Consider the following 106911-nt stretch of genomic DNA (forward strand, 5'->3'; position numbering starts at 1 on the left):
AGCTTCAGCGCACCCCATCACAGTTAGTACAGCCCAATTTATTACCGACAACTTCAGCATCATCGCCGATCCCAGAGCAGGATCATAAGACAGACAGGACAGAGCATTTATGAGCCACGCAGTTACTTACACGACAACCACTGAGTCGCCAATCGAATTTGGCCGCCAGTTACTCACATTAGAGCAAGTCGTCGCCGTTGCTAAGGGTGCTAAAGTCAAACTCTGTGACGATGCAGATTACCAAGCTTATATCCAAAAAGGTGCGCGCTTTATCGACAGCCTGCTGCACGAAGAAGGCGTGGTCTATGGCGTAACCACAGGTTATGGCGACTCCTGCACAGTCAATGTGAGCTTAGATCTGGTCCACGAATTGCCACTGCATTTAACCCGCTTCCACGGCTGCGGTCTAGGCGAGACCTTAAGCATAATGCAGGCCCGCGCTGTGATGGCTTGCCGCTTAAACTCCTTAGCCATTGGCAAATCTGGCGTGACCTATGAGCTATTAAAGCGCATCGAAACCATGCTGAACCTCAACATAGTGCCAGTGATCCCAGAGGAAGGTTCGGTCGGCGCCAGTGGTGATTTAACGCCGCTGTCGTATTTGGCCGCCGTGTTAGTCGGCGAGCGCGAGGTCATTTATAACGGCGAGCGCCAAGCGACTAAAGATGTGTACGCTAAACTCAACATCACCCCGCACGTCCTGCGCCCAAAGGAAGGCTTAGCCCTAATGAACGGCACGGCAGTGATGACGGCCTTGGCCTGTTTAGCCTTTGAGCGCGCCCAATATCTGGCCCGCTTGAGTAGCCGTATTACCGCCATGGCCTCGTTAACGCTAAAAGGCAACTCGAACCATTTTGATGAAATCTTATTTGCCGCTAAACCCCATCCGGGGCAAAACCAAATTGCCACCTGGATCCGGGAAGATTTGAATCACCACGAACATCCGCGCAATTCCGATCGCCTTCAAGACAGATATTCCATCCGCTGCGCGCCGCACATTATCGGCGTATTGCAGGATGCGCTGCCGTTTATGCGTCAGTTTATCGAAACCGAAGTCAATAGCGCCAACGACAACCCGATTGTCGATGGTGAAGGCGAGCATATTCTCCACGGCGGCCATTTCTACGGCGGCCATATCGCCTTTGCGATGGACTCACTGAAAAACACAGTCGCCAACTTAGCCGATCTTATCGATCGCCAAATGGCGCTAGTGATGGACCCTAAGTTTAACAATGGCTTACCCGCTAACCTTTCGGGTTCGACTGGCGCGCGCCGCGCTATCAACCACGGCTTTAAGGCGGTGCAAATAGGCGTGTCGGCTTGGACGGCAGAAGCGCTCAAGCACACTATGCCCGCCAGCGTATTCTCACGCTCGACCGAATGCCACAATCAAGACAAGGTGAGCATGGGCACTATCGCCGCCCGCGACTGTATGCGCGTGCTGCAATTGACCGAACAAGTCGCGGCGGCAGCCTTACTCGCCATGACCCAAGGCATTGGCCTGCGCATCGCGCAAAATGAGTTAGACGAAGCCTCGCTCACCCCCTCATTGGCGAAAACCCTCGCCCAAGTGCGCGCCGATTTTGATACCTTAATCGAAGATAGGCCGCTCGAAGCCGTACTGCGCCAAACCATAGCTAAAATCCAAGCGGGCGAATGGGAAGTGTGCCGATGAAATCATTGCTCACTATCGATATGGAAATGCAAATTCCCTTCCACGATGTGGATTCCATGGGGATCACTTGGCATGGCAATTACCTGCGCTATTTCGAAATAGCCCGTTGTAAACTGCTCGATGAGCTGGGTTATAACTACCGGCAGATGCAGGCATCGAATTACGCTTGGCCGATTGTCGATTTGCAGATTAAGTACGTTAAGGCCAGCAGCTTCGAGCAAAAAATCACAGTGCGCGCCGAGTTAGTCGAATGGGAAAACCGCTTAAAAATCAATTATCAAATTCGAGACGTTGAAACCGGTGCCCGCATCACTAAGGGTTATACCATTCAGGCGGCGGTCGATATGAACACCCAAGAATTGTGCTTTGTTACCCCAGCGGTATTCCGAGACAAAATCGCCACCCTGCTCGCCAAGGTTGAAGGCTAATGAACTCAGTACTAGCGAAGAACCCTGCGCTGGCGAAGTGTGCATTACTCCTCTGCACCGTTTGTGCTTTGGCTTGTGGTTTGATAAGCCTGCCACTCAAGGCTGAAACCATAGCTAAGCCCGGCGTTTATCAAGCGCTCTTTAACCAAAGTGCCGATACCGCGCAGCTTGTGGCCCTGAGTAAAAAACTTAATTTGGGCGAAACGGTGCGAGGCCAGTTTGTGCAATCTCGGCAGTTAAAGGTGCTCAAAAAGCCGTTAATCAGCCAAGGCCAGTTTATCTTCGACCAAGAGCAAGGGCTGATCTGGCAGCAGATAAAGCCCTTTGAGTCGTTGCTGATTTTAAAAGATAAGCAACTTATTCAGCGCGATAGCCAAGGTCGAGTCCAAGTCAGCAAGGCCGATGCCTCGGCAAGCGCGGCCGCTATGGGGGATTTATTACCCAGCCTAGTGCGCGCTATGCTGGGCGGGGATATTTCCGGTTTAAGCGAAAACTTCGAGCTGCACTTCCTCATCACAGACAGATTGAGCGCAGAAAAGTTAAACCTTGAGAAGTTAAGCCCAGAGAACTTGAGTCCAGACGGCCAATGGCAATTAGGCCTAACGCCCAAAGATCCCTTAATGAAAAAAGCCATCGCTAATATGGTGTTAGAGGGGAGCGATGTGTTGCAATCCTTAGTGCTGTTAAGCGCCGCGCCGAATGTGACCCTACAGGATATGACCCGCATCGAATTTAGTGCGCTTTCCCAAGGCACTCTCAGCGAGGCAGAATTAGCGCAATATGCGTTGACGAGTGAGGCGAGTAAACCTTAGCAATGGCCTCCAACTTCGCCGCGCGCGCCAATCAAGCTTTGATGCAATCGTCCCCCAAGTGGCGCCTCGTTATTTGGTTGCTGTTGATGTTGGCTGTAAGTCTGTGGACGCTGCAACTGTGGCAAAACGGTGCTCGGGTGCAGAGCGATATTCTCGCCATGCTGCCGCATTTACAACAGGATAAACTCACAGAACGCGCCCTTAACCAAGTTGAAGTGACGCTCGCCGACCAAGTCTATATTGCGCTCGTCGCCAAGGATGAAACCACGGCAATCGCTGCGGCTAAGCTGTTGATGCAAAAGCTTGAAGCTGACCTTATTGCAACTGGCAGAAATGCTGCACTCACAGATATCCGCAGCGCCGATATGCAGCTCGGCGAAGCGTTAGGGCAATTCTATTTCCCCCACAGATTTAAATTACTGACAGCGCCGCAAGCCGAAGCGTTAGCAAGCCCAAATATTGAAAGTCTGCTTGATGCGGCCACAGCGCAGCTTTACAACGCCTTTAGTTACGCCAATAGCAACTTGCTCGCCCAGGATCCGCTGCTGTTATTCCCAGCCAATTTGCTCGCCCTCGCGCCGAGTTCAAACGTCAGAGCCAGCCAAGGGATATTGCTCGCGAATCAAGGTGATAATGTTGCCGCTGTCGTCATGGCAAAGGGGCGAGAAAGCGCTTTTAATCCCAATGCGCAATTAGCGCAGATGGCGGCATTAACAACAGCCTTGGATGCGGTTGAAAAAGACTACCCCGATATCAATGTGCTTAAGGCTGGCGCCCTGTTTCATGCCCTTGCGGCAACGCAAACCGCCAAGAGTGAAATATCGATCCTCGGCCTCGCGTCCTTACTTGGGGTGATAGCCTTAGTCTGGCTGGCGTTTCGATCCGTGATGCCGCTACTGCTGGCAATCGTGACTATTTCCAGCGGGCTGTTGCTCGCAGTGACTTTTACCTTAAGCGTGTTTGGCGAGCTGCATTTACTCACCTTAGTGTTTGGCACTAGCTTGATTGGCATTGCCATCGACTACAGTTTTCATTTTTACTGCGAGCGCTTAAGCGATAGTGAGCGCAGCGCACAGGCAACGGTGACATATATCTTCCCAACGGTGACACTCGCCTTTATCACCAGCGCCTTGGCTTACGTCGGCATAGGTTTAGCGCCGTTTCCCGGCATGCAGCAAGTCGCTATCTTCTGCGCCGCGGGTTTGCTTGGGGCCTATCTCACTCTCATTCTCGCCTACCCACTATTGGCTGGCAGTCGTTTACCCGCAGGCTCCCGCCCGTTAGCATTAGCGGGGACTTACCTTGCCAATCTCACTCAGTTATCCAACAGATTGACCACGCCCTTAGGCATGAGCATGTTTGCTTTGGTGATACTAGTGTGGAGTCTGGGTGGTGTAACAAAGTTGACCGTCGATGACGATATTCGCCATTTGCAGCAAAGCCCCTCAAGCGTGACTGAACCTGAAAATCAGCTCAGGCAGCTGCTCAGCGGCGGCACAGACAATCAATTCTTACTGGTACGCGCCGCGAGTGAAGAAGCACTGCTGCAACAGCTTGAGCGAGTATCACCACTGCTTGATGCCGCCATAACAAACCAAGAGTTAGGCAACTATGTCAGCCTCAGCCGGTATCTGCCCAGCCATCAAAGGCAAGATACGGCTTATCGATTACAGGGCGAAATCTATCAAACTCAGCTAGAGCAAGTGCTCACCAGCCTTGGGTTAGATGAAAACCTGAAGCCAGAACTGCAAGCCGCCTATTTGGCCGCGAAAACAGAGTACATCACGCCAGCAGCATTCTTTAAGCTAGAGGCCGGCAAGCGACTCGCGCCGCTATGGCTAACGCCGAGTGACAAGGCCACCGATTATGGTGCTGAGTATGGTGCCGATTATGGAGCCATAGTCCTCCTTGGTGGCATTCAGCAAATCGATGCCCTTAAGGCTCGCTTTGCCAACGATGAAAGCGTGCAGCTTATCGACAAAGTAGCGGATATTTCCGCGGTCATGGGGCATTATCGACTGTTAACCCTAAAGCTGTTAGCCCTAGCACTTGGCATCGCACTCTTGTTGTTTAGCCTAAATTTCGGCATGAAAAAAGCGGCGGTTGTGGTTGCCGTGCCAGCCCTTGCGGCCCTGCTCACGCTAGCAACTTTAGGCTTAACGGGCTCACCGCTGAGCCTATTCCATGCACTCGCCCTCATTTTAGTTTTTGGGATTGGGATAGACTACAGCTTGTTTTTTGCCTCTGCCAAAAACCACGGTAAGGCAGTGATGATGGCGGTGTTTATGTCCGCCTGCTCGACCCTATTGGCCTTTGGTTTGCTCGCCTTTAGCCAGACCCAAGCGATTCATTACTTTGGCTTAACCCTGTCGCTGGGCATAGGGTTTACCTTCTTACTTTCGCCACTGATTTTAACGACTAAAAAGTCCTGATAATGACAAGGAACGTACTTTACATGCCTACACCCGCTCACGATTTACCGGCAATGCCAAATTCACTTGCCGTCGATGTGGCCATTATCGGCGCAGGACCTTCGGGCGCCATCGCCGCCAGCCTACTACACCAACAAGGCAAGCGTGTGCTGGTGTTAGAGAAACAGCACTTTCCTCGCTTCTCTATCGGCGAAAGTTTACTGCCCTGCTGCATGCAGTTTATTGAAGAAGCGGGCATGTTAGATGCGCTCAATGCCGCCGGATTCCAGCATAAAAATGGTGCCGCCTTTCGTCGTAATGGCACTTACACCACCTTCGACTTTACCGATAAATTTACCCCTGGGCCGGGCACCACATTTCAAGTGCAGCGTGCCAGTTTCGATAAACTATTAGCCGATACCGCCCAAGGCCAAGGGGTCGACATCCGTTACGGCGAAACCGTCGAGGCGATAGAGTTAACCGAAAACCCACGCTTAACGGTGCGCAATGAACAGGGCGAGCGGTATCAAATCAGTGCCCAATATGTGCTCGATGCCAGCGGTTTTGGTCGCGTATTACCGCGCCTACTCGACTTAGAAAGTCCGTCTTGCCTGCCACCACGCAGTGCCATCTTCACCCATGTGGAAGACAACATCAGCGATGCTAATTTTGATCGTAATAAGATTTTGATCAGTGTCCACCCTGAACATAAGGACATTTGGTATTGGCTCATTCCCTTTAGCAACGGCCGTTGTTCACTCGGCGTGGTTGCCGAACCGCAGTTACTTGAGCGTTTGCAAGGTTCACTCGAACAACAATTGATGAGCATAGTCAATGAAGAACCCGGGCTAAAAACCCTATTGGCAAACGCTGAAGTGGTACAGGAATGCGCCACGCTCAAAGGTTATTCTGCCAACGTATCACGCCTTGCAACCGACAAGTTCGCCCTACTGGGTAATGCGGGTGAGTTCCTCGATCCGGTATTTTCCTCCGGTGTGACTATCGCCATGCAATCGGCGTCGATGGCGGCAAAATGTGTGACGAAACAACTCAATGGTGAGGTGGTTGACTGGCAAGCCGATTACTCTGCACCTTTGATGCAGGGCGTGAATGCCTTTCGCACCTATGTGCAAGCTTGGTATGATGGCCGCTTTCAAGATGTTATTTTCTATGAAGAACCGAACGAGCGTATCAAGCAGATGATCTGTTCCATTCTGGCGGGCTATGCTTGGGATACCAATAATCCCTTCGTTAAAGACTCGGAGCGCCGCCTGAACATGATAGTCGAACTGTGCCAACAACAGGCTCCAATCCCAGAGTTCGACGAGGAATAACCCTATGTCGCTAAACCTTAATGCAAAATGGCGAGTGCTCCCCGCCCTGCTGCTCGTAGGCCTTGGGCTAACGGGCTGTAGCGAACTGCTGCTCAGGCAGACCTGCGTCGGGCTCGCTAAGGATATGCGTTATTGTTTGGCGCCACTGCCCCATGACTTTGCCCCCGCGACCGATAAGCCTTTGACTAAGCCGACGGCAAAGCCCGCCGTCATCACCAGTCAGCAAACCGAGAGTAAAACGGGCCTATCTACGCCCCAATCCTTTAGTCAAAAGGTCAGTATTAAGGTGGGTGATGAAACCCACGAACTGCTCACCCAGTTGGAGCTAGAAGGTGAGCGCATGACGCTCGTTGGTTTAGCGCCACTCGGACAGGCTTTATTTACCTTGGTTTATGATGGGAATACACTCAGCAGTGAACAAAGTGTGCTGCTGGGCGACAATTTTAAAGCCGAATATTTAATGGCGATGATGCAACTGATCTATTGGCCTGAGCAGAGTATTCGTGCCCATTTGGAAGGCGGCCATTTAGTTTCTGGCCTTTGTGATACGGTTGGAGACACACTTGTCGATACGTCGCCCTGTCGCCAGATCTATAGCCAAGATACCTTGATCAGTAAAAACGGCCAGCAAACACAGGTTTTACAGATAAATTACCGACAGGGCACGGGCGATATGCTCTGGCAAGCCCATATTAATTTGACCATGCCACAGGCAAAGTTTGAATTAGAAATACAACCTATTTAATCACTTAATAGATTTAGCCGCTGGATAAACGATACGCAATGAAGAATAGAGTCGCCATTACACAGATTGGATTGTGTACCCCGCTAGGGCTAGATCCCCAGCAGGTTTTAGACCGCCTGATCGCCGGCGATACCCGCGCTATGCAGCGCAGTGATACTCTCCTATTCGAGCACCCAACCTTAGTGGCACCAGTGACGGTGGTGCTACCGGCGATTCCTGCAAAACTCATCCATTTCGATTGTCGCAATAACCAGTTACTGTTATGCGCCGCGCAGCAAATTAGCGCCACGGTTGAGCAGGCTAAACGGGATTTGGGTCCTGCCCGTATTGGCGTTGTGTTAGGCACTAGCACCTCGGGGATTGCTAAAGGTGAAGCGGCACTGAGCTACCGCAATCAACACGGTCACTTTCCAGCGGATTACCACTATTTCCAGCAGGAACTTGGCAGCACTAGCGATTTTTTGCGTCAATATTTTCAGCTAGATGGCCCTTGCTACACGATTTCAACCGCCTGTTCCTCCAGCGCAAAAGTCTTTGCCAGTGCCAAACGCTTACTCAATGCGAACCTCTGCGATATGGTGATTGTCGGCGGTGTCGATAGTCTCTGCCAACTCACAGTCAATGGCTTTCACGCCTTAGAGTCGGTATCAAAGGGCCACTGTAATCCTTTTAGTATCAATCGTGATGGTATCAATATCGGCGAAGGCGCGGCGCTTTTCGTCCTGACGTTGGGCGAGTCCGATGTCATGCTGGCGGGTATTGGCGAATCGAGCGATGCCCATCATATTTCGGCACCGCACCCCGAAGGTGCCGGCGCGATCAAAGCCATGCAAGCAGCATTGCAGGATGCGAACATTACTGCACAAGACATCGATTACATAAACTTACACGGCACAGCGACGCCCAAAAATGATGCGATGGAAAGCCGCGCCGTGGTTGAAGTCTTTGGCGCCAACACCCCGCCATGCAGCTCAACTAAGCCCTTAGTCGGCCATACCTTAGGTGCGGCTGGTGCCATCGAAGCCGCCTTCTGCTACTTATTACTTTCTGCACATAATCACGGCCAGGCCCTGCCGCCCCATCAATGGGACGGACAAGTCGATCCACAGGATCCTTCCATTGCCTTAGTCGAACGCCATCAAGTCGCCGCAAAAGGCGCCCTTAATTATGTGATGAGTAATTCCTTCGCCTTTGGCGGCAGTAATGCCAGCCTGATTTTTTGTCGCAATGAGGCCTAGTATGATGCCCTTTATTCAATTCAATTTACCCTTTGCCGAACAGGATATTACCGACTTTATTCCCCACAGGGCGCCGATGATCTTGGTAGATAAGATCATTGCTTATCAACGCGATATCTTAGTAACCGAAGTCACTATCACTGCGCAGAGCCCCTACTTCGACGATAAACATCGAGCCGTACCCAATTATGTGGGTATAGAATATATGGCTCAAAGTATTGCAGCCCTCGCCGGAGTAGAAGCAAAACTGCGCAATGATAAAATCCGCGTGGGTTTTCTATTGGGGTCGCGCAAGTTAGCGCTTCATGCCAAGCAGTATGAGTTCGGGCGCACCTATCGCACCCATGTGAAACGCCTCTATCAAGAGGAATCGGGATTAGCGGTATTCGATTGCCAGATTTACCTTATGCCCGAAGCGGGTAGCGACCAAGATAATACCTTAGTGGCCGAAGCCAATGTGAATGTATTTCAACCCCAGGACACCCAAGCCTATCTTGCGGGAAATCAAGGTACAGGGGATCAAGACGCGACCAATAAGCCCCTAGGACATTAACCCCCAGCACAATATATAAAGCCAAATGGGGTGGAGAAAACAGATGAATAACAGAGTATTAGTCACAGGTTCGAGCCGAGGCATAGGTAAAGCCATCGCCCTAAAACTCGCCGCTGCAGGCTTCGATATCGCCCTGCATTACCACAGCAACCAAACCGCTGCCGATGACACTGCCACGCAAATCCGCGCGCTTGGGGTGAATGCGAGCCTGTTGAAATTTGATGTCGCCGACCGCGCAACTGTTAAAGCCGCCATCGCAGCTGATATCGAGGCCAATGGTGCCTATTATGGCGTCGTACTCAATGCGGGCATCAACCGCGACACCGCCTTTCCCGCCATGACGGAAAGCGAGTGGGACAGCGTCATCCACACTAACCTCGATGGTTTTTACAATGTTATCCACCCCTGTGTGATGCCTATGGTACAAGGCCGCAAAGGTGGACGTATCATCACCTTAGCCTCAGTCTCTGGCATTGCGGGCAACCGTGGCCAAGTGAATTACAGCGCCTCAAAAGCTGGTATTATCGGCGCGACTAAGGCGTTGTCATTAGAGCTGGCAAAACGCAAAATTACCGTCAACTGTATCGCCCCCGGCTTAATCGAAACCGATATGGTGGCCGATATTCCTAAGGATATGGTCGAGCAGTTAGTGCCGATGCGCCGTATGGGTAAACCCAATGAAATCGCCGCCTTAGCCGCATTTTTAATGTCTGACGATGCCGCCTATATCACTCGCCAAGTGATTTCGGTCAATGGAGGCATGATCTAAATGAGCGAGCCGACAAATCAAACCCGCTTTGGTAGACGAGTGGTCATCACAGGCGTTGGCGGCATTACCGCCCTAGGCCATGATTGGCCGACCATTGCGACGAGTCTTAAGGCGCAGAAAAACTGTGTCGTCACTATGAGTGACTGGGATAGATACGACGGGCTCAACACTCGTTTAGCCGCGCCCATTACTGACTTTGAAGTGCCAAGCCATTATTCGCGCAAGAAAATTCGTTCCATGGGCAAGGTTTCCATTATGGCAACCCGCGCCAGCGAACTGGCTTTAATCGATGCGGGATTACTGGATGACCCTATCGTATCCTCGGGTGAAATGGGCATTGCCTATGGTTCATCCACGGGCAGCACAGATCCTATTACCGCCTTTGGCGATATGTTGAAAACCGGCGATATGTCGGGCGTTACCGCCACTAGCTATATCCGCATGATGGCGCACACCACAGCGGTGAACGTCGGTGTTTTCTTCGGCTTAAAGGGGCGCATTCATACCACCAGCAGCGCCTGCACCTCGGGTAGCCAAGGCATAGGTTACGCCTTTGAGGCCATCAAATACGGTCAGCAAACCTTAATGTTGGCGGGCGGCGGTGAAGAACTCTGCCCCACCGAGGCCGTGGTGTTCGATACCCTGTTTGCCACTAGCACTAAAAACTCGACGCCCGAACTCACACCGCGCCCCTTCGATGCGAGCCGCGATGGCCTAGTGATTGGTGAAGGTGCCTGTACGCTGGTGCTCGAAGAGCTGGAACACGCCAAGGCGCGTGGCGCAAAGATTTATGCTGAGTTAGTCGGTTTTGGCACTAATTCCGATGGTCAGCATGTCACTCAGCCCAATAGCGATACCATGGAAATCGCCATCAGGTTAGCACTCAAAGATGCACAGCTTGAGCCCAGCGCCATTGGCTATGTAAATGCCCACGGCACGGCGACTGACCGCGGTGATATTGCCGAAACCCATGCAACCCATGCGGTATTTGGTGCGGATTTGCCAATCTCATCCCTTAAAAGCTACACAGGCCACACCTTAGGCGCCTGTGGCGCGTTAGAGGCTTGGGTCAGTATCGAGATGATGAATGCGGGTTGGTTTGCGCCCACACTCAATCTCGACAATATCGACCCTGAATGCGCGGCGCTAGATTATATTCGCGGCGAGCCTCGTTCGCTCGTAACCGATTATGTAATGAGTAATAATTTCGCCTTTGGCGGGATCAACACTTCACTGATTTTTAAACGCTGGACTAGATAACAACACATAACAAGGAAAGTGTAATGAAAAAAATTTATGGATACCTGTTACTGATAATTTTAGCAGGATGTAGTGCGACATCCCCTTCTGTCCCCAAAGGGTATGTAGGTGAAACCGCAACCGTTGACGATACACTATCAAGAATAGATAACAGTTCCGCAAATATTTTTTATATTGATAAAATTAATGATAAAGGTGTTCATAATAGTCTAATGGCGACACAAAATGCCTCAATGGGACAAGGCTTAAGATTAACAACACTGGGGGCCAGTCGTGCAGTTACTGCACAACCTATTCAGCTTCATATCGCAGCTCAGGTTTATAGCGCAGCACCGGTACTTCAAATTTTTTCAGATAAAAATCACTTTGTTGAAGGCACTATTCAATTCACCCCAAAAGCAAATGAAAACTATATTGTTAGTGGCAAGCTTAGTGACATCTATTCTGCAGTTTGGTTAGAAAACACTAAAGGTGAAGTCGTTTCAGATATCATTGAAAAAAAGATAAAGCAACCACAATTCGGCCTCAAAAATTAATTAAAAGCCAGAATGACGCATCAAGAAAAGATTATTTCTCCAATATTAAACAAGGTGTAAGTAGAGAATATGTCCTTAAAGTTTTAGGGCAACCAGACAGTATTACTAGTAAGGTTCCTAACGATCCTAAATCTAAAACTATTTATATTTATTCTGACCTTGGACAGGTTGAGTTTTCGCAATTTTGGTCCCCAACCAATGAACCGTTATTCGTAGAAAAACAATCGAATTAAGTACTGTTCAACATACCGAGATTACAATCTCTAAGGCTGGTCTACTCAGTGACCAAGATTCGCAAATTGCTGACATTATAAATAGCATCAACAGTGGAAATATTGATCAACAAAAACAAGCTATAAATTTATTGATCGTGGGAGGAATTACGGATCCTACCATCTACGATCTATTAGAAAATAAACTTCAAACCACACTTCCCATGTCAACGAGTAACGTCGACATTGATAATGCTGCTTGGCTGATTAGAGGTTTAGGATACTCAGGGAATCGCAAATATAGTCAGACACTTAACAATATAGTCAGTGGAAGCTATCACAAAAAACTCAAAAAATACGCAACCCAAGCACTAGAGAACTTAGATAAATATAAAAAATGGAATGCTATTTTGGCGGATAAAAGCCAATATACGGCCGAGCAAAGCCAGCAAAATAACGCCCTTGCCAATGCACTACGCAGCGATGATTTAGAGCTGATGCGACTGGCAGCCAAACGCATCATGGATGATCGTCAGTACGATGATTTTATCCTAGCCGTACTCAGTAACGAATTGAAAACGCCTCGCTTAATGGCCGATAACAAACTCGCCATCGACACCTATGCCAATATGGCCAAAGCGCTAGCTAGTTCAGGGAATACCGCTTACCGCGATGTGATTGAAAATATGGCAACCGCGAGCTCAAACAAAAAACTCAAAAACTACGCCGAGAGTTATTTGAAGAAATACTACTAAACCTACCCGTTTAAGCTTAATAGAACAAATCATGGCCGAGCTTATACTCGGCCATTTTTATATCCGTTTGGATCACTTTTTAAATTAAAAGAAAATTTGCTATTGTCCTTAGCATTTGCTGATATTCGCCTATACAGGCTTGCCATGACATTCACTCACAACACTGTGAAAGAAACCTAGGGAATCTAAGTTGATAAACGAAAGTTACGGAAGGCGAAGAGGCAGTTAAACATAGATATTGTTCAGAGTGAGGCCAACCATGGTACCGGCTCGACGACACGCAGCAAGTCCATCCCTGGATGCTCGACCGCCCCGTCCATGGGGCGGACGGTCGTCTCACCAATCACCATGGTTTGCCTTTCGAGCATCTGCGTAACCTTAGGTTCAAAGACTAGAGCTAACATTTAGCGATGGCAGGTTTCGCCAATCCCTTTGAAAAAATCACAATAGATATCTTGTTAAATAAAAGCTTAATGGTTCATAAATATTACAATTTTTAAGCTAAGAGACAGGCTTTAGTCGGTCTCAACGAGCGAAGCGAAGGGTTTGAACCATTTTTATAGTACATACTCCTCTAATACCATTTTTATGAAACATTGAAGTAACTCTTCATCTTCATAAAGCTCTCGATACTCTGCGAAAGGTAGATTTCCTTCGTTATATTGCTTTTCAAAGAATATTTGCAAACGCCATGCATCAGGCTCTGATTTATTGAAATCGAAGTCAATTCCGCCGACATCTGCAGTTCGGTATATATCAACTCCAATTCCGTGAGTTCGATACATCCAATTTGTACCAGGAATTGGTTTGTTTCCTCGGATCTCTGACTTCAATATTTCTTCAGCAGATTCCAAATCAAATACACGGACAAGAAGTTCTTCTGCCCATTTCCGGTGTGCATACCACAGCGGAATAAGTTTTCGGACTTTTTCGAGGTTATCCATTTTTGCCCTATCGCGTTGGGTTAAGAGGCCGGCTTCAGTCAGTCCCTAGTGAACGTACAAGCGACTTAAACCACTTATTAGGCTTTACCACGTCAGCAAGCCGCCTTATGCGACTGAATTTATTGGGAATCTGTTAGGTCGCCGGCTTGCAGGCGCATTAACGGTAGACCAAGTAATCGTGCGACGAATAGTTCTAAACGTACCCAGCCTGAGGCTTCTGCCGCAGGCGACTCCACTAGAAGAACGGCGTGTGAAGCTAGCAGCGCCATCATTACGCGCACCTGTTCCCAGCGTGAGCCCGAGTCATGCAAGCAATGTATGAACGGTGTACACACTTGTCGTAGATGCGCATCCAGAGCTCGAAGGGATTCTGTGGTAACTACTCCGTCTCTACGCGAGTAGCTAACGAAAAGTTTCATTTAATAAATCCCTCTGAGTATAGAAACCAGATCGATAGGTTGATAACCACTAGCAATATGTAGAGCCACATAGAGTGATTGAACCCCGCGGCGACAATTCGTCTGTATGTAGAGGCTGATACTCGAGATGGTTCGATAATTTGCACCTCAGTAGTAACAATTAGCTTCTGATCATTTTGCGAGGCAAGACGAGTGCGAATTGCCTGCATTGTTCCTCGTAGTTTGACCTGATAGAAATAACCGGTCGCATCTAGAAACCAAAAACATAAAGGTATCATGAGGCCGGCAACAAATAGCGAATGATCAAGCTTGTCTGATGTGAACTTTGCCATGAGGGTTAGCACTATAAATAATGTAGTAACACAAAATTTCTTTATCTCGAAGCAAAAGCTGCTTATTTGTGCGACAGCCCCGTGCAGTTGATCGAGAAGCTTCCAATCAAGTTCGTCTTGCAAGGTTTTGGTATAGGGTTTAGTCATTATGTCCTACTGAGCCTACTGGGTTTTACCCAGACTTCTCGTTAAACCCAAATAAAAATACATTAGGGTTTGAACTTTTAGGGCAAACTTCTTTAAACATGACAGCAAGTTATCACCGTTATTGCATCATGTTCAACTATTTGCGACACAAAGAAAGAAAGCAAGAAGATATTTACCGCGTCAATTTTTGGCACGGTAAATTTTGGCTATAGAAAATAAAACTGTCATTTAAAAAGATGGGATATAACTTTACTCCTTAATAATTGACCAATAACACTAGAGTCTAAGGAATACACCATCCCCTAGGAGTTGCCGCAGGGCGAGTAGGCAAATTGCGTGAGTCTCGGCATGGATGCCGAGCTAGCTTTCGCAGGTGCAGGGGCGAATAAAAATCGATGATTTTCGCGCTTATGAGCGAGAGGCAAGGATTGCCGAACTGGGGTGCTTTACATGGATGTAAAGCGCATCCTTCGGAAGCGATAGCAAATTTGGCAATGAGCACAAGGGGCTTTCAACTCCGTTGGGCGTCTTGGCTGCTTGTAAAAATAAAAAGTAAGGAGGATAGGACGAGCAGCCTTCCTTGGTCGACTCTTGATTAAAAATCAGGGTGAAGCCCCACAACTTTGACTTTTATTTAAAAGTCCAAAAGCAAGGACAGCATTCCTCCTTGCTCGCCTCTCGAAAAAACCAAGGGGTGAAGCATCATCCCTTTAGCAAAAACTCTTGGCCTACCCTTTGCTTATCCACTACGGCGCATTGGCAAACATATAACAAAGCGATGACGCCATTATGGATAAGCCAAAATAATAGGGAGCACCCGATCTGCCATGAGACTCACCATGAAAGCCACGATGAAAGCGACCATGAAAATAATCTTAGATGACCTTAAAGGGCCAGAGATAGCGGCTTTGCTGCAAGAGCACCTCGACGATATGCGGGCAACCTCTCCGCCGGAGAGTGTGCATGCATTAGACCTTGATGGTCTGCGTCAACCCAATATTCGCTTTTGGACCCTATGGGATGGCAACAATTTAGCGGGCTGCGGTGCACTAAAATGGTTAGATGCCGAGCACGCCGAGATCAAATCCATGCGCACCGCCGCGCCCTATAAAAAGCAAGGCATAGCCTCTAAGGTATTACAGCACTTAATTAACGATGCCAAAGCCGCAGGCGTCAAACGCCTGAGTCTAGAGACAGGTTCGATGGACTTCTTCAATCCAGCTCGCCTACTCTACAGCAAATTTGGCTTCGAAATCTGTGGCCCCTTTGCCGATTATCGACTCGATCCCAATAGCGTGTTTATGACGAAGAAAATCTAAGTTTAAGCCGTGGTAAACGGTACGAAAGCCGTTTACCATGCGCAACGCCAATCTCTGCACTGATAACGTTAACTTAAAATGATCCCATTCAAGCCTTTCAACATACCTTTGCCGCCCAAAAAAAATCGCTAGCGCTTTTAATGAAAGATAGCCGAAGAATACTATAGTTCTAATTAATGCAATGGAATTGCTAATTGACGCGATCACTTACATTTCAGAGTATTAAATAAGAAGTATATGAAAAGAATCAGTACATTCATTAGCACAGTGCTAATCGTGGCCATGACCCTATTGATCCTTCCCACAATTGCTTATCTCAACCAAGCGATATCGGGAAGCTATGGCATTGAAACCCATCAAGATACTGATATTGATTTTACTTGGCAGGATATTCACGGCAAAACGCACCAATTTAGTGACTGGACTAAGGGACCAAGCTATCTGTTTCTTGGCTTTGTGAGTTGCTCACAAATTTGCCCTGTTCGCATACATCAAGTGCGTTCACTGATGGAACAACTCACTGAAAATGAAAGAACAAACATTCGTTTTCTATTCATCTCTATCGATCCTCAAAAGGACCTACCAGCCCTCAGAGCGCAAATGATCGATAGTCAATCCGCGCAGTTTTATAGTGCCGAGTTAACCCCTGAGCAACTCGAAACCTTGCAGCGGCAACTGGCTGAAATATCGAATCAAACTAGCGATATTAATCTGCATACAGGCAATCTTTATTTAGTTTCGCCCACGGGAAAGCTTAAAAAAACCTATACTCAACAGCAGCTTATTACTGAACGACTACGAGCCGATCTCACTACTATGATGTCTTCAAATTAGGCAGACCAACATGAATAACTTATCGAATAATTCAACGACAGCTAAAAACGATCAGACCTTATATCGTCTGCTTCTCGCTCAGGCGCCAATCCTCCTCGTTAGTGGGTTTGTTGGGGCTCAGATGATGAGCTTTGTTATTTTGGCCGCGATTGCCGTGTCGCTCATCACCCAAATAAGTTACAGCCTGCTGAAGGCAACACCTATGTTTGCCATCGTGGCCGCCGTTATCATGATGACGGTTTCCGCCCTGCTCATTCAGACCCAAATGGGGATGATTGAAATGCACTTTCATATCTTCGCCACTATGGCGATCTTCTTGATTTACCAACGTTGGGAGCCGATTGTCGCAGCATTACTGACCGTTGCAGTACACCATGTACTGTTCACTTACATGCAAATGCAGAGTGTGGAAATCAATCAGGTTGCCATCATGCTTTTTGCTGGTAAGTGCTCTTGGGATATCACCTTTGTGCATGCCCTGTTTGCCGCCGCCGAAGCGGGGATTCTGATCTTACTCGCCTCGATGATGCGCATTGAATCCTCCGCAAATCAGCGCATTGCAGATGCGATTGAGCAAATTTCTGAGTTTAAAGATATTTCTATTCGGCTCGTACCTGCCAAAAATCATGCTGAAATGGCGTTTAATACTATGCTCGAAGAACTCACCCAAGTGTTCTCCGACTACCGCGATATTGCTGTCGATATGGCAAAAACTACTAACCACCTAAAACAACTGAGTGACGAGACTCAACACACTGTGCATGCGCAAAATAGACAGGCACAACAAATTTCCGATACTACGCAAAATGTCATTCAGCAGATCAGCCAAGCCGCAGCCGATAGCCATGACTCGGCGCAAAGCGCACGCCAAGCCGCCAACTCCAGTAATGAAGACAGAAAGAGCGCGCTTAATATTATGGAAGATATGAAAAAACTGGAGCAAAGCACTACAGAAGTGACTCAATTTTTAACCGAATTGACCTCAGACGTCAGTGCTATCACTAAATTACTCGAAGCGATCCGGAGCATCTCGGAGCAAACAAATCTGCTCGCACTCAATGCGGCTATTGAAGCAGCACGAGCAGGAGAAAGCGGCCGTGGCTTTGCCGTGGTTGCTGATGAAGTCAGAGCCTTAGCACAACGTACAGGCCGCTCAACCGATGATATCGCCACGGTCTTAACTCACCTTAACACTAGTATGATTAAGACTGTCGAATCAATGGACTTAAGCAAACAAAGCACAATTGAAAACCTGAAACACACCAGTGAAATCGCCAATGGTCTCGCCCAACGCTCGGAACAGATCACTCATGTTGCCGTATCGAGTGAGAGCGTGGCACACACCACCCAATCCCAGAGCCAAGTGCTCGCTCACATTGGGGGAGACATTATCGATAACGCCCATGCGATCAATGAATTGGCCACTAAAGTTAAAGAACTCTCATCGGGAACGCTCGCATTAAGCCAAATCGCTAGCGCCTATCAAACTAAGGCGGCAGCCTACAAAATCTGATCTTTTAGTCATAGATGCTAATCGCCAAAACACGCGCCCTTTAACTAGCGTGTTTTGGTTTGCCATGCATGAATAATAAATCCAAATAGCAGACCCCAAAATGCGCTGCCGATACCCAGCACACTAAAACCCGATGCGGTGACTAAGAAAGTGATCACCGCTACCTCGCGATCTTCCGTTTTAGCTAATGCGGCGGTAAGGCTATTGGCGATAGTGCCGAGCAGGGCTAATCCGGCGATGGCCAGTACTAACTCTTTAGGGAAGGCGGAGAACAGGCCAACCACAGTGGCGCCGAGTAACCCAGTGATAAAGTAAAATACGCCGCCCCACACCGCAGCCCAGTAGCGGGTAGTAGGATTGGGATCCGCCTCATCCCCCATACAAATAGCGGCTGTTATGGCGGATAAGTTAAAGGCAAAACCACCAAAGGGCGCGAGAATAACTCCGATTAATCCTGTGCTGGTAATCAAAGGTGAAATTGGCGGCCTGTAGCCATTACCGTGCAGCGCTGCAACGCCCGGCATATTTTGCGAGGCCATAGTCACCACAAACAGCGGCAACGCCACACCAATTACACTCGCCAGCGAAAACTCAGGCGTCGTCCAAACCGGCATCGCCAGTTGCAACTCTACGACATCTAGCTTGAGCAAATCTAATTGAAAACTCATGCCGATACCCACCAGCAAGGTCAGCAGGATGATGTAACGCGGCGCAAAAGGCTTAACCACGACAAACACTAACAGCATGATTAATATGAGGCTCAGCTGAGTCTGCATCGCCTGAAATAGCCCTAGGCCAAATTGCAGCAGGATCCCCGCCAACATGGCTGAAGCCACCGACTGCGGCATGATGCGGATAAGTTTATCCATCCAGCCCGCCACCCCGCAAAGGGTAATTAAAATCGAACTCACCAGAAACGCGCCTATGGCTTGGTTGACGCTCAATCCCGCTAGGCTAGTCACCATCAGCGCCGCTCCCGGTGTTGACCAAGCCGTTAGAATAGGATTCTTGTAGTACAGTGATAACCCTATGCTGGTCACGCCCATACCCACACCCAAAGCCCACAACCATGAACTCATCTGTGCTGGTGTCGCACCCACAGCCTGTGCCGCTTGAAAGATAATCACCGCCGAGCTGCTATAGCCCACCAGCACAGCAATAAAGCCCGCCGATATTTTTGATAGTCCTAAAGCATCGCGCCACATATCCCTACTCCTGTGCTTATCACTGTGTTTGTTATCAACCATCTCGTGCGCTATAACGTACAAGATGGACAAGATAGCACTTGTGCGTTATAACGTACAATCTAAATTTTCATCAACATAATGGGGCCACTGTGCAGACGATAAACAGCTATCTCGCCACCACGCTCAAAGCACTTCGCAACCAAATGGGATGGAGTTTAGATAAGGCCGCCCAAGAGACTGGCGTCAGCAAGGCCATGATAGGGCAAATCGAGCGCGGTGAATCCAGCCCCACCATTGCCACCCTGTGGAAAATTGCCAGTGGATTCAATATCTCGCTTTCAACCTTTCTCGAACCCACGCCCCAGAGTCAGGGCGCCGTCTTTCGTAAAGCCGATGAATTACGCCAAAAGCCTGCGACCGACGGCATGTTAGTCGCGTCGCTATTTCCCTTCGAGCCACGCTTTGGTTTTGAGATGTTTGAACTCACCCTATTGCCGCACTATGAACGCCTCTCCGAGCCCCATGAGGCGGGTGTAACCGAACATGTGATCGTGTTGAGCGGCACCATGGAAGTGTTAGTCGATGGTCAGTGGCAGTGCTTACAGCAGGGCGAAGCCGTGCGTTTTGCCGCCGATAAACCCCATGGTTACCGTAACTTAAACGACCAACCCGTGGTGTTTCATGATCTTATCCACTACCACAGGGAGACGCCTGCAACAGATCAGAGCTGACAAACAGAGGCCTGAAAGATTGCCGCTTGCACCCGCCATTCCATTAGAATAAACTTATTGAAAATTTTCTAATCATAGAGGCAAAGCTATGTTTCAATCTTTACTGGCTAAATTATCTGGCAGCAGCAATGGTGAAAAATGTTGGCAATTGATTGATCAGGGTGCGCGCGTCATCGATGTGCGCTCACCGGAGGAATTTGCCTCGGGTCATTTGCCTCAGGCCATCAACGTGCCGCTACCGACACTCGACCAATGGCTGCACCAGGTTGAAAATAAACAGCATCCCTTTGTGCTTTACTGCGGCGCAGGTATTCGCGCCCAAAAGGGCTGCGATATTTTAAGGGCCAATGGGTTTGAGTGCGTGGTCAATGGTGGTTCGCTAAAGGATCTGGTTTGCTGCCAGCCAACCTAATCTAAGGTGTAACGACTAGCCTAGGAGTCATACAAGAAATTCATGAGGAGCTGCAAATGACAACTACTTGCCCGCTACCCCGCCAAGTGGAAAAACAGGCTCAGAAATCGGTTCGCGAAACACGGTTCGCCATTAGCCGCAACCGCGGCCAAGCCAGTACTAAGGTGCGTTATATCGAAACCAGCGCTATGTCTCCTGGCTGTAAGCTTTGCGAATAATGGAGTTTCCGCATAAACAAAAATGCCAGCATCTAAGCTGGCATTTTTTATTATCTTTACGATTAAACGGTTAACTGGTCGAGGCTTTGTTTCGCTTCGCTGATACCTTTTTGATTGGCTTCTGGGCCCATGTTCAGCGCTTCGCCATAAACCACTTCCACATCGGTGATACCGATAAAACCGAGGAAGGTTTTTAAGAAAGGCACAATGTGATCCGTTGGACCATCTTTATGGGCGCCGCCACGGGTGGTGATCAGCACGGCACGTTTGCCTTCCACTAAGCCTTTAGGACCATTTTCGGTATAAGTGAATGTCACACCGGCGCGGGCCACAAAATCAATCCAGTTTTTCAGTTGTGCTGGAATGTTGAAGTTATACATAGGCGCGGTGAGCACGATAGTATCGTTCGCTTTTAACTCTTCAACTAAGGTGTTAGACAGATCGAGCATCTCTTGCTGACGAGCGGTTAAATCGTCGCCGCCGCGTAAGCCAGAGGCAATTTCACCATCAACCATAGGCAACACATCTTTACCCGCCAGATCGCGAACTGTGATGGTCGCACCTTGGTCTTCCCATTTACCGATTAAGTGGTCAACTAATAAGGCAGATTGTGAATAACCGCCAAGAATACTTGATTTTAAAATTAAGACTTTAGACATAATCTGCTCCGAAAATAGGTAATTAGCTCAGAGTCAGATGAAATATCTCAACTCTATGGCGTTAGTCTATTCGCCCATAAAAAAGAAAAAAAGCGGATAAAATTTGAGATTAATTTCGATTTTTTAGAAAGGTTTTACATTTTTGGCACACTGACATACAAACCATCGAACTGGGCGCAGAGTTTTTCGCCGCAAAAGAGCTGAACTTCAAGTTTTACTTTGGCTTTGCGGCCCCGTTGCAGCGGACTTAAATCCGTATCTGGCCAACGCACTTTAACCTCGGGCGCACAGGTGACTGGCGCCATATAGCGGATATGGGCATCGGCTAACACTATGTCGCCATCCACCTGTTGAAGCTGCTGTTGCAACCACACCATGCCCCAGCCAGTGAGCGTCATCATGGTATAAATGCTGCCAGCAAACATGGTGTGATGCAGGTTGATATTCGGCGCTAGTGGCGCAGTCACGCGCAACTCGCCATCCGCAAAGGAGACTGGCGCTATCTGCATAAATTCACTAACGGGAATGGTACTGTGCCAAGTCTGACGTAATTGATTCAGTCGTTCATCCATGTGCATGTCCTTACTGCCGTTGGCACACTGTCCTTTAGGTTACACCTGCAAATTGAAGGTCACTGGGCCATCGTTGACCAACTCGACCTTCATATCGGCACCAAATTGCCCCGTTTCTGTGGTCACGCCTTTAGCACGGCAAAAGGCGACAAATTCTTCATACAGGCCAAGCGCTTGCTCTGGTGTGCCCGCCCCCGAAAAACTCGGTCTCAGGCCACGGCCAGTATCGGCCGCCAAGGTAAATTGAGAGACCACTAAAAGCGAGCCGCCCGCCTGAGTTAAGTTGAGGTTCATCTTGCCATTTTCATCGGAAAACACCCGATAACTCATTACTTTAGTGGCCAACTTTTCCATTTTTTCGCGGTTATCTTCCCGTTCAACCCCAAGCAAGACTAACAAGCCCTTATCGATTGCACCTAGGGTTTGATTATCCACAACCACGCTGGCGCGGCTCACTCTTTGAATTAAGGCGATCACAACTTTTCCTTTAGATTAAGACTTCACAACGGGCATCAAGGGGATAGGACGCAGATACTGCTCCACACCTTCGGGCAATGACAGGGCGATTTGCGCCAAGCCGCCATCGGTCCATAGCATAAAGCGGCGCAGCTCCTCGATTTCGACCTTATCGGCAAAGGTCACAGTGCCCTGGATTTGGATCACCGCCCCTTGGTCGCGCAGTACAAATTTAGCGAAATTAAGCTTGGCATTAAGCTCGCCTATCACTCTGGGGAGTTCTTGACTGGCCTGCAACTGTGGATGCACCGCATAAAAACGGTTCATTAAAATTCGGTCGATACCTGCGGCATTCATGCTCGGCTCTAGCATAAACTGATTATCGCCAAACTGTACTGCCACTTTGTCCGATGCCACCTTAGTCACCAAATAATTTGCATTGAGCAAGGCATAATACAAGGCTTCTGCGGCCAAATCATTACTCAGCCCCGCCAACTGTACCACCTTAGGAGCCACTGGCGCTCGCTCATCAAGCGGTTTAGTTTCAAGGGTGGGAGTCGGCGCAACCGATGCCGAAGGTGCTGTGCTGCAGGCGCTTAAACCCAACACACCCATAATGATAAATAATAGTTTCATACTCACTCCTGTCGGTTTATCCACGACCACATGGCCTGGATTTCGAGTGTGACGGCGAGGGATAAAATCTCACTATTGAGCGAATGCCCTCCCTCGACAATAGTGCGAATTTCGATGTTATGCTCTCCTACCTCGGCCAAAAACTCATTTAAGAGCATAGCGGGACACACCGCATCTTGTGTACCTTGTAGTAGCAAGGTACGCGCTGTGATATTAGATATCACCCGTTGCAACATACTGAGTGTATTGAAGTAATTATTTATCGCAAAGTGCAACTCGATTTTAGCGAGCGCTAATAACTCAGACGATAAACGTTGTGGCAAGACACCTTTTGCCCCCGAGAGCGTTAATTCCCAATGGATCCAACGGCGGGCAAATTGATGGCGCGCAGCCTCATCGGCGGCATCAAGCCCTTGTCGATAGTGCTCAAAAATAGGCTGCAATGGCGAGGCGTTATCACAAAAATCCCGATAGGCCTGGGGGTGTAAACGGGCACCACCAGATCCACCATAGAGCCATTCAATCCCTGCCTCCGATGGGATAAAGAGCGCCCATAGAACCTGTGCTATAACCCTTTGGGGAAACAAGCCGCTGTATATGAGGGCGAGTGTGGCACCAAACGACCCCCCGACTAAACACCAGCGTTCAATACCTAAGTGAATGCGAATCGCCTCAATATCGCAGATAAGCCCATTTAAATGATTGTGTACCAACTCGCCTGCAGGTAAAGATTGCCCTGCGCCGCGTTGATCTAGCAGTAAAATCCAATAATGATCGCCATTGAATAGAGCGAGTTCGCTGGTATCCACTCCCGCACCGGGGCCACCGTGTAAATATAGCAAGGGGATCCCATGGGGATTCCCATATTGTGCTAAATGCAGCCGTTGACCGTTGCCGACATTAAACCAGTCACGGCGAATAAAAGGCGGAAAAGCGTGGGAGTTATGGGTCATAGCCTAATTGACACTGATAAGATCATTCCGGTTTTACGCCAGTCTTGTCACTCACCTGCTGTTTATTCATTGTCGTAGCACCTGTTTCATTGACCTTAATGCACTCCACACCTGCTAACGGTTGGCCATCCAGATTTGTCTCCTTCGCATCCGTACTCGATTCATAATCCAGATACTCGGGCATAGCCGCTGTAATTTCAGCGCCGAGTAACACTATCATCCACGACAAATACACCCATACAAACACGATAGGAATCGTGGCCAAAGCACCATAAATGGCCTCATAGCTTGGAAACTGAGTGACATATAAGGCAAAGGCTTTTTACCTAATTCAAATAGAAGCGCCGCCACTATCGCCCCTAAGAGTGCGTGCCAAAACTTCACCTTCTGGTTGGGCACAACCATATATAACAACAGAAAAGCCGCCACGGAAAACAACATAGGTAGACGCGCAATAAAAATAGGCACCATCCCCGACAGGGCCTGCTCTTCAAAGACCTTTAACGAGACTACGTAGGAAGTTGCCACCAAACTGGCGCCCACTAAGACAGGGCCTAAGGTGATCACCATCCAATACATAGAAAATGCGACCACCACAGAGCGCTTCTCTTTGGTGCGCCAGATATTGTTGAGGGATTTATCAATCGCGGAAATCAGCATAATCGCCACAACAACAAGCGCCGCAATACCAACTGCCGTACCCTTGGATGCATTGCCAACAAATTCATTGATATACACTTGCACTGTGTCGCCAGCGGCGGGCAAAAAATTTTCGTAAACAAAACCTTCTATCTGACCACGAATGCCCTTAAATACAGGGAAGGCCGATAGCATAGACATAGTCACCGCGACCAGAGGCACGAGTGACAATAGCGTGACATAGGCTAAGTGTCCGGCACGGATATTAATTTGATCCTCGACTAATCTTTGTCTTAAATGCAGCAGGAAGTGCCAGATCCCGAGGAATAGGACGCGAATTTGTGCCAGTTCTATCTTCTTAGTCACGGGTTTCTCTTGATTCTGTTGGTATAGACTCGTTATCTTCGTACAATAAACACTTAATTTACAAGTCTAAGGAGTGAATTGATGTCTCAACAAGGATCCGCTGGCAATGTTATCGCCGCTATCGCCAGTCTATTTTTTCCAGGATTAGGCCAACTGCTACAGGGCAGGATCATGGCCGCACTGTTATTTTTGTGATTACCGTGGTCGGTTATGCCCTCTGGTGGTTGATTGTCCCCGCCGTAATAGGGGCGATTTTTCATCTGTGGAGCATTATCGATGCGGCGCGATTTAAGGCCGATTAATTTCATTTCACTCAGCAACGGAACATCCAATGAAAAGACTCATCACCTCTAGCCTTGTTGCCGCCAGCCTTCTACTCACTGGCTGTCAAACGGCCTATTACGGCGCCATGGAAAAAGTCGGTTACCATAAGCGCGACATTATGGTCGACAGAGTGAAAGCCGCGAAAGAATCCCAAGAGGATGCCCAAAAAGAGTTCAGCTCGGCACTCGAGGAGATGCAGGCACTGCTCAACCACGATGGCGGCAGCCTCGAAAAGGCCTACAATAAGGCCAAAGATGAATACGAGTCAGCCCAAAGCGCCGCCGATAATGTCAGCAATCGCATTGATAAAGTAGAAGATGTAGCCGAAGCCTTGTTTGATGAGTGGCAAGCCGAAATCGGCGAAATCAGCAAAGCTAACCTGCGCCGCAACAGCGAAACTAAGCTGAAGGAAACCCGCCGCTCCTACGAACAATTAATGAAAACCATGCGCCGAGCCGAGTCTAAAATGCCGCCCATCCTCACCGCCATGAAAGACAATATGCTGTATTTAAAGCATAACTTAAATGCCCAAGCGATTGGCGCAATCAAAGGGGAATTTGCCAACCTACAGACGGATATCTCTGGCCTTATCAAAGAGATGAATAAGTCGATCAACGAGTCGACCAAGTTTATCGAAGCCCTAGAGAACTCAAAAGGTTAACTAACCCTTTCCTTCCGATACCATCTGCCAGTATTTAGCCCATGCTGGCAGTTTATTTCACCATCTGGTTAAGCCTAAACAGTTCAAACACTTGCAAGCAGAAAATTGACGGAGATATTTCGCTAACGCTATCAACACGTCCTGACCTAATAACGGCTGCAATATAGGCTTTAACGGATTTTTTTTCATTTTCAGTACGATACACTGACCTGTATGGCATACTATTTAGTAACAAATAAAAAGAGAATTGGTATGGCTCGTACAACATGGGTAGGTTTAATCACTTTTTGGGCTTTGCTGTTAACGGGGATTTCATTTACAGCGACCGCCACAACATCGGTGATTAAGTGGCAAGATGAAACCGCCAGCCTAACGGACTTCCCCATGGGCTATTTTGTCGATCACTCGGGAAACATGTCGTTTAACGAGGTCATGCAGCAAACCTTTGTTGACTCAAGCAATCGGGTCTCGCTCGGCACTTCCGCACTCCAAACTTGGGCTAAGATTCAACTAATTAATCCCAGCGATACACAACAAAAGCTCTATTTGCACCATCCCTACGCCTATCACAACCGCCAAGTTGGACTCTACGAAATGGTCGACGGGCAAGAGACACAGCGTCGAATACTCGACCTCGATGACCCTAGCACCTATGGCTGGATCTATGGTGGTGCGGCGGTATTTGAGATCACGCTCGCGCCGCAGCAAAAGAAAACCTTATACGTTGAAAGCGTTTCCTTTTCTCACCAGTGGTTTTCAATCGATTTATACAACAAGGAACAATCGCAACGGGCGTTGCTCGGCAGTTTTACCGATATCGCCGTGATGGTAGGTATGCTGCTGGCGCTCATCATCTATAACCTGTTGTTATTTATGTATTCACGCCAACGGGATAATCTGTTTTACGCCTGTTACTTAATCTCGGGCGGGATTTGGATTGCTCTCTCCTACGGGCTGGTCGCCGAGTTATTCCAGTTTTACGGCTCAGCCAGCCTGTATTGGCATCTCACCCTGATGACCATGCCCATCTTTTTGATTTTGTTTATGATGGATATTTTCGAGACTCGGCAACATTATCGGTTTGAGCATTACGCCCTCGTCTTTGTGCTCACCCTATTAGTAGCCGAGTTTTGTTACGGCGTGGTCGATATCATCGGTGCGCTGCGCTACTCCAGCAGTTTGGCAGCCCTGATGATGCTAACCACACTCACGGTGACGATTTCGTTAGTAATGAAGCGGCATCCCATCGCTAAATATTTTCTCCTCGGCCACTGTCTTTTCGTCGGTTTTAGCGGCCTAGCGGTGATGTTTTACAAAGGCCGCGCCGAGTTTAGCTATCTCTCTAGCCACGGAGTCGGTGTGGGCATTATGCTAGAGGCGTTAGTGCTTGCTCTCATCATCGCCTATCGCATCCGTCTGCTCGAAGAAATCAAAGCGTCGCAGGAAGAGCTTAAATATCAAGCGGCGACAGATTCGCTCACCCACTTATTTAACCGACGTTATTTCCATCGGGAAGCTGAACTTGCCTTTACGCAGGCAAAGATAGCACACCAGCCAATGGCCATCATTATTTGTGATATCGACTTGTTTAAACAGATTAATGACACCTATGGCCATTTGGAGGGGGATAAAGTTATTTTCGAAATCGCCCAGACCCTCAAACATCACGCACGTAGAGGCGATATCGTCGCGCGTTACGGCGGCGAAGAATTTATTATGCTGTTGCAAAATGTTTCCCTCGCCGAAGCGAATCTGTGTGCCGAACGTATTCGCGTCGCCGCCAACAAACTTACCTTTACAGTTGAAGATGAGCAGGAATTCAATGTCACTTTGAGTTTAGGGGTTGCAGCCGTTGCCTTTAATTCTCCCCTAGAATATTCCGTTAAATTGGCTGACAATGCGCTTTATAAGGCTAAACACAATGGCCGCAATAATGTGTATTCCAGCGCAGTAGAAATGAGTCGAAGCCCGATAAGCTAGTTATCTAAATGCCTATTTTTATATGCTCCCAAGCCAATAAACTGGGATAGGCAGGTCGTGAGCCGCAATACGCCGAGCCGATTTGCTATTCGGGTACTGCTACCATTCATCTTTAGGCCTATTTTTACATTCCTATAACTTTCTCCTATCTGCATCCTTGCTACACAAATTTTAACCCTCTCTTGGCAGTAACACTGACACGACACAATGAGCAAGTAGCCAAGGCTGTTTCTCTCTTTTGGCATTGGCTCGTAACCGTTTACCTCCTTTGGCCTTATCACCCTTAGCCGTGTTATCTTTACACCCTTTCGCTGTGCGTTTGAAAATAACTAGCCGAGGCTTAAATGGAGCGAAAAACGTCAAACCATTGGTTTCTAGTGCAGACTTAAGTACATAAGTCTTTTATGGACAATGTTTTTTGCTGTGTGTTCTATCTCGAAATCGCCCCACATAATCCCAAGTAATACCTAAACCAGCATCAGCGTCGCAGGTAAGTTTACAGCCATTGGGCAGCATAGCTTTTAGTTTTGTAATAAAACAGTAGATGAGTTTTGGCTTCAATCACTTACTTAGTGGACGCATCTCTTCGTAGAGCGTTACAGACCATGAGCTACAAATTAAGAAAGCTCTGCTTACGCTCATCTAAGTCAGATCAATTGATATGAATGATGGATTGCTTCGTTGTCACGATGAACAGGTAGGTCATACGAACATAAATAAATTCGATATCTCCATGTAAGTTAACGTCATAAAAGAGCTTATCTACTTATTTTAACTTATCTTTTTGTGGGAATTCGTCAGGTATTGTATAGGGTTGGTACTGACAGAATTCATGTCTATGCAGCTCATATAAGCTAATAAACAACCAAAAAGCCAAAAACTAAAAGCACTCGGTTAGAAAAAGCAATGCTAATGCAGATCTAAGATTAACCACTCATACATCTTGGACACAAGGATGTTACATAGTGGTGTATTTTGAAGTCAAAACAGTGTTCCTGTATGCTGTATTCAAATTAATTTGTTAATGCGGAGTAACACGATTGGATACTTGTTTTGAACGCCCCATAATTATCTTGTCGGCTCCTCGCTCTGGCAGCACCTTACTCTTTGAGGTTCTGTCCCAAAACACATCTTTGTGTACAATCGGCGGTGAAAGTCATGCTGTCATTGAGACTATTCCTGAACTAAATATAGCAATGCGAGGTTTTCGTTCGAATGCGCTTACGAAAGAGGATGCTACAGCAGATATCATTCATCTGTTAAGAGCAGGATTTGCTTCACGACTGCGTAAAGCCGATGGTACTGACGTTTCTTTACCCCATCATTCGCCCCTACGATTTTTGGAAAAAACCCCTAAAAATAGTTTACGTGTCGACTTTCTCAACTGTGTATTTCCTGATGCATTGTTTATCTATTTAGTCAGAGATCCTAAGGAAAATATCAGCAGCATTATGGAAGCATGGCGCTCCAATCGATTTGTTACATATCCGCAATTGCCAGGATTTGGAGATTGGTCCTTATTACTTCCAGAGAATTGGGCACAGCAAAGAGGTAAAACACTACAGGAAATAGCCGCTTTTCAATGGCAGCAGGCAAATGATGCGATCATGAGCAGTTTATCAAAACTGCCGAAGTCCCGTTGGCATATGCTCACTTACCGTGATTTAGTGGCACAACCTAGCAAGCAACTTGCTGCCATTTGTCAATTTTGTGATATTCCCTTTGATAATCTATTCCAGCAGGTTTGTGATACTCATTTACCCTATTCTCGATATACGATTTCTCCTCCAGCACCCAATAAATGGCTAAGTAATGCCGCTGCAATACAACAGATTTTTCCAAAGATTGAATCGACACTAGATCATATTAATCAGCTGTTATCCGAAAAATTAATTGAACCGTTATCTAAGGAAAGGATTGTTCTAAAAGAGAATCATGAGCGAGTTACTCAGGAAGAGTTGTATAAAGGCATAAGTCGAAATGCTCTTTGCCCATGCCAGTCAGGAAAACGTTATAAGTATTGCCATGGTGCATTAATTTAGCCAGTAAAATGATGAGTTAACAACAATGAAACTTAAGCGTGAATTTTATCAACTTCCATTACAGTTTGATTTAGAAAGAATGCAGCGAGAGATTGCACAATTTTCTGATTCTGAGTGGGTACCGCACCATGAGAATTTTAAGGGAAACTCAGCTATACCATTAATATCTGTCAATGGTGAATTTAACAATGACTTTAGGGGGATCATGCAGCCAACGTCAGCATTGCTCAGATGTGAATATCTGCAGCAAGTTATTGCTTCATTTGGCGAAGTGGTTGGTCGAACTCGATTGATGAAACTTGATGCTGGATGTGAAGTACCTTTACATTCAGATATTAACTATCACTGGTATAAACGTGTTAGAGTACATATTCCCATAACTACCACCGAAACTGTGATTTTTCAATGTGGTGATAAACGTATACATATGGCTGCTGGTGATTGTTGGATTTTTGACTCATGGAAATTCCATAAAGTTGAAAATAATAGTAACCAACCCCGAGTCCATTTAGTCATTGACTTTGCTGGTTCAAGTCGCTTTTGGGATATGATTGAAGATATACCAGAGAATGGTTTAATATCGGGTAAACTCCTTAATTATCAACCTAAAAAACAGGTCAAACTTCGTACTGAAAAAAACAACTATCAAATCATCATGTCGCCAGGTGAAATAGAATTATTAGTGACTGATTTAATAACCGATGTTCAATTATGTCACGTAAGTTCTGAATCAACAAAGATACAATTTTATAGGCTATTAAGAAATTTTGTATCAGATTGGCGTGAATTATGGCTCTTATATGGCGAAGATCAAACTGGCTGGCCCTTTTTTCATCGTTTACGAAATGAAGTATTAAAAAATGTAAGTCAATTTGATAAAAATATCTTCATTACAAATGGTACTTCAGCAGTAAAAACTTTGGCACAGTTGATAATAGGTCCATCAATGAATGTAGATTTGACGTCACAACAAACCTCTCCTAGCATTGTCAAACCCCTTAATTCACCTGAACCGACAAAGATAGGATTAACTCGAAATAGTCCATGTCATTGTGGCTCTGGTGAGAAATATAAAAATTGTCATGGAAAGTTAAGTTAGTCTAGTATCAATAAAGACCTACCCTTTAATAACACTGTTCACTTATAGTGAGCAGTGTTATTATTTAAGGTACATCTTCATAGTTTCAAATTAACACTTCTGGGATATACTTCTTTATTCCAGAAGATAAAATTCGCTATTTATTCATCTGGTTTTTAATGAGATTGCAAGAAAATAACATTCCATGTAACTCTTTTCAAATCCACTATGGCAAACTATCTGACGCATTATACACTTATGAGTAGCTCGTATTTTTCTGGCGAGCAAAGCTGATATTGTCGGTGGCGGTTTGTCAAATCACATCATATGCACAAAGTAGAGCTAATCCATCTCGATGAGGATGAACAAGCTCCGGCCTATCCAAGCATTTTTATGCTAAATATTCTATATAATTTACTATATAGACCGCTTTTGATTAGATTTTTCGCTTAACAAACTATTTTTAACTTTAGCATTAATCTCCTCAAAATCGAGATAGTCTTGCTCCATAAATGATTGATATTTTTCGCATTGCCCTATAGCTTTAGTGTTCATTGGCTGTCTAACTTGACTTGCACTAGGTGTCAAGACAGGTCGTGTAGATTGATAAAAATTAAGACAATCAGTTTCAAATTCTACACCACAGTAAGCCAACAACTTAGGAATTTGATCGTCAGGCTGAGTAACCAGTTTTTCGAAGCAAAGATGATAAATATCCTGCGGAAATAGGTGATCCCAATGCTCCATCAATGCAAGATAATTTTCCCAATACACTTTGATATTCTCTAATGAATAGGAATAATTATGACCGACACTGAAGTATTGTTTAAATACACTGAGAGCATTGTCAGTAGTATGACGAATGACATTAATAATTTTAGCCTGTGGAAAAAGTGTTTTGATCAAACCGACATGGAGAAAGTTATTGGGGTTCTTATCAATAAAGTAATAAGGCACCTCTGAAAAGTACTGAGCTGATTCTTGTAAATATTGCTGTTGAAACTGGTTTATTTGCTGTTGACTCAAATTGGCCAGTTGTTTGGCATAGCCACCTGCTTGGTCAAGTGTTAGCGCTATTCTTTCTATATAGGGTAGCTCATCAGTGGCACCAATTAAACTATGACTTGCAAGAATCTGTTCAACTAGTGTAGTGCCAGAACGGGGCATACCAACAATGAAAATGGGTACTGGATGTTCAGAAACTGCCATACGTGAAGTCAAGTTTGTGTGAATCAGTGATTGTGCAGTGTTAATAAACAAAGTCTTTTTAAATGGTTTTAGTGGCACTAAGAGATTATTAGCTTGAACCATAGCATCAAATGCCAGTTTATTCTCACCTGACTGTTCATATATCCGATTCAATGTATACAGTAATAGCGCAAGACTTGCATCAGACTGCACAGGATTATTTACAGCATTGATGACCGCAACTTTATCCATTTCTGAGAAGATATAATTTTTCAGATCCGCTAGCCCCCAAAATCCGGCAGCCTTCTTATCTGGTTTTTCGACAATAAATTCATGGTAATAAGATGCAGCCAGTTGAGTATTACCAGTCGCTTTGTAGATATGGCCTAAATTTAATTTTACAGCAGCATTATCATAATGATTTGTGGCACAATAGTTTAGCTTGTCGGTTGCCAAAACCATATTTCCAATTTGTAATGCTGCCATACCGAGTTTAAAGTGTAACTCGAGATCGTCTGGAAAGATATTGATAAGACAATTTAGAATATCGATTTGCTCAAAATAACGCTGCAGTGTTTCTAACAAATGCAGTTTACCTCTAAGCGCATTCACCGAATTTGGCTCAAGTATTAAAATGGCGTCGAATTTACTTTCAGCATCTTTGAAATCATTCGCTTCAAATGCGAGTTGCGCCAAAATCAATAATGCATCTAGGTTTTGAGGTTGACGACGAATAACTTTTCGCGCATATCTACTCGCAGATGAAAATTGTCTCGCAGCGAAGCAGGCCTTGGCTTCTTTTAGATATTGTTCTTCTTGGCTCAAGAGACACTCCCACATCTTGTTAATGAGTATTTATCATAAAGTAAGTTAAATATTAATGTAAGACAGTATAAACAAGTTTACCTTTAGGCTAAAGCCTTCACTGACTTAAAATCTACGTGGCAAAATTTCACGGGAAGCTCTACAAGAAGAGTAACTCACTATCCACTTTATAGGAGTTCCACAGACTGGGGGTTTTGGATTTTGAGTTTTGTTGTATAGATATCGCTCAATAATATATCGGTAGCAAGAGCACAGGGCTATTTCATTTAACGCAATGAGTGATAAAGCTGTTAGTTTCCCCTGAATTCACTAAGAATTAACAGTTTAACCCTAATGAATTAAGTCATTAGGGGATTTATTGTCTCTTTGCAGTCTGTCTCTCCTTCCTGTCATTTCATGTTTCTTTTGTGCAAGCGTGAGACATTTTGCTTTGTGAGCTAAGGCGCATTTTGGTTGATCTATAGTATAAATCTTTGATCTATTGCACGAATTTACTTTAAGCTCAAAAACTTATCCTATAAAGCTCACTCAGATGGGATACGTGTATTCTATTTGCAGTATTAACATGACTTTTATTGAATCCCTTACCCTGATGCTGGCCCTGATGTATATCGCATCCTTAAGCTATTGGAGCGGTAAAAAATGGGGGGCTGTGACCACTTTACTCTTAAGTCTCGGCGCCGTGGCGATTAGCCTCTACTGGCCCTTGGCGCTCGCCCTGCTCATTGCCTTGCCGCTTTCGCTTATTGCCAATAAGGTTACCCCGGCGGAGTTTAAGGGCGAGATAAAAATCAACACTCTACGCGAAGGCTGCCAACATCTGCTCGCCCTCTCGCTGTTTATCGTCGCCATTCAATACTGCATCAATGTCATACAACTAGAGCAAGGTATCACCCCTTGGTTGATGCGCCCCGATGTCGTCGATGCCTTCTTGCCTATCGCTGGCGGAATTGAGCTAAAAGCCATAGTGACGCTCAATCTGTGGGACCAAACCCACCCTGCTGCGGCCGTAATGCTCGCCGCCGTGCTACTGACGGGTTTACTCTGCAAACGCGCCTTTTGTGGCTGGGCCTGTCCCTTGGGGCTTGCTGGCGAATACCTCTACGCCTTACGCAAACGCTTTATCAAGGCCGAACTGGCGCCGCCCGCATGGTTAGACTGGCCACTACGAATGCTGAAGTATTTATTACTGCTGGCGCTTTTTTACATCATCATCGGTATGCCCAGCGAGTCGATACCCTATTATCTGCAGGGCAATTACCACAAGATTGCCGACCTTAAGATGGCACTGTTTTTTGTGACGCCAGGACTCATCACCTTAGCCTGCTTCGCGCTGATCCTCGCCCTAGCAGCTTGGCGTCGCCAAGGTTTTTGCCGCTACTTGTGTCCCTATGGCGCCATGCTCGGGATCTTAAGTTTTGCTAGCCCACTCAAGATCCGCCGCGATACTCAGCATTGTCTGATTGAAGCCAAGGGCATGAAGTGCGACAAATGTACCCGCGCCTGCCCGGCCAATATCATAGTGCACACCAAAACCACGATTCGCAGCGACGAATGCCAAGCCTGTATGCGCTGTGTGGCCGCCTGCCCTAAATCGGCGGCGCTCGGTTTTAGCCTTAAATCTGGCCACAGCATTAGCCATAAGGGCTTGTTAGTCTTGTTATTATTGGCGCTATTTGCCCTGCCACTGGGTGCCTATTTAGCGGGCTTCTGGCATAGCCAAACACCGGATAATATTCGCATGGAACTTATCCAAGTGATTGACCGAGTTGGCCATTAACTCTCTAATCTGTTGATAAATTGACATAAAAAGGTGCAGAGTAAACTGCACCTTATATATTCACGATAAGCTTAAATGTCAGTGACTAAGCCAGATCGAACCTATCGGCGTTCATCACCTTAGTCCAAGCGGCCACAAAGTCGTGCACAAACTTCTCCTTGGCATCATCCTGCGCATACACCTCAGCATAGGCGCGCAGAATGGAGTTAGAGCCAAACACTAGGTCGACGCGGGTGGCGGTCCACTTCACTGTGCCGGTTTTACGCTCGACAATCTCATACAGATTGCTGCCAGCAGGCTTCCAGTTGTAGGCCATGTCGGTAAGATTCACAAAGAAATCATTGGTTAACACACCCACTTTGTCGGTAAACACGCCGTGACGCGTGCCGCCATAGTTAGTGCCTAACACCCGCATTCCTCCGATCAGCACAGTCATCTCATGGGCGGTTAATCCCATCAGTTGAGTGCGATCGAGCATCATCTCCTCGGGCTGAACCACATAATCCTTTTTCTGCCAGTTGCGATAGGCATCGTGCAAGGGCTCAAGCACAGCAAAGGATTCCACATCTGTCATTGCCTGCGTCGCATCACCACGGCCGGGGATAAAGGGCACAGTCACTTTCACTCCCGCATCCTGAGCGGCCTTTTCAACCGCTGCGGCGCCGCCGAGTACGATTAAGTCGGCGATGCTGACTTTTTTACTTAAGCTTGCCTGCAACTCAGTCAACACCTTGAGCACCTTTTGCAGCCGCTCGGGTTCGTTAGCCTGCCAATCCTTTTGCGGCGCCAACCGAATACGAGCACCGTTGGCACCACCACGGAAATCCGAGCCACGGAAGGTGCGCGCGCTGTCCCATGCGGTAGCAACCAGTTCAGATACGCTGAGTCCAGAGGCTAATAATTTCGCCTTAAGTTCGACAATCTCACTGGCATCTAAGCGGTAGTCGACACGTGGGATGGGGTCTTGCCAAAGCAGATCTTCACTCGGGACTTCAGGGCCCAAGTAGCGGCTCTTAGGCCCAAGATCGCGATGGGTTAACTTAAACCAAGCACGGGCAAATACTTCGGAGAAATAGGCGGGATCCTGATAAAACTTCTCGGAGATTTTGCGATACTCTGGGTCCATCTTCATCGCCATATCCGCATCCGTCATGATGGGATTAAACTTGCGATTGGGATCGCCCACTGAGACGACTTTATCTTCTTCTTTGATATTAATCGGTTCCCACTGTGAGGCGCCCGCAGGGCTCTTTTTCAATTCCCAATCGTAATTTAACAGCAAGTAGAAATAGCCGTTATCCCACTGGGTTGGATGGGTCGTCCAGGCGCCTTCGAGGCCACTGGTCACGGCATTAGCACCTGTACCGGGACCTTTTTTATTGAGCCAGCCCAAACCTTGGGCCTCGAGATCTTCGCCCTCGGGCTCTGGGCCAAGATCCTGCGCCTTACCATTACCATGGCATTTACCCACAGTATGACCGCCGGCGGTTAAGGCCACAGTTTCCTCATCATTCATCGCCATCCGCGCGAAGGTAACACGCACATCTTGAGCGGTACGCAGAGGATCGGGTTTGCCATCAACCCCTTCTGGATTCACATAAATCAGCCCCATCATCACCGCGGCCAAGGGGTTTTCAAGGTCACGCTCGCCCGAGTAACGACTGTTGAGATTTTCCGTCGGCGCTAACCATTGTTTCTCTGAGCCCCAATAAATGTCCTTCTCGGGGTGCCAAATATCCTCACGACCACCGGCAAAACCGTAGGTTTTCAATCCCATAGACTCGTAGGCCACATTACCCGCGAGGATCATCAAATCCGCCCACGAGAGCTTATTGCCGTATTTTTCTTAATCGGCCAGAGTAAACGGCGCGCCTTGTCTAAGTTGGCGTTATCGGGCCAGCTATTGAGTGGGGCAAATCGTTGATTGCCCGTTCCCGCGCCGCCGCGGCCATCGGCAATTCTATAGGTTCCCGCAGAGTGCCATGCCATACGGATCATCAGGCCGCCATAGTGCCCCCAATCGGCGGGCCACCAGTCTTGGCTGTCGATCATTAAGGTATTGAGGTCGCGCTTTACCGCGGCGAGATCTAAGCTATTGAAGGCATCACGATAGTTAAAGTTAGGGTCCATAGGATCCGTTTTCTTATCGTGTTGGTGCAAAATATCGAGATTAAGTGCCTTAGGCCACCAATCCATATTGTTGCTGGCGACCGCTGAATTCGCCCCATGCATCACGGGACATTTACCTTGGGAGCTTTGAGTCTTGTCCATTAGATATTCCTTTACTTAGCTTGCACTAATAGGGAGTAGAGCGTCCTAAAATCTCTACGCAGACGCCCGACTGTCGAAACTTAAGCCTTTACAGGGTGCCAAGGCTTATTGGCAATCTTGTGACAGCAGAAGAGACAAATTTGGTAACAAAGACAATGCCATCACTCGGGATTGGCCAACAATTAACCCTAGGCCACATTCGGTAAAACACAATCTAAATCGGTCAAACGTCGCGATTTTGTGAGCCAGCTCAGGATTAAAAATTAGCCAATCGAGGATAACAAAAATAGAAAAAAATGAACAAAAAAGCCGCTATATAAGCTAGCGGCTTCATTTGATTGGAGTATTGCGCGATTAGCTGAGCGTCTCTAGCTCACCATTACGCCAAGGTTCAATAACGACTTTGATATGTGGGTTCGGTTTCATTAACTGCTTGAATGCCCCCGATACCCCATCCATCCCCACTTTACCCGTGAGCAGTTTACGCCAAGGAATCCTCCCCTGTGCCAGCTCCTCTAAACAGGCCGCAAATTCAGTTGGCTGATAGTAGTAAGAGAAACGCATATCCAGCTCTTTCACCGTGGCATAGGCGTAATTGATGTTGGAGTTTGCGGTGTGGATGCCCGTCACCACTATGGTGGCTTTGGCTGGCGCACGCTGCACAAAGCCTTCGATCAACTTATGGATACCCACACATTCGAAAATCACCAAGCGTTGACCCGCGGCAAGTTCAGCGGCGAAGGCGACTTCGTCCTGCTCGCTGGGATTCACCGTATGGGTGGCGCCAAATTCACGGGCTAACTGCAACTTATCGCCCTGTAAATCCGCAGCCACAATCTTAGCCACGCCGCGTAAGCGTAAAGCTGAGATCACCGCGAGACCAATGGGACCGCAACCAACCACCAGCGCAACATCCTCGACCTGCACATCACCCCGATTTACTGCATGCAATCCCACAGCTAAGGGTTCAGTCAGTGCCACGGCCTCCGGCGGTAAATGCTCAGGCACAGGCATTAATAAGGCTTCATCGAGAATAAAATATTCAGAATAGGCCCCATTCACCCCAGGGGTCACCCCCACCCCCGCACCATTTTGGCTCATCAAGATAGGCACAGAAGTAACCCGCGTTCCTAGTGCCAAGGCTTGCTGTGTCTGTGGGCCAAACTCGACAATTTCGGCACAAAACTCATGCCCGAGCATCACGGGAGCGTGGTTATCGACGCCTTCTGGCATCACCCCAAGTTTGCGGTAGAAATCGAACACTTCGTTGTAGTGACGAGTGATATGAATATCCGAGCCACAAATACCACAAGCGAGGCTACGCACTAACACTTGGCCCGCCTGTGGTCTGGGTAAATCGACCTGTTGCAGGCTGACTTCACCATCCTGCATCACTATTGCTTTCATAGTGGGTGCATTCATGGTTGACGCATTGTTCATGCTCATTGCGGGATCCTTATTCAGCATCGCTCATACGCGCTAACGCACCAGGCTTGATGTAACGAGGTTTAATCCCCTGCGCCTTTGCCGCCGCTAACAGGGCTTGCTCAATCCAGCCTGAATCCATAATAAACATTAAGTTACCATCGGTATCAAAGTTAATGTTTGCCCCAGTAATCACCATCACCCCATCGGCACCTTCGGAATCCGCAGGGCAATGGAAAGTGTGGATAGAACCGCCTGGCTCATACAAATAACTGCCCGCTGTTTGGGGCTGGTCTGGGTATTCAACATAGTTCCAGCGACCCGCTAGAGTATAGAAATGCACCACACCCGTGTGGAAGTGCTTAGGTAAGGTGATGCCCGGCTTAAACTTAGCACGGATCACCCAAATGCCGTTTTCAGGGTCTAAAAATAATGGATACACATCGACGCCCGGCAGCGCATTTTTGATGACCTGTTCTTCATTGGTATTGAGGGTTAATAAAAAGTCTTGATGATTAATCACTTCTGGTAGAGCCATGTTTGCATTCCTCATTGTTGTTATTGTGTTGTGGGTCGAACGACCACTACCCCAGCAGTGGATATTTAAAATTTTCAAAGCCGTCGGAGGCATTTACAGTGCAGCCATTGATGCAATTGGCCTCGTCACTGACGAGAAACGCCACCACATCGGCAATCTCATTCGGCTGCGTAAATTCCTGACGCATCTGTTCTTTTCGAATGTGCTCCCATAATCCCAGCGCCTCGTACTGGCGCAGCATAGGCGTATCGACGCGACCTGGAGCGACAGCGCAGACCCGCACACCAAGCGGCGCAAACTCAAGCGCTGCACACTTAGTCATCATATCGACGGCCGCCTTGCTGACATTGTAGGTAAAGGTCATTTCTGAGGCGATTTGCGCATAAACAGAAGAGGTATTTAAAATCACCCCCTGAGTGCCTTGGGCTTGAAATTGGCGTCCACCGGCGAGAATGCCGTGATACACCCCTTTTTGGTTCACATTGGTGACAGGTTCAAAATCACTTACGGGATCATGGTCTAACAGTGGCTTAGCCAAGCCAATACCGGCGTTATTGATCAGAATATCGAGCTGACCAAACTGCTTGGCCGCATGCTTGACCATAGCTTCAACTTGGCTGTAGTCGGTCACATCGACGCGAAAGGTCGAGAGTTTGTCGGCTGGAAAATCATTAAAAATCTTGAGCGCATCGGCTGACAGATCGGCAGCGACGACGCGAGCCCCTTCGGCGAGTAGTTTACGGATGATGGCTTGCCCTATGCCCCCGGCGGCCCCCGTCACCACGGCGATTTTATTCAGTAAACGCATAACGGCCCTCTTTTTATATTTATCAATTTATTATTAAGGTGTTGTTAATTTAGACGCTTTATTACACATCTTCTTGACTTTTTACGAGCCAAATTTGATATATTACGAGTCTTATAACAAAGTGAACTAAGCGTCCCATGTATCTAGTCCGAAGTGGTTCTGTCGCTCAATTTGAGCAATTAGTCCTAGAATTGGGGGAAAACCCCATCGAAATGATCCAGCAGGCAGGATTGCGTCAGGCGCAGTTTCGCGATCCCAACACCTATATCGCCTATCCACGCTTAGCCGAATTGTTGGAAATTGCCGCCCAGTGCTGTCAGCAACCCTTGTTTGGCTTAATGTTGGCGCAGCGGCAAACTTTGCATGTGCTCGGGGATCTACCTATGCTGGTTTCCCGCGCAGCCACTGTGGCCGAAGCGCTTGCTAGAGTGAACGACTATCTGTATCTGCACGCCTCAGGGGTGTCGTTGCAGTTACAACCACAGGGTGACATAGTGCGGCTTGCCCTATCGATCAATGTCCACAGCCCCAGAGGCATTGAACAACTGATGCAAATGAGCGTGGCGCAGTTGGCAATGTTTGTCTCAAACCTGCTCAATATGAATATCGGCACTATTCCTTTGTATTTGTGTCAAGGCAAACCCAGCGGGCCTGAGTCGCAACGCTTTGCCCACTTAGTGCGTTTTCGCGAACCCTTTGATGGTGTAATACTCAAAACTTCGCAATTATTGGGGCGTAACTATCACGATGAAGAAGCGCTAAATCGCCACCTTCAGTTACATCTGCAATATTTACAGAGCCGCTATCCAGACAACCTGGCAGACCAAGCCCGTGATTTAATTCATCGACTGCTTCCCACGGGGGAATGCTGTATCGAGCGGGTATCGACGGCGCTGGGTTTACACGAGCGAACCCTACAGACGCGGCTAAAAGCGACGGGGCAAAGCTATCGCTTACTGCTGCAGGATGTCAGGCAAAATATCGCCCAGCAGCAACTCAGTTATGGCACTCAAACCATCACCGAACTCGCACTGCAGCTCGGTTATGCCGAAGTCGCCGTCTTTAGTCGCCACTTCAAAACCTGGACAGGATTATCCCCCAAACAATGGCAACAGCAGTATCGCAAGGGACAATGAGAAGATTGAAGGCTGTGAGCTACAGCTAACTGACTAAAATCACTAGCATAATGTTAGGAAAACATATGTATAAATTTAAGGATTTTTGGGTCTGGTTTGGCCTGACTCTCGGCCCAGTTTTGATTGTGCTAGCGTGATTTAATTTGGGATATTTAGTTGCCGACGCAACCTATTCTTCCGCCATACCGACAGATAATCATTACCGAGAGTTTATTGTGTTGGTATCGAGAACAACAGAGTTCAGGCGCAAGGTTCAGGTGCATAGATAAACAAAAGCCCCGCTAAGTTGCCTTAGCGGGGCTTTATTATTCACTGTGTGGCTGTCATTGACGGCCACAACCACCATTAGCCGCGGCTAGCGCGCTTACGGTCGTTTTCAGTTAAGTGTTTCTTACGTACACGGATGCTCTTAGGCGTTACTTCGACTAATTCGTCATCATCGATAAACTCAAGCGCTTGCTCAAGCGTTAAGGTGATTGGCGTAGTCAGAACCTGAGCTTCGTCAGTACCAGAGGCACGCATGTTAGTCAGCTGCTTACCTTTCAAACAGTTTACTGTCAGATCGTTAGAGCGAGCATGAATACCCACTACTTGACCTTCATAAACTTCAGCAGCATGACCGATAAAGAGACGGCCGCGATCCTGTAGACCAAACAGTGCGAAGGTCAGGGCCTTACCCGTCGCGTTAGAGATCAATACGCCGTTAGCGCGTTGACCAATCTCGCCACCTTTATGTGGACCGTAGTGATCGAATGAGTGATAGATTAGACCCGTACCTGAAGTTGCAGTTAAGAACTCAGTTTGGAAGCCAATCAAACCACGGCTTGGGATAACAAAGTCAACGCGAACGCGGCCTTTACCATCAAGCTGCATATCTTTCATTTCAGCTTTACGGGTACCCAACTTCTCGATCACTGTGCCTTGATGCTCTTCTTCAACGTCAACGGTCAGTGTTTCGTAGGGTTCACACAGTTCACCGTCGATAGTCTTCAAAATAACTTCTGGACGAGAAACCGCTAATTCATAACCTTCACGACGCATATTTTCGATCAGGATAGATAAGTGTAATTCACCACGGCCAGATACCGCGAAACGGTCTGGACTGTCGGTTTCTTCAACACGCAGTGCCACGTTGTGCACTAATTCCTGTTGCAGACGCTCAAGAATGTTACGTGAAGTGACATACTTACCTTCTTTACCCGCAAAAGGTGAAGTGTTGACTTGGAAAGTCATGGTCAGAGTTGGCTCATCAACTGATAACGGTGGTAATGCTTCTACAGCGCCAGCAGCACACACAGTGTCAGAAATCTTCAACTCACCTAAACCCGTAATTGCAACGATATCGCCTGCGTTAGCAACCTCAACCTCAGTACGGTCAAGACCCATGTAACCTAATACTTGGCCCATTTTACCGTTACGCGTCTTACCATCGGCACCGATGATTGTGACTTGTTGGTTAGTTTTGATGCTACCACGGTTGATACGGCCCACACCGATAACACCTACATAGGAGTTGTAATCCAGTTGCGAAATTTGCATCTGGAATGGACCGTTGGCGTCAGCGTCTGGGAAAGAGACTTTTTCAACGATAGTTTGGAACAGTGGCGTCATATCTTCGCTGACGACATCTGGATCTAAAGTTGCGAAACCGTTTAGCGCTGAAGCGTAAACGATTGGGAAATCTAATTGCTCGTCGGTCGCACCTAAGTTGTCGAACAGGTCAAACACTTGGTCGATAACCCAATCAGGGCGCGCACCAGGACGGTCAATCTTGTTAATCACAACGATTGGTTTTAGGCCTTGGGCAAACGCTTTCTTGGTTACGAAGCGAGTCTGTGGCATTGGACCATCAACGGCATCAACCAGCAATAATACTGAGTCAACCATAGATAGAACACGTTCAACCTCACCACCGAAGTCGGCGTGGCCAGGGGTATCAACGATGTTGATACGGTAATCGTTCCACTTGATGGCAGTATTCTTTGCCAGAATCGTGATCCCACGTTCCTTCTCAAGATCGTTGGAGTCCATCACCCGCTCAGTAGCTTCTCCCCGGGTTGCAAGGGTTCCTGATTGCGACAGCAACTTGTCTACCAGGGTCGTTTTGCCATGGTCAACGTGTGCAATAATGGCGATGTTACGTAAATTCTCTAGCACGGATAAACCTCTTACCATCAAACAAAAATAGGGATATTACAATATTCGTTATAGCAATCTAGCTTGAGTCGCCATAAAAAAGCGTGCCATTCTACTCCAGAGCGGCCTTGGCGCACAGGATTATTTTTGAACACTTATAAAACAATCTGCTTTGACGCACTGTTAACGCACCAATAAGTCCCCCCTGACTATTTAATCACCGAACTAAAACCGCAATGAGATGAGATAGCTCAGTCAGGATTCGTGACCATAGCGTCTTAAATTCGCACTGTTTTATGACAGTATTAGCGCCAGAAACTTTTTCCTAAAAGATAAAAATTAACCACTCAAGGGCATTCCTTATGTGCTAGATTCATTGTGCTTTCTCTAAGCTGGCGGCTCTTATTGGTACAATTCGATGCCATAGAAGGTGGTCGCAGTTACAGAAGGGGATGAAATAAAAATCGGCACGAATCGGATTTTATGAACGGGTCGCAGCGCGCACCAAAATGGATTGTTGCACCAAAATGCAACAGACAAATGCACCATACAAGTGCATGCATGACATCAATTTAGTGCATTAAAGTTTATACTCATTAATTATCAATATCTTAAATTATTGGCATAAATATCGCTTTATAGCTTGCAAGTTTGGCCCAGGGAAATGCACTTGGGCTAAAAGATTATAAAAGGGGCATCCCTTTACCCTACCGGAGACTTGAGAATGTCAGTTGAATCAGTTTTAAAGCAACTTGAAGAATTAGAAGTTAAGTTTGTTGATTTACGTTTTACCGACACTAAAGGTAAAGAGCAGCACGTATCTATTCCTGCTCATCAGGTAGACGCAGATTTCTTCGAAGACGGCAAAATGTTTGACGGCTCGTCAATCGCTGGCTGGAAAGGCATTAACGAATCAGACATGGTACTGATGCCAGATCCAACCACGTTTGTATTAGATCCATTCACCGAAGAAACCACTGCACTGATCCGCTGTGACATTCTAGAGCCAGGCACCATGACGGGTTATGACCGTGACCCACGCTCTATCGCTAAGAAAGCAGAAGAATACCTACGTTCAACCGGTATTGCGGACACAGTATTGATTGGCCCAGAACCAGAATTCTTCCTATTTGACGATGTCCGTTTCGGTACTGACATGTCAGGTTGTTTCGTTAAGATCGACGCTAAAGAAGCGGCTTGGAACTCAGGCACTAGCTACGAAGGTGGTAACACAGGTCACCGTCCATTCGTTAAAGGTGGCTACTTCCCAGTTGCTCCCGTTGACTCATCACAGGACCTACGTAGCGCTATGTGTTTAGTGCTCGAAGAAATGGGCCAAGTCGTTGAAGCGCATCACCACGAAGTGGCGACTGCGGGTCAAAACGAAATTGCCACTCGCTTCAACACCCTGACTAAGAAAGCGGACGAAATCCAAATTCTGAAGTACGTAGTGCACAACATGGCACACGCTTACGGTAAGACAGCGACTTTCATGCCTAAACCCATCGTTGGCGACAATGGTAGCGGCATGCACGTTCACCAATCTCTGGCGAAGGATGGCGTTAACTTGTTCGCTGGCGACAAATACGCTGGTTTAAGTGAAACGGCTCTGTACTACATCGGCGGTATCATCAAGCACGCTCGCGCGCTGAACGCTTTCACTAACCCAAGCACTAACTCTTACAAGCGTTTAGTGCCACACTTTGAAGCGCCTGTTATGTTGGCCTACTCTGCCCGTAACCGCTCTGCATCAATCCGTATTCCAGTGGTACCAAGCCCTAAAGGCCGTCGTATCGAAGCGCGTTTCCCTGATCCACATGCGAACCCATACTTAGGTTTTGCTGCACTGCTGATGGCAGGTCTTGACGGTATTCAAAACAAGATCCACCCAGGCGAAGCGATGGACAAAGACTTGTATGATCTACCAGCGGAAGAAGCGGCTGAAATCCCACAAGTGGCCACTTCATTAGAAAACGCCCTTGAAAACCTGCAAGCTGACCATGAGTTCTTAACCCGTGGCGGTGTATTTAGTGAAGATTTCATCCAATCTTATATCGCACTGAAAACTGCGGAAGCTGAGCGTGTAAGCCGTACAACTCACCCATTAGAGTTTGAAATGTACTACAGCCTGTAATCTTTACTCGCAGATGAAAAAGCCCCGAATTATCGGGGCTTTTTTATACTTTGCGGGATATTTATTGTCATCGTTTCCACAGTGACTCGCTGTCCTTTAGTTCCATCAACTGTGTCCATAAGCTGGCGACACGACTTTATATAGAAGTACGAATACTGCAGCCACAGGTAATTGCCGACTAGCCGCGACCACCGTGCCCATTACCACATCGATGGGTCGTTTCTTGTCCCCCTTCCTCGATGGTAACTGAACCTGCATCCTTGAACAGGCTAAATTGACTCTGACTAATGTCGTCTTGAGCGGGGTCATCCAAATGACCTAGACAGGTATAGCCGACACGATAGTCCCCCACTGGCAGATATCCTATCGCAAAGGACCAGTCACCATTCCTATCTTGGTGGATCGGAGAAACGGCAACAGGTGAGAATTTTCCATCGGTTTTATCAGGGCTTATATCCCCCATCTGCTCAAGACTGGTGACATTATTTTGGTAAAGGTAAGCCATATGATAAAACTGACCGCTAGCAGGGGCTTTATCTGCGTTACTTATTTCGCAGTCGGCGATCCATTGTGGATCCATTTCGCCATTCAGGTGGCCCATATATCGATCATCGACCGAGTAGATCCCATTATGATTGAGTTGATATTGGCTATCACTAAAGTGCATTGATCGATAAAGATCGATCTCCATTGTAAGAGACAGATTGTCATGCTCATTGAGAACAAAATCGTGCAGCGGAAGGTGACCGTCTTCAACCATTAATGGTAATCGTCCATGGCCATTTTCAATCGCACAACCATCAGCCTCATCACCATTGACTAAAGTAAAGTGCACATCATGATAATGACCTACGGGTAGTTGCAAATCACTAATCACTTTACGACTTGCCATTCCCTGATAATCGAGTAAGTTAAATCTCTGATGGTCCATATCGTAGGTATAAACTTTGTTATGCTCATCGGTCATTACAAGTTGATCGAGTACCAGATCGACCTTGCTGATTTCACTCATCGGAGAGTCTGAAATTGCAATATTAACAGTACCGACTTTAGTGTCTGCAATGGGGTCGTTTGCACTATCTGAACCGCCACAAGCGCTAAGGAGTATTGTTGGTATTAGTAGTGGAAGTAGACTTATATGGCGCATCTTATTCACCTCTCATTTCCATTAACCGGAAGTTAACCAAACATTAACCAAATGTAGAGCGCATCTTACTTCCGATTACCGTCATTTTACTGGGGTGATATCACAAATTTTAATCAACTCCTGCTATTTTCTAATTTTCATCACTCATCTCTTTGTTGTGCCTCGTAAATTAAGCATTGCCTAATTAATTTCCTGTGCAATTAAATATATTGAATAGTTATTATAAAAAACTTATCACATTGATTTTATTATTTAGCTTAGTTTCAATGGCTGCCGCAATTACAACGCCCAAATAAGCCTCATAGCGACACTCTCTTTATAAACAAGAAAGTGCACTGTGAGCGACTCGGCTACAAAAATGATAATGGTGACCGATCTTAAGAAGGGGGCGCTGGACTTATCTGAGTGCTATAAAGGCGCAACATAAAAACCTCCTTGTTAAAGGCTTAAGCAAAGCTTAGTCGGAGGTTAACGACTGGGTGTCTAGGTTTCACTCGCCGTACAACTCACCCATTAGAGTTTGAAATGTACTACAGCTCGTAATCTTTACTCGCAAATAATCAAGCCCCGGATTGTCGGGGCTTGATTATTGATCAGACATTGCCACAGCTAGTCTTAAGCTCGGTACACGCTACAGCTAAAACAGCCAGGATTAGCATTGTGAATTTGAATATAGCTAACTTCACCATTTAAAAACTGCTGACGAACGGCATTTTCTAATCCAATACCCTGTAAAGTCTCGGCGTGCACCATAGCGTGGTTGTGATTATAAGCCCTGATGGAGAGTAATCTTGCAGTCAATATCTCTGGGATCTCATTCACACCCAACTCAGCTTGTTCGGCATTTTCTCGAATATAAATAGGGCCAGAAGCTCGATAAGGCGAATTAACATCATGATGTCTGAACGGTACTAATAGCACTCTCTCGCCGATCTCAGCTTCTTTCAAAGAAACCCGACAAGGGTAACCAGGTTTAGTATCGGCAATCACCCGTCTCGCATTGACCCGTTCTAGTGCTCGATCACTTAAGCCCATCAATTCAGAAAATAGATCTCGTTCTATCGCTTTTATTTTGAAGTTTGTGTTCATATTGATTACCCGTCGGTTAAAAATATGATGATAGACATTCGATAATACAGTACTCGCCGTTTTCGGAACTCTAACCTCAAAAATGACAATAAATGACCTCATTCTTGAAGCCTCTGAGATCATTTTTAACCTCGTCGACGCCGTAACTTAAAACTATTTAGTAGATTTAAGCCGTTTAATTACAATCAGTTCTTGCGCTATAGCACTCGACTCGCTAGCTTGAGAATGTCCATGCCGCACGATGAATTTTTATCACTTGGGCACATCTTATTCATAAAAATAACAATAGGCGTTTACCTATGTGGCAAAAGATAAAACCTTATAAAGATTCCATAGTGCTGCTGACCGCGTTATTACTCGGCGGCGTGCTCGGTGTCTGTTGGCCAGAAATGGCACTCAAGCTCAAACCGCTAGGGCAAATATTCCTCAATTTACTGTTTATGATTATCGTGCCCTTAGTCGCGATTAGTGTGACCTCCTCCATTGCCCGGATGACAGATTTAAAGAAACTCGGCGCCCTGTTAGTGTCAATCATGGCGGTATCGATAGTGATGGCGATTATTCCCGCGGTTGGGATTATTGGGCTCGCCTTATTCTTCGACCCTGCTCAAGGTGTCACCCTAGATCTTAAGCAAACCATAGGCGATACCACAGGGGCTATGGATTTTGTCGGCCTACTAACCACCAATGATTTTTCAGGTTTATTATCAAAATCGAATATCTTAGCCCTGATCATTATGTCAGTGATTACGGGTATCGCGATTGGTCAATCCGGGGAGGATGGCAGGAAAGTCTCGGCATTACTCGACAGCTTTAATACCGTCATCATGAAGATAGTATCAATCATTATGGTGGCGGCCCCCGTGGGGCTCGGCGCCTATTTTGCATCAACCATGGCGAGCCAAGATCCCCAGCTTGTCGTCACCTTTGCTCGCGCCGTTGGCCTATTTATGGCGGCCTGCTTTATCTATCTCACAGTCGGTTCCACCCTTTACGCTTGGCTTGGTGGTGGTGCACAGGGGGTGAAACAATTTTGGCGCTTCGCCCTCGAACCCGCGGTGACGGCACTGGGCACAACCTCCTCACTGGCCACCTTACCCGTCACCCTAAGAACCGCGCTAAAGATGGGTATTAGGCCCGAAATTGCCGATATCAGTCTGCCATTATTGGTTAATTTAAATAAGGGCGGCGCCTCGATTATTACGGCCTTAAAAATCGTATTTATCTACTCGCTCTTGGGGTTAGATTTCACCGTGGATGTGTTTATGGTGACCATTTTGATTTCGGTTTTGTCGGCCTTTATTATTGGTGGTGTACCGGGCGGCGCTTTCCTCGGGGAGATTTTTATCGTCACGACCTTAGGTTTACCTATGGAGACAATCCCCATTTTAGTGGTGATAGGGGCGATTACCGATGCGCCTTCGACCGTGATCAACGTAGTGCATGATCTCAACGCCTGCCAGATAGTCGAGCGGCTAAACCGTAAACGGCTTTAACGCTTTGTCTACTGATAACATGCCCAAACTAGGGTTTGGGCATTTTATCCTCATACATTATCGATTAGCTTTTATCACCGCCAGCAACTGTTGAATATCGGCCTTATCGTTATAGAGATGGGGCGATACTCGGATCCCTAGACTGCGGGCATCGACGCTGATGTTCGCCTTAGCAAGGGCGGCCATCACTTGCGCCTGCTGTTCGCCAAACTGCAATACCAAAGTACCGCTGCGCTTATCCGCTTCCCGGGGCGACACCAGCTCTTGATCTAACTCACCCACAATCAGATCAAGCAGTAACTGATTGCACTTGCGCAGTTGCTCTGAGCCTATATCGGCAAAGTAATGAATGCTATGGGCGGCAATGGCATAGGGCGCGATAGAAGGCGTCCCCCCCCAAAAGCGCAGCGCCGTTGGATGGTAACGAAAATCGTGGATATCGAACTCGAAGGGGTTTTCATGGCTAAACCAGCCCACATCCTTAGGCTGACAACTCTGTAAGATGTTGGGATTCACCCACAGATAGGCGGCGCCAGGACCAGCACAGAGCCATTTGACACTCGAGCCGATTAAGAAATCAGGCTGCAACTGGGCCAAATTTAGCGGAATAATTCCCGCCGATTGCGCCACATCCACCAAGCTTAAACAACCTCGCTCCCGTGCCAGCGTGAAAATCTGTGCCAGTGGCGCCTGTTGCCCAGTGTTGGAATAGGCATGGCTGACAAACACTAGGTCCACATCAGCACTCATATGGCTGTCCCACACATTCGGCTCGGTAATATCTAACCCCTTAGGAATAAAACGCACCTCGCAACTGCTTGGCAACGCTTTTTTAAGGGCAAATCCCATGCTCGGAAAATCTTGCTCACTCATCAATACAACCGCGTGTTCACGGTTTAATCTATCGAGGGACATGACTATCTTGGTCAGCGCACTCGAGAGATTGACCTGAGGGCAAAAATCCTTTTGTTGGCCATTAAACAGTTTAGAGAGGGCAAAGGTAAAATCATCAATCACCGCCAACCATTGGCCCCAAGGTTCGCGCCCAGAGTCCTGCCAAGGAGCAAAAAAGCCTCCTTAAATACTTGTTCTGTCGATTTAAGCGGCCGGCCAACGGAGTGATTCAACAGATACCCTGGGCCTGCAAGGCAAAAATCCTTTTTAAAATCGCTAAACATCGTATTACCTCAAACTCTCTTTGAGTTTTTTAAGATCATCGTATCGAGTGCGGATATCAGCACGCTGGGCGGCAGCGCGTCTATCACGCAATTTTTCCAGAGAGGCTAGCAACACATGCAACGGCGGGCCACTCGCGGTCACTTTGGCTAAATGCTGCTGCTCCATGCTTGTGGATGGCTCGGCAATATATTTAGTCACTAACTCATTATGGTGCTGAATCGCTGTCTCGCCATGTAATTCACAGACTTCGATAAAGAGTTTTAGATTAGCTTGATACCATTCTAGGCTCGAGTGGCCCATTGACTGTAAAAAATCATCCATCAAATTAGGTCGACGCATACATTCCCGCAGGATCTGCTGATCCTCCGGCATCATGTATAAAAACTTATCCACTAGCATCTGCGAATAAGCCGATTCGTTGGCAAAACATAAGCCTAGGGTGAGATCGATAACATTAATACCCGCAAAGTCGCCCGCATTGGCGCCACGGTAAACCACAGAGCCAACCCGATAGGGTTTATAGTATGGTCGCACACAATAAAAGAAGCGTTCAGTATCTAACCGATTGAATAACTGTGTGTTTGAATCGATAACATCCTGCAATGCTTGCTTGGCGACCCGTAATAAATCATGGCTTATGGGGTGAGAAATGCCTAGGGGTTGAATTTTTAACAAGGCATCTGCGGCACGTTTATAGGCCAAGATCCCCTTAGTGTTGTAATCCACAAACAGTTTTTCATCGGGTAAATCGGTAAAACGCTTATAAATGCCATTATGGGCGCGGTTATGGGTTGTCAGATGTGCAGTGGCAAAGCGCGGAGTGACCCCAATTGAGGCACCGATGTGCATCGCAAGTGCCGATGCTTCTACGAGTGGCGAGGTGGTTTCCCGTGAGGGTTCGGTAATTTCATGGCGTCGGCAGGCGGCCATATAGAGCCCGACATTACCGAGTAAATCGAAGGCACTATCGAAACCTTCATCGGTATTACCTTCATCGAGCAAGGTTTTTATCAGTTCTCGCCCTTCACATTCGAGCCTCTGTTTCGCTTCGTCGCCGATATTGAGCACATTGGCTCGATCCGTCTGTTGATAATAAAGCCGTTCAAGCTCGGAGTTTAGCTCGACAAAGCGAGTGCGGATCCACTCATCGAAGGCTTGCGTATTAAAGGTTGCAGGTTTCACTAAGGCATCCTTGGTTGTTGTTATCATTATTTTGATAGGTGCACGTGCTAAGGGACGCAATTCATGCCGATCACAGGCTTATTTATCAGGTCCTAGTTAACAAGAATGCTACTTATTTCACTGTGATTCTAGCGTTAGGTCAAATTTGTGAAAAATCTAATGCCACTTTTTATTTACACCTTGCGCCAGCGCAAATTATCCAGCCCCATCCCCAAGCAAAATACTCGCAAACGGTTTTCAAAATATCCACAGTGGCAAGCTATACAGAGGTAATTCAAATGATTTTGATGGAATTCATGGTGGTCCTAGGCTGCTTACTGCTAGGAACCCGCTACGGCGGTATGGGACTTGGGCTTATCAGCGGTATCGGCTTATTTTTACTCACCTTTGTATTTGGTTTAGCACCGGGGCAACCTCCAGTCCAAGTGATGCTGACCATACTCGCCGTAATTGGTTGTGCCGCCGTATTGCAGACCGCAGGAGGCCTAAATGTGATGATGCAATTTGCCGAGCGTTTACTGCGCCGTCACCCACAATATATTACGATTCTGGCGCCCTTAACGACTTGGACATTGACCTTTCTCTGCGGCACTGGCCATGTGGTCTATACCATGTTCCCTATTATTTCCGATATCGCACTGAAGAAAAATATTCGCCCAGAACGACCGATGGCAGTTGCCTCTGTGGCATCCCAAATGGCCATTTGTGCTTCACCGGTTTCAGTGGCTGTGGTTTCCATGGTGTCCATACTCGCAGCGCAGCAAGGGGTTGGTCACGCCTATACCATGCTGGAAATCCTAATGGTCTCGGTCCCCGCTTCACTTGGCGGTGTACTGACGGCGGCCCTTTGGAGCCTGCGCCGTGGCAAAGATCTAGATAAAGATGAGGAGTTCCAAGAATGTATTAAGGATCCAATACAAAGAGCCTTTATCTATGACAAGAGCGAAACCCTACTCAACCAGAGCTTCCCTAAGGAGGCCTATTGGGCCACGGGGATATTTTTCACCGCCATTGCCGCCGTGGTGCTATTAGGCTCCTTTAGCGAGTTACGTCCCGCCTTTGAAGTTAAAGGTAAAAATACGCTCCTATCGATGAACTTAGTGATCCAGATGATGATGCTGATTGCCGGTGCATTTATCTTAATGAGCTGTAAAGTGAAGCCAGCCGAAATTGCCAATGGCCCAGTATTTAAAGCGGGCATGGTGGCCATTTTCTCCGTCTTTGGTGTGGCTTGGATGAGTGATACTTACTTTATTAGCCATATGGATGTACTGAAGGAAAACCTGTCACATGTTGTGCAAAATCAACCTTGGACCTATGCACTCGTACTGTTTTTAATTTCTAAACTGGTCAATAGCCAAGCGGCGGCGTTAACGGCTATTGCGCCTATGGGGCTTGCCTTAGGTGTCGATCCAAAACTCTTGATCGCCTTCCTCCCCGCAAGCTATGGCTACTTTGTACTGCCGACCTACCCCAGCGATTTAGCCTGTATTGGTTTTGACCGTTCAGGTACGACTAAAATAGGTAAATTCATCATTAACCACAGCTTTATCATGCCAGGCTTGATTGGTGTTGGTACGGCATCGACCCTAGGTTATTTGCTGGCGACAACCTTACTCTAGCAGTCACTTAGCAGATAAAAGGCCGAATATTCGGCCTTTTATCTTTCAGTTGAATTAAGCCCGATACATGGCTAAAAACATCTTAATATTCGCGTCGATAATGGCTTGCTGATGATCATCGTGATTTTTCATATGGAATAATTTTGGCCAGAAGGCAAATGCCTTAAACATGCCCCAAAACTGAGTTGAGGCAATAGCAATATCCTCTATTTTTAGAGCTTTATGTGCCACAGCCCCGGCAAGCCAAGCCTCAAGCCCCCCCTCTTGCTTGGCCAACTTTTCCATGGCTTCGGTCGCTTGGCTAGGTGAACGAATAAATTCAGCCATCACCACCCGCGCCACATCGAGAAACTCTGGCTGCTGATATAAGGTCCAGCATCGGCGGGCGATTTGCTGTAATTGCTCTTCGAGACTGAGATCGGGATTAAAGGCTAAGGTTGCAGCCTCTTTAGTGCGGGACCATAACTCTGAGGTTGTGGTATCAAACAAGACTTCCTTGCTCGGAAAGTGATTATAAACCGTTCGCTTAGAGACATTTGCACGCTGGGCAATTCTATCCATGCTAGCGCCAACAAAACCATTGACCATGAATTCCTCCCGCGAAGCGCTGAGGATTGCCACACGCTTTTGTTGCGAATTCGTCAATTTTGCGGGTTTGTCCGTCATATTCTTTACGCCATAACATGATTTGCCGACATTTTACACTATCCAGTTTACTTTTGCACAATCGCATGTAAACTACACTGTGTAGTTTACATTAGCAGATCCAATACGACTTAAAGCCATCTTAACCTTACTGCTACTCGGGAGCTTTGCCATGGCCATTTATACAGACACTCATATAAACGCCCAGACTAAGGGTAAACGCTTTCGAAACGAAGCGCCAAACATGCGCAGTGGTGAAGGTAATTTACCCGCTATTTTATGGCGTTACCTCGCTGAGCGCATTCCAGATAAACGCCCGAGCATCGCCTTACCCATTCGTAAAATGCGACTTAATCCCACTGCGGATGGGACACCTATGCTATATAAAATCAGCCACTCAACCCTGTTATTACAACTCAATGGCCAGTATTGGTTAACCGATCCGGTATTTTCAAAACGCGCGTCACCGAGTCAAGTGTTTGGTCCGAAGCGATTCCACAAATTACCCATTGAACTCGATGAGATCCCTGCACTGGCGGGTATTATCCTGTCCCACGATCATTACGATCACTTAGATAAATCCAGTATTTTGGCCCTAACCGAGCGCACCCAAATGTTTATCGTCCCGCTAGGGGTTGATAACCATTTGATTGAATGGGGAGTTCCTGCAAATAAGATCATTGCACTCGATTGGTGGCAAGAAACCCATCTGGGTGGCATACGCTTTATCGCCACCCCAGCGCAGCACTTCTCTGGTCGAGGTCTTAGGGATAAAAACCACACTTTATGGGCATCTTGGGTCATTCAATCGCCGGAGGTGAACGTGTTTTTCAGCGGTGACTCAGGTTATTTTGATGGCTTTAAAAAGATTGGTGATAGGTTCGGCCCCTTCGATTTAACCTTAATCGAGACTGGCGCCTATGATGAAATGTGGGCGGATATCCACATGCAACCAGAGCAGTCACTGCGAGCCCATTTAGATCTGAAGGGGCGCCACCTTATCCCAATACATAACAGCAGTTTTGATCTTGCGCTCCACCCTTGGTACGAACCACTAGAGCGAATTGCTGCGGCGACAAAAGCCTATGGGGTGCCGCTACTGACACCCGAGTTTGGTCAAGGTATCCGGCTGAACGAATTGGCCCACAGTCCGGCACTGAATCACGGGTGGTGGAAAAGCCATTTACCTAAGAATAGGCCCGAATTTGAGATCGTTGTACCGCATATGGTCACAGATAAATAATCACTTACCAATAAGATAGGCCCAGCGATGGGCCATATCTGCATACTTAAACAAGCCCCCTAACTATGCAACATCGCAGGATAAACGGGTCTCTAATTCGGAGCTGCGCTTTAGAACACAACGAAAGTAGTAACCTGTATCAATTTCTGCCCTATGCCTAGACGCTTCTATTCTTCAGGACATAAAATATTCAGCCCCGAGTAAGAGAGATAATGTCAGTGTTAGCTTGGTTTAAACAACGGCTCCAGCGCCCAGAGCAACAAGCCGAATTGCATACCGCATTCCCTCAAGCCTTGATGCCCAACCTCAGCTTGCCGGACAGGCAAGTCTATCCGCCCGTATTGCCTATGGCCAAGGCAAATATTTTTGGCTATCAAATGCATTGTTTACTCACCTATGAAGGCAAAGAGGCACTAGACAGGTTATTGCGCGAGTCGGGCTTTAAGATCTTGCCCGCGTTGACAGAGCATTTTAGCGGGCTTATCGAACACTCAACCAATGAGACCAGTTTGATTTTGAGTCAATATATTGATTTTTATGGTGTTTGTATAAATTTAGTAACCAATGACAATGCCTTGATCATGGCGTTAGTGAACTTCAAATCCACACCACCCAATCCATGGGAAAGCTTTCCCGATATCGATCCCGATACTTTAGGTAGCCTGCAGGGTAATATCGATTTTTGGTGCAATTATTTTTGGCGACCCTATTGGTTGTCACTATCGGACACCGAGCGCCTGCAGTATCCCGAAAATTGGCGAGAGTTTAGTGATTACCACTAATAGCAACCAATTAACTTTAAAGGAATAAATATGCGACTAAGACGCCTTGGCATAACCATGCTGCTGATCCTCCTCGGCGGTTGTCTTATTCCTGAAACACCGCTGATCCCTGTTAAGGGGGCCAGCAGCAAAGACTGGAACAGCCAAACCTTTTGGTATGAGCCATGGGGTGCATCGGGCGTGCATAAAGGAATAGATATTTTTGCCCCCAAAAATACCGCCGTCATTGCCCCCACGCCCATGCTGGTTATTTATCGAGGCGACTTCTTTCAGGGAGGTAAGGTCGTGGTTGGCCTTGGCCCTAAATGGCAGATCCACTATTTTGCCCATTTGGCGAACATTGCGCCCGATACGGGGTTGATTGCAACAAAGGGAGATACCATTGGCGCTGTAGGTGATACGGGGAATGCTCAAGGCAAACCGGCGCATTTGCACTATTCGATTTTAAGTTTATTGCCTAAACCTTGGCTGATAGATGCTTCGACTCAGGGTTATAAAAAAGCCGTGTATCAAAACCCTATCGAGTATTTAAAAGCACAATAAAATGATATGACACTGACTTACGAGCAATCTTTGTCAATGAGTTAATCTAGGTACGTCAAGCAGAGGCGTAGTTTCCGGTGGCGTAATGTCTGTTTGAATGGCAGTCGCTAGGGCTTCTCTTTCAGCCTTGGCAATATATTTGGGTTTATTATTGGTTCGCAGCTTGGCATTAGCTTTCTTCGCCTTGCTTTTTAGAGTTTGATTGATCTTCTTTTTACGGTTCATAGGAGTACCAAATAGCCGTCCACCTCAACACCAAACATATATAACGCTCGGGGTCGGCTTATTGGCTGTAGCTGACTGTGATTGGGCTGAGATAATAGCTGATATAGCGTTAGGGGTTAATCCTCAATTTAAATACACCTATCACTGCAAGATAAATCACAACTTCTAAATATTGTCACCTTACTAAGCAATTCCACCGATGAGACGGCTAGACAATCGAGATGTACTCCCTTAGAATTCATCGATTAATAAAAATCGTTATCATTTGCAATGCTATTTAACGGAATGTGCTGATGCCAAGGAATTCGGTGTAACACACTTACTCGACCTATGCAGGAAGTTATATGACGTTTAAAACCTCGTTTGTTGCCCTAGCCGTGTTCGCGGCACTGACTCAATCTGCAGCGGCACAGGATACCCCTGATAGTAACAACAGAAATAAAGAAATCGAAAAAATCACTGTCACCGCGAGCCGTATGGATAAGTCTCCAAGCTCGATTCCGAATACTGTCACTATCATCGACCGAGTGCAGCTAGAAGAGCAGTTTCGCACTACTAAGGATTTATCCACCATTATCGGTAATTTAGCGCCGAGTTTTTCACCAAGCCGTCAGAAGATGAGCAACACGGGTGAAACCCTGCGCGGCCGTCCACCACTGATAATGATCGATGGTGTACCACAATCGAACCCACTGCGTAGCGGTGGCCGCTCGGGTCAGACTATCGACCCTGCCATGATAGAACGGATTGAAATCATTCATGGCGCCAATGCGATGCACGGTTTAGGTGCCCAAGGCGGGATCATCAACTACATCACGAAAAAGCCATCTGGTGATAACGAACACCAAGTGAGTTTCGATGTCACAGTGCCGGATTCGCTCGAGTCTAATGGTGTGAGCTTTGGTGCAAGTTATGCGTTTTCCGGTGAATCTGAATTTATCGACATGCTAGGCTCCGTCAGCTACCGCAATAATGGGGTTTATTATGATGCAAACCACGATGTTATTGGCGTCGATACGACTCAAGGCGAGTCAATGGATAGCCAAAGTACTGACTTCTTTATCAAACTTGGCCACAACTTTGCTGAATCACGCCTAGAGCTAATGGTCAACCATTACAATATGGACAACCATGGCGATTGGATGCCCGTGAAAGGCGATATCACCAATGGTACACCAACGGGGTCCGTGGAAGAAAAACAACCCTGGGAGGCCGCCAATAACCAAGTCACTACCTCTAGTTTGACCTACAGCCACGAAAATATTGCAGGCCAACAACTGAACGTACAACTGTTTAATCAGGACTTCCAAGCCGTATATGGTGGTGGTTGTAACAAGACCTTCTTCGATCCTGCGTTTGCCAATGACGACCAACTCGTTCAATGTGAGGGCCCTAAGGGTGAAAACTGGTACTACGAGCAATCCCGCAACGCTTCGGTCAAATGGGGTTTAAAAACCTCGCTGATTGCCAATAATATTGCCGATACTGGTATCGATGCTGCCTATGGGCTCGATCTGTTCCGTGATACGACTGAGCAAGATCTCGTGCAAACGGGTCTTTCATGGGTACCCGAAAGCACCTATGACAACTTCGCACCATACTTACAGTTAGATTATGATTTAATTACCGATTTAACCCTATCAACCGGTGTGCGTTACGAACACGCTAAACTCAATGTTGATGACTATAAAACCCTTTACGGTGCAGGCAATAAGCAAATTGAAGGGGGAGAAGTGAGTTTTGACGAGACCCTATTCAATATCGGCGTATCCTACAAAATCACCCCAGATATCCGCCTTTACACTAGCTTTAACCAAGGCTTTGGCATGCCGGACATTGGCCGTATTCTACGCGATGGTAATAGCTTCCCCGGTGAGAATCCCAGCATAGAAGACTCCCTATCCCTCGCTCCTATTGTGACGGATAACGTTGAATTTGGTGCCGATTATCAAGGTAAGTACTTGAGTGCTAAGATTGCCTACTATCGCTCAGCCACAGATTATGGTTCACGCTTAGCCTTAAACAGTGACGGATTTTACGATGTGAAACGGGAAAAGAGTGTCATCGACGGTATAGAGGCCAATATTACCGCTTACCTGACCAGCAACGATGATTTGGGTATGAATATCGCCATCCAGCGGGGTGAATACGATTCTAACGGTGACAACAAAACAGATACAGATCTGGATGGTGCAAACATTTCACCAAATCGTATCAACCTGTTCTGGACCCATAATTTCGATAATGAAATGTCAACCCGTGTCCAAGCTAACTACTTCATGGATCGTGATTTTGAAGACGCCACGGGGGACAAATACGCCGAGTTTGAGGGCTACACGACCGTCGATGCGTCCTTCGCTATGCCACTCTATACTGGCACCCTAAGCCTAGGCATACAAAACCTGTTTAATAAGGATTATTTCAACTATTACTCACAAACCATGGGTACAAATGATCGTTATTTCAAAGGGATGGGGCGTACTGCAACCATAGGTTACAGCATACCATTTTAAGTAGAGGGGAATTGGCAGCCAAAAAAGCGCATTAATTTGCGCTTTTTTCACTCTGGCTGATAAATCAAAATTATGCTTTGGTCACCACCCAAAGTGCATGTAACAAACCAGGGAACCAGAAGAGTAAACATAAGACTATGTTTATTAATAAATCTTTACCTGCACCCGCCTTTAAAAATACCGCAACTGGGGGGAGTAGAATCGCAATGATAACTAAGAGTAATTTATTTGTATCCATAACCGAGCATCCTTAAACGGGGACTATTAGCAAATCAACAGGATATAACTTCGCAGGAAGACCCTAGATTTGCAAATACTTTAGGGTATGTTGGCATTTCAAGATGAGTTTGTAAGATGATCCATCATGTCAATCTCAACCGCGAATTCAAAACCTACGCACAGAAGCTACGAATTATTCTTCTGATTTTATTGAGATTTCTCATGTTGCACTGGGATACACAGTATCTCTTTTGGCTCCAACACAGTAAAAAATTTGATATCGCCGCCCTCGCAATCACTGCGGCATTGATGTGACTTGCCCCCTGACGTCAACTCGGAGCGAGTCCTCACCAGCTTATTCTCCGCCAATGTGCCCTCTCCTTTTTACAATGGCTGCCAACCTGATCAGCGACTCACTCAAGCCAATCGGGCCATGGACCATGCTAAATCGGCGGGACGTGACCGTATCAACCAAATCAGCCAAATCAGCCAAATCAGCCAAATCAGCCTCATTGGATAGATTATTATCTATCGGGCCAATCTAAAGCATTGGGCTCTCGCCACGCCTCGAGCGCCGTTGTCACAGGCTCACTGCTAAATAGTGCCCCCTGTGAAGGCATATCGAGATAGGCGTAATCCCGCTGTACACCAATGGCGTCACAATAGCTAAAATGCAGACTATAGGCGTGCAGATAACAACGATCTGCACTCGCACCGCCATAGAGGTCGTCACCCAAAATTGGCACACCTAAACTTGCTAAGGCGACCCTCAACTGATGGGTTTTACCTGAATGAGGTTTAAGTAAATAGAGGCGTAATCCATCGCCCACACTTTGGGAAAAGAACTGAGTAATCGCTGGATTCTCTTTGGTTCGCAGCAACTTAAACATACTACGCCGCGACTTTGCCATATCGCCAATCACCCAGCCCTGTTTCTTCTTGGGCTTACCTTTGGCTAAGGCAAGGTAGAATTTTTGCACTTTATGGGCGGTGAATAGCCCGGTAAATTGCTGCGCAGCGGCTGTGCTCTTAGCCAAAATCAACAGACCTGAGGTCGGTGTATCGAGTCGATGCACGGCAAAAAGCTTAATCCCTAGATCTTGCTCAAGCTGCGCCACAACACCCGCAGTGCCATCCTGACTGTGAAAATGCACTTGGGCTGATTTAGAAATAACGAGAAAATCAGCCTCATCGGCTATGATTCGATACATGCAGTTTCCTATGCTTTTAAAACTGACTAAGCCCTAAACTTAATAGTGACAATTAAGCCAGTATGCTGATCGCTAAGGACATTATCCGAAAGCGTAATTTGCGCATTGTGCCGCGAGAGAATCGCTTTGACCATAGATAATCCCAATCCCGTACCTTGAAGATGGCGACTAGGATCGAGCCGCACTAAGCGTTCGAACACTCTCTCCTTACTCTCATCGGGAATACCTGGGCCATTATCGCAAATCTGGACTTGTGAGCCAGACTGAATGATATCGATCCGGGCACCCGGCCCAGAATACTTCATCGCATTATCAACAAGATTATATAAAGCTTGGAATAGTAAGTATTTATCGCCATGAACAATATGATCGCTGAGCAGTGACAGGCTCAACGTTTGTCCATTGGACTCCGCGACGGCATCGGCCATTTCCAATAGATCGGTGCAGAGTTGAGCCAAACTCAACTCCTGTAGATCTAAGGTTTGCTGCCCCTCCTCAATTCGAGTCAGGGATAACATGGCATCGAAGGTTGCCAAACAGTGGTCTAGCTCCTCGGTCAAGATCGCGCAGTCTTCACTGACCTCATCAGTCGATTTCGAGGCCAACCGCTCGAGGCCAATGCGGATATGGGATAGCGGTGTACGTAAATCATGGGCAATATTGTCGGTCGCGCCGCGCACCGCCATTAGGTTATTTTCGAGGATATCCAGCACCTTATTAAACTGCAGAGCCAACATATCGAATTCATCCTGACGCCAACTTAGGGGTAAACGCGTATTGTAGTGGCCACGCTCAATTTGCTCGCTCAAACGGTTGTACTGCACTAACCTGCGTAAAATCGCCTTAGAAAACAAATAGCCCAGTGCCAAGGTCAAGATAATCGTCAACATCACGGCAGTTGCTGCGGCACTGATAAACTTATCGATCAATGTCGCTAAGTTGTCGGTACGGGTGGCAATGAGTACTGGGCCGTAACGTGTCATCACTAGGCCACCCGTCAGAATATGCAGCTTATCTGGACCACCGGTTAAGATGGGGAAATCCCGAGTCTGTGGCAACATAGGCATGTCTTCGGGCATAAAGCTCAGGGCGCCGACCATATCATAACTATTGCGCCAAGCGATCAGGGCGGTTTGGGGATCGGCTGCCCGGATCTGGGCGGCAAAACTGCGACGATCAACCGTGCGAGCGAGGTGTTGATAGCGTTGAGTTTCTGACTCAAGATATTGAGTCACTTGATATTGTTGTTCGATGATCAGTTGGCGGTATAGAACAAATAGCAAAGCGCCTATGATCACAGTCACTAAGGTAGAAAATACAATCGTGATGCGCCAGGCGCTACTCTGGTAAGGCTTAATGCCTTTGTCGTAAGCGATAACCCGCCCCCCTCACGGTTTCAATGAGTTCACCGTGGCCTAGCTCTTCAAACTTTCGGCGTAATTTGGCGATATGCACATCGATCACATTGGTGCGAGGATCGAAGTGATAATCCCATACCGCCTCAAATAATAAGGTACGGCTAATCACTTGATTCGCGTGTTCCATCAGATATTTAAGTAGCTGAAATTCCTTTGGCTGCAACATAAGATCCTGCCCATCTAAGGTGACGTTGCGCGTCAGCAACTCCATCCTTAAGCTGCCAACGGCTAAATCTGTCGTGACTGGGGCCGATTGGCCACGTTGCATTAATTTTTCGGCGCGCACCAATAACTCGGAGAAGGCAAATGGTTTAGTCATATAGTCATCCCCACCGGCACGCAATCCCTTCACCCGCTCATCCACATGGGCCAATGCCGATAAAATTAGCACGGGAGTCTGATCCCCCGTTGCCCTCAAGGCGGCAAGCAGTTTTAACCCGTCGAGTTGTGGCAGCATACGGTCAAGGATCAGCAAATCGTATTGAGTGCTTGTAGCCTGCAACAGCCCTTGATGACCGTCGCTGGCGGTTTCAATATTATGCCCCTGCTCGAGAAACCCTTTGACGATGTAGTCAATCGTTGTCGCATCATCTTCAACTAAAAGTATTTTCATTTATACGCTGCGCTCCTCAATCTTCACTTAGTCCTTGGCTCTACAAGCTTCAATCCCACTTGAGTAAAGGTAGCTGCCGTAAATTTTCCACATCGAATGCTAATTTGTATTTGCCGGTATCATCCAACAACTTAAGCTCTAAGTAACTGATACCTAAATCATGATCTAATTTTGCATCGGTTAAAAAGCCATTATGATCCTTAGTCGCCATCGCAATAAGGCTTGAAAATGTTTGGTGTTTAGCCGTAATGAGTCGCGTTGCCTCGACTTCACTTAGCTCATCCGCTGTCACTTTAGCCGCCTTTTGTTTTAATAACTTACCATCGCGGGCACGGTATTCGAACCGAGTGATAACATTGGCTAAAGGATTAATTAACTCAAGCTTGTAGACTAATTCGCCCTCTTGCATTTCCATTTCAAACTCGGTAATCACCCCTTGAAAGTCCTTTTCAACCTGCTGCATAACACTCAGCGGTGGCCGATAATCCCCACCGGCTAACATCGAATACAGGCTCTGGGCAGCGGATGCAATTCCTGATACCAAAATGAGTCCTAGCAACCATAGTCTCATGGCTCCTCCATATAAATCAGCTAAGTTTGTATCTTATGAGACAATCAGTTAGATGTCGATGGGACCTATTGTCCCTGTGCGCGATTCCGAGCCAATCCCCCGAAATCTACCACTGGATATAGAATCACACTGCGTTAGCCTTAACTCAGGTTTAGCCATAAAGGGATCGAAAATCCCCTTTCAACATCACCTAAGTTATTAGCTTTTAAGCCAAACACTCAATCATTTTGTGGCTAATGTGTTAAGTCTACCTAATACCAGCTGAAACACCGATGGAAACAAGATTAAGCTTTGATCATCTGCGGATTTTGAAGCATGACATTTTCAGTGAAAATCCATAATTTAGCCATTTAAAATCAAGGTGATTGAATGTTAGCGGGTATTTTAGTCCATCTGTGTCGTCAAAAAGTTGGATTAGCAAATAGACCGCACTCAACTAGAGTCAGATAACCTAACTCAGGTAACGGCATTTTTAATCGGAGCGAATATGAAATTAGTCACACGATGGATAAGCTTAAGCTTGTTACTCGTCGCGGCATTAGGCGCCTACGCCTATGGCAGTGCCTCGAGCGCCGTGGTATTCATCATCTTAGGCATGCTGTTGGAAGGAACATTTTGGATTGGATTACTTGGTAAAAAATGTCATTAGAATGCAATATCTCATTATTCCAAAATATGAATTTGTTCGGATTTGAGTGCCACTGTAGTTTGCATTCCTTTAGCGAGTGCAAGCTTTTGGGCAAAATGCAGCGAGACTTCGGTGTTAAGTTGTAACTGAGTACCCGTGACATAGCAGATAAGCCTAACCGATTCACCCATCACCAGCATAGTGTCGATAGTAACATCTAACTTATTAAAACTGCGGCATAAACGTCCATTGGATATCGAGTTAAATCGTATGCCTTGATTGGGGATCACCCAGCGAACCTGCGATCCGACGGGGCGCCCCTTGCCATAGTCACAGGCGATCAACTGCTCGCCAAACTTAAGCCAAGTGAGGTCCTTTGTGCTGTCTTGAAACACCACTTCACCATCGAAAATATTCCTCAGACCCATCTGCCTTGCCACGGCCTCGTTACGTGGACGCGACAGCACCTCAAAGGGGGCGCCCTGTTGTAACATCTGTCCTTGGCTGATCAATATCATAGTATCCGCCAGTAATAGGGCCTCATTTAAATCATGGGTAACCATGATCACGGGGCATAACAACTGCTCTTTGAGGCGAGCCAGTTCAAGGTATAAACGCTCACGGGTTTCTCTGTCTACCGCAGAAAAAGGCTCATCGAGTAATAACACCGAAGGCTCCCGAGCCAGCGCCCTCGCCAGTGCGACCCGCTGCCGCTGGCCGCCGGATAAATGCGCCGGCAATCTATCGGGTAATCCATGCAGATTCACTCGCTCTAACCAATCTTTAGCACGCACAATGCGCTCAGATTTGGGGATATGGTCAAGTCCAGCGACTACGTTCTCTAAGGCCGTCAGATTGGGAAATAACCCAAAATGCTGCGGCATATAACCTATATGGCGTTGCTGTGGGCTCAAGGCGATACGCGTATTGCCATCAAACCAAGGCCGTTCGCCAAAATGGATTTGGCCCGCATCGGGATGATTTAACCCAGCGATCATCCTTAGCAACGTCGTTTTCCCGCCGCCAGACGGTCCCACCACAGCGAGTACCTCCCCCGCCTTGCAGCAAAAATCGGCGCTGAGTTTAATGTGTTTATGGTTTTGGATCTGGCAATGCAGATCAGCGATGATTTGCGCCACGCTGACCTCCTAAACGCCGTGACAAACTGGTTGTCAGCGCCAAAGCCGTTACCGCAAACAGTAATAACACTAATGACATAGTGCCAGCGGCATTGAAATTGAAGGCTTGCACACTGTCATAGATAGAAATCGAAATCGTCTTAGTCTCTCCGGCGATATTGCCGCCCATCATCAGCACCACACCAAATTCCCCAAGCACATGGGAGAAACACAACACCAGCGCAGTTAACACGCCTGGCCATACCATAGGCAATTCAATTTTAAGCAATATTTTAAGCCGACTCATGCCGCAACAAGCCGCTGCGTCGCGAACATCGTTCGGCACAGCCTCAAAAGCCCGCTGAATAGGCTGCACAGCAAAGGGAATATTAATGAGCACGGAGGCAATAACCAGCCCCGAAAAATGAAACACTAACTGCTGGCCAATCAGTTGCTCTATCCATTGTCCGAGCCAACTCTGACTACCGAGTCCCACCAGCAAGTAATAACCAATCACGGTCGGCGGTAACACTAAGGGCACCATGATCAGCGCCTCGACCCAAGATTTGCCGACAAATTGACGATAGGCTAAGGCTCGCCCAGCGAGTATCGCAAGGGGGAGCAGCACCAAGACTGTGATGCTACTGAGTTTGACCGATAACCAAAGCGCCTGCCAATCCATTGAAATCCTTAACTTACGGGCAAACCAAAACCGTATTGAGTGAATACGGCACGGGCGGCATCTGACTGGAGATATAGGTAGAAACGCTCGGTGGTTGAGCTCGCATTAGGCATTAACGCCATACGTTGATTAAGCGGAGCATGGAGCTCCGAGGGTAAAGCTAGGTAATGGCCGAGAGCCTGAAACTGCGGCGCAATCGCCAGTGATAAAGGAATAATCCCGCCTTGAGTCGAGCCGCTGATCGCAAACTGTGCCGCTTGGGAGGCGTTTTCGCCTAAGATCAACTTGGCTTGCAGATCATCCCATAAACCGAGCTTTTTCAATAACTCACGGGCTCGTTCACCGTAGGGCGCATGGTCAGGATTGGCAATCGCAAAGCGATCTAGTTGGCCCGTAGCCACTAACGCTTTTAGGCCAGTCAGTTCGACATCTAATGTGAGCGGTGAGTTTTTAGGGGCAACTAAGGCTAAACGTCCAACAGCATACTGCACGCCTTCATCGCGGGTGAAACCAGCTTTTTGCAACTCATGGATGTAACGTTCATCGGCGCTTAGCAGCATCTCAAATGGCGCGCCGTGTTGAATTTGCGCGACAAAATTCCCCGATGAACCATAGGAGACCCGTACTTTAAGGCCTGTTTCTGCGGTGAAATTTTTAACAATGTCATCTAAGGCAAATTTGATATTGGCTGCAGCGGCGATGGCAGGAATTGGAGCATTATCCGCTGCGCGGCTGGTCGATGGCATGACCGCCAGGCAGAATAGTAATGCTAAACCAAGGGGATAGAAGAAACGGATCAGACTCTGCATTGGGTCACCTTAGGGTAATATTCGCGCGGCTCTTGAACGGGCAAGTTGGTTTGCTATTACGAGTACCGCTATCGTGCGGCTACTCTTTGTGTTGCCACAACTGCGCCGCCTGTTCATCGGCATCCTTTGCTTCAACCCAATTTTTGCCTTGCTCACCCGCTTCTAGTTTCCAGAAGGGCGCCTTGGTTTTTAAAAAGTCGATTAAAAACTCACAGGCGGCAAAGGCGGCTTTGCGATGGGCGCTGGTCACCCCAATGAACACAATTTGCTCACCTAGGGCCATAGTGCCGACACGGTGGATCACTGTGACTTTGTTCAGTGGCCAGCGGCTGCGCGCCTCGGCGACAATTTGCTCTAGCACAGCTTCGGTCATGCCCGGATAATGCTCTAAGGTGAGATCTGTGACCGTAGCACCATCGTTAAAATCCCGTACCTTGCCAATAAAGGTCACGACGGCACCATCACTATCGTCTTGGGCTAACTGGTGGTATTCATCGGCCACACTAAAATCGACTTCTTGCACTCGAATTGCGGGTAACAGACGCATATCAACCCCCTGTAACGGGTGGAAAGAAGGCCACTTCATCACCGTCTTTAACGGGCGCATCCCATTGGCTAATCGTTTGGTTGACCGCGACCAGCAATTTATCAGAGGTTAATACCTTGGCCCATTTATCATCGGTTGCCGCTAGTGCAGCGCGTAATGTTTCGGCTGTTTGCATCTGCTCATTAGCTTCAATGCTTAACTTGGCCGTGCCCAATAATTCTCGAACTTGGGCAAAAAACAACACGTTAATCATAATCTTCCCTCGTTTTTGATCCGCTAAACCTTAAAATGCCCAGACTTGCCGCCACGCTTTTCCAGCAGGCGAACTTGGGAAATCACCATATCTTTTTGCACGGCTTTGCACATATCGTAAATAGTGAGCGCCGCCACTGAAGCCGCAGTGAGGGCCTCCATCTCGACCCCTGTTTTGCCGGATAATTTACATAAGCTGGTGATCCGCACGCGGTTATGTTCGGGCTGTGCCTCTAAATCGACCTCGACCTTAGTCAACATCAGCGGATGACATAAAGGGATCAGATCTGAGGTCTTTTTCGCCGCTTGAATTCCCGCAATCCGCGCGGTGGCAAACACATCACCCTTGTGATGACTGCCGCTCATGATCATCTCGAGTGTCGTGCTCGCCATCTCGATAAAGGCTTCGGCGCGGGCTTCACGCTCGGTCACGGCCTTCTCGGTCACATCGACCATATGGGCATTGCCATCGGCATTGATATGGGTAAATACATTGCTCATTAAAGCGTTCCTTTAAAATGAAGCCTAATCAAGGCGCAGGGAAAGGGTGCAACTAGCAGTGCTCAATCCAACATTATTGCTAAGGCGAGCAGATCCGCCCTAGCCACCAATAGAGGCAAGATGTTGGGTCACCCCCAGTAATGCCTTGGTGCAGATAATGGGTTTCTTTCTTCTGGGCTAACTGACCGTGTAAGCGCTCAATTAATTCCGCTTGTTGATCAGGATGTTGCAGTAGATCACGCAAATCGACGCCGGACTCGGTAAAGAGGCATAAATGCAATTTGCCCTTTGCAGATACGCGCAAACGGTTACAAGTAGCACAAAAATTATTGGCATAGGGCATGATCAAACCAATACGGCCCTTATAATCGCTGTGGCTAAAATTTTGAGCCGGGCCATCGGAGGCGCTTGGGGCATCGAATTGCCAACCGTCCGCCAATAACTGCGCCTTGATATCGGCACCCGCTAGATGGTGGGCCTGAAAATACTCGCGGCCTAAACCCGTCTCCATCAACTCGATAAAACGCAGGTCGATTGGTGTGTGTTTAATCCAATGCAAAAAGCGGGGTAAATCTTTATCATTCAGCCCCTTCAGTAGCACAGCATTAATCTTTACCCGCTCAAAACCCGCCGATAATGCGGCATCAATGCCCCGCATCACTGCATCAAACTTGTTCTCACCGGTGATTTGATAAAACATCTTAGGATCTAAGCTATCCACTGAGACATTGATACGTCGTAACCCGGCATCGAACCACTCTTTGGCATGTTTCTCGAGTCTATAGCCGTTAGTGGTAGTCGCAATGGTATGAATGTGGGGATTATTGGCCACTACGCGAATAATGTCGGTAAAGTCCTTACGCAGCGTAGGCTCGCCACCTGTAATGCGGATTTTTTGGGTACCCACTTGGCTAAATGCGGATACTAAGTTTTCTATCTCATTGAGAGATAAGAATTGTGGCTTGCCATTGGGGTGGTAACCATCGGGGAGACAATAGCTACATTTAAAGTTACAGACGTCAGTGACCGACATCCGCAAATAGTGAAATTTTCGACCAAAGCTGTCTTGTAATTGAGACATGATCACCTTTCCAAGTGTGGGAGGTGAGAGCATTTCTTTACTCACCCCGGTGGCATTATTACCACGGCTACACCTCCATATCTATTGACTTAGGCAGGCAAGCTCGGAGAACCGTCAGCCGTGATTATAGGCCGAAAGTGGCTCCGAGCTATACCCCTAAACAGGTATTTATTAGCCAAGTTCCCCTTGGCGTGAATAATCTGTGACAGTGCTCACCCAAAGATTTGTATTCAATTAGACTAAACAGTAGGTTTATCCACTGTGCCCTTGCCCTATTTTCAGGTAAGGTGGGTGTTAGCAATAAAACGCCCGTTTACAAACTACAACACCCGATAAAAATTGGGGAAACGCGAAGGAAGAGGTGAACTGATGGAACGCGAATCAATGGAATTCGATGTTGTTATCGTCGGGGCAGGGCCAGCAGGCTTGGCTACTGCGTGTCGGTTAATGCAAATATCACAGGATTCAGGTAAAGAAATCACCGTCTGTGTGGTAGAAAAAGGCTCTGAAGTGGGCGCGCATATTCTATCAGGCGCAGTATTCGAACCTAAGGTATTAGATGAACTGTTTAGCGACTGGCGTGAAAAAGATGCTCCGGTGAAAACCGCTGTCACCCAGGATGAAATCTACCTACTCAGCTCCGCCACAGAAGGCCGAGCCATGCCGAATGCCCTTGTGCCAAAAACCATGCACAACGAAGGCAATTACATTATCAGCGTAGGCAATTTGTCCCGTTGGCTCGCCACTCGCGCCGAAGAACTGGGTGTCGAAATCTTCCCCGGCTTTGCCGCGAGCGAACTGCTATTTAATGAAGATAATAGTGTTAAAGGCATTTTAATTGGCGATATGGGCGTCGGCGCCGATGGCCAGCCCAAGGACAGTTACATGCCCGGCATGGAACTGCACGCTAAATATACCGTATTCTCCGAGGGTTGCCGTGGTCACTTAGGCAAACAACTTATCGAAAAATATCATCTCGATAACGGTAAAACGCCGCAACATTACGGCTTAGGCTTCAAAGAAATTTGGAAAGTCCCCGCCGAGCAGCACGAGCAAGGCAAAGTCGTGCACACCGGTGGCTGGCCATTAACCGATGGCGCCTCCGGCGGTGGTTTCCTCTACCATATGGAAGACAACCAAATTGCGGTCGGGCTGATTATTGATTTGAATTATAAAAATCCACACTTAAGCCCCTTCGATGAATTCCAGCGCTATAAAACCCACCCTGTGATCGCGAAATATCTGACCGGTGGTGAGCGTTTAAGCTATGGCGCCCGCGCTATTACTAAGGGCGGCTTAAACTCGCTACCTAAGATGAGTTTCCCCGGCGGTCTTATCATAGGTTGCAATGCGGGCACCTTAAACTTCGCCAAAATCAAAGGCACCCACACTGCGATGAAGAGCGGTATCGTTGCAGCGGAAACCTTAGCCAAAGCTATGATGGCGGGGGTTGAGGGCGGTAAAGATCTCGACTGTTACCAAACCCACTTTGAAGAAAGCTGGTTACATGAAGAGCTGTATAAATCCCGCAACTTTGGTCCAGCAATGCACAAGTTTGGCACTTTGCTCGGTGGCGCCTTCAATTACATAGATCAAAACTGGTTTGGGGGTAAATTCCCTATCACATTGCGTGATGAACACCCAGATTACGCACAAATGGCGCCGGTGAGTGCTTACAGCAAGATTGATTATCCAAAACCCGATGGCAAGCTAAGCTTCGACAAGCTGTCTTCAGTCTATCTGTCGAGCACTTTCCATGAGGAAGATCAACCCTGCCATTTGCGCCTCAAAGACAGCAGCATCCCACTGGGCATTAACTTGACTCAGTTTAATGAGCCTGCCCAGCGCTACTGTCCAGCCGGCGTGTATGAGATCGTCGAAGAAGCGGGTCAACCTAAGTTTGTGATCAATGCGCAAAACTGCATTCATTGCAAAACCTGCGACATTAAAGATCCGAGCCAAAACATCACTTGGGTTACCCCTGAGGGCGGCGGCGGACCGAACTATCCGAATATGTAATCTAAACGAATAAGGCGTTCAAATGAACGCCTTACTTTTGCTTGCTTAAAAGATACATTTTGGTCACAATTGCGCCATAAAAATCGCACGCGTTCAATCAGCAACTCATTTCCATCTATACTCTACATAATTAGATCTACCGCAAGACCAACGGGTTAGGCCAAATAAATGTCTTGATACGCTGTTTTATTCGGCAATCGACCTAGACTAAGGTTAACTTTTAACATTCCTGTCCGATAACCACTATTGTACAAGAGTGCGTCGACCGATATTTCCAAACGTCCAACACAGGCATATTGATATTTATGATATTGAATAACCTCACCATCAAGCAGAAGATCCTGCTGACAGTGACATTTGCAGTGCTACTGTCGACCATACTCGTCGGCGTATTGAGCCAAAACAGCGCTAAAAGTGTCGTGCAACAACGTATGCTCGGGTCGGAAATGCCCAGCTTAATGATGCAAATACGCAATAAAATTGAGTTGGATATCTCCAGCTTAATGAACGCCGCGGAGCAACTCGCTAATAGCCGAATGCTATTGCAATGGCTCGAAAACGATCGCCCACAGGAGCAAGAGGCCCAAGTCGTTGCTCAATTAAAGGACATCACCCGTCAATATAAATTGGCCCAGGCTTCCTACGCCGACAGACAAACCGCCGCCTATTACACTCAAGATGGGTTTCTGCGCGTACTCACCCCCGCACAGGATGGCTGGTTTTTTGGTTACCGGGATAGTGGCCAAGAACGTATGTTAAACGTGTTTACCGAGGCCAACGGCGAAGTAAAACTCTTTATCAACTATCAGCAACCCAATGGTCGAGGCTTAGTCGGTCTAGCCAAATCCCTCGATGATATGGTGCGTTTACTCGGCTCTTTTAAAATTGAAGATACGGGTTTTGTTTACTTAGTCGACGCTAAGGGCGAAGTGAAACTTCACCCGGATCCACAGCAGATTGGTAAGAGCAGCCTCAGCAGCTTGTACTCAGGCTCTAATTCAAGTTCATTGTTAAATCGTAGCGATTTCAATTTAATCGATATTGAGATCAATGGTGAAAACACCTTTGTGGCCAGTAGCTATATCCCTTCGATGGATTGGTATTTAGTCGCCCAAGTCCCGGAGGCTGAGGTGTTTGCGCTCCTAAAAGATGCTGCCTACCAGATCCTTATTTGGACCCTGATCATTGCCGCAGGCTTTATTATGCTTGCGATTGTGGTCGCAGGCTCGGTCAGCCGTCCTATTGCCCAAGTCGCTACCATGTTCCGTGATATTGGTGAAGGTGAAGGTGATCTACGTCAACGCTTACCCGTCAATGGTGAAGATGAAATTGCGCAGTTAGCCCAAGGATTTAACAGCTTTATCAGCAAGATCCAAGAGTCGGTCATTGAAGTAGCCCAAACCAGCGAACAACTCGGATTTTCGGCGAAGGATGTGTCCAATCAGGCCCAGCAAACCTTAGAAGACAGCCACGAGCAGAAAGATCGCACTATGATGGTGGTCACCGCTATCAATGAGATGGGGGCGACGGTGAATGAAATTGCCAGCAATGCCGCCCAAGCCGCCGTTGCCGCTAAAGATGCCGATACTGAATCTAGCAGCGGTCAGGTGGTCGTCACTCGTGCACGGGATACCATTAATCAACTATCTAAGGATGTGGAACAGGTCGGTGAAGTGATCGAGTCCCTTGCGACCCACACTAAGTCCATTGGGGGGATTTTAGATGTGATCCGCGCCATTTCCGAGCAAACGAATCTGTTGGCCCTGAATGCTGCCATTGAAGCGGCACGCGCCGGTGAAGCGGGACGCGGTTTTGCCGTCGTAGCCGATGAAGTGCGTAATTTAGCATCGCGTACTGCGGCATCGACCAATGAAGTGCAAGGAATGATAGACAAACTGCAGTCTGAGGCAAGCCGCGCCGTAGCGGCAATGGCCCAGAGCCGTACTCGCTCCCATGAAGGGGTCGCGGCCGTCGATGAAGCCAGTCAATCCTTAGTTGGTATCAGTGACCGCATAGGTTTAATCAGCGATATGAATATTCAAGTGGCCGCCGCAACGGAAGAGCAATCGACCGTGGTGGAGGATATCAACCGTAACGTAACTGAAATTAACGATATCACCCAACGCACCGCCAACACGGCTCAAGCCGCAGCACAGGCGAGCCTCGCACTGAATCAATTAGCCCACCGCTTAGATACTTTAGTGGCTAAGTTTAAGGTGTAACTCTTTATTCCTGCCCCATAAAAAACGCCTTAGATGGAGACATCTAAGGCGTTTTCTTTATTTCCATTAACACTCAATCCACCGCAATAAATCTAATGGTGAGAGGATAACGATACACTTGCCCCTCACTGGCTTTGATGATCCTAAGCACAGTGCACACAAGATCCAAAATAGCGAGCACAATTAAGAAGATAAATCCAATACCTATGAAGGCCAGCACACCACTGATAATCACATAGATCAGCAAACTCAGTTTAAAGTTCAAACAACTGCGACCACATTGATCGACAAATACTGACTCTTCGCGTTTCATCAACCAGATGGTCAGTGGTCCCAAAATTGAGCCCAGCGGCACTAGGTATCCAATAAAGCTTGAGGCGTATACCAGTAAGCCAAAATCTCTATCACTTTTTGTAACGGGTTCAATCATAAGGTCATCCTTGATTTATCATTATAAATACTTATTTACCGCTCGGCCCATATAAGCGCATTTGCCAATCTTCCACCGTTTGCGATGCTAAGCGCCGTTGTAGACTATTAACCCAACTCTGTGCTAATCCCTCACAGGAAGCTAAACGATCATAGCCGCTGGCATTAAAGGTGGGGGAAAAATAGAGTGCCATGGCCTCGGCCACACAGATATCGGTTCGGCGCTCAAGCAATTCAATTTTATCTTGTAACTGAATCACTCCTGGGGTGAGTATTCGGTAGAACCAGCCACATAACTGGCTTTGCTGCATGGCCAATGCAAAATCCCTGTGGCCAAATTGTAGGTTTAGCTTAAAACAGGGTGAACGAGGTTGAGTGACCTGCACTGTTACCTGACCAATCTGCAGGACATCACCAATATTCACTTGGGTTTCATTGAGCCCAACTGTACTGATGTTTTCCCCCATACTAGGGGCATCTTCGAACCGAGTGATTAAATCCCAACGGCGATATTGGCCATAGTGTTCACGGGGAAAATGATGCAACACCCGGTCGAGCCCACCGTGGTGTTTAGGATCGGCTTGGACATCCCCTTCGACATGATCGAGATGCACTATCAGTTGCTCTGCGGCTTGCTTACCGTTAATCCCTGTAGAAACCCCTTCAATCTCTTGGATATTTGACCCTGTATACAATCCAGATAACTTGTTTACCAACAACATCGGTAACTCCCTTCTCAATGGCTGACAAGACATAAATACACACGGCGAGGCTTCAACACACCTGCGACTAAGACCATACTAAATAGCAGCTTAAAATTGTAAATCACTCTATCGGGCTAGCAGAATGTTGGATCCCTAAAGGAGCGTCTTGGGAGAAAAAGCGGGCATACAACACTCGACCACATTAAACCATTAGTGTTCAATAACTTAGTGATTTAATGCAACTTGATTACGCCCAGCCTCTTTTGCTTGATACAAGGCTAAATCGGCCCGTTTAATTAAATCTTCCACGGGTTCCTGCTCCTGAGACTCCGCCACACCGATACTGGCCGTAATAGAGATGTGAACCCCGTTAACTTTAAGCTCCCGTTGAGAAATCGTCCGACAAATCTGCTCAGCAAACTCCGCCGCTCGGCTTAAATCCATTTCTGGCACTAGGATTAAAAACTCCTCTCCCCCCCAGCGGCACAACACGTCTTGCTCTTTAAGTTGACCGCGCAATAGGTTACATACGGTTTTCAATACGAGATCGCCAATGCTATGTCCATAGTTATCATTCACTTTTTTAAAGTGATCTATGTCGAGTAACAGGATAGACATGGCGGCTTGATCCGACTTGGCTTTCTCCAATGCGCGATGAAAATACTCTTCAAACACTTGCCGGTTAGCGGCGCCGGTGAGTTTATCCGTCGAGGCCATGATCTCCAACTTACGCTGATAGCGGCCTAGGGTCATGTTGGAGATAAATAGAATGCCAAGAGTAACCACTAGACTCAACGCCAAATTACCCCAGAAGGTGTTAAGGAGTTCTTGTTCCTGTGGGGCTTCTTCCTGTTCAACAATTAAATACCATTTAAACTCAGGGACTAAACGGCTGTTCAAATAGATGGTTTTACCATTTTTATGATAACTAAAGGCCGCACTCGGGCTAGTCAAAATACGCGTCGCTAAGGTGTCGAGGCCAGCACTGGTTTGCAATGAATCGGCACCATCATATTCATCGCCATGTAGGGTCACATTCCCCTGCCTATCGGTAAAGAAAACCCGCCGGTTATAACGTTTTTGATAAAGCTCAATCAGTGACTTAACCTTCTCTACCGCTAAACCAACACCGGTAACACCAATAAACTTACCTTCAAAATCAAATACTTTGTAGTTTACAAATACGGTTGTCTTAGTCCTATCCGCCGTATCGGCATCGATATTGATCTCATAATGCTCAGCCTCAGGCAAAGAACGCACTCTAAAGTACCAAGCGTCATTTGGCTCAACATCTTGAATTTGCGTTAAAATACCCTTTGGGTGGTAATAGTTACGACTCTGCTCGGAGACGAAAAAACTCGTCACCGTACCGTACTTTTCTTGGATTTCCTTTAAATACCGAATGAGCTTCTCAGGCTCTTGTTCGCGGTTTAATGTCCAATCTCGAACAAAGGTGTCCTGGGCCATCAGGGAAGAAATAAAAATCGGACGCAGCAGATCCTGTTGAATTTCTGAGTAAATATTATCGCTGGTGAGGGGTAAGGTATTACTCTCAATTTGCTGACTGAGTGAATCATGGGCAACTTTGTAACTGATACCACTAGTGACTAAAAATGCGGTCAATAATAATACCGACAACAACCAAATAAATTTCTTTTTATCATTCCAAACATGATTGCCCATTCTTAACTCCAACGACGACATACTTTGAACGGCTTATTATTTTTTTCAAGTATTTGAGCTGAACAAATGTTAACGCAATTATGTAATTGCCGCACAATATTTCAGCAACATGAACGTTCTTGAGGGAAATAACATTTTTTGGGTAAAAAAATGCCCCGTTGGGGAAACGGGGCAAAACATGCGAAACAACAAGATGGGAGAAAAATATCAGAAAATGTTAAAGGACAAGAGCTATGCGTCACTGTGGCTAATCTACCAAGCCTAAATGACAGAAAGATGACTCAACCCTTAAATAACAACTCTTACGTCGACTCTTTTGTCTCTAAATACTGTTTCAGTGCATCCCCAGGAATCGAACTGTCTGTCGCCACCGCAAACGCTGCCCAGATAGCGCCTTCGGCCATGGCTTGGGTAATTGTCTGCCCCAGACACAAGCTATGTATTAACCCCGCCGCATAGGCATCTCCGGCACCTGTGGTATCGACGACTTTCGCGGGGACAGCGGGGACATGCTGCACTTGATCTTGGGTATATACCTTGGCCCCATTGATACCATCGGTAACCACAAAGTAATCGAGTGAGTCCCCAGCAATACTCACACCATAGTCCCAGAATGCGGTTTCACATCGCCCCTGCATATCACTCGCCGATGCCAATAACACATGGCAGGGTCTTGGCCTATCGTCCTTAGCTAATTGGGCGACAACGAGGCAATGATCTAGTGCTGTTTTTGCCCAACTGACCGCCCCCTCAGCCGAAGTATTAAAATACAGCGCATCCCACTGCTGCCACTTGGGTGGCACAGATAATTCAAATATCGGTCTTTGGGGGCGAATAATAGTGCGTTCACCGTCGGGCGTCATCACGAGCAGCATTTCACAGGTATTACCGGGACGGCGCTGCACCAAACGACAATCCAGCCCTTGAGTACTCGCCTCTGCGATGACCCAATCACCCACTTTATCCCGACCTACCTGACTGACAAGTGCAACCCTATGACCCGCCCACACTAGGCCGAGCCCGGTATTCGCCCCACCTCCCCCCAACCTTTGTCCACCGTCTTGATAATGAAAACGACCACCTGTTTTTAATGGTTTATCAAGCAATAAAATCCGATCACAGTTGAGGTTAGCAACCAGCAAAATATTCGCCATTACACGGCTCCAGAGGGCAGAAAAAAAGCGCCAGTTAAGAAACAAGAAATGCCCCAATCTAGACCAAAATCTCCTTAGGGACAATCCAATACTCTGGTATTGGGTTCTAGCGGGATATGCAGCCAAAATATTTTGCCTGTGTAAGCCTTTTCCCATTGTTCTATTGAGCAAATCGGTACTCAGATCATGTAAAAACTGCAAGAACTTATTTAACAATATGTTTATAAAGGCTAAATATTAAATTTAGCCACCAGATATATCCATGTCATTAGACTGTCATCAAGGACGTTCAATAACACCTAATGGAAAAACGTTAAAATGCGCACTCAAGGATGAAATACAGAATGGAGTCAATCCAAGGCTAATGGAAATGCCATATAACGATGAGGATAGAGAGGAGCAATTGCGGCGTTATCGACTCTGCCTAGAAGAATTTAATACATTGGAGTTTCACGACACCTACGTTGCTCAAATAAAGCAGGAATATCTGTTATTGAAAGAGCTGATGGAGGAGCAGCAGGCCACAGTGGCGGAACCTAACTACCCCTTAAAATGACACCCCTGTTAACCCATCGGTGTCAATGGTGACAAAGAGGCCAATTTCACTTCTAACTGCCAATCGAGGACCACCATATCAGAGGGTTGCCAGCTCTCATCAACCCACTCGTAAATTTGCCCAGGATCTTCCTCTGCATTTACTAACAGACGGCGTCCATCCTTTAAAACTAAAGTATAATCAAGCCCCTGAGCATCAACACTCTCTATATCCCCCAAGACGTTATGATGTATGGCCGAAATTGTTCCAGTCGCCTTTACGGCTGGGTTACCCTTGGCTCCGCTGTAAAATCTTAATGCCTCGTTAGTCGCGGGTTTATGAAATATAAACTCCTCAGTCACGCCCACTACGAGTGACGGATCAAGTTCATACCAGGCGGGTATCCATAATGCGTTCATTGTCATCCCGTTATATCCTGCATAATAATGTTACGGACGGGATCATTCTGCCTTAACCTAGGGAGAGAAAATACTGTTCAAGGATAAAATAATTTTTACTGTGCTGAGCCCCGAACTCTCCCCTTTGACATTGCAATAAAAGACTAAACAACAAGGTCATATCATCTGATATGCAACCTAGGATACTGGCATTGGACTCTCTTGACCTTTCTGTTAGTTTGGGAAAACGAAGAGATAAAATGACATCTGCTGTCGGCACTATGATCCTAGATCTCGCTTGAGCGTATACAGTCGTAATACCGATAAGCCATTACCACGCTTGCATTGCAGGCCTACAAATATGGAGTTTGCTTGCCCTATGGAAAAGCCGAACATGCAAAACCCTCAATCCCTCAAACTCACGGGTGATAATGAGGTGCAAAAACGTCAAACACTAAAGCAATATTTTAACCAGACCTGGGCACTGTACGAATCACTGTTTGATCTTATCCAGCAGGATTGTGCCTACTTTCTGAAAGCCGAACCGCTACGCCATCCACTGATTTTTTATTTTGGGCATACGGCCACTTTCTATATCAACAAACTCAAACTCGGCAAATTTCTCGACGAAAGGGTAAATGACAACTTCGAATCCATGTTTGCCATAGGTGTCGATGAGATGTCCTGGGATGATTTAGATGACACCCATTACCAATGGCCCAGCGTGTCGGATGTTCGCCAATATCGTCAACAGGTGGAAGAAGTGGTTAACAGGGTCATAGACACTATGCCACTATCATTGCCAATCACTCAGGAGAGCCCAGCCTGGATCATTCTGATGGGGATTGAGCATGAACGTATCCATTTAGAAACCTCATCCGTCATCATCCGCCAACTGCCAATCGAACATGTCGCACCCAACCCACATTGGCCCGAATGCCATGACTCAGACATAGCCGAACCAAATCAACTCATTGCCGTGGCAGGACAAAAAATAACCCTAGGGAAAAAGGAAACGGATCAAACCTATGGTTGGGATAACGAATACGGTAATAAAACCTTTAAGGTCGCTGATTTTAAGGCATCAAAGTATTTAGTCACCAATCAAGAATATCTCGCCTTCGTTACGGCGGGTGGATATCAAACGGCGCATTTTTGGAATGAAGAAGGCCAAGCCTGGCTCTCCTATACACAGGCGAAAATGCCACGTTTTTGGTGCCAGCGGGAGGGAAAATGGTGGCAACGCAATTTGACGACAGAAATTCCCCTCCCCTTGAATTGGCCTGTGGAGGTGAATCAGCTCGAAGCTAAGGCTTTCTGTAATTGGAAATCCCAGCAGAACCAAAGCAGCATCCGTTTACTCACCGAGGCAGAATGGTACATTCTTCGGCAAAATATTCCCGTCGATGCGCCAGACTGGCATGAAGTGCCGGGTAATATCGCACTAGCCTATTACGCCTCTTCCTGCCCAACCAATCGATTCGAACATAATGGTTTTTTCGACATTATTGGCAACGTCTGGCAATGGACAGAAACGGCTATCGATGGCTTTAACGGTTTTGCAGTGCACCCTCTGTACGACGATTTCTCGACCCCGACATTCGACGGTAAACATAACCTCATCAAAGGCGGCTCTTGGATTTCCACAGGGAATGAAGCCATTGCCTCCTCACGCTACGCATTCCGGCGTCACTTCTATCAACATGCGGGGTTTCGCTATGTGGAGTCCCTACAAAATCCAGCCCAAATAGCCGAGGTCAACGTGTACGAAACCGATGAACTGATTTCCCAATACCTTGAGTTTCACTATGGTGCCGAATATTTTGGTGTCGCTAACTTCTGCGTGAATGGCGTGCAGCAAGCGCTGAGTGAAATTCAACTCACCCATACAGCCAAAGCACTCGATATCGGCTGCTCCGTTGGACGCGCCAGTTTTGAGCTGGCAAAAGTGTTTGATCATGTTGATGGTATCGACTTTTCGGCACGCTTTATTCAACAGGCCTATGCGCTGACCGAACAAGGTGAGAAACGCTACACCATACGTACCGAAGGTGACTTACAGGAGTTTAAGAGCGCGAGTATCGCGAAACTGGGATATGAGCGAGAGGCGAAAAAGGTCAACTTTATGCAGGGAGACGCCTGTAACTTGAAGCCCATCTACACTGGTTACGATTTAGTTTATGCCTCGAACCTCATCGACAGACTGAACGATCCTAAGCACTTTTTAACCAGTATTGGCCAGCGGATAAATCAAGGAGGTTATCTTGTCATTGCATCGCCATACACTTGGCTTGAGGATTATACGCCGAAGGATAAATGGTTAGGTGGTGTTAAAGTCAAAGGAGAGAACTTCACCACCTTAGATGGCCTGACCGAAACCTTGATCGGCCAATTTGAGCTAGTCGCAGTGAAGGAGATCCCCTTCGTCATCCGCGAGACTAAACGTAAATTCCAACATTCCATCTCGGAAATGACAATTTGGCGTAAACGTTAATTGTCACTCATGGGATAACCAACTGAAGTCCCGATAAAAATATCCGCCAGAAATCCATTTCTGGCGGATGTGTAACATCCAGCTCAGTCATATTCGCAGCACCAACTAAGGTTGAACACGGCAAATACAGCGCAAATACCTACACCTTAAACTGTGCCGTCATCCCGAATGATAAACAGATCGTAGAAACCTAAAGACTTATTTAATGACCTTAAGGTCTCATCTATGTCGGAGAGAGTATCGAGGCTTTTTTGGCTGGCGATGACGGCACTCACTGCCTGCAAGTTATCTGAAAAATCCTGAAACATACCGACAATCTGTCGCTGTTTGATCTCGCGCACCGCCACTAAACGAGACTGAGCCTCGGCAAATAACTCATCCCGAGCAATGTAAGTCACTATCGCGGTAGCAAATATGAGGGGTAATAGGACAATCAATAAACTGATCAGCTGAATTTTACGAGTAAAACCCATGGGGAGACTCCTTGTCGCGCTTCGAATTCCATTCCTTCACTCTTTGCAGCATTACATCTGCCCTAAAACTATAGGAGAAGAATCTCTGCTAAACAAAGCGGCGCAGATTATTTTCATCAAAAGGTCAAAAAATACTGCTATCTAATTCTTTTTAAATAAAAAAATGATTAATAACTTTAAATAACAGCTAGGCCATACCGACCATTCCAAACAAAATGATATAGTGAAAAACACTTATAAACAGAATGTTAGCATCACTTTATATTCAGCACGCAGAACCACACAGCAAATGATGCATTGAAATTTATTAAATATGCATATAAATTCATCTCAAGCCAATTTATAGAGGATTAATAATGAGTTTAATTGAACAAGTATCAGTCGCTAAAAAAGCCAACATCTACTTTGAGGGTAAAGTGGCCAGTCGTAGCGTATTTTTTGCCGATGGCAGTAAGCAAACCTTAGGCGTAGTGCTGCCTGGAGAATATGAATTCTCGACTTCTCAAGGCGAAATTATGGAAGTCACCAGCGGTACATTTGAAGTCCTGCTCCCTGGAGCTTCGACCTGGGAAGCCTTCGAAGCAGGTACTCAGTTTGAGCTTGCTGCAAATGTCAGCTTTAAAATTCGTAACACAGCCATTGCAGAGTACTGTTGCAGTTATCTCTGATCCTCTCGATTGATTTCAATACCAATGGTTAATCGAATGCTCACAGTGACGATTTATCTCAGCACTGTGGGTATTTTGTCCCGCCCGACTATTTCTCCTTGCCACAATATCAGAATACTTTATCCGTTTGACTTTCTATCAATCCGGCCGTTTTGTTAAGCTGACTAGGGCCGCTTAAAGCTCGCGACATAATGAAGACTAAAGCGAGCGTGCTGATATTGCCGATAAAAACAACACTAGACGACCGGTCTAATTTAATTTATCCTAAGCCACATGAAAATTGAAACCCAATCCACTCGCCAGCATATTCTCGACATCGGCTATACGCTGATCGTCCGCAGAGGCTTCTCCAGCGTCGGCTTATCGCTACTGCTGCAGGCGGCCGAAGTGCCTAAAGGCTCGTTTTATCATTACTTCAAATCCAAAGAACAGTTTGGCGAAGCGCTCATAACTGATTATTTCGAGAAATATCAGTTAGATTTAGACACATTATTCAATGACTCAACACTGACGGGCTATCAACGCTTGATGCAGTACTGGCAACAATGGTTGCACGTACAAGCCGATGGCTGCGTAGATCAAAAATGCCTCGTCGTGAAACTCAGTGCCGAAGTGGCCGATTTATCCGAAGCCATGCGCGTTGCCTTGCTTAAAGGTTCCGCCGGCATCATCGACAGGTTAACCACTTGTGTTCAAGTTGGCATAAACGACAGTTCAATCGCCGAGCAAAATCCGCAATCGACCGCTGAAATGTTGTATCACATGTGGTTAGGTGCCAGCTTAATGAACAAGTTAGGCCATAGCCCCGCGGCACTCGAACGTGCGCTAGTGACGACTAAAGCCATTTTAACGCCTAAAACGGCCCTTTAACTTAATACCGATTCAAAACCAATATTTGCTGATATCAGTCAGCCCAGATTTTTAAAAATACATTTTCACGCCCTCAAATTAGACGACTGGTCTACTAATTTGATGGGCGATTAATTAACGCAGCGCATTTAACACTGCTAATTTAAAGTAGCTCACTTAAAGTGATAAGGGATAAATCATCCATGCTAAATTTTAACTATTACAACCCAACCCGTATCCGCTTTGGTAAAGACACTATCGCCGAAATTGATGCTTTAGTACCGAGCGATGCCAAAGTTATGATCCTATTTGGCGGCAGCAGCGCCAGAAAGACAGGCACGCTAGATGAAGTAAAACAATCACTTGGCAATCGTTTCATCGTCGAGTTCGATGGCATTGAGCCAAACCCAACCTATGAAACCTTAATGAAAGCCGTTGCCCAAGTGCGCGAACAGAAGATCGACTTCCTCCTCGCAGTAGGTGGTGGCTCTGTTATCGATGGCACTAAATTTGTTGCCGCAGCTGCGGTATTCGAAGGCGAACCTTGGGACATACTCACTAGCTGGGGTGCAAAAGTGACTCAAGCTATGCCTTTTGGCTCAGTATTAACCTTGCCTGCGACGGGTTCAGAGATGAACAACGCCAGCGTAGTGACCCGCAAATCACTGCAAGCTAAGCTGCCATTCCGTAATGACTTGGTTTATCCACAATTCTCAATACTCGATCCGACGAAAACCTTCACCCTGCCAGAGCGCCAAGTGGCCAACGGTGTAGTAGATGCTTTTGTACATATCACAGAGCAATACCTCACCTACCCAGTCAACGCCGCCGTACAGGACAGATTTGCCGAAGGTCTGTTACAAACCTTGATTGAGCTTGGTCCACAGGTGCTAGTTCAACCGGAAGACTACGACATTCGCGCTAACTTAATGTGGGTCGCCACTATGGCACTCAACGGCACGATTGGCGTCGGCGTGCCCCATGACTGGGCAACCCACATGATAGGTCATGAACTGACCGCGCTGTACGATATCGACCATGCGCGCACATTGGCAATCGTATTGCCTGCCCTGCTGCAATGTACAAAAGAGGCTAAACGCGAAAAGTTACTTCAATACGCAGACCGAGTGTGGCACATCAACACAGGTTCCGATGACGAGCGCATCGATGCCGCTATTGCAAAAACCAAGGCTTTCTTCGAAGCCATGGGCATACCGACACATTTATCTGCCTATGATCTCGATGCCAGCCACGTTGATACCCTAGTGAAACAGCTTGAACTGCACGGCATGGTGGCACTCGGCGAACATGGCAACATTGACCCAGCAATGAGCCGTGACATTTTGACCTTAGCCCTATAACGTCAAATGAACTAAACCCAAAGCTCACACGTATTGATGTGAGCAACTTAGGTAAAGGTATGAAAATGAATATATTAATGGTGCTTACGTCACACGATAAACTCGGCGACACAGGTTTAAAAACCGGCTTTTGGCTCGAAGAATTCGCCTCACCTTTTTATGAGTTTAAAGATAAAGGTTTTAACATTACCTTAGCCTCGCCACTGGGCGGTCAACCCCCGCTCGACCCTAAAAGTGATGAGCCAGACTTTCAAACCGAAGCCACTGCGCGCTTCAGTAAAGATCCTGAGGCACAAGCACTGCTAGCAAATACCACTCGCTTAAGTGAAATCAACGCAGCAGATTATGATGCGGTTTTCTACCCAGGCGGCCACGGCCCACTGTGGGATCTTGCCGAAGATAAACATTCTATCGCCTTGATTGAACAGTTTTATCAAGCCAATAAACCCTTAGGGCTCGTATGTCATGCGCCTGCGGCACTGCTGCGCCCTAAAGCCAGTGATGGTAAGCCATTGGTCAGCGGCAAGCGCGTTACCAGTTTCAGTAATTCTGAAGAAGAAGCAGTGCAACTTACTCATATCGTGCCATTTTTGGTCGAAGACATGCTGCAGAAAAACGGCGGCACTTATGTCAAAGGGGACGATTGGGCAAGCTTTGTCGTCGCAGATGGCCATTTGATCACAGGTCAAAACCCAGGATCATCCGAAGCCGTGGCGCAGGCCATCATCGCGCAACTGAACGCGAGGGGCTAAGCGATAAATACACGACACACTCAGCTTGAAATGAACAAAGACAGGCGTACAAGTATCCTAAATGCGTTAAAAAAGTACTATCGCACCATAATGGTGCGATAGCTAAAATCGACTCTCACCGTCAAAAGGCAAGCCAATGATCACTTTGCACCATCTCAATAAGTCACGCTCTAAACGTATCATCTGGTTGCTAGAAGAACTCGGTCAACCGTATCAAATTAAGAGTTATCAGCGTGATAGCCAGACTTTTCTCGCACCACCCGAACTCAAGCAGATTCATCCGTTAGGCAAATCACCCGTTATTGAAATGGACGGTCAAGTGATAGCCGAGTCGGGCGCGATCACTGAGTATCTGATTGAAAAATATGCTGCAGATACCTTAGCACCAGCAAGAGACAGTGCAGATTATGTCAGTTATTTGCAATGGCTACACTTTGCTGAAAGCTCGGCCATGTTGCCCTTATTGCTGCGTATGTTTGTGCAAAAGGATGGCTGTAAAACTAACTTCCTTGAAGGTTATGCGGCGACAGAGGTCAGTAAGATAAGCCACTACTTCAATGATATGTTGGCCGGTAAAACCTATCTGGTTGCAGACAAGCTCACAGGTGCGGATATCATGATGTCCTTCGTGGTGGAGCTACTGGCTAACAGTGGCGACCTCATAAAATTTGAACATATTCAACGCTATGCCACTCAATTATCCCAACATGCCGCTTGGGTTAAAGCGAGTGAAATCGAGAAACAACTCGATGCAAGCGTATAATTGATGACTCGAGTTCGGGTACATGATTGTGCCCGAGCTTCATCGAATTCAACCCAGTTCAGTTTCAATCCCCCCTTTCCGCTCCCACTTTACGCCTTCCATGTAACGACGCCGCATCATAAACACCATGATTTTTGATGGCAAACAGACTAATCTTGATTAACTTCCCCTCTACGATAAAAGGGCTTTTGCATGCGCACATTCACACTCATAGGCTTATTGCTATTTAGTATGCTCGCACAGGCAACTGTGTATAGATGGGTCGATAAGGACGGGAAAGTCCACTACTCAGATGAGCCACACCCTAATGCAGAAGTGGTTGAGTTGAAAGAAAAAACATTGAATCAAATCGCCTTACCTCCTCCCCAACTCGATGCAAGCGCTAACAATCAAGTGATTGAAAAAATGGCTTATCAAGTCAATATCACTTCACCTGAAGAAGAAGCGACAGTCAGGGATAATAATGGCGACTTTGAAGTTACAGCCATTGTGACTCCCGAGATTAAGAGCCGATATCTGATGGTGTTAAAGCTCGATGGACAGGTGGTTGGCCAACCCCAAGTGAGCGGCATATTTAAACTCACCAACATAGATAGAGGTGAACATACCATTGTTGTTGACGCTATGACTCAAAACGGCAAAGTCTTTGCATCTAGTTCACCAAGAAAGATATTTCTTCATCAAGCGGGGATGAGTCAATCCCCAAAGAAACAACCAAAATCAAATTAAAACATTTAATAACAATAGATTAGGTTGTTCAGGATAAATTAAACCGTTTGATGAAGTCGAGTTGCAGCTTGCACCAAATTGGTGCACCATAGTGGTGCAACTTTATTTTCAGGAATGGTCGATGGACAAAGAGACTCTGCTTAATCATTTAGTAACCGCGGTACTTGTCATAGATAAGGATCTCAAGCCTTGCTATGCCAACGCAGCAGCAGAGCAACTGTTAGGTGTTGGCAGCCATAGACTCGTAGAACAAGCTTTGCCTGAGCATTATCAAATTCTCGGCGTCGAAGCGCAGTTGCTGAGTGATGCCGTACAGGCCAGCCAAGGATTAACGGTAAATACGGCCCCACTCGTCACCCTTGATGGCCAGCATCACACTGTGGATCTTACCCTGATCCCCCTCGAAGATGAGACACAACTGAGTCTGCTCGAGCTGCGCCAAGTCGACCAACAGAGACGTATCCACCAGCAACTGAGTCAAGATGCACAACAACAGGCTGCGCAGTTTTTAGTGCGTAATTTGGCCCACGAGATAAAAAACCCCCTAGGAGGTCTGCGCGGAGCGGCGCAGCTATTATCCAGGGAACTCGATGACCCAGCACAAAAGGAATTTACCACGCTCATCATAGAACAAGCCGATCGTCTGCGTAGTTTAGTCGACCGCCTATTAGGCCCACAGCGACCAACCCAACATAGCCTGCATAACATTCATCAAGTCGTGCAGAAGGTTTACAAACTGGTTGAAATGACGCTGCCCGCCAATATCCAGCTTAAGCGAGACTATGATCCGTCCATTCCCGATATCGAGATGGATCCAGATCAAATGCAGCAGGCTGTGCTCAACATTTTGCAAAACGCAGTCCAAGCACTTGAACACTCTGGCGGTGAAATATTGATCCGCACTCGCACCCAACATCAAGTGACAATAGGCTCACAGCGACACAAGTTGGTACTGACATTATCGATTATCGACAATGGCCCGGGCATACCGACCGAGTTAATGGATACGCTGTTTTACCCTATGGTTACAGGTCGTGAACAAGGTTCTGGGTTAGGTCTATCCATTGCCCATAATATTGCCCGATTACATTCGGGCAGAATCGATTGTCTCTCCAGCGCAGGGCATACCGAATTTATTATTTCTTTACCGATTTTAAGCGCCAAATAATTGCAACAGCACCAACCCATACCGTATGAGGAAGCAAGATGCGAATGAGTGAACAAGTGTGGATCCTCGACGATGACAGTTCAATACGTTGGGTGCTCGAAAAAGCGCTCCAAGGCGCCAAACTCAGTACCGCCAGTTTTGCCGCGGCGGAGTCCCTATGGCAGGCATTAGAGATCTCCCAGCCTAGGGTAATAGTGTCTGATATCCGTATGCCGGGGACAGATGGGCTCAGCCTACTCGAAAGGCTGCAAATCCATTACCCACATATTCCCGTGATCATTATGACGGCGCACTCGGACTTAGACAGTGCCGTCAGTGCCTATCAAGCGGGTGCATTTGAGTATCTACCCAAACCCTTCGATATCGATGAGGCTATATCCCTCGTCGAGCGAGCGCTCACCCATGCCACCGAGCAGAGCCCCGCACCCGCACAGGAAGCCCAAGTCAAGACCCCCGAAATCATAGGTGAAGCGCCTGCGATGCAGGAGGTATTTCGCGCCATAGGCAGGCTGTCACGCTCATCCATCAGCGTGCTCATTAATGGCCAGTCGGGAACGGGTAAAGAACTGGTTGCGGGGGCATTACATAAACACAGCCCCCGCAAAGATAAACCCTTTATCGCCTTAAATATGGCGGCAATTCCAAAGGATTTAATCGAGTCTGAGCTCTTCGGCCATGAAAAAGGCGCCTTCACAGGTGCCGCCAATGTGCGCCAAGGACGCTTCGAGCAAGCTAACGGTGGCACGCTCTTTTTAGATGAAATCGGCGACATGCCGCTGGATGTGCAAACACGACTGCTACGGGTTCTCGCCGATGGCCAATTCTACCGTGTCGGTGGCCACAGCGCGGTACAAGTTGATGTGCGCATTATCGCGGCAACACACCAAGATCTTGAATTATTAGTGCAAAAAGGTGGCTTTAGGGAAGATTTATTCCATCGCCTCAACGTTATCCGCGTGCACTTGCCGCCACTCTCACAAAGACGGGAGGACATACCCCAGCTCGCCACCCATTTTCTGGCCTCGGCGGCAAAGGAAATCGGCGTTGAAACTAAGATCATGACCAAAGAAACTGCGGCTAAGCTCTCGCAGCTCCCCTGGCCGGGTAACGTAAGGCAACTCGAAAACACTTGCCGCTGGCTCACAGTAATGGCTTCTGGACAGGAAATTTTACCCCAGGATTTACCGCCAGAACTGCTCAAAGAGCCTGTGAGTGTGACCCACGCGGCGAAGGGCAGCCAAGATTGGCAATCAGCACTGACTGAGTGGATAGATCAAAAACTCTCGGAGGGAAATAGCGATCTATTGACCGAGGTGCAACCCGCTTTCGAGCGAATTCTGCTGGAAACTGCGCTGCGCCATACCCAAGGGCATAAACAAGAAGCCGCGAAACGTTTAGGTTGGGGACGAAATACGCTAACGCGAAAATTAAAAGAGCTGTCGATGGATTAAGCGCTTCACGTCAATGATAGCGGCACCAACTTAATCATAGATAATAAAAAGGGATATGTTCATATCCCTTTTTTACAAATTTATTCTATGGCGACTAGCGACAATTCCATGCGCTAAACACCAACGAATTAGAATTGATAATGTACACCGACAGCGAATTGCTTAATATCTGTGTCAATATCATTTAATCCTAGATAGTTATTATCAGCATCCAGTTCACCCGTGGTGACATCATAACTGACACGAATATTGAGGTGCTCGGTCACGGCAGCATTAACGCCTACACCGTAGGTCCACCCAAAACCAGTCAAATCTTCATCAAAACCATTGCCATCAAGCACTATCGCCATAGAAGCGATACCCACTTTGCCGTAAACAGAGAAAATATCATTGATTTGTGCGGTAAATTTAGGCGTAAAGCTTAGTGCACCAGCGCTAACATCGACATCCTTATCACCTAGATCGCCAGTAGCAAACAGGTTAGCTTCTAAACCAAACCAGTCGTTGAAGTTATAACCACCATAAACACCAAAACCAGTACCTGACTGAGAGTCAGTAAAATCATCACCATCAACTGTTACTCTATTCAATGCGCCACCCACATAAAATCCTGTCGTGTCGGTTGCAGCAGAAACTTGGGTTGTCGCTAATATTGATAATAAAGAGATGGTAACTAAAGATAATTTTTTCATCATACTTCCCTAATGATTTAAGCCAATAACTAAACGCTGCGGATATTACAACAAACACATAGTGAGGGTTACAGTTTGTAAGGACTAAATGCACTCTATACAGGAACGATTCAGCTTCGAATTAAGCCATAACAAACAGGCGGTAATTTTGCTGGGCAATATTGAAATAAATCGTTCTCGGCCAAAAATACAGGGGTTGGCGCAGGATAAGCTCGCTTCATACGCCAACGGGGGCGCTGGCCAACCCACAGTCAGCCATATGTGAGACACATTCCCCGCTCGATTCGCTAGCGGCGGGGGCATGTTCGGCGATCAGTTCAAAGCGGGTCGACAATCGATGATAACGACAGATTAGCCGCATATTTGCGGCTAAGGGGTGAGCCTGTTGCTGTGTCCATGGCATAACCACTCCTTTGGTGCTTTAAATAAAGAGTGCGCTCGCAGTTATGAACTCGTTGGACTTGGATCCACCTGTACTGGATCTTGGTGAATAATCACCTCAGCATCTTCAAACGCAGCCTTGACTCGCAAACCCGTGGTATCGGCGATGCTGTGGGCTTCGTTTAAACTTAAATTGCCATCGAGTTCTAAATGAAATTGAATAAAAACAGTTTTACCCGCCTGCCGAGTTCGTAAATCATGCAGCCCTTGCACCCGTGAATCTTCCTTCGCAATTTGCTTGATCTGCTGACGGGTTTCTTCATCTAACTCTCGGTCTAACAGCGCTTGAATTGAACGATAACCCAGATCAAAGGCTTGCTGCCCAATATATAAAGCTATTAATACCGCAAATAGACCATCTGCCCACCACCAGCCATATTGGGATAAGACTAATGCCAATAGCACCGCTGCATTGAGGAATAAGTCAGATCTATAGTGTAATGAATCGGCTTCCACCACTGAGCTATTGGTTGCGGCGAGTGCTCGTTTTTGCAACATCACCAGCGCCAGTGTTAACACTATAGCAACCACAGAAACCACTACACCTAAGGTGGCATGCTCCACAGGCGCAGGAGTAATCAGACGTTCTCCCCCGTAAAACAGCAGCAAAAAGCGGAGCCCATAATAAAGGCAGACTGGGCAAGGGACGCTAAGGGTTCTGCTTTGCCATGGCCATACCTATGGTCGTGATCGGCGGGGACAATGGCATAACGAATGGCGATAAAATTGATGATCGAGGCAAGCGCGTCAGCGAAGGAATCCGTTAAGGATGCCAACATACTGGCCGAACCTGAATACAACCAAGCTAACAGCTTGATAGTAATAAGGGTCAAAGCGGTAGCCACGGAGGCGCGGCTAGCCAATTTGACCCAAAAATCGTATTGGGAAGTTTGAGTCATAGGGGTCTATATCGGGAAGCTATGACTCTATTGTATATCAGCTTAGCCGCTTAACCGCGAGGTTCTTTACCAGCTTGTGCTTCAAATCTCGCTTTAAACTTAGCTTGCTGTTCGGGCGTCAGTAGATTGTAGATTTGATTCTGCATCTTCATCCGCTCAATGGCCTGTGCTTGACGTTTTTCCTGCTGAGCACTCATTAGGACCTTAGCTTGTGCCTCATCGAAGGCCGCAGAGGTGACCAGCGCCTGCATTTCAGCGCGGTGCGCTAAACGCTCTTCTTTAGTCAGTCTGTCTTCGCTATTCGCGGCGCGCTGCTCGGCAAACAATTTTTTAATGTCAGCCTTCTGTGTATCGGTCAGATCCAAACCTTCAAACATTCTGTGCATGCCGTCCTGAACCATACGCTCGCCATGTTTATGGAATTCACCCCGAGGATAGTCACAGCCTTGGCCTGGTTCGGCATTAACTGTAGTCGCGAATACCGCGGAGCTTGCTAAGATGGCAAACAGGCCAGCTTTTAAAGGAGATAATGTTTTCATCATGTTAACCTCAATAGTTCAACTTTATGTTGCAAAGTAAGACACAGTGACGACCCTTTTAAAAGCCGAATCACTTTCGACAATTACAGTCTAAAGCACCATATGTAAGTGAGAGCGTTGCCTGAGTAAATCACTGTAAAGTTGCCCTCAAGATGCAGGAAACTCGTATCTTGAGGTGGCTTAGGTATAACAGATTCCCTATTCTTTACTTTGGCTTACATTGCTACACAGCAATTGACATCAAAACGGGTATACTCAGCCAAAGCACTGAAAGTGCCCGTGATAAACGGGTACGCAAGGCCATATTAGAGAGATTAAGGAACACTATGAGTCGGATATTATTAATCGATGACGATCTTGGTCTATCAGAACTCCTCGGACAATTACTCGAGCTAGAAGGGTTTAAGTTAACACTGGCCTACGATGGTAAACCAGGGTCCCTGGAATTGGCCTTGGCGACCGATTACGATTTGATCTTGCTCGATGTAATGTTACCCAAGTTAAACGGCTTCGAAGTGCTGCGCGCCCTACGTCAACATAAACAAACCCCAGTGTTAATGCTGACCGCCCGCGGTGATGAAATCGACCGCGTGGTTGGCCTTGAAATCGGTGCCGATGACTATTTGCCTAAACCCTTTAACGATAGGGAGCTTATCGCCCGTATTCGAGCCATCATCCGCCGTTCCCATTTAACGGCCCAAGAAATTCATGCGACTCCGGCACAGGAATTTGGCGATCTGCGTTTAGATCCCACCCGTCAAGAGGCTTACTGTAACGAGCAGCTGATCATACTCACTGGTACAGAATTTACGCTGCTGCATACCCTCGCACTCCACGCCGGTGAGTTAATGAATAAGGAAGAATTAAACGAAATTGTGCTCGGTAAAAAACTCATGCCCTTCGATCGCAGTTTAGATATGCATCTTTCAAATTTACGGAAAAAACTCCCCGAGCGTAGCGATGGCAGGCCGAGGGTGAAGACTATTCGTGGCAAAGGCTATATTTGGTTACCCTAACGACGGAGTTGACTGTGCCTAATCGCTTATTTATCAAATTATTACTAGGATTTTGGCTCTGCAGCTCGCTGATCATTGCTTTGGTTGGCCTATTACCATTGCTACAACAAAATCACGATAGGGCCCCCATTCCACCGCACCTCGAAAAACTGCTCGCCACGGTCGCATTACGCATCCAAGAAAACCCAGCCCTGCTCAAATCAGATTTTCTGCGCCGCGGGGAAAGGCATAGGGATATGGAGGGAAAACCATTACGGCTTTATTTAGTGAACAGCCAAGGACAAGTGCTCAACACCAATAGAGTGAGCCGTGGTGTTCGCAGCTTTATGCTAATGGCCGATGAAGAAAAACAACCTATTAGCCATCAATTTAAAGACGAATTGGTTTTCGGCCCCCATCAATTCAGCCTCGAAGGTGAAACCTATTTTATCTATGGCCGCCTACCGGATATCCATCCGCGCCCCTGGTTCTTCTTCTTTATTGAAAACAAACTGCTCACCCTGAGCTTAGCCATTGTACTTTCGGGGTTGCTCTGCGCCATACTCGCTTGGCATTTAGGTAAACCATTAAACTCTCTCAAGAAAAGTGCTGATGCCCTTGCCGAGGGAGATCTAAGTAACCGTGTCGATAGGGCAACAACCCAGCGTAATGATGAAATTGGTCAACTCGCCAGCGCCTTTAATAGCATGGCGGATTCCATTGAAGCCATGGTGAACAACCAACAGAGGTTGATGGGGGATATTTCCCACGAACTGCGCACGCCACTGACTCGTCTGCAACTGTCACTGGCACTCGCCCGAAAGAAAGGTCAACAAACCACGGAAACCGACCGCATCGCCTACGAGGCCGAACAGTTAGAAAAACTGATCGCAGAGCTGTTGGAGTTATCGCGGGTAAAACTCAGCACTAATGAAACTAAGGTCCGCCTTGGGTTAGCCGAATCACTCAGCCAAGTACTGGACGATGTGGAATTTGAGGCCGAACAACAAGGTAAAAGCATTACTATCGATATCGATGAAGAAATTGAGTTAGCACATTTTCCTAAATCCCTTTCCCGTGCCATCGAAAACCTGCTGCGTAATGCGATTCGCTATGCCCAGAGTGATATTCATATCCATGCGACTCAAACGGAAAATCAAGTGCACATTACCATTGAGGATGATGGTCCGGGGATAGATCCCGCCGAACTCGATGCGATTTTTAAACCTTTCTACCGCCCCGACTCGGCAAGACAAAGAGAGAGCGGCGGCTGGGGACTGGGTCTTGCGATTACTGAAGCGGCGATTACCGCCCATAAGGGTAAAATTAAAGCCGAAAATCGCGTTCCCCATGGCCTAAAGGTATACATTAGTCTGCCCACATAAATCCTGCTGTTAAGGCCTTTAGTCAGTATGGAAGGGTTAATATGGGTATTTTCCCATCGTTCTAAAATTAACCCTTAATACCAAACAGTTTCAGCTTACGATACAAAGCATTACGGCTGATCCCTAAACGCTTCGCACATTGGCTCACATTGCCATCACAGGCTTGGTATGCCTGCAGTACATTGCTATAAATCGCCCCATGGAGGGAATTGATGGCTGCAGTCTCCGCCGTTGAACACATAGAATTTGGCTGCACCGCGATATTGCCACCCTGCGGATGGGATGCAGAGCTTTGACTAGTCTTAACCTCGTCACTAAGCAACTTGGCTTTTAACGGCTCTGCGTTTAACAGGTCTACTTTTAACGGCTCGCCCGCTAATTTTTGTGCAATATAATCGGGTAAATGCTGCCAAGTTAAGGTGTCATCACCCTCTGCCATCAAGCAAGCCACTTGCATAAGGTTATCGAGCTCACGCAAATTGCCCGGCCAGTCGTGCTGCATCAACTGCCCTAACAGCTCTGGGGAAATAGCCTGCGCCGCAATGCGATGTTTACGATGCAATTTATGGATAATACGCTCGATATCCTGCCGTTCACGTAGCGCAGGTAACCGCACTTGTAGACCGTTTAATCGATAGAATAAATCCTGCCGAAACAGCCCCTGCACCACTTGTTGTTCCAAATCCATATGGGTTGCGGCAATGATTTGGATGTCGACTTTAAAACTTTGATTACTGCCAACGGGCACCACTTCGCGCTCCTGCAACACCCGGAGTAAACGACTCTGGGCCGCCAGCGGCATTTCGCCGATTTCATCTAAAAACAAAAAACCGCCGTGGGCTTGGCGAATTTTGCCGATAAATCCCGTGCGGTTCGCCCCAGTAAAAGCACCTGCCTGATAACCAAAGAGTTCGGATTCGACTAACTCGGCGGGCAAAGCCGCACAGTTCACCGCGACTAAGGGCTCGGTGCGACGCGCACTCTGGGCATGGAGCTTTTTAACAAACTGCTCTTTACCGACACCGGTTTCGCCGAGCACTAATAGTGGAATTTGCTTAGTGATCACCTTATTGGCATGTTGCCATGCGCGCTCAAGTTGAGGATCGCGAAACCGCACGCCCAATTGCGTGAGCGATTTATTGCTCATCGCCACCCGACTCTTGACGCTGGGAATGTTTAAGGGCTGAGTCTGTAGATGCAAGTCTAAATGCTGATTAAAACCACCCGCACGGCTCCAATTATCGCCTAAGTACTGCTCGACGGCATCGCCGATCTTGGCATGATTAAGCAATTGTTTCGCCATGGGATTACAACCCACAATGCGACCATCACTGTCGGCAATCACTATGCCCTGCCAACCCGAATTTAGCAGATTTGGCTGCGCCGCTAAATCGATTCGATAATGGCTATCGGGCAGATGACACAAGAGTGCGGTCTCGACCTGCTGCGCCAAACTCGACACTAACATCAGCGTCTGCTGGGTGTGTCTTTGCTGCTCGCTGGTGATATCTATCACCCCGAGCATCTCACCTTGGGGGGAAAATATCGGACAAGCGGTGCAACTCATAAAACGATTCTGGCGAATAAAATGCTGCTCACCCACCACTGATACCGCTTGTTTGGCGGTAAGTGCAGTCCCTATCGCATTGGTGCCTTTGTGCTGCTCGAGCCAATTCACCCCAATATCCAGAGCTACATCCGCCAGTTTTGTGGAGTAACGGCTCACGCCCCAGTGCCTAAGCACATAACCCTCAGCATCACAGAGCAAGAGTCGGCTATTAGAATGCGCCATCAACTGATTGAACAAAGGCAAGGCATGGGATTGCACTAATGCAATGAGCATTTGATATTGCTCATGTTTCTGTTTTAGTTCGCTGGCATCGAGCCTAAGCTCTTGGGGTAACTGAAATTCTGATAAGCCAGCGCCAATGCTGCGCTGCCACGAATCGGCCAACCAAGCCTGTGTCGATGGTAAATGCGGTTTAACTGTCATAGCCGTGCTCCCCCGAGCGGTGTTCCGTTTCGGCACAGTTGCAGTGTGCCGTTCGATGACAAAGTGACCACAGGACACACTTCTCTCCCTGAGTGCCCATACTTATTCAAATCTGCAAAATGAGCTTTTCATCATACTGTTAGCGCAACAAGTGTACAACTCTTGCCAGTTTGGCACTCTCCTTGCGATGCACCATTGGTATGCAAGCCTTAGGTGTTGCATAAGAGAACACTAAGTCAATCAATAGGATCGGCTTAAAGCAAAACAAAAAAATATATAAAAAAGCATCCATCAGATGCATCAACAAGACTCCCTTGCTGAAGCCCAGAGCGTAAAAATCGCCAACGCCCAGCATGCCATCCACAAGAAGGAATGATTCTATGATTTATGCTCAACCCGGAACCGCAGGCGCAATCGTTAACTTCAAAGAAAAATACGCCAACTTCATCGGCGGTAAATGGGTCGCCCCGATCAATGGTAAATACTTCGACAATCGCTCACCCGTGAATGGCCAAAACTTTTGCCAAATCCCGCGATCCGATGCACAAGATATTGAATTAGCGTTAGATGCAGCCCACGCAGCCAAAGAAGCATGGGGCAAAACCTCAGTCACCGAACGCTCAAACCTGTTACTGCGCATTGCCGATCGGGTCGAACAAAACCTCGAATATTTAGCCGTAGCCGAAACCTGGGAAAACGGTAAAGCGGTGCGTGAAACCTTAAACGCCGACTTGCCCTTATTCGTCGATCACTTCCGCTACTTTGCCGGTTGTATCCGCGCACAGGAAGGCAGTGCCGCCGATATCGACGGCAACACAGTCAGTTATCACTTCCCTGAGCCTTTGGGCGTGGTCGGCCAGATCATCCCTTGGAACTTCCCGCTCTTGATGGCGGCATGGAAAATCGCTCCTGCGCTGGCGGCGGGTAACTGTGTGGTACTCAAGCCTGCGGAGCAGACACCGGTATCGATTCTGGTATTGCTCGAGCTGATTGAAGACCTATTACCCGCGGGTATTCTTAACGTAGTCAACGGCTTTGGCGCGGAGGCGGGACAAGCTCTGGCCACCAGCAAACGCATCGCTAAGCTTGCGTTTACGGGCTCCACCGAAATTGGTTACCACATTTTAAAATGCGCCGCCGAATCCTTAATCCCTTCGACCGTTGAGCTTGGCGGTAAGTCGCCTAACGTGTTTTTTGCCGATGTGATGGACCATGAGGACGAGTATTTAAATAAAGCCGTCGAAGGTATGTTGCTGGCCTTCTTTAACCAAGGCGAAGTCTGTACTTGCCCATCACGGGTGTTAGTCCAAGAGTCGATTTTCGATCGCTTTATCGAGAAAGTACTCGCCCGCGCTCAAACCATTAAGCAAGGCGATCCATTAGATACCGACACCCAAGTGGGGGCTCAAGCCTCAAAAGAACAGTTTGATAAGATCTTAAGTTACTTAGCCATAGGTAAGGCTGAAGGCGCAGAAGTGCTACTGGGCGGCACACTTTGCCAACTCGATGGTGGCCAAAGTGAAGGTTATTACATCAGCCCGACGATTATGAAAGGCCACAATAAGATGCGGATCTTCCAAGAGGAGATATTCGGCCCAGTGATTTCGGTCACCACCTTTAAAGATGAAGCCGAAGCCTTAGCGATCGCTAACGATACCGAGTACGGCTTAGGCGCAGGCGTGTGGACGCGAGATATGAACACGGCTCAACGTATGGGACGTGGCATTCAAGCGGGCCGCGTGTGGATTAACTGTTACCACGCCTATCCTGCCCATGCCGCTTTTGGCGGATACAAAAAATCCGGCATCGGCCGCGAAACCCATAAGATGATGCTCAACCATTATCAAAATACTAAGAATCTCTTGGTAAGTTACGATGTGAACCCACTAGGTTTCTTCTAAGGAACTTTGGTGAAGGACTTTAGCTAAGAGGCTTTCTATAAAGGACGTTTCTAACCTGCTACAGCAGTAGTTATTAGCAGTTCTGCTAAACGTGATAACTATGGTGTAATAGCCATCATTGCAGCGCAGAAGTGATAGATAAGAAAGGGCGATTCGCCCTTTCTTTATTTCTGCCTCACATATTAATTAATCACACCATTACAGAAACATACCGCCTGAAGCTTCGATACGCTGGGCATTAATCCAAGCGGCCGCAGGCGATAGCAAGGCACTAATCGCGCCGCCAATATCGTCAGGTAAGCCCACACGTCCTAGCGCAGTCTGCTGTGCTAAAAACTGGTTCATCTGTTCATTATCCCGCACTGCACCACCGCCAAAATCTGTTTCAATCGCCCCAGGGGCAAGCACATTGACCCGAATACCCCGCGAGCCTAACTCCTTCGCCCAATACTTAGTCATAGTTTCAACCGCGCCCTTCATAGTGGCATAGGCGCCAAATCCGGGAATCGCAAAGCGCGTCAAGCCAGTGGAAATATTGATAATACTTCCCCCATCCATCAGCTGCGGCAATAGGGTTTGAGTCAAAAAGAACGGCCCTTTAACGTGAATGTTCATCAAGGTATCGAACTGTTCGATACTGGTTTCCGCCATAGGCACATGAATACCTATGCCGGCATTGTTAATCAAATAGTTAAACGACTCTCGCTGCCAAGTCTGGGCTAATACTGTGCTAACTTGGGTAGCAAACTCGACAAATGAGCCGCTATCGCTCACATCCAGCGGCAGCGCTACAGCCTTGCGTCCAAGCCATTCAATCTCGGCGGCCACTTCAGCCGCCGCTGCGGCATTTGTTTGATAGGTCATAATAATATCTATCCCCTGCGACGCTAATTTCAGGGCAGTGTTTTTACCTAAACCGCGGCTAGCGCCAGTGATAACTGCAATTGGGGTCGTGTTCATGGTCAGTCCTTATAATCGTCGCTGTAAGTGAAACCTAAGCCTTGGGGCCTAATTAACTGCACACAGCTTATTACTTGCAATTAACGAGATAAACACACTATAAATGCTAAGACTGTTAGCTAATAAAGGACAATCCTCGTGCAAGATAGACTGCAAGCCATGCAAATTTTTATGCGAGTCGCTGAATTACAAAGCTTTACCCAAGCGAGCGTCAGCTTAGGCCTATCGAAGACCCATGTGTCGAATGTAGTGGCGCAGTTCGAAACATTTCTAGGCGCGCGCTTGTTGCAACGCACCACGCGGACGGTACGCTTAACCCAAGATGGCCAGAGTTGTTATGAGCGCTGCAAGAGTTTACTGGCGGAGTTTCAAGAATTAGAAAGCCTGTTCCAACTGCAAGCCGAGCAAGTGTCGGGACGGCTCAGAGTCGATATGTCGACAGGCATTGCCCGCAATTTAGTTTTGCCAAAACTAGCTGAATTTATTGAGCAATATCCGCATATCGAGATTGAACTGAGCAGCACAGATCGTAAGGTGGATGTCGTTGCCGAAGGGTTCGACTGCGTCATCCGTGTCGGCAGTGTGCAGCAAGAAGGACTGATAGCGAAAACGCTGGGGCATTTTAAGATGCAGAACTGTGTCAGCCCAGCCTATATTGCCAAATACGGTAGACCCGAAAGCCTTGAGGATCTCACCTTACACAACCACAAACTCGTTCACTACGTCAGTCAATTAGGTGGCACTGACTCAGGCTTTGAATATCAAGATCCCCACACTCATCAAGCGAACCTTACTATCCAACTACCTAAATTGATTACGGTAAATAATGCCGATGCCTATAGCTCAGCCTGCTTGGCGGGGCTGGGGATAATTCAAGTTCCCAGCATAGGGGTGGCTAAGTATTTACACACTGGAGAGTTGGTCGAGATCCTGCCCAATTACCCCGCGCCGCCAATGCCTGTAAGCTTGCTCTATCCCCACAGGCGGCATTTATCTAAACGCCTGCAAGTCTTTATGGCATGGTTAAATCGGCTGATGACGCCGTTTTTAGTCCCACATTAAAGGGATTTTTCGATGGCCGCTAAACGCTGAGCCAATTCTGCCATAGCGGCAGCCGTTTGCGGATCGCTTTGGGGATCAACGACTTCTATCAGCTTAAGTTTCGGCCGGGCCGTTAGCCAAGAGCTGCCAGTTGTGATCACTAAATCCAGCACAAACTGACCGTAATAGTGCAACCGCAGGCGGTTATCGGCTATGGGCCAGTGTGAGTGCAGTAAAAATGAATCATACATTTGCGCCAAAGATGTCGTCGCTATGAGCCTAAACGCTTCATCAAGCAGACTAAACTCGGTCGACTCTTCGAAGGGACAATCAAAAGAAGTGATGACCAGATACCCCGAGGTTTTATTGGGTAAAACGCAGCGGTATTGACCTTCAATCACTAGACCAGCAATAAAGGCATGAGTAAGTTGGCCATTGAAATACAAAGGCATTTTCAGTGGATTAGGCTCAAGTCCATCGGTACGTGCTGTTAGCAGTGAAAACGCCGTTATCTGCTGCATCCCCTAACCCCACTTATCTCGTCTACCTATCTCGCCTACTTATCCGCGAAAACACACGTCACGCGGCTCTTGCGGATTCCAATACTAGGGCTGGCGGCTTGTCCAATAACAGCCCAATAAAATCAAGTAGCCGACAAAATATGCCACGAGATCGAGTGGATCAAAATGGCTACCTATCACTATCCGCGCCAAGTGATTTCCGCCCAAGCCTAGCTTGTCGACTAAACCCCAATACTGGCCAAACTCGATAGCAAAGGCAAACAGCAATACCGCGAGCGCCAGCCAAGGAGTTTGAAATAAGCGCTGAATACTATCGCCTTTATTTTTTGCTGCGGCTTTTTCTACCGAATGGGCGACAGGAACGACAGCACGCACCATGCAAAACAGTAAGATCACCACCAATACATCGCCCACAAACCCACGGATAACGCCCGCAGGCGCATATAAAGCGATTAAGACTTCAATCAAAAATAATAAAACCGCATAAATAAAAAAGGATTTACGACTCGGATTGCGGCTGATGAAAGCGCGAATAACGGCGGTAGACATAGCTAAGTTAGTCCCTTCACTCGGTTGAGGTGGCAGAATCTACCGTAATACCAAGAGGTTAACAAGCGAGCTTTCGTTGACATTTATGGCTCTCCGCCAGAGTAAGCGCACCACTTATCCCTCATCAATGCAATGAATGTTAGCGCCTCAAAATTTAAGCGAGGTTTAAGTTTGGGTTAAGTAGCCTACACCTAAACCCACTTAGGAGCGTCACACCATGTCATCAAACACACTGCAAACCATCAAAGTCTGGGACCTGTTGATCCGCATATTCCATTGGTCACTCGTCGGTTTTTTCACCTTAGCCTACCTCACCGAAGGCGAAGATGAGTGGATGACCATCCACAGTTACGCAGGTTACAGCATCTTAATTTTACTGGTGTTTCGTCTGCTGTGGGGCGTGATTGGTACTCACAATGCGCGCTTCAGTAACTTTGTCACTCGCCCTAAAGAAGTAGTGGTGTACCTCAAAGGACTCGCCGCAGGCAAAGCCAAAGACTACATAGGCCATAACCCCGCCGGGGCAATGATGATAGTAGCCTTAATTGCCAGCATCGCCATCACGGGATTCTCGGGCATGGCACTGTACGCCACCGACGGACACGGCCCATTAGCCACAAGCTTTTTCGCCACTTGGCCTGAGGGCGCCATAAAAGAAGTCCATGAATTCTTTGCCAACTTCACAGTGTTTCTCGTGGTTATCCATGTTGGCGGCGTCATCGTCAGCAGCCTGTTACACAAAGAAAACTTAGTTAGAGCCATGGTCACGGGCAAGAAACAACGCCCTGTGGAACAAGAAGATTAATCCATTAGCCATTTTGCTTAGCAACAAGACATCCAGCCCAAAAGGAATGCCCTATGAACAGATTCACCAGACACACGAATAAGAGCCGCCTTGCTATCGTCGCGATTTCCACCTTGCTGCTGACTAGCCTCAGCGTTAGCGCCGCCAACAGTAAAGTGCAAAGCCTGCCACTTAGCGCCGAGCGCATCGGCACGCAGCTGCAAAGCTATCAAGCCCAAGGCGCTGGCCCCTTTAGCGCCGCCGCAGGGCAAAAGCTTTGGCTACAGGATATGGACGGTCGCAGCTGCGCCAGTTGTCATACCGCCAAAGTCACCGACATGGGGATGCACCAAAATACCCGTAAACCCATTGACCCTATGGCGCCATCGATTACCGCAGATCGGTTAACCGACTCAGCCAAAATTGAGAAATGGTTTAGCCGTAACTGTAACTGGACCTTTAAACGCGACTGCACGCCGCAGGAAAAAGGCGATGCCTTACTCTGGTTAAGCCTGCAATAACCACCAAATTTCGACCGTATCACTCATTAAATTAATACCTTCCACAGAAGGTAACGGTACAAAAAGGAAGATGTCATGACTAAACAAGCACACCCTATTAGTTGGTTCTTAGGTTCATCACTCACAGCCGCGGCATTAGCCATTGGGGTTATCGGCGTCAGCCTAACCTTAACTGGCACAGGCTATGCGGACGATGGCCGCGAACTCAGCCGCGCCATTCCACAAAATGCGGAATACACGGCAGAATGTGGCAGTTGCCACATGGCTTACCCCGCGAACTTACTCCCCGCCGACAAGTGGCGCGCCATTACCGCAAATCTTGAGAATCACTTTGGTGACAACGCCAGCCTAGATCCTCAAGTCACTGCTAGAATTGAGGAATATCTGGTTCAACATGCGGCGCAAAATGGTAAGGTGATGAAAAACAGCACGCCGCTGCTTGCAGGCGCAGGGCCGCAGAAGATCACAGAACAGGCATTTTTTATTCGCAAACACGATGAGATCCCAAGACGTATGGTGCAAGATAACCCCAAAGTCGGCTCATTCAGTCAATGCAGCAATTGTCACAACCTCGCAGAGAAGGGCATATTCGATGAAGATACCGTTAATATTCCTGGCTTTGGCCGTTGGGATGATTAGCAGCCCCAGCTGCAATGCCCACGACGATGATCTTTCAAACAAGGTGGTCGAGTGGGTTAAGGAGGGCAAGGTTTTGCCCTTCGACACCATAATGCAACGCTATGAATCACGGCTAAAGGGACGGCTGCTCGATCTCGAAGTCGAGCAAAAACATGGAAGGATCATCTACGAACTCGAAATCCTCCGTGACGATGGCATAGTGTATGAAATCAAGATTGACGCCACAACCGGCGAGTGGCTAAAGGAAAAGGTCGACTGATGCGTTTGCTATTGATTGAAGATGATACCGATCTGGTCGCGCGCCTCATTCCCGCCCTCAACAAGGCGGGTTATACCGTCGAGCACGCCGATAACGGTATCGACGGCGCCTTTTTAGGCGAAGAAGAAAACTTCGAAGCCGTTATCCTCGATCTCGGTTTACCCGGCAAACCCGGCTTACAAGTCCTAGGGCAATGGCGACAAAAGGGCTTAGCTATGCCAGTGCTGATCCTCACCGCCCGCGATGCATGGCATGAGCGGGTCGATGGCCTCAAGGCGGGTGCCGATGATTACCTCGGTAAGCCTTTTCACATTGAAGAACTGCTCGCAAGGCTCGAAGTGTTGATCCGCCGCCACTTTGGCCGCGCCGACAATGTGCTACAACATGCGGGCGTCTCCCTCGATGTCGATAAGCAAGCCGTCACCAATGTCGACGGCGAAGTCATAGAGCTGACTAAGATTGAATATCGCCTGCTGCATTACTTAATGGCCAACCCCAGCAAAATCGTCTCTAAGTCCGAGCTAAGTGAACGCATTTACGAAGAAGATCAAATCAAAGACAGCAATGTCATCGAAGTGTACGTCAACCGCCTGCGCCAGCGCTTAGGCAAGGATTATATCGAAACCCGTCGCGGCCAAGGTTATCGACTCAAGGAGTAAAAGGCGTGTATTCACTCAAGGGTTATCTGACGCGCAATCTGCTGATCACGCTCACCTTTGCCATGGTGCTGTTATTGTATTTTCTGTACCAAGGTATTCAAATATTAACCCAAGACTTTGTTGCCTCGCGATTGCAACACGATGCCGACAGCCTGATATCCGCCCTGGATCACAATCCCGATGGCACCTGGGCGCTCACCACCGACCGCTTGCCCAATGTGTACCACAGGGTTAATTCTGGGCATTATTTTGCGATTCAAATCGGCGAGCAAAACCTGCGCTCACGCTCCCTATTCGACCATAACGTGAACATGCCAAAACTGACCGCCGGTGAGCAACATCAAGCCACTGAGTTTGTTGGCAAAGAACATTGGCTGATGTTCAGTCAGGCCGTTATCAAAGAGGAACAGTTAGTTACCCTGTGGGTGACAGAAGACATCAGCGAGCTAGAACAGACCCAAGTGCAGTTTTTGGCCTTTGCCAGCGCGGCGGTGTTGTTCACGATTGTCATTCTATTAATGGCGCAGTATCAGCTACTTAAACGCGGCTTCAAACCCTTAGAGCAGATGCCAGAAGCCATCCGGCAGATGCGCACCCAAGGGCAAGAAATCAATCCAGACCAAATGCCGAGCGAAATTATCCCGCTGATAGAAGAGATAGATCGCTTAGTCAACCAATTGGGGCAACGAGTACAACGCTCCCGCAACGCCCTAGGTAACTTAGCCCACGAAATGAAACGTCCGTTACAAGGACTACGGTCCTACCTAGAAAGCCTACCGCCAGAACAGCGGAGTGAGGGCAACAAGGTGCTCGCAAACCTGCACCACATCATCGAAAGAGAGCTTAAGCGCACTAAGATAGTCGGCCTGTCCACTCCGGGGCGTTATACCGTGATCGATGACGATCTCGCGCCGCTGATCCAAGTGATGCAGCGCATCTACCCAGAGCGCATTATTCATAGCCATTACACGAGCGGCTTAGTGATGCCGTTTGACAGGGATGACTTACTCGAACTCTTAGGAAATTTACTGGATAACGCCTGCAAACATGGCCGCAAGAGCATTGAGATCCGTATCCAACAACAAACGACTCCCACTGCAGGTTATGGGATCCTAGTCAGCGATGATGGAGAAGGCGTCTCCGATGCCGCGCTGTCCGTTATCATTGAGCGCGGCATTCGGTTAGATGAAAGCATTCAAGGTTATGGTTTAGGGTTATCTATCTGCAAAGATATCGTCGACAGCTATCAAGGCGAACTCAGCTTTAGCCACGCGCAACAAGGTGGACTCGAAGCCAGCGTATTTCTGCCACTCCCAACTTAAGCGGTATACTCAGCCAAACCATGCTCAATCAAACCTGCCACCACATCATTTAGACAGGCGAGTAGAATCTAGTATTTGCACCACTACGTCGCACCATTAAGCCCTTTGCATAACATAAACCCAGAGATTGAGATGAAAGTTATCGACCTAAAATCGGCTCCGCAGCACATTCCACAACTGGCACAATGGCATCATCAAGAATGGGCACATTTAAGTTCTGCGGATGCCACAGTCACCACACTCATTGAGCAGATGAGCGAGTACCTCACTGACGCCGCCATCCCTAAGATGTTTATCTGTGAAGAAGCCAATCAAGTCATGGGCTCCTCCTCATTAACCGCAGCAGATATGGATACCCGAACCGACCTAAGCCCTTGGCTGGCCAATGTGTATGTTAATGCACACTATCGAAATAAAGGATTGGGGAAATTATTAGTCAATGCCGTCGTTGATTATGCCAAAGCACTCGGATTACAAAAAATCTATTTGTTTACCGCAGACAAAGCAGACTTTTACCAGGCACTCGGTTGGTCAACAATTTCACGGGAAGATTATATGGACGAGATGGTCACGATAATGGAATATGAATTTAATCATTAAAGAAGTGAATGTTTAAGGAGAGTGAGCAAGCCCCACGACGGGCGTCGTGAAGCTGTACATGCGGGCTAAATATCTAGATGTGATATCCAATACTTAGCGACAAGCCAATGGCTTTAGTCAATTTCTATATCCACGCCGAAACGATTGGATAGTTGGCGTTGCTCGTGCAGAATTTCAATTCGGCGGCGAGTGTCTTGGGTCAACTTGTCTTTGAGGCGCAATCCACTGGTAACAGCGGCTTTTTTTGCTTTCTTGCTCTTCATCGGTAAATCAGTTGTCGTTGTATCCGTAGGACTCTCGATGGCTTGAGATTCGATAGACATAGCTAACTCCTTTAATTAGAACCTTAAATAGGTTCTTCCAGTAAATTCCTGCTCAAAACGTACAAACAGAATGAGTCAATTCACCATTCACTATCTAAGTAACTGATAACTTGGCGACACATAAACTTACGTTCCATATCATTCACCTAAGCCAACAAGATTAGGGGGCACTAACATGGGTGAAAATAAGTGAGACGTAAGGTCAAAATGAAAAACTGAGTAATGATTTATTTCATCGACGCAACAGAACCCTAACGAGCCCTAAATTTTCCGACGACAAAGCGGCTAACATAGGTAGAGAAAGAACAGATGATAATGCAGAAAGGTTGATAAACTCGAGCGGCGAAGCGCTGTTGCACAACCATTAGGCTGCGCAACAGTACTACATCTAGCTTAGGTTTACGACTTATATGGCATAGCGCCGAGGTAATCTTTCTTACCAATTTCAACACCATTGTGGCGTAAAATGGCATAGGCTGTTGTTATATGGAAGTATAAGTTAGGGATGGCATGCTCAATAGCAAACTCATATCCAGTTAAATATTTTCCTTCCCAACGCGGTTGTGAGACATGAATCGTGGCCGCATTAGCAAAATCATCCACTTTGAACGTGGCTAAATAATCTAATACAGAGCTAATACGAGTTTGTAACTCAGCTAAAGTCGTTTCACTATCATCGTGCTTTGGCACAGTATCTAAGTTATCGGTCAAACGTGCCACGCCAATTTTGGCAGTATCACAGGCAATTTGAACTTGGCGAATAAGGTTAAATTGATCCGGCGCTAAACGTGAGTTCAATAGCACTGTCATATCAACTTTCTTGAGGTTTGCGAAGCTCTCGCCCTTTTCAAGAATAACGCTTAAATTTTTCAGCATCTTGCTAAATTGTACAACCGTTAAATCATAAAGCATGGCATTGACCTCAGTGATGGACGCTACAAAACTGCAGCACTTAAGACTATCTTGGGGCAAATAACCCAATTTCAATCATTATTTCAATTTAAGTTTTTACTTAACAACAAAAACACCAAAATGAATGATATTAAGTAGATGAGAATAGTAAAAAAAGAGATGAGTTAAATAGAGGTAAAGTGTTTACCACGCGCTAAATACTTAAAATATGCTCAAATCGACAACTATATTGAGGATGGGAGAAACTACAAAAATAAAGTAAAACCCGCTGTCGCTATAACAAAACCGCGATCTTCTGCAGCGCTGAAACGAAAAAAGCCTCATCTTTCGATGAGGCTTTCGTCTTAATGTTGGCGGAGCGGACGGGACTCGAACCCGCGACCCCCGGCGTGACAGGCCGGTATTCTAACCAACTGA

General features: G+C 47.3%; 100 protein-coding genes, 7 pseudogenes and 1 riboswitch (1 of these 108 cut by a window edge). Of the genes and pseudogenes, 58 read left to right on the plus strand and 49 right to left on the minus strand.

What is annotated here, in order from left to right; genetic code table 11:
- The 13 genes and pseudogenes from SOHN41_RS17590 to SOHN41_RS20600 form a co-directional block, all read left to right on the plus strand.
- A protein-coding gene (locus SOHN41_RS17590; RefSeq protein WP_007651660.1) for a glycosyltransferase family 2 protein crosses the window boundary here: on the plus strand, window positions 1–113 show its final stretch. The gene continues 1723 nt to the left of window position 1, outside the view; only the last 113 of its 1836 coding nucleotides appear in the window; the start codon falls outside the window, past its left edge; the stop codon is at window positions 111–113.
- Window positions 110–1675 (plus strand): HAL/PAL/TAL family ammonia-lyase, encoded by a 1566-nt coding sequence (locus SOHN41_RS17595; protein WP_007651661.1) that lies wholly within the window; start codon window positions 110–112, stop codon window positions 1673–1675. The genes SOHN41_RS17590 and SOHN41_RS17595 overlap by 4 nt, the downstream gene beginning before the upstream one ends.
- A complete protein-coding gene (locus SOHN41_RS17600; protein WP_007651662.1) occupies window positions 1672–2103 on the plus strand; it encodes an acyl-CoA thioesterase in 432 nt (143 codons plus the stop codon). The genes SOHN41_RS17595 and SOHN41_RS17600 overlap by 4 nt, the downstream gene beginning before the upstream one ends.
- On the plus strand, window positions 2103–2915 hold the full coding sequence (locus SOHN41_RS17605) for an outer membrane lipoprotein carrier protein LolA (protein WP_007651664.1): 813 nt from the start codon (window positions 2103–2105) through the stop codon (window positions 2913–2915). The genes SOHN41_RS17600 and SOHN41_RS17605 overlap by 1 nt, the downstream gene beginning before the upstream one ends.
- Window positions 2916–2917: 2 nt before the next feature.
- Window positions 2918–5347, plus strand: coding sequence for an MMPL family transporter (locus SOHN41_RS17610; RefSeq protein WP_007651675.1), 2430 nt, complete (start codon window positions 2918–2920; stop codon window positions 5345–5347).
- Between the two features lie 23 nt (window positions 5348–5370).
- Window positions 5371–6660: an NAD(P)/FAD-dependent oxidoreductase gene (locus SOHN41_RS17615; protein ID WP_007651676.1), complete on the plus strand. Its 1290-nt coding sequence runs from the start codon at window positions 5371–5373 to the stop codon at window positions 6658–6660.
- Window positions 6661–6664: 4 nt separating this feature from the next.
- Window positions 6665–7405 carry a DUF3261 domain-containing protein gene (locus SOHN41_RS17620; protein ID WP_007651677.1) on the plus strand — a complete coding sequence of 247 codons (741 nt, stop codon included), beginning with the start codon at window positions 6665–6667 and terminating at the stop codon, window positions 7403–7405.
- Window positions 7406–7443: 38 nt separating this feature from the next.
- The gene (locus SOHN41_RS17625) at window positions 7444–8643 is read left to right on the plus strand and encodes a beta-ketoacyl-[acyl-carrier-protein] synthase family protein (protein ID WP_007651678.1); all 1200 of its coding nucleotides are present in this window, start codon (window positions 7444–7446) and stop codon (window positions 8641–8643) included.
- Window position 8644: 1 nt separating this feature from the next.
- Entirely contained in the window at window positions 8645–9196 is a 552-nt protein-coding gene (locus SOHN41_RS17630) for a hotdog family protein (protein ID WP_007651680.1), read from the plus strand.
- A gap of 43 nt (window positions 9197–9239) precedes the next feature.
- On the plus strand, window positions 9240–9965 hold the full coding sequence (locus tag SOHN41_RS17635; protein ID WP_007651682.1) for a 3-ketoacyl-ACP reductase FabG2: 726 nt from the start codon (window positions 9240–9242) through the stop codon (window positions 9963–9965).
- Window positions 9966–11225, plus strand: a complete 1260-nt coding sequence (locus SOHN41_RS17640; protein ID WP_007651684.1) for a beta-ketoacyl-ACP synthase — start codon at window positions 9966–9968, stop codon at window positions 11223–11225. It abuts the gene before it with no gap.
- Window positions 11226–11248: 23 nt separating this feature from the next.
- Entirely contained in the window at window positions 11249–11761 is a 513-nt protein-coding gene (locus SOHN41_RS17645; RefSeq protein WP_007651686.1) for a hypothetical protein, read from the plus strand.
- Window positions 11762–12101: 340 nt separating this feature from the next.
- Window positions 12102–12728, plus strand: a pseudogene (locus tag SOHN41_RS20600) (hypothetical protein); the annotation flags it as partial.
- Window positions 12729–13285: 557 nt separating this feature from the next.
- On the opposite strand, the gene SOHN41_RS17655 reads toward SOHN41_RS20600, so the two are convergent.
- Together SOHN41_RS17655 and SOHN41_RS20185 are read right to left on the minus strand one after the other, a co-directional pair.
- Window positions 13286–13672 (minus strand): DUF6896 domain-containing protein, encoded by a 387-nt coding sequence (locus SOHN41_RS17655; protein WP_037459586.1) that lies wholly within the window; start codon window positions 13670–13672, stop codon window positions 13286–13288.
- A 119-nt stretch (window positions 13673–13791) separates the two neighbouring features.
- On the minus strand, window positions 13792–13944 hold the full coding sequence (locus SOHN41_RS20185) for a hypothetical protein (RefSeq protein WP_007651688.1): 153 nt from the start codon (window positions 13942–13944) through the stop codon (window positions 13792–13794).
- A gap of 1489 nt (window positions 13945–15433) precedes the next feature.
- Here SOHN41_RS20185 and SOHN41_RS17665 point away from each other — a divergent pair.
- The 3 genes from SOHN41_RS17665 to SOHN41_RS17675 all read left to right on the plus strand — a co-directional run bounded on the left by SOHN41_RS17665 (window position 15434) and on the right by SOHN41_RS17675 (window position 18236).
- Window positions 15434–15889: a GNAT family N-acetyltransferase gene (locus tag SOHN41_RS17665; protein WP_050801857.1), complete on the plus strand. Its 456-nt coding sequence runs from the start codon at window positions 15434–15436 to the stop codon at window positions 15887–15889.
- Window positions 15890–16126: 237 nt separating this feature from the next.
- On the plus strand, window positions 16127–16723 hold the full coding sequence (locus SOHN41_RS17670; protein WP_037459589.1) for an SCO family protein: 597 nt from the start codon (window positions 16127–16129) through the stop codon (window positions 16721–16723).
- A 10-nt stretch (window positions 16724–16733) separates the two neighbouring features.
- A complete protein-coding gene (locus tag SOHN41_RS17675) occupies window positions 16734–18236 on the plus strand; it encodes a methyl-accepting chemotaxis protein (protein WP_007651698.1) in 1503 nt (500 codons plus the stop codon).
- Window positions 18237–18280: 44 nt separating this feature from the next.
- Here the strand turns inward: SOHN41_RS17675 and SOHN41_RS17680 are convergent, their stop codons facing one another.
- Window positions 18281–19441: a benzoate/H(+) symporter BenE family transporter gene (locus tag SOHN41_RS17680; protein WP_007651699.1), complete on the minus strand. Its 1161-nt coding sequence runs from the start codon at window positions 19439–19441 to the stop codon at window positions 18281–18283.
- Between the two features lie 131 nt (window positions 19442–19572).
- Here SOHN41_RS17680 and SOHN41_RS17685 point away from each other — a divergent pair, with 131 nt between their 5' ends.
- From SOHN41_RS17685 to SOHN41_RS17695, 3 genes are all read left to right on the plus strand, one after another.
- A complete protein-coding gene (locus SOHN41_RS17685; protein WP_007651702.1) occupies window positions 19573–20154 on the plus strand; it encodes a helix-turn-helix domain-containing protein in 582 nt (193 codons plus the stop codon).
- Window positions 20155–20242: 88 nt separating this feature from the next.
- Window positions 20243–20566 carry a rhodanese-like domain-containing protein gene (locus SOHN41_RS17690; RefSeq protein ID WP_007651706.1) on the plus strand — a complete coding sequence of 108 codons (324 nt, stop codon included), beginning with the start codon at window positions 20243–20245 and terminating at the stop codon, window positions 20564–20566.
- 56 nt (window positions 20567–20622) lie between these two features.
- Window positions 20623–20784 carry a hypothetical protein gene (locus tag SOHN41_RS17695; RefSeq protein ID WP_007651718.1) on the plus strand — a complete coding sequence of 54 codons (162 nt, stop codon included), beginning with the start codon at window positions 20623–20625 and terminating at the stop codon, window positions 20782–20784.
- Window positions 20785–20846: 62 nt separating this feature from the next.
- Here the strand turns inward: SOHN41_RS17695 and azoR are convergent, their stop codons facing one another.
- The 6 genes and pseudogenes from azoR to SOHN41_RS17725 form a co-directional block, all read right to left on the minus strand.
- On the minus strand, window positions 20847–21443 hold the full coding sequence (gene azoR / locus SOHN41_RS17700) for an FMN-dependent NADH-azoreductase (protein ID WP_007651720.1): 597 nt from the start codon (window positions 21441–21443) through the stop codon (window positions 20847–20849).
- Between the two features lie 134 nt (window positions 21444–21577).
- Window positions 21578–22015, minus strand: a complete 438-nt coding sequence (locus tag SOHN41_RS17705) for a thioesterase domain-containing protein (protein ID WP_007651721.1) — start codon at window positions 22013–22015, stop codon at window positions 21578–21580.
- Between the two features lie 39 nt (window positions 22016–22054).
- Window positions 22055–22492 (minus strand): D-aminoacyl-tRNA deacylase, encoded by a 438-nt coding sequence (gene dtd, locus SOHN41_RS17710; protein WP_007651722.1) that lies wholly within the window; start codon window positions 22490–22492, stop codon window positions 22055–22057.
- Between the two features lie 15 nt (window positions 22493–22507).
- Complete coding sequence (locus SOHN41_RS17715; protein ID WP_007651723.1) at window positions 22508–23107, minus strand: hypothetical protein; 600 nt, start codon at window positions 23105–23107, stop codon at window positions 22508–22510.
- 2 nt (window positions 23108–23109) lie between these two features.
- Window positions 23110–24060 (minus strand): alpha/beta fold hydrolase, encoded by a 951-nt coding sequence (locus SOHN41_RS17720; RefSeq protein ID WP_007651725.1) that lies wholly within the window; start codon window positions 24058–24060, stop codon window positions 23110–23112.
- Window positions 24061–24082: 22 nt separating this feature from the next.
- Window positions 24083–25065, minus strand: a pseudogene (locus tag SOHN41_RS17725) (virulence factor BrkB family protein).
- A gap of 81 nt (window positions 25066–25146) precedes the next feature.
- On the opposite strand from SOHN41_RS17725, the pseudogene SOHN41_RS17730 reads away from it, so the two are divergent.
- The 5 genes and pseudogenes from SOHN41_RS17730 (at window position 25147) to SOHN41_RS17750 (ending at window position 31171) form a co-directional block, all read left to right on the plus strand.
- A pseudogene (locus tag SOHN41_RS17730) lies at window positions 25147–25367 on the plus strand (hypothetical protein).
- A 29-nt stretch (window positions 25368–25396) separates the two neighbouring features.
- A complete protein-coding gene (locus SOHN41_RS17735; protein WP_007651731.1) occupies window positions 25397–26050 on the plus strand; it encodes a DUF2959 domain-containing protein in 654 nt (217 codons plus the stop codon).
- 252 nt (window positions 26051–26302) lie between these two features.
- A complete protein-coding gene (locus tag SOHN41_RS17740) occupies window positions 26303–28030 on the plus strand; it encodes a sensor domain-containing diguanylate cyclase (RefSeq protein WP_007651735.1) in 1728 nt (575 codons plus the stop codon).
- A gap of 1040 nt (window positions 28031–29070) precedes the next feature.
- Complete coding sequence (locus tag SOHN41_RS17745; protein WP_007651740.1) at window positions 29071–30072, plus strand: sulfotransferase family protein; 1002 nt, start codon at window positions 29071–29073, stop codon at window positions 30070–30072.
- A gap of 25 nt (window positions 30073–30097) precedes the next feature.
- Window positions 30098–31171, plus strand: coding sequence for an aspartyl/asparaginyl beta-hydroxylase domain-containing protein (locus SOHN41_RS17750; RefSeq protein ID WP_007651742.1), 1074 nt, complete (start codon window positions 30098–30100; stop codon window positions 31169–31171).
- A gap of 396 nt (window positions 31172–31567) precedes the next feature.
- Here SOHN41_RS17750 and SOHN41_RS17755 read toward each other — a convergent pair whose 3' ends face one another.
- Window positions 31568–33163 carry a tetratricopeptide repeat-containing sulfotransferase family protein gene (locus SOHN41_RS17755; RefSeq protein ID WP_007651744.1) on the minus strand — a complete coding sequence of 532 codons (1596 nt, stop codon included), beginning with the start codon at window positions 33161–33163 and terminating at the stop codon, window positions 31568–31570.
- Between the two features lie 565 nt (window positions 33164–33728).
- On the opposite strand from SOHN41_RS17755, the gene SOHN41_RS17760 reads away from it, so the two are divergent.
- Window positions 33729–34943 carry a 4Fe-4S binding protein gene (locus SOHN41_RS17760; RefSeq protein ID WP_007651746.1) on the plus strand — a complete coding sequence of 405 codons (1215 nt, stop codon included), beginning with the start codon at window positions 33729–33731 and terminating at the stop codon, window positions 34941–34943.
- Window positions 34944–35028: 85 nt separating this feature from the next.
- On the opposite strand, the pseudogene katG reads toward SOHN41_RS17760, so the two are convergent.
- The 4 genes and pseudogenes from katG to SOHN41_RS17780 form a co-directional block, all read right to left on the minus strand.
- A pseudogene (katG, locus tag SOHN41_RS17765) lies at window positions 35029–37214 on the minus strand (catalase/peroxidase HPI).
- Window positions 37215–37568: 354 nt separating this feature from the next.
- Entirely contained in the window at window positions 37569–38660 is a 1092-nt protein-coding gene (locus SOHN41_RS17770; protein ID WP_007651750.1) for a zinc-binding dehydrogenase, read from the minus strand.
- 10 nt (window positions 38661–38670) lie between these two features.
- On the minus strand, window positions 38671–39177 hold the full coding sequence (locus SOHN41_RS17775) for a 2,4'-dihydroxyacetophenone dioxygenase family protein (protein ID WP_007651751.1): 507 nt from the start codon (window positions 39175–39177) through the stop codon (window positions 38671–38673).
- A 46-nt stretch (window positions 39178–39223) separates the two neighbouring features.
- On the minus strand, window positions 39224–39985 hold the full coding sequence (locus tag SOHN41_RS17780) for an SDR family NAD(P)-dependent oxidoreductase (RefSeq protein WP_007651752.1): 762 nt from the start codon (window positions 39983–39985) through the stop codon (window positions 39224–39226).
- Window positions 39986–40122: 137 nt separating this feature from the next.
- Between SOHN41_RS17780 and SOHN41_RS17785 the strand changes: the two genes are divergently transcribed.
- The gene (locus tag SOHN41_RS17785) at window positions 40123–41121 is read left to right on the plus strand and encodes an AraC family transcriptional regulator (protein ID WP_007651754.1); all 999 of its coding nucleotides are present in this window, start codon (window positions 40123–40125) and stop codon (window positions 41119–41121) included.
- A 345-nt stretch (window positions 41122–41466) separates the two neighbouring features.
- Here the strand turns inward: SOHN41_RS17785 and typA are convergent, their stop codons facing one another.
- Window positions 41467–43278, minus strand: a complete 1812-nt coding sequence (typA, locus tag SOHN41_RS17790; protein WP_007651755.1) for a translational GTPase TypA — start codon at window positions 43276–43278, stop codon at window positions 41467–41469.
- A gap of 703 nt (window positions 43279–43981) precedes the next feature.
- Between typA and glnA the strand changes: the two genes are divergently transcribed.
- Window positions 43982–45391 carry a glutamate--ammonia ligase gene (gene glnA / locus SOHN41_RS17795; RefSeq protein ID WP_007651759.1) on the plus strand — a complete coding sequence of 470 codons (1410 nt, stop codon included), beginning with the start codon at window positions 43982–43984 and terminating at the stop codon, window positions 45389–45391.
- A gap of 178 nt (window positions 45392–45569) precedes the next feature.
- On the opposite strand, the gene SOHN41_RS17800 is transcribed toward glnA, so the two are convergent.
- The gene (locus SOHN41_RS17800; RefSeq protein WP_007651760.1) at window positions 45570–46538 is read right to left on the minus strand and encodes a DUF4382 domain-containing protein; all 969 of its coding nucleotides are present in this window, start codon (window positions 46536–46538) and stop codon (window positions 45570–45572) included.
- A 615-nt stretch (window positions 46539–47153) separates the two neighbouring features.
- Complete coding sequence (locus SOHN41_RS17805; protein ID WP_007651762.1) at window positions 47154–47627, minus strand: DUF1203 domain-containing protein; 474 nt, start codon at window positions 47625–47627, stop codon at window positions 47154–47156.
- A 299-nt stretch (window positions 47628–47926) separates the two neighbouring features.
- Here SOHN41_RS17805 and SOHN41_RS17810 point away from each other — a divergent pair, with 299 nt between their 5' ends.
- Window positions 47927–49123: a dicarboxylate/amino acid:cation symporter gene (locus SOHN41_RS17810; RefSeq protein WP_007651764.1), complete on the plus strand. Its 1197-nt coding sequence runs from the start codon at window positions 47927–47929 to the stop codon at window positions 49121–49123.
- A gap of 57 nt (window positions 49124–49180) precedes the next feature.
- Here the strand turns inward: SOHN41_RS17810 and SOHN41_RS17815 are convergent.
- Window positions 49181–50301: pseudogene (locus tag SOHN41_RS17815) on the minus strand (aminotransferase class V-fold PLP-dependent enzyme).
- 4 nt (window positions 50302–50305) lie between these two features.
- Window positions 50306–51484: a PrnB family protein gene (locus SOHN41_RS17820; protein ID WP_007651767.1), complete on the minus strand. Its 1179-nt coding sequence runs from the start codon at window positions 51482–51484 to the stop codon at window positions 50306–50308.
- A gap of 278 nt (window positions 51485–51762) precedes the next feature.
- Here SOHN41_RS17820 and SOHN41_RS17825 point away from each other — a divergent pair, with 278 nt between their 5' ends.
- Window positions 51763–53106 carry an anaerobic C4-dicarboxylate transporter gene (locus tag SOHN41_RS17825; RefSeq protein ID WP_037459626.1) on the plus strand — a complete coding sequence of 448 codons (1344 nt, stop codon included), beginning with the start codon at window positions 51763–51765 and terminating at the stop codon, window positions 53104–53106.
- Between the two features lie 54 nt (window positions 53107–53160).
- Here SOHN41_RS17825 and SOHN41_RS17830 read toward each other — a convergent pair whose 3' ends face one another.
- Window positions 53161–53772, minus strand: a complete 612-nt coding sequence (locus SOHN41_RS17830; RefSeq protein WP_007651769.1) for a TetR/AcrR family transcriptional regulator — start codon at window positions 53770–53772, stop codon at window positions 53161–53163.
- 151 nt (window positions 53773–53923) lie between these two features.
- Between SOHN41_RS17830 and SOHN41_RS17835 the strand changes: the two genes are divergently transcribed.
- The 3 genes from SOHN41_RS17835 (at window position 53924) to SOHN41_RS17845 (ending at window position 56319) form a co-directional block, all read left to right on the plus strand.
- Window positions 53924–54994 (plus strand): MBL fold metallo-hydrolase, encoded by a 1071-nt coding sequence (locus tag SOHN41_RS17835; protein ID WP_007651771.1) that lies wholly within the window; start codon window positions 53924–53926, stop codon window positions 54992–54994.
- A 212-nt stretch (window positions 54995–55206) separates the two neighbouring features.
- Window positions 55207–55776, plus strand: a complete 570-nt coding sequence (locus tag SOHN41_RS17840) for a hypothetical protein (RefSeq protein WP_007651772.1) — start codon at window positions 55207–55209, stop codon at window positions 55774–55776.
- Between the two features lie 30 nt (window positions 55777–55806).
- Window positions 55807–56319 carry a M23 family metallopeptidase gene (locus SOHN41_RS17845; protein ID WP_007651774.1) on the plus strand — a complete coding sequence of 171 codons (513 nt, stop codon included), beginning with the start codon at window positions 55807–55809 and terminating at the stop codon, window positions 56317–56319.
- 33 nt (window positions 56320–56352) lie between these two features.
- Here the strand turns inward: SOHN41_RS17845 and SOHN41_RS17850 are convergent, their stop codons facing one another.
- Complete coding sequence (locus tag SOHN41_RS17850; RefSeq protein WP_007651775.1) at window positions 56353–56544, minus strand: DUF2986 domain-containing protein; 192 nt, start codon at window positions 56542–56544, stop codon at window positions 56353–56355.
- A gap of 344 nt (window positions 56545–56888) precedes the next feature.
- Between SOHN41_RS17850 and SOHN41_RS17855 the strand changes: the two genes are divergently transcribed.
- Window positions 56889–59057: a TonB-dependent receptor gene (locus SOHN41_RS17855; RefSeq protein ID WP_007651777.1), complete on the plus strand. Its 2169-nt coding sequence runs from the start codon at window positions 56889–56891 to the stop codon at window positions 59055–59057.
- 70 nt (window positions 59058–59127) lie between these two features.
- Here the strand turns inward: SOHN41_RS17855 and SOHN41_RS19930 are convergent, their stop codons facing one another.
- The gene (locus tag SOHN41_RS19930; protein ID WP_006079767.1) at window positions 59128–59295 is read right to left on the minus strand and encodes a YqaE/Pmp3 family membrane protein; all 168 of its coding nucleotides are present in this window, start codon (window positions 59293–59295) and stop codon (window positions 59128–59130) included.
- Window positions 59296–59592: 297 nt separating this feature from the next.
- Here SOHN41_RS19930 and SOHN41_RS17870 point away from each other — a divergent pair, with 297 nt between their 5' ends.
- Entirely contained in the window at window positions 59593–59796 is a 204-nt protein-coding gene (locus tag SOHN41_RS17870) for a hypothetical protein (RefSeq protein WP_037459595.1), read from the plus strand.
- Between the two features lie 4 nt (window positions 59797–59800).
- Here SOHN41_RS17870 and SOHN41_RS17875 read toward each other — a convergent pair whose 3' ends face one another.
- The 4 genes from SOHN41_RS17875 to SOHN41_RS17890 are packed head-to-tail and all read right to left on the minus strand — an operon-like array spanning window position 59801 to window position 63089.
- On the minus strand, window positions 59801–60487 hold the full coding sequence (locus SOHN41_RS17875) for a TIGR01621 family pseudouridine synthase (protein WP_007651782.1): 687 nt from the start codon (window positions 60485–60487) through the stop codon (window positions 59801–59803).
- A 26-nt stretch (window positions 60488–60513) separates the two neighbouring features.
- The gene (locus SOHN41_RS17880) at window positions 60514–61791 is read right to left on the minus strand and encodes a sensor histidine kinase (protein ID WP_007651785.1); all 1278 of its coding nucleotides are present in this window, start codon (window positions 61789–61791) and stop codon (window positions 60514–60516) included.
- Window positions 61792–61840: 49 nt separating this feature from the next.
- Window positions 61841–62518: a response regulator transcription factor gene (locus tag SOHN41_RS17885; RefSeq protein WP_007651787.1), complete on the minus strand. Its 678-nt coding sequence runs from the start codon at window positions 62516–62518 to the stop codon at window positions 61841–61843.
- A 49-nt stretch (window positions 62519–62567) separates the two neighbouring features.
- Window positions 62568–63089, minus strand: a complete 522-nt coding sequence (locus SOHN41_RS17890) for a hypothetical protein (RefSeq protein ID WP_037459598.1) — start codon at window positions 63087–63089, stop codon at window positions 62568–62570.
- 487 nt (window positions 63090–63576) lie between these two features.
- Here SOHN41_RS17890 and SOHN41_RS17895 point away from each other — a divergent pair, with 487 nt between their 5' ends.
- A complete protein-coding gene (locus SOHN41_RS17895) occupies window positions 63577–63738 on the plus strand; it encodes a hypothetical protein (RefSeq protein WP_007651791.1) in 162 nt (53 codons plus the stop codon).
- A gap of 14 nt (window positions 63739–63752) precedes the next feature.
- On the opposite strand, the gene SOHN41_RS17900 is transcribed toward SOHN41_RS17895, so the two are convergent.
- The 7 genes from SOHN41_RS17900 to moaA all read right to left on the minus strand — a co-directional run bounded on the left by SOHN41_RS17900 (window position 63753) and on the right by moaA (window position 68707).
- A complete protein-coding gene (locus tag SOHN41_RS17900; protein WP_007651796.1) occupies window positions 63753–64856 on the minus strand; it encodes an ABC transporter ATP-binding protein in 1104 nt (367 codons plus the stop codon).
- Window positions 64837–65517, minus strand: coding sequence for a molybdate ABC transporter permease subunit (gene modB / locus SOHN41_RS17905; RefSeq protein ID WP_007651797.1), 681 nt, complete (start codon window positions 65515–65517; stop codon window positions 64837–64839). Before modB ends, SOHN41_RS17900 begins: the two co-directional genes overlap by 20 nt.
- 8 nt (window positions 65518–65525) lie before the next feature.
- The gene (gene modA, locus SOHN41_RS17910) at window positions 65526–66326 is read right to left on the minus strand and encodes a molybdate ABC transporter substrate-binding protein (protein ID WP_007651798.1); all 801 of its coding nucleotides are present in this window, start codon (window positions 66324–66326) and stop codon (window positions 65526–65528) included.
- A gap of 79 nt (window positions 66327–66405) precedes the next feature.
- Window positions 66406–66873 (minus strand): molybdopterin synthase catalytic subunit MoaE, encoded by a 468-nt coding sequence (moaE, locus tag SOHN41_RS17915; protein WP_007651799.1) that lies wholly within the window; start codon window positions 66871–66873, stop codon window positions 66406–66408.
- A gap of 1 nt (window position 66874) precedes the next feature.
- On the minus strand, window positions 66875–67126 hold the full coding sequence (moaD, locus tag SOHN41_RS17920; protein WP_007651800.1) for a molybdopterin synthase sulfur carrier subunit: 252 nt from the start codon (window positions 67124–67126) through the stop codon (window positions 66875–66877).
- Between the two features lie 23 nt (window positions 67127–67149).
- On the minus strand, window positions 67150–67626 hold the full coding sequence (gene moaC / locus SOHN41_RS17925) for a cyclic pyranopterin monophosphate synthase MoaC (RefSeq protein WP_006079755.1): 477 nt from the start codon (window positions 67624–67626) through the stop codon (window positions 67150–67152).
- A gap of 79 nt (window positions 67627–67705) precedes the next feature.
- Entirely contained in the window at window positions 67706–68707 is a 1002-nt protein-coding gene (gene moaA / locus SOHN41_RS17930) for a GTP 3',8-cyclase MoaA (RefSeq protein WP_007651801.1), read from the minus strand.
- Window positions 68695–68828: riboswitch (molybdenum cofactor riboswitch) on the minus strand. It overlaps the preceding gene by 13 nt.
- 248 nt (window positions 68829–69076) lie before the next feature.
- Between moaA and SOHN41_RS17935 the strand changes: the two genes are divergently transcribed.
- Window positions 69077–70726, plus strand: a complete 1650-nt coding sequence (locus SOHN41_RS17935; protein ID WP_007651804.1) for an electron transfer flavoprotein-ubiquinone oxidoreductase — start codon at window positions 69077–69079, stop codon at window positions 70724–70726.
- Window positions 70727–71031: 305 nt separating this feature from the next.
- The gene (locus SOHN41_RS17940; RefSeq protein WP_007651806.1) at window positions 71032–72948 is read left to right on the plus strand and encodes a methyl-accepting chemotaxis protein; all 1917 of its coding nucleotides are present in this window, start codon (window positions 71032–71034) and stop codon (window positions 72946–72948) included.
- A gap of 73 nt (window positions 72949–73021) precedes the next feature.
- Here SOHN41_RS17940 and SOHN41_RS17945 read toward each other — a convergent pair whose 3' ends face one another.
- From SOHN41_RS17945 to SOHN41_RS17960, 4 genes are all read right to left on the minus strand, one after another.
- Window positions 73022–73378 (minus strand): DUF4870 domain-containing protein, encoded by a 357-nt coding sequence (locus SOHN41_RS17945; protein WP_007651807.1) that lies wholly within the window; start codon window positions 73376–73378, stop codon window positions 73022–73024.
- Window positions 73379–73409: 31 nt separating this feature from the next.
- On the minus strand, window positions 73410–74099 hold the full coding sequence (locus SOHN41_RS17950) for an MOSC domain-containing protein (RefSeq protein WP_007651810.1): 690 nt from the start codon (window positions 74097–74099) through the stop codon (window positions 73410–73412).
- 207 nt (window positions 74100–74306) lie between these two features.
- A complete protein-coding gene (locus SOHN41_RS17955; protein ID WP_007651811.1) occupies window positions 74307–75764 on the minus strand; it encodes a sensor domain-containing diguanylate cyclase in 1458 nt (485 codons plus the stop codon).
- 302 nt (window positions 75765–76066) lie between these two features.
- Window positions 76067–76918 (minus strand): PfkB family carbohydrate kinase, encoded by an 852-nt coding sequence (locus tag SOHN41_RS17960; protein ID WP_007651813.1) that lies wholly within the window; start codon window positions 76916–76918, stop codon window positions 76067–76069.
- Window positions 76919–77288: 370 nt separating this feature from the next.
- On the opposite strand from SOHN41_RS17960, the gene SOHN41_RS17965 reads away from it, so the two are divergent.
- Complete coding sequence (locus SOHN41_RS17965; RefSeq protein ID WP_237703931.1) at window positions 77289–77474, plus strand: hypothetical protein; 186 nt, start codon at window positions 77289–77291, stop codon at window positions 77472–77474.
- A gap of 8 nt (window positions 77475–77482) precedes the next feature.
- Here SOHN41_RS17965 and SOHN41_RS17970 read toward each other — a convergent pair whose 3' ends face one another.
- On the minus strand, window positions 77483–77878 hold the full coding sequence (locus SOHN41_RS17970) for a hypothetical protein (protein WP_007651815.1): 396 nt from the start codon (window positions 77876–77878) through the stop codon (window positions 77483–77485).
- A gap of 352 nt (window positions 77879–78230) precedes the next feature.
- Here SOHN41_RS17970 and ovoA point away from each other — a divergent pair, with 352 nt between their 5' ends.
- Window positions 78231–80345, plus strand: coding sequence for a 5-histidylcysteine sulfoxide synthase (gene ovoA / locus SOHN41_RS17975; RefSeq protein WP_037459602.1), 2115 nt, complete (start codon window positions 78231–78233; stop codon window positions 80343–80345).
- Between the two features lie 149 nt (window positions 80346–80494).
- Here ovoA and SOHN41_RS17980 read toward each other — a convergent pair.
- Window positions 80495–80818: pseudogene (locus tag SOHN41_RS17980) on the minus strand (methyl-accepting chemotaxis protein); the annotation flags it as partial.
- Between the two features lie 356 nt (window positions 80819–81174).
- On the opposite strand from SOHN41_RS17980, the gene SOHN41_RS17985 reads away from it, so the two are divergent.
- The 8 genes from SOHN41_RS17985 to glnG all read left to right on the plus strand — a co-directional run bounded on the left by SOHN41_RS17985 (window position 81175) and on the right by glnG (window position 88559).
- Window positions 81175–81486, plus strand: a complete 312-nt coding sequence (locus SOHN41_RS17985) for a pyrimidine/purine nucleoside phosphorylase (protein WP_007651821.1) — start codon at window positions 81175–81177, stop codon at window positions 81484–81486.
- A 273-nt stretch (window positions 81487–81759) separates the two neighbouring features.
- Window positions 81760–82356 (plus strand): TetR/AcrR family transcriptional regulator, encoded by a 597-nt coding sequence (locus tag SOHN41_RS17990; protein WP_007651824.1) that lies wholly within the window; start codon window positions 81760–81762, stop codon window positions 82354–82356.
- 182 nt (window positions 82357–82538) lie between these two features.
- On the plus strand, window positions 82539–83696 hold the full coding sequence (locus SOHN41_RS17995; protein ID WP_007651826.1) for an iron-containing alcohol dehydrogenase: 1158 nt from the start codon (window positions 82539–82541) through the stop codon (window positions 83694–83696).
- 59 nt (window positions 83697–83755) lie between these two features.
- Window positions 83756–84448, plus strand: a complete 693-nt coding sequence (locus SOHN41_RS18000; RefSeq protein ID WP_007651827.1) for a type 1 glutamine amidotransferase domain-containing protein — start codon at window positions 83756–83758, stop codon at window positions 84446–84448.
- A 136-nt stretch (window positions 84449–84584) separates the two neighbouring features.
- Window positions 84585–85211 (plus strand): glutathione S-transferase family protein, encoded by a 627-nt coding sequence (locus SOHN41_RS18005; RefSeq protein WP_007651829.1) that lies wholly within the window; start codon window positions 84585–84587, stop codon window positions 85209–85211.
- A 192-nt stretch (window positions 85212–85403) separates the two neighbouring features.
- The gene (locus SOHN41_RS18010) at window positions 85404–85940 is read left to right on the plus strand and encodes a DUF4124 domain-containing protein (RefSeq protein WP_007651831.1); all 537 of its coding nucleotides are present in this window, start codon (window positions 85404–85406) and stop codon (window positions 85938–85940) included.
- 121 nt (window positions 85941–86061) lie between these two features.
- Window positions 86062–87108 carry a nitrogen regulation protein NR(II) gene (glnL, locus tag SOHN41_RS18015; RefSeq protein WP_007651833.1) on the plus strand — a complete coding sequence of 349 codons (1047 nt, stop codon included), beginning with the start codon at window positions 86062–86064 and terminating at the stop codon, window positions 87106–87108.
- Window positions 87109–87146: 38 nt separating this feature from the next.
- Window positions 87147–88559: a nitrogen regulation protein NR(I) gene (glnG, locus tag SOHN41_RS18020; protein WP_007651837.1), complete on the plus strand. Its 1413-nt coding sequence runs from the start codon at window positions 87147–87149 to the stop codon at window positions 88557–88559.
- Window positions 88560–88687: 128 nt separating this feature from the next.
- Here the strand turns inward: glnG and SOHN41_RS18025 are convergent, their stop codons facing one another.
- From SOHN41_RS18025 to SOHN41_RS18040, 4 genes and pseudogenes are all read right to left on the minus strand, one after another.
- Window positions 88688–89251, minus strand: a complete 564-nt coding sequence (locus SOHN41_RS18025; protein WP_007651838.1) for a porin family protein — start codon at window positions 89249–89251, stop codon at window positions 88688–88690.
- A gap of 217 nt (window positions 89252–89468) precedes the next feature.
- Window positions 89469–89654, minus strand: coding sequence for a hypothetical protein (locus SOHN41_RS18030; protein ID WP_007651841.1), 186 nt, complete (start codon window positions 89652–89654; stop codon window positions 89469–89471).
- 41 nt (window positions 89655–89695) lie between these two features.
- Window positions 89696–90591 (minus strand): annotated as a pseudogene (locus tag SOHN41_RS18035) (cation diffusion facilitator family transporter).
- 50 nt (window positions 90592–90641) lie between these two features.
- Window positions 90642–91130: a Spy/CpxP family protein refolding chaperone gene (locus SOHN41_RS18040; RefSeq protein ID WP_007651848.1), complete on the minus strand. Its 489-nt coding sequence runs from the start codon at window positions 91128–91130 to the stop codon at window positions 90642–90644.
- A gap of 326 nt (window positions 91131–91456) precedes the next feature.
- Here SOHN41_RS18040 and SOHN41_RS18045 point away from each other — a divergent pair, with 326 nt between their 5' ends.
- A complete protein-coding gene (locus SOHN41_RS18045; protein ID WP_007651850.1) occupies window positions 91457–92146 on the plus strand; it encodes a response regulator in 690 nt (229 codons plus the stop codon).
- 14 nt (window positions 92147–92160) lie between these two features.
- On the plus strand, window positions 92161–93510 hold the full coding sequence (locus SOHN41_RS18050) for an ATP-binding protein (RefSeq protein WP_007651851.1): 1350 nt from the start codon (window positions 92161–92163) through the stop codon (window positions 93508–93510).
- Between the two features lie 67 nt (window positions 93511–93577).
- Here SOHN41_RS18050 and SOHN41_RS18055 read toward each other — a convergent pair whose 3' ends face one another.
- Entirely contained in the window at window positions 93578–95503 is a 1926-nt protein-coding gene (locus tag SOHN41_RS18055; RefSeq protein WP_007651853.1) for a sigma-54-dependent Fis family transcriptional regulator, read from the minus strand.
- A 380-nt stretch (window positions 95504–95883) separates the two neighbouring features.
- On the opposite strand from SOHN41_RS18055, the gene SOHN41_RS18065 reads away from it, so the two are divergent.
- Entirely contained in the window at window positions 95884–97404 is a 1521-nt protein-coding gene (locus tag SOHN41_RS18065) for an aldehyde dehydrogenase family protein (protein ID WP_007651857.1), read from the plus strand.
- A gap of 198 nt (window positions 97405–97602) precedes the next feature.
- Here the strand turns inward: SOHN41_RS18065 and SOHN41_RS18070 are convergent, their stop codons facing one another.
- Complete coding sequence (locus SOHN41_RS18070) at window positions 97603–98364, minus strand: SDR family NAD(P)-dependent oxidoreductase (protein WP_007651859.1); 762 nt, start codon at window positions 98362–98364, stop codon at window positions 97603–97605.
- Window positions 98365–98502: 138 nt separating this feature from the next.
- Between SOHN41_RS18070 and SOHN41_RS18075 the strand changes: the two genes are divergently transcribed.
- Complete coding sequence (locus SOHN41_RS18075; RefSeq protein WP_007651860.1) at window positions 98503–99426, plus strand: LysR family transcriptional regulator; 924 nt, start codon at window positions 98503–98505, stop codon at window positions 99424–99426.
- Here SOHN41_RS18075 and SOHN41_RS18080 read toward each other — a convergent pair.
- On the minus strand, window positions 99423–99926 hold the full coding sequence (locus SOHN41_RS18080) for a hypothetical protein (protein ID WP_007651861.1): 504 nt from the start codon (window positions 99924–99926) through the stop codon (window positions 99423–99425). The two genes, SOHN41_RS18075 and SOHN41_RS18080, sit on opposite strands and share 4 nt — an antisense overlap.
- An 84-nt stretch (window positions 99927–100010) precedes the next feature.
- Entirely contained in the window at window positions 100011–100475 is a 465-nt protein-coding gene (locus SOHN41_RS18085) for a DUF2809 domain-containing protein (RefSeq protein ID WP_007651862.1), read from the minus strand.
- A 217-nt stretch (window positions 100476–100692) separates the two neighbouring features.
- Here SOHN41_RS18085 and SOHN41_RS18090 point away from each other — a divergent pair, with 217 nt between their 5' ends.
- From SOHN41_RS18090 to SOHN41_RS18120, 7 genes are all read left to right on the plus strand, one after another.
- Window positions 100693–101280, plus strand: a complete 588-nt coding sequence (locus SOHN41_RS18090) for a cytochrome b/b6 domain-containing protein (RefSeq protein WP_007651863.1) — start codon at window positions 100693–100695, stop codon at window positions 101278–101280.
- 53 nt (window positions 101281–101333) lie between these two features.
- Window positions 101334–101780, plus strand: coding sequence for a DUF1924 domain-containing protein (locus SOHN41_RS18095; RefSeq protein ID WP_007651864.1), 447 nt, complete (start codon window positions 101334–101336; stop codon window positions 101778–101780).
- Window positions 101781–101855: 75 nt separating this feature from the next.
- On the plus strand, window positions 101856–102419 hold the full coding sequence (locus SOHN41_RS18100) for a diheme cytochrome c (RefSeq protein WP_007651865.1): 564 nt from the start codon (window positions 101856–101858) through the stop codon (window positions 102417–102419).
- Window positions 102412–102678, plus strand: coding sequence for a PepSY domain-containing protein (locus SOHN41_RS18105; RefSeq protein WP_037459609.1), 267 nt, complete (start codon window positions 102412–102414; stop codon window positions 102676–102678). The genes SOHN41_RS18100 and SOHN41_RS18105 overlap by 8 nt, the downstream gene beginning before the upstream one ends.
- Window positions 102678–103337, plus strand: a complete 660-nt coding sequence (locus tag SOHN41_RS18110) for a winged helix-turn-helix domain-containing protein (protein ID WP_007651867.1) — start codon at window positions 102678–102680, stop codon at window positions 103335–103337. The genes SOHN41_RS18105 and SOHN41_RS18110 overlap by 1 nt, the downstream gene beginning before the upstream one ends.
- A 5-nt stretch (window positions 103338–103342) precedes the next feature.
- A complete protein-coding gene (locus SOHN41_RS18115; protein ID WP_007651869.1) occupies window positions 103343–104659 on the plus strand; it encodes a sensor histidine kinase in 1317 nt (438 codons plus the stop codon).
- Window positions 104660–104791: 132 nt separating this feature from the next.
- The gene (locus tag SOHN41_RS18120; RefSeq protein ID WP_007651871.1) at window positions 104792–105259 is read left to right on the plus strand and encodes a GNAT family N-acetyltransferase; all 468 of its coding nucleotides are present in this window, start codon (window positions 104792–104794) and stop codon (window positions 105257–105259) included.
- A 113-nt stretch (window positions 105260–105372) separates the two neighbouring features.
- Here SOHN41_RS18120 and SOHN41_RS18125 read toward each other — a convergent pair whose 3' ends face one another.
- A complete protein-coding gene (locus SOHN41_RS18125; protein ID WP_007651872.1) occupies window positions 105373–105582 on the minus strand; it encodes a hypothetical protein in 210 nt (69 codons plus the stop codon).
- 399 nt (window positions 105583–105981) lie between these two features.
- Entirely contained in the window at window positions 105982–106494 is a 513-nt protein-coding gene (locus SOHN41_RS18130) for a DUF1993 domain-containing protein (RefSeq protein ID WP_037459628.1), read from the minus strand.
- Window positions 106495–106911: the final 417 nt, after the last annotated feature.

The organism is Shewanella sp. HN-41 (assembly GCF_000217915.1).
Taxonomy (GTDB): domain Bacteria; phylum Pseudomonadota; class Gammaproteobacteria; order Enterobacterales; family Shewanellaceae; genus Shewanella.

Coding starts and splice junctions, on each gene's coding strand:
- SOHN41_RS17595 (WP_007651661.1), top strand. CDS start 110: ATGAGCCACGCAGTTACTTACACGACAACCACTGAGTCGCCAATCGAA.
- SOHN41_RS17600 (WP_007651662.1), top strand. CDS start 1,672: ATGAAATCATTGCTCACTATCGATATGGAAATGCAAATTCCCTTCCAC.
- SOHN41_RS17605 (WP_007651664.1), top strand. CDS start 2,103: ATGAACTCAGTACTAGCGAAGAACCCTGCGCTGGCGAAGTGTGCATTA.
- SOHN41_RS17610 (WP_007651675.1), top strand. CDS start 2,918: ATGGCCTCCAACTTCGCCGCGCGCGCCAATCAAGCTTTGATGCAATCG.
- SOHN41_RS17615 (WP_007651676.1), top strand. CDS start 5,371: ATGCCTACACCCGCTCACGATTTACCGGCAATGCCAAATTCACTTGCC.
- SOHN41_RS17620 (WP_007651677.1), top strand. CDS start 6,665: ATGTCGCTAAACCTTAATGCAAAATGGCGAGTGCTCCCCGCCCTGCTG.
- SOHN41_RS17625 (WP_007651678.1), top strand. CDS start 7,444: ATGAAGAATAGAGTCGCCATTACACAGATTGGATTGTGTACCCCGCTA.
- SOHN41_RS17630 (WP_007651680.1), top strand. CDS start 8,645: ATGATGCCCTTTATTCAATTCAATTTACCCTTTGCCGAACAGGATATT.
- SOHN41_RS17635 (WP_007651682.1), top strand. CDS start 9,240: ATGAATAACAGAGTATTAGTCACAGGTTCGAGCCGAGGCATAGGTAAA.
- SOHN41_RS17640 (WP_007651684.1), top strand. CDS start 9,966: ATGAGCGAGCCGACAAATCAAACCCGCTTTGGTAGACGAGTGGTCATC.
- SOHN41_RS17645 (WP_007651686.1), top strand. CDS start 11,249: ATGAAAAAAATTTATGGATACCTGTTACTGATAATTTTAGCAGGATGT.
- SOHN41_RS17655 (WP_037459586.1), bottom strand. CDS start 13,672: ATGGATAACCTCGAAAAAGTCCGAAAACTTATTCCGCTGTGGTATGCA.
- SOHN41_RS20185 (WP_007651688.1), bottom strand. CDS start 13,944: ATGATGGCGCTGCTAGCTTCACACGCCGTTCTTCTAGTGGAGTCGCCT.
- SOHN41_RS17665 (WP_050801857.1), top strand. CDS start 15,434: ATGAAAATAATCTTAGATGACCTTAAAGGGCCAGAGATAGCGGCTTTG.
- SOHN41_RS17670 (WP_037459589.1), top strand. CDS start 16,127: ATGAAAAGAATCAGTACATTCATTAGCACAGTGCTAATCGTGGCCATG.
- SOHN41_RS17675 (WP_007651698.1), top strand. CDS start 16,734: ATGAATAACTTATCGAATAATTCAACGACAGCTAAAAACGATCAGACC.
- SOHN41_RS17680 (WP_007651699.1), bottom strand. CDS start 19,441: ATGTGGCGCGATGCTTTAGGACTATCAAAAATATCGGCGGGCTTTATT.
- SOHN41_RS17690 (WP_007651706.1), top strand. CDS start 20,243: ATGTTTCAATCTTTACTGGCTAAATTATCTGGCAGCAGCAATGGTGAA.
- SOHN41_RS17695 (WP_007651718.1), top strand. CDS start 20,623: ATGACAACTACTTGCCCGCTACCCCGCCAAGTGGAAAAACAGGCTCAG.
- azoR (WP_007651720.1), bottom strand. CDS start 21,443: ATGTCTAAAGTCTTAATTTTAAAATCAAGTATTCTTGGCGGTTATTCA.
- SOHN41_RS17705 (WP_007651721.1), bottom strand. CDS start 22,015: ATGGATGAACGACTGAATCAATTACGTCAGACTTGGCACAGTACCATT.
- SOHN41_RS17715 (WP_007651723.1), bottom strand. CDS start 23,107: ATGAAACTATTATTTATCATTATGGGTGTGTTGGGTTTAAGCGCCTGC.
- SOHN41_RS17720 (WP_007651725.1), bottom strand. CDS start 24,060: ATGACCCATAACTCCCACGCTTTTCCGCCTTTTATTCGCCGTGACTGG.
- SOHN41_RS17735 (WP_007651731.1), top strand. CDS start 25,397: ATGAAAAGACTCATCACCTCTAGCCTTGTTGCCGCCAGCCTTCTACTC.
- SOHN41_RS17740 (WP_007651735.1), top strand. CDS start 26,303: ATGGCTCGTACAACATGGGTAGGTTTAATCACTTTTTGGGCTTTGCTG.
- SOHN41_RS17750 (WP_007651742.1), top strand. CDS start 30,098: ATGAAACTTAAGCGTGAATTTTATCAACTTCCATTACAGTTTGATTTA.
- SOHN41_RS17760 (WP_007651746.1), top strand. CDS start 33,729: ATGACTTTTATTGAATCCCTTACCCTGATGCTGGCCCTGATGTATATC.
- SOHN41_RS17770 (WP_007651750.1), bottom strand. CDS start 38,660: ATGAGCATGAACAATGCGTCAACCATGAATGCACCCACTATGAAAGCA.
- SOHN41_RS17775 (WP_007651751.1), bottom strand. CDS start 39,177: ATGGCTCTACCAGAAGTGATTAATCATCAAGACTTTTTATTAACCCTC.
- SOHN41_RS17780 (WP_007651752.1), bottom strand. CDS start 39,985: ATGCGTTTACTGAATAAAATCGCCGTGGTGACGGGGGCCGCCGGGGGC.
- SOHN41_RS17785 (WP_007651754.1), top strand. CDS start 40,123: ATGTATCTAGTCCGAAGTGGTTCTGTCGCTCAATTTGAGCAATTAGTC.
- glnA (WP_007651759.1), top strand. CDS start 43,982: ATGTCAGTTGAATCAGTTTTAAAGCAACTTGAAGAATTAGAAGTTAAG.
- SOHN41_RS17800 (WP_007651760.1), bottom strand. CDS start 46,538: ATGCGCCATATAAGTCTACTTCCACTACTAATACCAACAATACTCCTT.
- SOHN41_RS17805 (WP_007651762.1), bottom strand. CDS start 47,627: ATGAACACAAACTTCAAAATAAAAGCGATAGAACGAGATCTATTTTCT.
- SOHN41_RS17810 (WP_007651764.1), top strand. CDS start 47,927: ATGTGGCAAAAGATAAAACCTTATAAAGATTCCATAGTGCTGCTGACC.
- SOHN41_RS17825 (WP_037459626.1), top strand. CDS start 51,763: ATGATTTTGATGGAATTCATGGTGGTCCTAGGCTGCTTACTGCTAGGA.
- SOHN41_RS17830 (WP_007651769.1), bottom strand. CDS start 53,772: ATGACGGACAAACCCGCAAAATTGACGAATTCGCAACAAAAGCGTGTG.
- SOHN41_RS17835 (WP_007651771.1), top strand. CDS start 53,924: ATGGCCATTTATACAGACACTCATATAAACGCCCAGACTAAGGGTAAA.
- SOHN41_RS17840 (WP_007651772.1), top strand. CDS start 55,207: ATGTCAGTGTTAGCTTGGTTTAAACAACGGCTCCAGCGCCCAGAGCAA.
- SOHN41_RS17845 (WP_007651774.1), top strand. CDS start 55,807: ATGCGACTAAGACGCCTTGGCATAACCATGCTGCTGATCCTCCTCGGC.
- SOHN41_RS17850 (WP_007651775.1), bottom strand. CDS start 56,544: ATGAACCGTAAAAAGAAGATCAATCAAACTCTAAAAAGCAAGGCGAAG.
- SOHN41_RS17855 (WP_007651777.1), top strand. CDS start 56,889: ATGACGTTTAAAACCTCGTTTGTTGCCCTAGCCGTGTTCGCGGCACTG.
- SOHN41_RS19930 (WP_006079767.1), bottom strand. CDS start 59,295: ATGGATACAAATAAATTACTCTTAGTTATCATTGCGATTCTACTCCCC.
- SOHN41_RS17875 (WP_007651782.1), bottom strand. CDS start 60,487: ATGTATCGAATCATAGCCGATGAGGCTGATTTTCTCGTTATTTCTAAA.
- SOHN41_RS17885 (WP_007651787.1), bottom strand. CDS start 62,518: ATGAAAATACTTTTAGTTGAAGATGATGCGACAACGATTGACTACATC.
- SOHN41_RS17890 (WP_037459598.1), bottom strand. CDS start 63,089: ATGAGACTATGGTTGCTAGGACTCATTTTGGTATCAGGAATTGCATCC.
- SOHN41_RS17895 (WP_007651791.1), top strand. CDS start 63,577: ATGAAATTAGTCACACGATGGATAAGCTTAAGCTTGTTACTCGTCGCG.
- modB (WP_007651797.1), bottom strand. CDS start 65,517: ATGGATTGGCAGGCGCTTTGGTTATCGGTCAAACTCAGTAGCATCACA.
- modA (WP_007651798.1), bottom strand. CDS start 66,326: ATGCAGAGTCTGATCCGTTTCTTCTATCCCCTTGGTTTAGCATTACTA.
- moaE (WP_007651799.1), bottom strand. CDS start 66,873: ATGCGTCTGTTACCCGCAATTCGAGTGCAAGAAGTCGATTTTAGTGTG.
- moaD (WP_007651800.1), bottom strand. CDS start 67,126: ATGATTAACGTGTTGTTTTTTGCCCAAGTTCGAGAATTATTGGGCACG.
- moaC (WP_006079755.1), bottom strand. CDS start 67,626: ATGAGCAATGTATTTACCCATATCAATGCCGATGGCAATGCCCATATG.
- moaA (WP_007651801.1), bottom strand. CDS start 68,707: ATGTCTCAATTACAAGACAGCTTTGGTCGAAAATTTCACTATTTGCGG.
- SOHN41_RS17935 (WP_007651804.1), top strand. CDS start 69,077: ATGGAACGCGAATCAATGGAATTCGATGTTGTTATCGTCGGGGCAGGG.
- SOHN41_RS17940 (WP_007651806.1), top strand. CDS start 71,032: ATGATATTGAATAACCTCACCATCAAGCAGAAGATCCTGCTGACAGTG.
- SOHN41_RS17945 (WP_007651807.1), bottom strand. CDS start 73,378: ATGATTGAACCCGTTACAAAAAGTGATAGAGATTTTGGCTTACTGGTA.
- SOHN41_RS17950 (WP_007651810.1), bottom strand. CDS start 74,099: ATGTTGTTGGTAAACAAGTTATCTGGATTGTATACAGGGTCAAATATC.
- SOHN41_RS17955 (WP_007651811.1), bottom strand. CDS start 75,764: ATGGGCAATCATGTTTGGAATGATAAAAAGAAATTTATTTGGTTGTTG.
- SOHN41_RS17960 (WP_007651813.1), bottom strand. CDS start 76,918: ATGGCGAATATTTTGCTGGTTGCTAACCTCAACTGTGATCGGATTTTA.
- SOHN41_RS17965 (WP_237703931.1), top strand. CDS start 77,289: ATGCCATATAACGATGAGGATAGAGAGGAGCAATTGCGGCGTTATCGA.
- SOHN41_RS17970 (WP_007651815.1), bottom strand. CDS start 77,878: ATGACAATGAACGCATTATGGATACCCGCCTGGTATGAACTTGATCCG.
- ovoA (WP_037459602.1), top strand. CDS start 78,231: ATGGAAAAGCCGAACATGCAAAACCCTCAATCCCTCAAACTCACGGGT.
- SOHN41_RS17985 (WP_007651821.1), top strand. CDS start 81,175: ATGAGTTTAATTGAACAAGTATCAGTCGCTAAAAAAGCCAACATCTAC.
- SOHN41_RS17990 (WP_007651824.1), top strand. CDS start 81,760: ATGAAAATTGAAACCCAATCCACTCGCCAGCATATTCTCGACATCGGC.
- SOHN41_RS17995 (WP_007651826.1), top strand. CDS start 82,539: ATGCTAAATTTTAACTATTACAACCCAACCCGTATCCGCTTTGGTAAA.
- SOHN41_RS18000 (WP_007651827.1), top strand. CDS start 83,756: ATGAAAATGAATATATTAATGGTGCTTACGTCACACGATAAACTCGGC.
- SOHN41_RS18005 (WP_007651829.1), top strand. CDS start 84,585: ATGATCACTTTGCACCATCTCAATAAGTCACGCTCTAAACGTATCATC.
- SOHN41_RS18010 (WP_007651831.1), top strand. CDS start 85,404: ATGCGCACATTCACACTCATAGGCTTATTGCTATTTAGTATGCTCGCA.
- glnL (WP_007651833.1), top strand. CDS start 86,062: ATGGACAAAGAGACTCTGCTTAATCATTTAGTAACCGCGGTACTTGTC.
- glnG (WP_007651837.1), top strand. CDS start 87,147: ATGCGAATGAGTGAACAAGTGTGGATCCTCGACGATGACAGTTCAATA.
- SOHN41_RS18025 (WP_007651838.1), bottom strand. CDS start 89,251: ATGAAAAAATTATCTTTAGTTACCATCTCTTTATTATCAATATTAGCG.
- SOHN41_RS18030 (WP_007651841.1), bottom strand. CDS start 89,654: ATGCCATGGACACAGCAACAGGCTCACCCCTTAGCCGCAAATATGCGG.
- SOHN41_RS18040 (WP_007651848.1), bottom strand. CDS start 91,130: ATGAAAACATTATCTCCTTTAAAAGCTGGCCTGTTTGCCATCTTAGCA.
- SOHN41_RS18045 (WP_007651850.1), top strand. CDS start 91,457: ATGAGTCGGATATTATTAATCGATGACGATCTTGGTCTATCAGAACTC.
- SOHN41_RS18055 (WP_007651853.1), bottom strand. CDS start 95,503: ATGACAGTTAAACCGCATTTACCATCGACACAGGCTTGGTTGGCCGAT.
- SOHN41_RS18065 (WP_007651857.1), top strand. CDS start 95,884: ATGATTTATGCTCAACCCGGAACCGCAGGCGCAATCGTTAACTTCAAA.
- SOHN41_RS18070 (WP_007651859.1), bottom strand. CDS start 98,364: ATGAACACGACCCCAATTGCAGTTATCACTGGCGCTAGCCGCGGTTTA.
- SOHN41_RS18080 (WP_007651861.1), bottom strand. CDS start 99,926: ATGCAGCAGATAACGGCGTTTTCACTGCTAACAGCACGTACCGATGGA.
- SOHN41_RS18085 (WP_007651862.1), bottom strand. CDS start 100,475: ATGTCTACCGCCGTTATTCGCGCTTTCATCAGCCGCAATCCGAGTCGT.
- SOHN41_RS18090 (WP_007651863.1), top strand. CDS start 100,693: ATGTCATCAAACACACTGCAAACCATCAAAGTCTGGGACCTGTTGATC.
- SOHN41_RS18095 (WP_007651864.1), top strand. CDS start 101,334: ATGAACAGATTCACCAGACACACGAATAAGAGCCGCCTTGCTATCGTC.
- SOHN41_RS18100 (WP_007651865.1), top strand. CDS start 101,856: ATGACTAAACAAGCACACCCTATTAGTTGGTTCTTAGGTTCATCACTC.
- SOHN41_RS18105 (WP_037459609.1), top strand. CDS start 102,412: ATGATTAGCAGCCCCAGCTGCAATGCCCACGACGATGATCTTTCAAAC.
- SOHN41_RS18110 (WP_007651867.1), top strand. CDS start 102,678: ATGCGTTTGCTATTGATTGAAGATGATACCGATCTGGTCGCGCGCCTC.
- SOHN41_RS18120 (WP_007651871.1), top strand. CDS start 104,792: ATGAAAGTTATCGACCTAAAATCGGCTCCGCAGCACATTCCACAACTG.
- SOHN41_RS18125 (WP_007651872.1), bottom strand. CDS start 105,582: ATGTCTATCGAATCTCAAGCCATCGAGAGTCCTACGGATACAACGACA.
- SOHN41_RS18130 (WP_037459628.1), bottom strand. CDS start 106,494: ATGCTTTATGATTTAACGGTTGTACAATTTAGCAAGATGCTGAAAAAT.